Source organism: Brachybacterium sp. B718/18 (assembly GCF_055454375.1).
This window is the reverse complement of sequence record NZ_JBVDDO010000004.1, coordinates 30,888-142,372: the sequence shown is the minus strand read 5'-3', so window position 1 is coordinate 142,372 and position 111,485 is coordinate 30,888. Positions and strand designations below refer to the sequence as shown.

Annotated in this window: 105 protein-coding genes, 3 tRNA genes, 2 pseudogenes and 1 riboswitch; of the genes and pseudogenes, 65 read left to right on the top strand and 45 right to left on the bottom strand. The window is 72.4% G+C overall.

Annotation, left to right across the window (positions count from 1 at the left end):
- The first annotated feature begins 247 nt into the window (after positions 1 to 247).
- From ACZCAH_RS08440 to ACZCAH_RS08395, 10 genes are all read left to right on the top strand, one after another.
- A complete protein-coding gene (locus ACZCAH_RS08440) occupies positions 248 to 1,654 on the top strand; it encodes an amino acid permease (RefSeq protein ID WP_464340634.1) in 1,407 nt (468 codons plus the stop codon).
- Between the two features lie 84 nt (positions 1,655 to 1,738).
- On the top strand, positions 1,739 to 2,665 hold the full coding sequence (locus ACZCAH_RS08435; RefSeq protein ID WP_464340633.1) for a phosphotransferase: 927 nt from the start codon (positions 1,739 to 1,741) through the stop codon (positions 2,663 to 2,665).
- Positions 2,666 to 2,768: 103 nt separating this feature from the next.
- Positions 2,769 to 3,260: an Asp23/Gls24 family envelope stress response protein gene (locus ACZCAH_RS08430; RefSeq protein WP_464340632.1), complete on the top strand. Its 492-nt coding sequence runs from the start codon at positions 2,769 to 2,771 to the stop codon at positions 3,258 to 3,260.
- Between the two features lie 61 nt (positions 3,261 to 3,321).
- Entirely contained in the window at positions 3,322 to 3,498 is a 177-nt protein-coding gene (locus tag ACZCAH_RS08425; RefSeq protein WP_464340631.1) for a hypothetical protein, read from the top strand.
- A 2-nt stretch (positions 3,499 to 3,500) separates the two neighbouring features.
- Positions 3,501 to 3,893: an Asp23/Gls24 family envelope stress response protein gene (locus ACZCAH_RS08420; RefSeq protein ID WP_464340630.1), complete on the top strand. Its 393-nt coding sequence runs from the start codon at positions 3,501 to 3,503 to the stop codon at positions 3,891 to 3,893.
- Positions 3,890 to 4,441 carry a DUF6286 domain-containing protein gene (locus ACZCAH_RS08415; RefSeq protein WP_464340629.1) on the top strand — a complete coding sequence of 184 codons (552 nt, stop codon included), beginning with the start codon at positions 3,890 to 3,892 and terminating at the stop codon, positions 4,439 to 4,441. The genes ACZCAH_RS08420 and ACZCAH_RS08415 overlap by 4 nt, the downstream gene beginning before the upstream one ends.
- Positions 4,442 to 4,452: 11 nt before the next feature.
- Positions 4,453 to 5,082: a hypothetical protein gene (locus tag ACZCAH_RS08410; RefSeq protein WP_464340628.1), complete on the top strand. Its 630-nt coding sequence runs from the start codon at positions 4,453 to 4,455 to the stop codon at positions 5,080 to 5,082.
- Complete coding sequence (locus tag ACZCAH_RS08405) at positions 5,079 to 5,672, top strand: RNA polymerase sigma factor (RefSeq protein WP_464340627.1); 594 nt, start codon at positions 5,079 to 5,081, stop codon at positions 5,670 to 5,672. The genes ACZCAH_RS08410 and ACZCAH_RS08405 overlap by 4 nt, the downstream gene beginning before the upstream one ends.
- A gap of 5 nt (positions 5,673 to 5,677) precedes the next feature.
- On the top strand, positions 5,678 to 6,214 hold the full coding sequence (locus ACZCAH_RS08400) for an Asp23/Gls24 family envelope stress response protein (protein WP_464340626.1): 537 nt from the start codon (positions 5,678 to 5,680) through the stop codon (positions 6,212 to 6,214).
- Positions 6,195 to 6,536, top strand: coding sequence for a hypothetical protein (locus ACZCAH_RS08395; RefSeq protein ID WP_464340625.1), 342 nt, complete (start codon positions 6,195 to 6,197; stop codon positions 6,534 to 6,536). Before ACZCAH_RS08400 ends, ACZCAH_RS08395 begins: the two co-directional genes overlap by 20 nt.
- 59 nt (positions 6,537 to 6,595) lie before the next feature.
- On the opposite strand, the gene ACZCAH_RS08390 is transcribed toward ACZCAH_RS08395, so the two are convergent.
- Entirely contained in the window at positions 6,596 to 6,787 is a 192-nt protein-coding gene (locus ACZCAH_RS08390; protein WP_464340624.1) for an NAD(P)-binding domain-containing protein, read from the bottom strand.
- A 144-nt stretch (positions 6,788 to 6,931) separates the two neighbouring features.
- Between ACZCAH_RS08390 and ACZCAH_RS08385 the strand changes: the two genes are divergently transcribed.
- Genes ACZCAH_RS08385 through ACZCAH_RS08375 form a run of 3 tightly spaced genes read left to right on the top strand, consistent with a single transcriptional unit; the run spans position 6,932 to position 8,910 of the window.
- Positions 6,932 to 7,108 (top strand): hypothetical protein, encoded by a 177-nt coding sequence (locus ACZCAH_RS08385; protein WP_464340623.1) that lies wholly within the window; start codon positions 6,932 to 6,934, stop codon positions 7,106 to 7,108.
- 39 nt (positions 7,109 to 7,147) lie between these two features.
- On the top strand, positions 7,148 to 8,068 hold the full coding sequence (locus ACZCAH_RS08380) for a class I SAM-dependent methyltransferase (RefSeq protein ID WP_464340622.1): 921 nt from the start codon (positions 7,148 to 7,150) through the stop codon (positions 8,066 to 8,068).
- Positions 8,069 to 8,091: 23 nt separating this feature from the next.
- The gene (locus ACZCAH_RS08375; protein ID WP_464340621.1) at positions 8,092 to 8,910 is read left to right on the top strand and encodes a phosphotransferase; all 819 of its coding nucleotides are present in this window, start codon (positions 8,092 to 8,094) and stop codon (positions 8,908 to 8,910) included.
- Between the two features lie 12 nt (positions 8,911 to 8,922).
- Here ACZCAH_RS08375 and ACZCAH_RS08370 read toward each other — a convergent pair.
- Both ACZCAH_RS08370 and ACZCAH_RS08365 read right to left on the bottom strand, forming a co-directional pair.
- A pseudogene (locus tag ACZCAH_RS08370) lies at positions 8,923 to 9,270 on the bottom strand (heavy metal translocating P-type ATPase); the annotation flags it as partial.
- 401 nt (positions 9,271 to 9,671) lie between these two features.
- Positions 9,672 to 10,496, bottom strand: coding sequence for a sugar phosphate isomerase/epimerase family protein (locus ACZCAH_RS08365; RefSeq protein ID WP_464340620.1), 825 nt, complete (start codon positions 10,494 to 10,496; stop codon positions 9,672 to 9,674).
- 175 nt (positions 10,497 to 10,671) lie between these two features.
- Between ACZCAH_RS08365 and ACZCAH_RS08360 the strand changes: the two genes are divergently transcribed.
- The 3 genes from ACZCAH_RS08360 to ACZCAH_RS08350 all read left to right on the top strand — a co-directional run bounded on the left by ACZCAH_RS08360 (position 10,672) and on the right by ACZCAH_RS08350 (position 13,194).
- Positions 10,672 to 11,310: a hypothetical protein gene (locus ACZCAH_RS08360; protein ID WP_464340619.1), complete on the top strand. Its 639-nt coding sequence runs from the start codon at positions 10,672 to 10,674 to the stop codon at positions 11,308 to 11,310.
- 157 nt (positions 11,311 to 11,467) lie between these two features.
- Positions 11,468 to 12,064, top strand: a complete 597-nt coding sequence (locus tag ACZCAH_RS08355; protein WP_464340618.1) for a CueP family metal-binding protein — start codon at positions 11,468 to 11,470, stop codon at positions 12,062 to 12,064.
- Between the two features lie 167 nt (positions 12,065 to 12,231).
- Complete coding sequence (locus ACZCAH_RS08350; RefSeq protein ID WP_464340617.1) at positions 12,232 to 13,194, top strand: aldo/keto reductase; 963 nt, start codon at positions 12,232 to 12,234, stop codon at positions 13,192 to 13,194.
- A gap of 7 nt (positions 13,195 to 13,201) precedes the next feature.
- Here the strand turns inward: ACZCAH_RS08350 and ACZCAH_RS08345 are convergent, their stop codons facing one another.
- Entirely contained in the window at positions 13,202 to 13,612 is a 411-nt protein-coding gene (locus tag ACZCAH_RS08345; RefSeq protein ID WP_464340616.1) for a VOC family protein, read from the bottom strand.
- A 149-nt stretch (positions 13,613 to 13,761) separates the two neighbouring features.
- Between ACZCAH_RS08345 and ACZCAH_RS08340 the strand changes: the two genes are divergently transcribed.
- Together ACZCAH_RS08340 and ACZCAH_RS08335 are read left to right on the top strand one after the other, a co-directional pair.
- Positions 13,762 to 14,154, top strand: coding sequence for a YciI family protein (locus ACZCAH_RS08340; protein WP_464340615.1), 393 nt, complete (start codon positions 13,762 to 13,764; stop codon positions 14,152 to 14,154).
- A gap of 22 nt (positions 14,155 to 14,176) precedes the next feature.
- Positions 14,177 to 15,409: an RNA polymerase sigma factor gene (locus ACZCAH_RS08335; RefSeq protein ID WP_464340614.1), complete on the top strand. Its 1,233-nt coding sequence runs from the start codon at positions 14,177 to 14,179 to the stop codon at positions 15,407 to 15,409.
- A gap of 16 nt (positions 15,410 to 15,425) precedes the next feature.
- Here ACZCAH_RS08335 and ACZCAH_RS08330 read toward each other — a convergent pair whose 3' ends face one another.
- The 4 genes from ACZCAH_RS08330 to ACZCAH_RS08315 form a co-directional block, all read right to left on the bottom strand.
- Complete coding sequence (locus ACZCAH_RS08330) at positions 15,426 to 17,999, bottom strand: family 78 glycoside hydrolase catalytic domain (RefSeq protein ID WP_464340613.1); 2,574 nt, start codon at positions 17,997 to 17,999, stop codon at positions 15,426 to 15,428.
- 957 nt (positions 18,000 to 18,956) lie between these two features.
- Positions 18,957 to 19,424 (bottom strand): hypothetical protein, encoded by a 468-nt coding sequence (locus ACZCAH_RS08325; RefSeq protein WP_464340612.1) that lies wholly within the window; start codon positions 19,422 to 19,424, stop codon positions 18,957 to 18,959.
- 13 nt (positions 19,425 to 19,437) lie between these two features.
- On the bottom strand, positions 19,438 to 20,361 hold the full coding sequence (locus tag ACZCAH_RS08320; protein ID WP_464340611.1) for a DUF4240 domain-containing protein: 924 nt from the start codon (positions 20,359 to 20,361) through the stop codon (positions 19,438 to 19,440).
- 20 nt (positions 20,362 to 20,381) lie between these two features.
- Entirely contained in the window at positions 20,382 to 21,914 is a 1,533-nt protein-coding gene (locus tag ACZCAH_RS08315; RefSeq protein WP_464340610.1) for a GIY-YIG nuclease family protein, read from the bottom strand.
- Here ACZCAH_RS08315 and ACZCAH_RS08310 point away from each other — a divergent pair.
- The 3 genes from ACZCAH_RS08310 to ACZCAH_RS08300 are packed head-to-tail and all read left to right on the top strand — an operon-like array spanning position 21,913 to position 23,598.
- Positions 21,913 to 22,335, top strand: coding sequence for a VOC family protein (locus ACZCAH_RS08310; RefSeq protein WP_464340609.1), 423 nt, complete (start codon positions 21,913 to 21,915; stop codon positions 22,333 to 22,335). The genes ACZCAH_RS08315 and ACZCAH_RS08310 overlap by 2 nt on opposite strands.
- A 4-nt stretch (positions 22,336 to 22,339) precedes the next feature.
- On the top strand, positions 22,340 to 22,693 hold the full coding sequence (locus ACZCAH_RS08305) for a TraR/DksA family transcriptional regulator (RefSeq protein ID WP_464340608.1): 354 nt from the start codon (positions 22,340 to 22,342) through the stop codon (positions 22,691 to 22,693).
- On the top strand, positions 22,690 to 23,598 hold the full coding sequence (locus ACZCAH_RS08300; RefSeq protein ID WP_464340607.1) for an aminoglycoside phosphotransferase family protein: 909 nt from the start codon (positions 22,690 to 22,692) through the stop codon (positions 23,596 to 23,598). Before ACZCAH_RS08305 ends, ACZCAH_RS08300 begins: the two co-directional genes overlap by 4 nt.
- On the opposite strand, the gene ACZCAH_RS08295 is transcribed toward ACZCAH_RS08300, so the two are convergent.
- From ACZCAH_RS08295 to ACZCAH_RS08285, 3 genes are read right to left on the bottom strand one after another with little or no spacing between them, the layout of a single operon-like run.
- Positions 23,549 to 24,835 (bottom strand): MFS transporter, encoded by a 1,287-nt coding sequence (locus ACZCAH_RS08295; protein WP_464340606.1) that lies wholly within the window; start codon positions 24,833 to 24,835, stop codon positions 23,549 to 23,551. The genes ACZCAH_RS08300 and ACZCAH_RS08295 overlap by 50 nt on opposite strands.
- 20 nt (positions 24,836 to 24,855) lie before the next feature.
- Positions 24,856 to 25,497: an NADPH-dependent F420 reductase gene (locus ACZCAH_RS08290; protein ID WP_464340605.1), complete on the bottom strand. Its 642-nt coding sequence runs from the start codon at positions 25,495 to 25,497 to the stop codon at positions 24,856 to 24,858.
- A gap of 41 nt (positions 25,498 to 25,538) precedes the next feature.
- Positions 25,539 to 26,786: an ATP-binding protein gene (locus ACZCAH_RS08285; RefSeq protein WP_464340604.1), complete on the bottom strand. Its 1,248-nt coding sequence runs from the start codon at positions 26,784 to 26,786 to the stop codon at positions 25,539 to 25,541.
- Between the two features lie 119 nt (positions 26,787 to 26,905).
- On the opposite strand from ACZCAH_RS08285, the gene larC reads away from it, so the two are divergent.
- Positions 26,906 to 28,483 (top strand): nickel pincer cofactor biosynthesis protein LarC, encoded by a 1,578-nt coding sequence (gene larC, locus ACZCAH_RS08280; RefSeq protein WP_464340603.1) that lies wholly within the window; start codon positions 26,906 to 26,908, stop codon positions 28,481 to 28,483.
- A 114-nt stretch (positions 28,484 to 28,597) separates the two neighbouring features.
- Entirely contained in the window at positions 28,598 to 28,993 is a 396-nt protein-coding gene (locus tag ACZCAH_RS08275) for a cupin domain-containing protein (RefSeq protein ID WP_464340602.1), read from the top strand.
- 52 nt (positions 28,994 to 29,045) lie between these two features.
- Here ACZCAH_RS08275 and ppsA read toward each other — a convergent pair whose 3' ends face one another.
- The 6 genes from ppsA to ACZCAH_RS08245 all read right to left on the bottom strand — a co-directional run bounded on the left by ppsA (position 29,046) and on the right by ACZCAH_RS08245 (position 37,760).
- Positions 29,046 to 31,439, bottom strand: a complete 2,394-nt coding sequence (ppsA, locus tag ACZCAH_RS08270) for a phosphoenolpyruvate synthase (protein WP_464340601.1) — start codon at positions 31,437 to 31,439, stop codon at positions 29,046 to 29,048.
- Between the two features lie 82 nt (positions 31,440 to 31,521).
- Positions 31,522 to 32,364, bottom strand: a complete 843-nt coding sequence (locus ACZCAH_RS08265; protein ID WP_464340600.1) for a pyruvate, water dikinase regulatory protein — start codon at positions 32,362 to 32,364, stop codon at positions 31,522 to 31,524.
- Positions 32,365 to 32,590: 226 nt separating this feature from the next.
- Complete coding sequence (locus tag ACZCAH_RS08260) at positions 32,591 to 33,631, bottom strand: hemolysin family protein (RefSeq protein WP_464340599.1); 1,041 nt, start codon at positions 33,629 to 33,631, stop codon at positions 32,591 to 32,593.
- Positions 33,628 to 35,061, bottom strand: coding sequence for a hemolysin family protein (locus ACZCAH_RS08255; protein WP_464340598.1), 1,434 nt, complete (start codon positions 35,059 to 35,061; stop codon positions 33,628 to 33,630). Before ACZCAH_RS08255 ends, ACZCAH_RS08260 begins: the two co-directional genes overlap by 4 nt.
- 218 nt (positions 35,062 to 35,279) lie before the next feature.
- On the bottom strand, positions 35,280 to 35,966 hold the full coding sequence (locus ACZCAH_RS08250) for an alpha/beta hydrolase (RefSeq protein ID WP_464340597.1): 687 nt from the start codon (positions 35,964 to 35,966) through the stop codon (positions 35,280 to 35,282).
- A 384-nt stretch (positions 35,967 to 36,350) separates the two neighbouring features.
- The gene (locus ACZCAH_RS08245) at positions 36,351 to 37,760 is read right to left on the bottom strand and encodes a protein adenylyltransferase SelO (protein WP_464340596.1); all 1,410 of its coding nucleotides are present in this window, start codon (positions 37,758 to 37,760) and stop codon (positions 36,351 to 36,353) included.
- A gap of 53 nt (positions 37,761 to 37,813) precedes the next feature.
- On the opposite strand from ACZCAH_RS08245, the gene ACZCAH_RS08240 reads away from it, so the two are divergent.
- On the top strand, positions 37,814 to 38,365 hold the full coding sequence (locus ACZCAH_RS08240; RefSeq protein ID WP_329745957.1) for an NYN domain-containing protein: 552 nt from the start codon (positions 37,814 to 37,816) through the stop codon (positions 38,363 to 38,365).
- Between the two features lie 236 nt (positions 38,366 to 38,601).
- On the opposite strand, the gene ACZCAH_RS08235 is transcribed toward ACZCAH_RS08240, so the two are convergent.
- The 7 genes from ACZCAH_RS08235 to ACZCAH_RS08205 all read right to left on the bottom strand — a co-directional run bounded on the left by ACZCAH_RS08235 (position 38,602) and on the right by ACZCAH_RS08205 (position 44,831).
- Positions 38,602 to 38,685 (bottom strand) — tRNA-Leu (locus ACZCAH_RS08235).
- 107 nt (positions 38,686 to 38,792) lie between these two features.
- A complete protein-coding gene (locus ACZCAH_RS08230) occupies positions 38,793 to 40,232 on the bottom strand; it encodes an amino acid permease (RefSeq protein ID WP_464340595.1) in 1,440 nt (479 codons plus the stop codon).
- Positions 40,233 to 40,549: 317 nt separating this feature from the next.
- Positions 40,550 to 41,020: a 50S ribosomal protein L9 gene (gene rplI, locus ACZCAH_RS08225; RefSeq protein ID WP_464340594.1), complete on the bottom strand. Its 471-nt coding sequence runs from the start codon at positions 41,018 to 41,020 to the stop codon at positions 40,550 to 40,552.
- Positions 41,021 to 41,037: 17 nt separating this feature from the next.
- Complete coding sequence (gene rpsR, locus ACZCAH_RS08220; protein WP_010533203.1) at positions 41,038 to 41,274, bottom strand: 30S ribosomal protein S18; 237 nt, start codon at positions 41,272 to 41,274, stop codon at positions 41,038 to 41,040.
- Between the two features lie 107 nt (positions 41,275 to 41,381).
- A complete protein-coding gene (locus ACZCAH_RS08215; RefSeq protein ID WP_464340593.1) occupies positions 41,382 to 41,963 on the bottom strand; it encodes a single-stranded DNA-binding protein in 582 nt (193 codons plus the stop codon).
- Positions 41,964 to 42,019: 56 nt separating this feature from the next.
- A complete protein-coding gene (gene rpsF, locus ACZCAH_RS08210) occupies positions 42,020 to 42,310 on the bottom strand; it encodes a 30S ribosomal protein S6 (protein ID WP_464340592.1) in 291 nt (96 codons plus the stop codon).
- Between the two features lie 304 nt (positions 42,311 to 42,614).
- Positions 42,615 to 44,831, bottom strand: coding sequence for a catalase (locus tag ACZCAH_RS08205; protein ID WP_464340591.1), 2,217 nt, complete (start codon positions 44,829 to 44,831; stop codon positions 42,615 to 42,617).
- A 208-nt stretch (positions 44,832 to 45,039) separates the two neighbouring features.
- Here ACZCAH_RS08205 and ACZCAH_RS08200 point away from each other — a divergent pair, with 208 nt between their 5' ends.
- Complete coding sequence (locus ACZCAH_RS08200; RefSeq protein WP_464340590.1) at positions 45,040 to 45,477, top strand: hypothetical protein; 438 nt, start codon at positions 45,040 to 45,042, stop codon at positions 45,475 to 45,477.
- 212 nt (positions 45,478 to 45,689) lie between these two features.
- Here the strand turns inward: ACZCAH_RS08200 and ACZCAH_RS08195 are convergent, their stop codons facing one another.
- Complete coding sequence (locus ACZCAH_RS08195) at positions 45,690 to 48,434, bottom strand: transglycosylase domain-containing protein (RefSeq protein WP_464340589.1); 2,745 nt, start codon at positions 48,432 to 48,434, stop codon at positions 45,690 to 45,692.
- Between the two features lie 173 nt (positions 48,435 to 48,607).
- Entirely contained in the window at positions 48,608 to 50,086 is a 1,479-nt protein-coding gene (locus ACZCAH_RS08190) for a CCA tRNA nucleotidyltransferase (RefSeq protein WP_464340588.1), read from the bottom strand.
- Positions 50,087 to 50,193: 107 nt separating this feature from the next.
- On the opposite strand from ACZCAH_RS08190, the gene ACZCAH_RS08185 reads away from it, so the two are divergent.
- The 6 genes from ACZCAH_RS08185 (at position 50,194) to ACZCAH_RS08160 (ending at position 59,461) form a co-directional block, all read left to right on the top strand.
- Positions 50,194 to 52,668, top strand: coding sequence for a DUF6049 family protein (locus ACZCAH_RS08185; RefSeq protein ID WP_464340587.1), 2,475 nt, complete (start codon positions 50,194 to 50,196; stop codon positions 52,666 to 52,668).
- Positions 52,665 to 54,404, top strand: coding sequence for a murein biosynthesis integral membrane protein MurJ (gene murJ, locus ACZCAH_RS08180; protein WP_464340586.1), 1,740 nt, complete (start codon positions 52,665 to 52,667; stop codon positions 54,402 to 54,404). The genes ACZCAH_RS08185 and murJ overlap by 4 nt, the downstream gene beginning before the upstream one ends.
- A 55-nt stretch (positions 54,405 to 54,459) precedes the next feature.
- Positions 54,460 to 57,093: a hypothetical protein gene (locus ACZCAH_RS08175; RefSeq protein WP_464340585.1), complete on the top strand. Its 2,634-nt coding sequence runs from the start codon at positions 54,460 to 54,462 to the stop codon at positions 57,091 to 57,093.
- Positions 57,090 to 57,647 carry a hypothetical protein gene (locus tag ACZCAH_RS08170; protein ID WP_464340584.1) on the top strand — a complete coding sequence of 186 codons (558 nt, stop codon included), beginning with the start codon at positions 57,090 to 57,092 and terminating at the stop codon, positions 57,645 to 57,647. The genes ACZCAH_RS08175 and ACZCAH_RS08170 overlap by 4 nt, the downstream gene beginning before the upstream one ends.
- Positions 57,648 to 57,756: 109 nt before the next feature.
- Complete coding sequence (gene trxB / locus ACZCAH_RS08165) at positions 57,757 to 58,824, top strand: thioredoxin-disulfide reductase (RefSeq protein WP_464340583.1); 1,068 nt, start codon at positions 57,757 to 57,759, stop codon at positions 58,822 to 58,824.
- A gap of 298 nt (positions 58,825 to 59,122) precedes the next feature.
- Complete coding sequence (locus ACZCAH_RS08160) at positions 59,123 to 59,461, top strand: hypothetical protein (protein ID WP_464340582.1); 339 nt, start codon at positions 59,123 to 59,125, stop codon at positions 59,459 to 59,461.
- 3,579 nt (positions 59,462 to 63,040) lie between these two features.
- On the opposite strand, the gene ACZCAH_RS08155 is transcribed toward ACZCAH_RS08160, so the two are convergent.
- The 8 genes from ACZCAH_RS08155 to rpmH form a co-directional block, all read right to left on the bottom strand.
- A complete protein-coding gene (locus tag ACZCAH_RS08155; RefSeq protein ID WP_464340581.1) occupies positions 63,041 to 64,783 on the bottom strand; it encodes a ParB/RepB/Spo0J family partition protein in 1,743 nt (580 codons plus the stop codon).
- A gap of 83 nt (positions 64,784 to 64,866) precedes the next feature.
- Positions 64,867 to 65,748: a ParA family protein gene (locus ACZCAH_RS08150; RefSeq protein WP_464340782.1), complete on the bottom strand. Its 882-nt coding sequence runs from the start codon at positions 65,746 to 65,748 to the stop codon at positions 64,867 to 64,869.
- Between the two features lie 34 nt (positions 65,749 to 65,782).
- Positions 65,783 to 66,448, bottom strand: coding sequence for a 16S rRNA (guanine(527)-N(7))-methyltransferase RsmG (gene rsmG / locus ACZCAH_RS08145; protein ID WP_464340580.1), 666 nt, complete (start codon positions 66,446 to 66,448; stop codon positions 65,783 to 65,785).
- Between the two features lie 14 nt (positions 66,449 to 66,462).
- Positions 66,463 to 67,179, bottom strand: coding sequence for a Jag family protein (locus tag ACZCAH_RS08140; protein WP_464340579.1), 717 nt, complete (start codon positions 67,177 to 67,179; stop codon positions 66,463 to 66,465).
- Positions 67,180 to 67,273: 94 nt separating this feature from the next.
- A complete protein-coding gene (gene yidC, locus ACZCAH_RS08135; RefSeq protein ID WP_464340578.1) occupies positions 67,274 to 68,374 on the bottom strand; it encodes a membrane protein insertase YidC in 1,101 nt (366 codons plus the stop codon).
- Positions 68,375 to 68,411: 37 nt separating this feature from the next.
- A complete protein-coding gene (gene yidD / locus ACZCAH_RS08130) occupies positions 68,412 to 68,753 on the bottom strand; it encodes a membrane protein insertion efficiency factor YidD (protein ID WP_464340577.1) in 342 nt (113 codons plus the stop codon).
- Complete coding sequence (gene rnpA, locus ACZCAH_RS08125) at positions 68,750 to 69,145, bottom strand: ribonuclease P protein component (protein ID WP_464340576.1); 396 nt, start codon at positions 69,143 to 69,145, stop codon at positions 68,750 to 68,752. The genes yidD and rnpA overlap by 4 nt, the downstream gene beginning before the upstream one ends.
- Positions 69,146 to 69,179: 34 nt before the next feature.
- On the bottom strand, positions 69,180 to 69,317 hold the full coding sequence (gene rpmH, locus ACZCAH_RS08120) for a 50S ribosomal protein L34 (protein WP_329745939.1): 138 nt from the start codon (positions 69,315 to 69,317) through the stop codon (positions 69,180 to 69,182).
- A 460-nt stretch (positions 69,318 to 69,777) separates the two neighbouring features.
- On the opposite strand from rpmH, the gene dnaA reads away from it, so the two are divergent.
- From dnaA to ACZCAH_RS08065, 11 genes are all read left to right on the top strand, one after another.
- On the top strand, positions 69,778 to 71,490 hold the full coding sequence (gene dnaA, locus ACZCAH_RS08115; protein WP_464340575.1) for a chromosomal replication initiator protein DnaA: 1,713 nt from the start codon (positions 69,778 to 69,780) through the stop codon (positions 71,488 to 71,490).
- Positions 71,491 to 72,046: 556 nt separating this feature from the next.
- A complete protein-coding gene (dnaN, locus tag ACZCAH_RS08110) occupies positions 72,047 to 73,171 on the top strand; it encodes a DNA polymerase III subunit beta (protein WP_464340574.1) in 1,125 nt (374 codons plus the stop codon).
- A gap of 19 nt (positions 73,172 to 73,190) precedes the next feature.
- Complete coding sequence (gene recF, locus ACZCAH_RS08105; protein WP_464340573.1) at positions 73,191 to 74,447, top strand: DNA replication/repair protein RecF; 1,257 nt, start codon at positions 73,191 to 73,193, stop codon at positions 74,445 to 74,447.
- Between the two features lie 7 nt (positions 74,448 to 74,454).
- The gene (locus ACZCAH_RS08100) at positions 74,455 to 75,225 is read left to right on the top strand and encodes a DciA family protein (protein ID WP_464340572.1); all 771 of its coding nucleotides are present in this window, start codon (positions 74,455 to 74,457) and stop codon (positions 75,223 to 75,225) included.
- Positions 75,226 to 75,367: 142 nt separating this feature from the next.
- Positions 75,368 to 75,497, top strand: a riboswitch (FMN riboswitch).
- Between the two features lie 115 nt (positions 75,498 to 75,612).
- Positions 75,613 to 76,668 (top strand): bifunctional diaminohydroxyphosphoribosylaminopyrimidine deaminase/5-amino-6-(5-phosphoribosylamino)uracil reductase RibD, encoded by a 1,056-nt coding sequence (gene ribD, locus ACZCAH_RS08095; protein ID WP_464340571.1) that lies wholly within the window; start codon positions 75,613 to 75,615, stop codon positions 76,666 to 76,668.
- Between the two features lie 17 nt (positions 76,669 to 76,685).
- Positions 76,686 to 77,327 carry a riboflavin synthase gene (locus ACZCAH_RS08090; protein WP_464340570.1) on the top strand — a complete coding sequence of 214 codons (642 nt, stop codon included), beginning with the start codon at positions 76,686 to 76,688 and terminating at the stop codon, positions 77,325 to 77,327.
- Positions 77,324 to 78,595: a 3,4-dihydroxy-2-butanone-4-phosphate synthase gene (gene ribB, locus ACZCAH_RS08085; RefSeq protein WP_464340569.1), complete on the top strand. Its 1,272-nt coding sequence runs from the start codon at positions 77,324 to 77,326 to the stop codon at positions 78,593 to 78,595. Before ACZCAH_RS08090 ends, ribB begins: the two co-directional genes overlap by 4 nt.
- Complete coding sequence (gene ribH / locus ACZCAH_RS08080; RefSeq protein WP_464340568.1) at positions 78,592 to 79,056, top strand: 6,7-dimethyl-8-ribityllumazine synthase; 465 nt, start codon at positions 78,592 to 78,594, stop codon at positions 79,054 to 79,056. The genes ribB and ribH overlap by 4 nt, the downstream gene beginning before the upstream one ends.
- 496 nt (positions 79,057 to 79,552) lie before the next feature.
- A complete protein-coding gene (gyrB, locus tag ACZCAH_RS08075; protein ID WP_464340781.1) occupies positions 79,553 to 81,652 on the top strand; it encodes a DNA topoisomerase (ATP-hydrolyzing) subunit B in 2,100 nt (699 codons plus the stop codon).
- 78 nt (positions 81,653 to 81,730) lie between these two features.
- A complete protein-coding gene (gyrA, locus tag ACZCAH_RS08070) occupies positions 81,731 to 84,550 on the top strand; it encodes a DNA gyrase subunit A (protein ID WP_464340567.1) in 2,820 nt (939 codons plus the stop codon).
- A 5-nt stretch (positions 84,551 to 84,555) separates the two neighbouring features.
- Positions 84,556 to 85,131: a DUF3566 domain-containing protein gene (locus ACZCAH_RS08065; protein WP_464340566.1), complete on the top strand. Its 576-nt coding sequence runs from the start codon at positions 84,556 to 84,558 to the stop codon at positions 85,129 to 85,131.
- Positions 85,132 to 85,281: 150 nt separating this feature from the next.
- Here ACZCAH_RS08065 and ACZCAH_RS08060 read toward each other — a convergent pair whose 3' ends face one another.
- Together ACZCAH_RS08060 and ACZCAH_RS08055 are read right to left on the bottom strand one after the other, a co-directional pair.
- A complete protein-coding gene (locus ACZCAH_RS08060) occupies positions 85,282 to 86,124 on the bottom strand; it encodes an alpha/beta fold hydrolase (RefSeq protein ID WP_464340565.1) in 843 nt (280 codons plus the stop codon).
- Between the two features lie 326 nt (positions 86,125 to 86,450).
- A complete protein-coding gene (locus tag ACZCAH_RS08055; RefSeq protein ID WP_464340564.1) occupies positions 86,451 to 86,930 on the bottom strand; it encodes an aminoacyl-tRNA deacylase in 480 nt (159 codons plus the stop codon).
- Between the two features lie 142 nt (positions 86,931 to 87,072).
- Here ACZCAH_RS08055 and ACZCAH_RS08050 point away from each other — a divergent pair, with 142 nt between their 5' ends.
- Positions 87,073 to 87,822, top strand: coding sequence for a hypothetical protein (locus ACZCAH_RS08050; protein WP_464340563.1), 750 nt, complete (start codon positions 87,073 to 87,075; stop codon positions 87,820 to 87,822).
- Positions 87,823 to 87,849: 27 nt separating this feature from the next.
- On the opposite strand, the gene ACZCAH_RS08045 is transcribed toward ACZCAH_RS08050, so the two are convergent.
- The 4 genes from ACZCAH_RS08045 to ACZCAH_RS08030 are packed head-to-tail and all read right to left on the bottom strand — an operon-like array spanning position 87,850 to position 91,607.
- Complete coding sequence (locus ACZCAH_RS08045) at positions 87,850 to 89,463, bottom strand: molybdopterin-dependent oxidoreductase (protein ID WP_464340562.1); 1,614 nt, start codon at positions 89,461 to 89,463, stop codon at positions 87,850 to 87,852.
- Positions 89,460 to 90,287, bottom strand: a complete 828-nt coding sequence (locus ACZCAH_RS08040) for an anti-sigma factor (RefSeq protein ID WP_464340561.1) — start codon at positions 90,285 to 90,287, stop codon at positions 89,460 to 89,462. The genes ACZCAH_RS08045 and ACZCAH_RS08040 overlap by 4 nt, the downstream gene beginning before the upstream one ends.
- Positions 90,284 to 90,889 carry an ECF RNA polymerase sigma factor SigK gene (gene sigK / locus ACZCAH_RS08035; RefSeq protein WP_464340560.1) on the bottom strand — a complete coding sequence of 202 codons (606 nt, stop codon included), beginning with the start codon at positions 90,887 to 90,889 and terminating at the stop codon, positions 90,284 to 90,286. Before sigK ends, ACZCAH_RS08040 begins: the two co-directional genes overlap by 4 nt.
- 37 nt (positions 90,890 to 90,926) lie before the next feature.
- On the bottom strand, positions 90,927 to 91,607 hold the full coding sequence (locus ACZCAH_RS08030) for a fasciclin domain-containing protein (protein WP_464340559.1): 681 nt from the start codon (positions 91,605 to 91,607) through the stop codon (positions 90,927 to 90,929).
- Between the two features lie 263 nt (positions 91,608 to 91,870).
- On the opposite strand from ACZCAH_RS08030, the gene ACZCAH_RS08025 reads away from it, so the two are divergent.
- From ACZCAH_RS08025 to ACZCAH_RS08000, 6 genes are all read left to right on the top strand, one after another.
- Positions 91,871 to 91,944, top strand: a tRNA-Ile gene (locus tag ACZCAH_RS08025).
- Positions 91,945 to 91,964: 20 nt separating this feature from the next.
- Complete coding sequence (locus ACZCAH_RS08020; RefSeq protein ID WP_464340558.1) at positions 91,965 to 92,144, top strand: DLW-39 family protein; 180 nt, start codon at positions 91,965 to 91,967, stop codon at positions 92,142 to 92,144.
- 27 nt (positions 92,145 to 92,171) lie between these two features.
- Positions 92,172 to 92,244, top strand: a tRNA-Ala gene (locus ACZCAH_RS08015).
- 392 nt (positions 92,245 to 92,636) lie between these two features.
- The gene (locus tag ACZCAH_RS08010) at positions 92,637 to 93,416 is read left to right on the top strand and encodes a hypothetical protein (RefSeq protein WP_464340557.1); all 780 of its coding nucleotides are present in this window, start codon (positions 92,637 to 92,639) and stop codon (positions 93,414 to 93,416) included.
- Between the two features lies 1 nt (position 93,417).
- Entirely contained in the window at positions 93,418 to 94,221 is an 804-nt protein-coding gene (locus ACZCAH_RS08005) for a class F sortase (protein WP_464340556.1), read from the top strand.
- Between the two features lie 8 nt (positions 94,222 to 94,229).
- Positions 94,230 to 95,723 carry a PepSY-associated TM helix domain-containing protein gene (locus ACZCAH_RS08000; RefSeq protein ID WP_464340555.1) on the top strand — a complete coding sequence of 498 codons (1,494 nt, stop codon included), beginning with the start codon at positions 94,230 to 94,232 and terminating at the stop codon, positions 95,721 to 95,723.
- On the opposite strand, the gene ACZCAH_RS07995 is transcribed toward ACZCAH_RS08000, so the two are convergent.
- A complete protein-coding gene (locus tag ACZCAH_RS07995; RefSeq protein ID WP_464340554.1) occupies positions 95,724 to 96,005 on the bottom strand; it encodes a hypothetical protein in 282 nt (93 codons plus the stop codon).
- A gap of 126 nt (positions 96,006 to 96,131) precedes the next feature.
- On the opposite strand from ACZCAH_RS07995, the gene idi reads away from it, so the two are divergent.
- The 13 genes from idi to ACZCAH_RS07930 all read left to right on the top strand — a co-directional run bounded on the left by idi (position 96,132) and on the right by ACZCAH_RS07930 (position 106,855).
- Entirely contained in the window at positions 96,132 to 96,704 is a 573-nt protein-coding gene (idi, locus tag ACZCAH_RS07990) for an isopentenyl-diphosphate Delta-isomerase (RefSeq protein WP_464340553.1), read from the top strand.
- Entirely contained in the window at positions 96,701 to 97,807 is a 1,107-nt protein-coding gene (locus tag ACZCAH_RS07985) for a polyprenyl synthetase family protein (RefSeq protein ID WP_464340552.1), read from the top strand. The genes idi and ACZCAH_RS07985 overlap by 4 nt, the downstream gene beginning before the upstream one ends.
- Positions 97,804 to 99,342: an SDR family oxidoreductase gene (locus tag ACZCAH_RS07980; RefSeq protein WP_464340551.1), complete on the top strand. Its 1,539-nt coding sequence runs from the start codon at positions 97,804 to 97,806 to the stop codon at positions 99,340 to 99,342. The genes ACZCAH_RS07985 and ACZCAH_RS07980 overlap by 4 nt, the downstream gene beginning before the upstream one ends.
- On the top strand, positions 99,339 to 100,169 hold the full coding sequence (locus ACZCAH_RS07975; protein WP_464340550.1) for a tryptophan-rich sensory protein: 831 nt from the start codon (positions 99,339 to 99,341) through the stop codon (positions 100,167 to 100,169). The genes ACZCAH_RS07980 and ACZCAH_RS07975 overlap by 4 nt, the downstream gene beginning before the upstream one ends.
- Entirely contained in the window at positions 100,166 to 101,077 is a 912-nt protein-coding gene (locus ACZCAH_RS07970; protein WP_464340549.1) for a phytoene/squalene synthase family protein, read from the top strand. Before ACZCAH_RS07975 ends, ACZCAH_RS07970 begins: the two co-directional genes overlap by 4 nt.
- On the top strand, positions 101,074 to 102,702 hold the full coding sequence (crtI, locus tag ACZCAH_RS07965; protein ID WP_464340548.1) for a phytoene desaturase family protein: 1,629 nt from the start codon (positions 101,074 to 101,076) through the stop codon (positions 102,700 to 102,702). Before ACZCAH_RS07970 ends, crtI begins: the two co-directional genes overlap by 4 nt.
- Positions 102,699 to 103,094: a lycopene cyclase domain-containing protein gene (locus ACZCAH_RS07960; protein ID WP_464340547.1), complete on the top strand. Its 396-nt coding sequence runs from the start codon at positions 102,699 to 102,701 to the stop codon at positions 103,092 to 103,094. Before crtI ends, ACZCAH_RS07960 begins: the two co-directional genes overlap by 4 nt.
- Entirely contained in the window at positions 103,091 to 103,399 is a 309-nt protein-coding gene (locus ACZCAH_RS07955; protein WP_464340546.1) for a lycopene cyclase domain-containing protein, read from the top strand. The genes ACZCAH_RS07960 and ACZCAH_RS07955 overlap by 4 nt, the downstream gene beginning before the upstream one ends.
- Positions 103,396 to 104,286 (top strand): prenyltransferase, encoded by an 891-nt coding sequence (locus tag ACZCAH_RS07950; RefSeq protein ID WP_464340545.1) that lies wholly within the window; start codon positions 103,396 to 103,398, stop codon positions 104,284 to 104,286. Before ACZCAH_RS07955 ends, ACZCAH_RS07950 begins: the two co-directional genes overlap by 4 nt.
- Before the next feature lie 58 nt (positions 104,287 to 104,344).
- Positions 104,345 to 105,013: a class I SAM-dependent DNA methyltransferase gene (locus tag ACZCAH_RS07945; RefSeq protein ID WP_464340544.1), complete on the top strand. Its 669-nt coding sequence runs from the start codon at positions 104,345 to 104,347 to the stop codon at positions 105,011 to 105,013.
- 305 nt (positions 105,014 to 105,318) lie between these two features.
- Positions 105,319 to 105,900, top strand: coding sequence for an HAD family hydrolase (locus tag ACZCAH_RS07940; RefSeq protein WP_464340543.1), 582 nt, complete (start codon positions 105,319 to 105,321; stop codon positions 105,898 to 105,900).
- On the top strand, positions 105,897 to 106,451 hold the full coding sequence (locus tag ACZCAH_RS07935) for an NPP1 family protein (protein WP_464340542.1): 555 nt from the start codon (positions 105,897 to 105,899) through the stop codon (positions 106,449 to 106,451). The genes ACZCAH_RS07940 and ACZCAH_RS07935 overlap by 4 nt, the downstream gene beginning before the upstream one ends.
- Positions 106,448 to 106,855 (top strand): barstar family protein, encoded by a 408-nt coding sequence (locus ACZCAH_RS07930; RefSeq protein WP_464340541.1) that lies wholly within the window; start codon positions 106,448 to 106,450, stop codon positions 106,853 to 106,855. The genes ACZCAH_RS07935 and ACZCAH_RS07930 overlap by 4 nt, the downstream gene beginning before the upstream one ends.
- Positions 106,856 to 106,908: 53 nt before the next feature.
- On the opposite strand, the gene fdxA is transcribed toward ACZCAH_RS07930, so the two are convergent.
- Complete coding sequence (gene fdxA, locus ACZCAH_RS07925; RefSeq protein WP_329744830.1) at positions 106,909 to 107,226, bottom strand: ferredoxin; 318 nt, start codon at positions 107,224 to 107,226, stop codon at positions 106,909 to 106,911.
- Positions 107,227 to 107,462: 236 nt separating this feature from the next.
- Between fdxA and soxR the strand changes: the two genes are divergently transcribed.
- Both soxR and ACZCAH_RS07915 read left to right on the top strand, forming a co-directional pair.
- The gene (soxR, locus tag ACZCAH_RS07920; protein ID WP_464340540.1) at positions 107,463 to 107,939 is read left to right on the top strand and encodes a redox-sensitive transcriptional activator SoxR; all 477 of its coding nucleotides are present in this window, start codon (positions 107,463 to 107,465) and stop codon (positions 107,937 to 107,939) included.
- Between the two features lie 174 nt (positions 107,940 to 108,113).
- Entirely contained in the window at positions 108,114 to 108,743 is a 630-nt protein-coding gene (locus ACZCAH_RS07915; RefSeq protein WP_329745905.1) for a superoxide dismutase, read from the top strand.
- A 470-nt stretch (positions 108,744 to 109,213) separates the two neighbouring features.
- Here the strand turns inward: ACZCAH_RS07915 and ACZCAH_RS07910 are convergent, their stop codons facing one another.
- A complete protein-coding gene (locus ACZCAH_RS07910; protein WP_464340539.1) occupies positions 109,214 to 109,759 on the bottom strand; it encodes an AMIN-like domain-containing (lipo)protein in 546 nt (181 codons plus the stop codon).
- A 203-nt stretch (positions 109,760 to 109,962) separates the two neighbouring features.
- Between ACZCAH_RS07910 and ACZCAH_RS07905 the strand changes: the two genes are divergently transcribed.
- On the top strand, positions 109,963 to 110,457 hold the full coding sequence (locus ACZCAH_RS07905) for a flavodoxin domain-containing protein (RefSeq protein WP_464340538.1): 495 nt from the start codon (positions 109,963 to 109,965) through the stop codon (positions 110,455 to 110,457).
- Between the two features lie 124 nt (positions 110,458 to 110,581).
- On the opposite strand, the gene pdxT is transcribed toward ACZCAH_RS07905, so the two are convergent.
- Positions 110,582 to 111,208, bottom strand: a complete 627-nt coding sequence (pdxT, locus tag ACZCAH_RS07900; protein WP_464340780.1) for a pyridoxal 5'-phosphate synthase glutaminase subunit PdxT — start codon at positions 111,206 to 111,208, stop codon at positions 110,582 to 110,584.
- A gap of 41 nt (positions 111,209 to 111,249) precedes the next feature.
- Positions 111,250 to 111,485, bottom strand: a pseudogene (locus ACZCAH_RS07895) (pyridoxal 5'-phosphate synthase lyase subunit PdxS); the annotation flags it as partial.

Genomic DNA, 111,485 nt, shown 5'->3' with positions numbered 1-111,485 from the left:
AAATGGAGTTACCCACGGGTCATGTGCAGTTGTGTTCCGTTTGTGGAACTGAGCTGCACATGACTCGGCGGTAACGGGCACGGCGGCCGGTGGTGAGGTCGCACGGAGGTCGCGCGGGCCCGGGACGTGGCCGGACACACGTACCCCGCGCCCCCTGACGCGCCGTACCGTGTCAGGAGTACAAGAAGTCCCCGCGGCGCCCTCTCCGCGCCGCGCACCCCCCCCGTCCCCGGAGCCACCTCCCGCCATGAACCAGACCGTGCACGACATCCCCGCGTCCGTCCCCGCAGCCGCCCCTGCGACCCCGCGTCGCCGGCCCGGGCTCTCGGCGCGACACCTCCACTTCATCGCGCTCGGCTCCGCGATCGGGACCGGCCTGTTCTACGGCTCGGCCGGCGCGATCCAGGCCGCCGGCCCCTCCGTGCTGCTGGTGTACCTCCTCGGCGGCGCGGTCGTGTACTTCATGCTCCGGGCGCTCGGCGAGATGGCGGTGCGGCTGCCGATCCAGGGCTCCTTCGCCGAGTACACCCGCCGCTTCCTCGGCCCCTGGGCCGGGTACATCACCGGCTGGATGTTCGCCTTCGAGATGCTCATCGTGTGCCTCGCGGACCTCACCGCGATCGCGATCTACCTGCGCTTCTGGTTCCCGGACACCGCCCAGTGGATCTGGGTAGCGCTGACGCTGCTGATCGTCGGCGCGGCGAACCTCGCGAGCGTCCGCTGGTTCGGGGAGCTCGAGTTCGCCTTCACGATCGTGAAGGTCGGCGCGGTGATCGCGATGATCGCGGGTGGCGCGGCGATCCTCGCATTCGGCCTCGGCGACGCCTCGACGCCGACGGGCCTCTCCAATCTCACGGCCGACGGGGGCTTCTTCCCGAACGGCCCCGGCGGGATGATCAGCGCGTTCATCCTCGTCCTCTTCGCCTTCGGCGGCACGGAGATCATCGGCGTCGCCGGCACCGAGGCGGAGGATCCCGCCCGGGCGATCCCGAGGGCCGTGAACACGGTCCCCGTGCGGATCCTGCTGTTCTACGTCTTCGCGATCGGCGTGATCCTGCTGCTGACCCCGTGGCCGCAGATCACCGGCGAGGAGTCCCCCTTCGTGCAGATCTTCGACACCCTCGGCGTGAGCTGGGCGGCGGCCGCGCTGAACGTCGTGGTGATCACCGCCGCGCTCTCCGCGATCAACGCGGACCTCTTCGGCGCGGGCCGCGTCGTCGCCGGCATGGCGCGTCAGCGGCTGGCGCCGGCGGCCCTGTCCCGCACGATCCGCGGCGTGCCGGTCCTGACCACGCTCGCGATGCTGGGAGTGCTCGTCGTGGGCGTGCTGCTGAACTGGGCGCTGCCCGACGAGGTGTTCACGATCGTCGCGTCGCTCGCGACCTTCGCGACCGTCTTCGTGTGGCTCATGATCCTGCTCGCGCAGGTCGCCTCCCGCCGCGGCATGACCCGCGAGGAACGGGCGGCGCTCGAGTTCCCGGTGCCGCTGTGGCCCTACGGGCAGGTGTTCGCGATCGCGTTCATCCTGTTCACCTTCGGGATCATGGTGTGGGAGCCCGCGTACCACACGGCCCTGCTGGTGGGGCTCGGGTTCATCGCGCTGATGTCGGTGCTGTACCTGGTATCGGTCCGACGACACGGCGCCGACGCCTGAGCCCGCGGCGGCGCCCGTCGGCCCGGCCCGGCGGGAAAGTCCTCGCCCAGTCGGCCCGTCCCGCCCTACGCTCGTGCGATGGCCATGCACGAGAACGAACTCGAGCTCCCGCACGAGGTCGCCGTGCGCCTACTCACCGACCTGCTCGCGAGCCTGCCCGCCGAGGGGCATCCCAGCCTCGCCGCCGCAGACGTCCGCCGGGTGCAGGGCGCGGCGACCACGAGCCTTGTCTTCCGCGTCGGCCCGGTCCTCGCGGCCCGCTTCCCGCTCCTGGCGACCGACCCGTCCGATGCCCGTCGGGCGCTCGAGGTGGAGCACCGGGCGATGGCGGAGTTCGCGCAGATCTGTCCGTTCCCCACGCCCCGGCCGGTCGCGATCGGGGAGCCCGGCGCCGGTTTCCCGATGCCCTTCTCGCTGCAGACCTGGGTCCCGGGGACGGTCGCCGGGCCCGCCACGGACGCGGCCTCCGACGCTCTCGCCGAGGACCTCGCCTCCCTGCTCCTCGCCCTGCGCGCGGCGCCGACGGGCGGGCGCTCCTTCGCCGGCCCCGGCCGCGGCGGGGATCTCCGCGCCCACGACGGCTGGGTGCAGGAGTGCCTGGTCCGCAGCCGTGACCTGCTGCCCGTCCGGGAGCTCGCCGCGTTCTGGGAGCGCCGGCGGGATCTCGACCGCGCGGGCCCGGACATCATGAGCCACCGGGACCTCATCCCCGCGAACCTGCTGGTCGCCGACGGTCGGCTCACCGGGGTGCTCGACACCGGGGGCTTCGCGGCGGCCGATCCCGCGCTCGACCTCGTCGCGGCCTGGCACCTGCTGGACGGACCGCGCCGCGACCGGCTCCGGACCCGCCTGGACTGCTCGGAGCTCGAATGGCGCCGCGGCGCGGTCTGGGCGTTCGAGCAGGCCATCGGGCTGGTCTGGTACTACGAGGCGTCGAACCCGACAATGGCGGCGCTGGGCCGGTGCACGCTCTCGCGCCTGCTGGACGCCGACCGGGCACACCTACTGTGACCGGGCTCACAGGGAAGAGGCGTGAGGATCCCTCGCTCCGTGACGTCTTTCCGGTGTCCGCAACCGTTGAGCCCCGCGAACGGGGCGTCCCGAAGGAGTACACATGTCCGAGGCATCGATCCCCCAGACCGGCCGGCAGCAGGAGAAGAGCGCGCAGCAGGCGCTCGTCCCGGAGGAGCGGGCCCCTCGCGGCCCCCTGCAGACCGACCGCGGCGTGACCACCCTGGACGAGACCGTGGTCGCGAAGATCGCCGGCATGGCGGCCCGCGAGGTCCCCGGGGTCCACGACATGGGCAACGCCGTGCGTCGCGCGTTCTCCGCCGTCACCGATCGCATCCCCAACGGCCAGACCAACGTCACCGGCGGCATCGGCGTCGAGAAGGGCGAGACCCAGGCAGCTGTCGACGTCACCGTGGTGGTGGAGTACGGCGCCTCGATCGTCGAGGTCGGCAACGCCATCCGGCGCAACGTCATCGACCAGGTCGAGGGCACCACGGGTCTCGAGGTCATCGAGGTCAACGTCAACGTCGTGGACGTGCACCTGCCCGGCCAGGAGGACCCCGCCCCCGAGCAGCGCTCCACCGACCTGAAGTGATCCGTCCTGCGCGGGGCGGGCCCGCTCCGGTGCCCGCCCCGCCCCTGCTCGAGGAGTCGTCATGAAGACATCGCACGTCGCCCTGCTGGTGGGGCTGCTACTGGGCGCCGCGCTGGCGTTCGGCTCGTTCGGCCAGTTCTTCCTGGTCCTGATCTTCGCCCTGATCGGCCTCGCCGTCGGCCTGACCATCGAGGGGCGCCTCGAGATCCACGGCCTCACCGATCGCTGGAGGCGGTGACCATGTCCGCCGTCCACGGCATCGCCGCCCCGACCATCAGGCCGGACGAGCGCGGCACCACCAGCGTCCCCGCGCAGGTGGTCGCCCGGATCGCGGAGCAGGCCGCCTCGGAGGTCCCGCACATCGGCTCCGATGCCGGCGGCGTGCTCGGCGTGGGCGCGAGGCGGGACTTCTCCTCCCGTCCCACCGCCCGCTGCGACCTGTACGGCCGCACGGCCGTGCTCGCCCTCGACGTCGGCGTCGACTTCCCCTCGCCGCTCGCCCCCGCGCTCCGCGCCCTGCGCGAGCACGTGCGCGCACGGGTCGACCACCTGACCGGCCTCGAGGTGGGGCGACTGGACGTGACCGTCTCCTGGCTGCATCCCGCAACCCGGGCGAGGAGGATCCTGCGATGAGCACTGCCACCCCGCGCCGCCTGGATCGGCGCCCCACCCGCAGCGTGCCCGTCGGCCTGCTCGGGCTGCTGCTCCTGGTCGCCGGGCTGCTCGGCTCCTGGCTGCTGGGAAGCCTGCTGATCGACGGGGCCGTGCCCCCCTGGGCGCGCCCTTACCTCGACAGCATCGGGCAGGCGCGCCTGGACTCCACCCCCGTGCTCGTCACGGCCGGCGCGCTCGCACTGCTGGGCCTGACCCTGCTCGTGGCCGCCGTGCTGCCGGGCCGCGCCTCGCGCAGCCGGGTGCTGGTCGACGAGATCCCCGGGCGGACCGCCGTCCCCCATCGCGACCTGGCCCGCCGGGTGGCGCTGCGCGCGGAGAGGGTCGACGGCGTCCACAGCGCCCGGGCCCGCATCTCCGGGCGTCGCCTGGACGTGCTCGTCCGCACCGTCGTCGACGATCCCGAGACCGTGCGGCGGGCCGTCCGCACCGCCGTCGAGGACTCCGTCTCCGAGATCCGCCCCGCCGCCGCCTTCCGCACCCGGGTGCGGATCGGTCGGACGACCTGAGAGGAGAGATCATGCGCACCGTCTCCGGATCCCGCAATCGCGTGGTCCTCGTGCTTGCCGCCTTCGGCGCGCTGGCTGCCGCCGCCTGGCTCGCCGCCGCCTCGTTCGGCCCGATGGACCGCTCGCCCGGCGCCGAGGCCGTGCTCCCCCACGGCGACTCGACCCCCGCCACCCTGCTCGCGGCCCACGACCCCTGGGTGGTGCCGGTCGCCGTGGTGCTGAGCGTGCTCGCGGTGGTGGTCGGCCTCCGGCTGCTGCTCGCCCAGATCCCCACGCGCCCGGCGACCGCTCCCCTGCGGTTCTCCGACGAGGAGTCCGGCGCAGTGCTCGGATCCCTGGATCCGGCCGTGCTCGAGCGCGCCCTGTCCGAGCACGCCGAGGGGATCGCGGGGGTGCTCGACGCCTCGGTGCGGATCAGCGGCTCGACCGGCTCCCCCTGGGTGCAGGCCTCGGTCACGATCGCCGAGGACGCCGAGACCGCCTGGGCGGCGCAGGCCGTCCGCGCACTGCTCGCCGAGGACGTCCGCACCGTGCTCGGCACCGACGCCCGGCAGGTGGACCTGCTGGTCCGCCTGCGCTCCTCGGCGGCCCCGGCGAAGGCCGTCATCGGCTCCCGCGATCGCGGGGCGGCCACCGCATGAGCCCGGACAGCCTCCTGGAGGAGCGTTCCCTCGTCCTGTGCGCGCAGGACGGGGAGACCGCCGCCTTCGAGCGCCTCGTGGACCTCCACCAGGGGCGACTGTTCCGCATCGCCTTCATGGTGCTCGGCGACCGTCAGGACGCGGAGGACGTGGTCCAGGAGTCGCTGGTGCTCGCGTGGCGGCGCCTGGAGCTGCTCGAGGACCCCTCCGCCTTCCGCGGCTGGGTCGCGCAGATCTGCACCCGCCGGGCGACCGACGTGGTGCGTCGCCTCGCCCGGCGCGGCACCTCCGCCGCGGCCGACGAGGACCTCGAGGCGGGCGCCGACGCTCCCGCGAACGTCTCGTCGGTCTCGCCCGCCCGCCCTGCCGACCCGGCACGGAGCGCCCTGGTCAACGCCCAGATGCGCGCCCTCGCCGAGATCCTCGGCGCGCTCGATCCCTCCTTGCGCACCTGCTGGGTGCTGCGGGAGATCGACGGGATGTCCTACGGCGAGATCTGCCGCGTCGTCGACGCGCCGGAGCCCACGGTGCGCGGACGGATCGCCCGCGCCCGCGCCCAGATCGTCCGAGAGATGGAGGAATGGAGGTGAACCCCATGCCTGATCCCGACCGGCAGGACCAGTCCCCCGGGCACGAGGAGGCCGAACAGGCCGCCACGGTGCGCTACCTCGCCCTGATCCGTGCAGTGCACGAGGAATGGGACGAGCTGGAGAGCGCCGGCGATGACTCGGTGCAGCTCTCCGCCGGTGCGCTGTCGACCATCAAGGAGTCGGTGCGCGCCGATGCCCGCCACGGCGCGCACGTTCGGATGCCGCCCACCCCCGCCGGACCGTTCACCGTGTCCGAGCTGACGCTGCGCACCCTGGTGCGCCGCACGATCGACGCGGTCCCCGACGCCCGGGCGCTGCGCACGACATTCGCGTACGGGAGCGACGGTTCCTCCGTGCGCTCGCGCGGGCTGCCGACGCGGGCCTCGTGCCGGCTCTCCGCACGGCTCGGCACTCCCGATCTCCCCGCCCTGGCCGACGAGGTCCGCTCCGCGGTGCGCCGCGCGTGCGCGTCGGAGCTGGGCCTGACCGACCTGACCGTCGACATCCACATCGAGGACCTCCATGACGACCCCGAGCACTGACCGGTCCCCCACGCCAGGGGCCGCCGCCCTGATCGACGTGGTCACGGCCGTTCCGGGCGTGCGCGGTCTCGAGCCCGGGATCGCGACCACCCTGCGCACCCTCGATGCGCGGCTGCGGCGCGCGGACCCGGCGGGCGCCCGCTACGGGCTCGTGATCGACGGCTCGACCGGCGACGTGACCGTCGAGATCAGCGTGGGCGGCCCGCTCCCCGTCCGCTCGGTGGTCGAGGAGGTGCAGCGCGCGGTCCAGGGCGCGGTGGGCGATCCCTCGGCGGGACGACCCGAGGTGCTCGTGCGCGTGCAGTCCCTCGGCGGGATGTGAACAGCGCCGCCCGGGAACCCGTGCAGGGTCCCGGGCGGCGCCGGTCGGTCAGGCGTGCGTCACGTGCGCAGCGCGAAGCCGCCGGTCCTGCCGGTGATCTCGCGGGCGGCGAGGGTCATCTGCAGGAAGCCGACGGCCTCCATCTCGCGGGCGCGCTTGCGGGAGCCCGCATCGATGCCCTGCACACCGCCGGCGGTGACCAGCTCGATGAGCGCGGTCTTGGCGGCCTCGTCGGCCCCGGCGACCAGCACGGAGGCGGGGTGTCGCCACCCACCCGGCCGGCGGCCAGCACGTCCGCGAAGATCGTGTTGAAGGCCTTGACGACCTTCGCGCCGGGGAGCAGCCCCTGCAGCTGGGCCGTGGCGGAGGAGTCGGCGGGGACGACGATGTCGCCGGTGATCGCGTCGCCGACGACGCCCGCGGGGCCGGAGACCGAGTGGGAGCGCGGGGCAGCCTGGGCATTCGTGCGGGCCATCGGCATGGTCTGCTACTACGTCGACACCAACCGGACGATGGCCGAGCTCGGCCGCTCGACGCTCGCACGACTGCTGGAGGACGCCGACGCCGGGTAATCGCTGGCCCCGCGGCACGATCGGCTGAAGGATGGCCGCATGAGCGAGACTCCGGCAGGCCGCACCATCCACCAGCACCCGCTCGCCTATCTGCTCGGGCTCGAGGGCGTCGCCCTGATGCGCGCCTTCGCCGGGGAGCACGACCGCGCCTTCACCGAGGCCCGCCTCGCCGAGGTGCGGGCCCTCCTGGACCGCGCCGAGGAGCTCGGAGACGGGGTCGACGTCGCGCCGCTGTCGGTGAGCGACGGCTACGACGGCTGGGCAGCGACCTATGACGGCGAGGACAACGGCTGCTTCCCGATGCGGGACGACCTGCTCGCCCCGCTGTTCGACGACCTCCCCCCGGGCCCCGTGCTCGACGCCGCCTGCGGGACCGGGGCGGTCTCCGCCCAGCTGGTCGCGCGCGGCCACGAGGTGATCGGCCTCGACCTCTCCGAGGGCATGCTCTCCCGTGCCCGCACCGCCGTGCCGGAGGCCCGCTTCGAGCACGGGGACGTCACCGCCATGCCGCTGGCCGACGGCGAGGTCCGGCACGTCGTGTGCAGCCTCGCACTCACCCACCTCCCGGACCTGGCCCCGTTCTTCGCCGAGGCGGCACGGGTGATGCGCCCGGGCGGGCGGCTGATCGTCCTGGACACCCGCACCCACTTCCTCGGCTCTCCCCGGTACCCGCTGGTCAAGACCGCTCCCGACGGTCGTATCGGCTACGTCGAGGGGCACAGCCACGGCCTCGGCGACTACCTCCGCGCGGCGCTCCCGCAGGGCTTCGTGGTGCGGGAGTGCCTCGAGAGCCGCCATGGCGAGCGCAGCGTCGACCCCGCCCAGGAGGCCGGCCCGCTCACCCCGGGCCCGCCGAACATCTGGGAGCTCCACCCGTGGGCGCGGGAGGCGACCGATGCGGCGAAGGCCGGGCAGCCCGGCGTGGTCTGCTGGGTGTTCGAGCAGCGCCCCGACGTCTGATCCGCGCGCCGTAGCCTTCCGCCATGGACGACCCCCGCGTGCCGACCGCCCTCGCACTGCTGGCCGAGCTCGGCCTGCCCGCCGAGGAGGCGGTGGTGCTGCACGCCTCGAACACGCTCACGCTGCGCCTGCGCCCCGCCGACGTCGTCGCCCGCATCGCGCCGCGCGATCGCGCCGGGGACCTCGCTGTCGAGCTCGAGCGGGCCGCAGCGCTCCTCGCCGTCGGCGCGCCCGTCGGCGCTCCCGACCCGCGCCTCGCGCAGACCGTCCACGTGCGCGGCGAGCACGCGATCACGCTGTGGCAGCACCTCCCCGCCCGCGACCGCGCGGCACTGCCGCCCGCGGAGTACGCGGCCTCGCTCGCGGCGCTGCACGCCGGGATGCGGACCCTCGACGTGCCCGTCGCCCCGCTCGCCGAGCGGACGGAGCATGCCCTCGACCTGCTGCGGGACCCCGCCTGCACTCCCGCGCTCGCTCCCGCGAACCGGACGCTGCTGCACGAGACCCTCGCCCGGCTCACCGACCGCGCCGCGACCGGCGGCCCGCAGCAGATCCTGCACGGCGAGCCGCATCCCGGGAACCTGCTGGACACCCCGGCCGGGCCGCGGTTCATCGACCTGGAGACCTTCTGCCGCGGGCCGGTCGAGTTCGACCTCGCCCACGCCCCCGCCGAGGTCGCCGCGCACTACCCGGGCCACGACCCCGAGCTGCTCGAGGACTGCCGCACCCTCTCGCTCGCCCTCGCGACGACCTGGCGCTGGGACCGGGAGGACACCTTCCCGGACGGCCGCGCGATCGGTGAGGCGTGGCTTCACGAGGTCCGCGCCCGCGTCGGGGGCTGAGCGGCCGCGGGCTCAGCTCCGGGCGGCGACCGTCTCGGAGCGCAGGTCCAGGCGGCGCAGGAGCTGCGCGTTCAGCGCCACCACCACGGTCGAGGCGCTCATCAGCAGTGCGCCGACGCTCATGGGCAGGACGAACCCGATCAGTGCGAGGACCCCGGCCGCGAGCGGGACGGAGATCAGGTTGTACCCGTCGGCCCACCAGAGGTTCTGCCGCATCTTCCGGTACGCGGCGCGGGACAGCTCGATCGCCGAGAGCACCGAGCGCGAGTCCGAGGAGGCGAGCACGACCCCGGCGGAGCCGATCGCGACGGCGGTGCCGGCGCCGATCGCGAGGCCGACGTCGGCCTGCGCGAGGGCGGGCCGCCCGCCCCAGACGTACATGACGGTGCCGAGCAGCGGCGCGGCCCAGGAGAGACCCGGCACGTCCGGGATCGAGTAGCCGATCGGGTCCGCGAACATCGGCGAGAGGCCGACGACGGGGACCGCGAGGACGAGCATGATCCAGAACAGCCGCCGGAACTGCGCGACGTGGTCGCCGTGCCCGCCATGCCCGCCGTGTCCACCGTGCATGTCGTGGCCGTCGTGACCGGCATGCCCGTCGTGACCACCGGGCGCGTGCTGGTGGTGGCCGTCGTGGCCGGGCTCTCCGTGCGCCGGTGTCGTCTCTATCCCACGAGACTATACCCCTAGGGGGTATTAATCCAGGGGTCCGGACCTTTCTGTCCCGGCCCCCGCACCGGGCTCCGCAGCGCCCGCCCTGCTCAGCCCGCGACCTCCGTCACCAGGGTGCTGAGCTGTTCGAGCCGGCCCCACTCGTCGTCGTCCGCCCCGGCGTAGACCAGCGAGAGCCGCCCGGCGTAGCCCGCCTCCTGGAGGACGCTCAGGGAGCGCGTGAGGTCCTCGGCGTCGAGCGACCCGTCGGCGTTCTCCCGCGCCTTGACCTGCGAGCATTCCGCGATCCCGGCGACCTGGGCGATCTGCTCGTACTTGTCGGCGCCGGTCCAGTTGCCGGTGTCGACGAGCAGTCCCACCTCGCCCTCGCACAGCTCGAGCAGGCGGCGGGTGGTGGCCGCGTCGATCAGCAGCGCCTTCCAGTTCTCGGTGAGGATGCGGAGGTCGGGGTGCTCGGCGGCGAGAGCGCGCAGCCCGCTCGCGCTCCGGACGAGGACCTCCTCGCTCGGCGCCCGGTCCCCCGCGGGCACGCGGACCCGGGAGATGCGGAGCTGTTCGGCGACGTCGAGCCACCCGGAGAGCCAGCGCTGATGCTCGGCGCCGTGCTCGGGGTGGGTCATGTCCCCGTCGTCGACGAGGAGGACCTCGAGATCCACACCCGCCTCGTCGAAGGCGGCGCGGAGCTCGGCCAGGTAGGGCGACTCGGTGGTGGGGAGGTAGAAGTGGCACAGCTGGGCGCTGGCGAACCCGTGCGCGGCGAGCTGCGCGGGGAGTTCGAGCAGGGGCAGTCCCGTGGTGGAGCGGTTCTCGGGCATCCCGCCCGAGGGCATGCTCCCGGGGGCGACGAACCGGCCCAGGGTGCGGAACAGGGACCAGGTGTGCAGGGCCTTCGTGGGGTCGAGGGCAGTGGTCATGGGGCGTCTCCCGGACGTCAGGGCGACGGCCGCGGTGGCCCGTCGCACGGGTGTACGACGGTACACGCGACAGTGCGCCGCGTCACTCGCCGCCCGACGGTGCAGAGGTGGTGAAGGCCCTGGCGGATGCGCGGCAGTTCCTGCAGGGTGAGGCCTTGAGGGGAAGGAGCGCCCCATGCGCCCGAGACGGAGTCGTCGACTGGACCTGCAGGATCTTCCGCGCGCGCTGGCGGCGGCGCTCGAGGGGGCGCTGCGCGGCGAGGAGGTGCTGCTCGCGCGCGGCGCCGTGGTGCTGGGAACCCTTTCCATCGCGCCCGCGCGGCATGCCGGCGGCGTGCTGGAAGGTGCCCTGATCACCCCGGACCGCGCGGAGCCGGAGCCTGCTCCGATCCCCTCGGGAGCCCTCGTGGTCGCGACCGCCATGGAGCTCTCCGCCGGGGCGCGGAGCCGCCTCGCCGAGGAGTTCGGGGAGGGCTTCGTGGTGCTCGACCTGCACGAGGCGCCGCCGACGGCCGACGTGCTGCTGGTCCCGCCGATCAGCCCGCAGCTGCTCGCGGCGCTCCGATCCCAGTTCCCCCGCGCCCGGATGCTGATCGCTGAGATCGAGGACGAGGACCTCGGGGTGCACTACGCGGGTCCGGTCACCCGGATGCTGGAGGCGGGTGCCGCGGGCTACCTGCCCGCCGGTCCGCTTCCGGACGTCGCCCGTTCGGTGCGGGAGCACCTGGACCGGCAGACCGCTCCGGCGCTCGGCCCCGGGGGGACGGGGCGCGGTGATCGCCCGGGCGGCGCGCTCCCCCCGGCCTCCCGCTGAGCCCGACGCCGCGGCGCCCGATGCGCACGTCCCGGCGTCGCGGGAGGCGCCGCCCCGCACGCGGACTCCCCGCCGCGGGGCCGATGGTCCCGTGCACGGGGATACCGGTGAGGGGTACGGTGGGCGCGGTCTCGTCGTCCCCCCGGAGGAAAACCCCATGCCGCTGATCCTGCCGCGCCGCGCCCTGCTCGTCACCACGAGCCTGACCGCACTCGCCCTGGCAGGCTGCTCCTCCCCGTCGACGGTCGGCACCGAGCCGACCGACGACGCCGCCTCGGCCCTCCTCGCCCGCCACGATCTGCCGACCAGCGACGCCCGCGCCGTGATCGATGCGCTCGAAGCGCTGCCGCTCGAGGAGAAGCCCTCGGGGCTGCTCGCCTCCATCGGCACCGAGGAGCTGACCCTGGCCGAGGAGGACGGTCGCGAGGCCACGCTGCCGCTCCCCGCCGAGCAGGTGTATCTCGCCGTCGCGCCCTACGTGGAGTCCACCCATGAGTGCTTCCTGCACTCCCTGACCACCTGCACCGGCGAGCTCGCGGGGCAGGAGGTGCAGGTGCGGGTCTCTGACGGCGGCGCGCGGCCGCTGATCGACGAGGCGCGGACCACCGCCGCGAACGGCTTCCTCGGCCTGTGGCTGCCTCGCGACCGGACCCTCACCCTCACTCTCGGCACCGAGGCCGGGGAGGTCTCGGCGACCCATCGCACCGTCTCCTCCGCCGCGACCTGCCTGACCACGATGCAGCTGCCGGGCTGATCGACCACGCGGGAGCGGGCCCGGCCGCCGTGCCGCTCGACGCCCGTCGGCCCCGTGGTCTCCCGCCGTGGAAGCCCCTGGCCACCACGTGGGAACGGGCGTAGTCTCCGCCGCGGCGGACCCCGCTCGCGATGCCGCGACGCCGCCTCCCCCGAGGAGTGATCAGGATGCAGTACGCCCAGCTCGGCCGCACCGGCGCCACCGTCTCCCGTCTGGTGCTCGGCACGATGAACTTCGGCCCGCACACCACCGAGGAGGACTCCTTCGCGATCATGGACCGCGCCGTCGACGAGGGCGTGACCTTCTTCGACACCGCCAACGTCTACGGCGGGACGGAGCATCGGGGGCACACCGAGGAGATCCTCGGCCGCTGGCTCGCCCGCTCCGGGCGCCGCGACGAGATCGTGCTCGCCACCAAGGTGTATGGCGAGATGGGGCCGGGGAAGAACGACCGCGGCCTGTCGGCGCTGAACATCCGCCGCGCGGTGGACGCGTCGCTGCGCCGGCTGCAGACGGACCACATCGACCTCTACCAGATGCACCACGTGGACCGCTCGACCCCGTGGGAGGAGATCTGGCAGGCGATGGACCTGCTGGTCGCGCAGGGGAAGATCAGCTACGTCGGCTCCTCGAACTTCGCCGGCTGGCACCTCGCCCAGGCGAACGAGGCCGCCGCCCGCCGCGGCTCGCTGGGTCTGGTCTCCGAGCAGTCCCTGTACAACCTGCTGTCGCGATCCATCGAGCTCGAGGTGCTGCCCGCCGCGCAGCACTACGGCCTCGGCGTGATCCCCTGGTCGCCGCTCGCGGGCGGCAAGCTCGGCGGTCGCCGCCCCGACGGGGTGCGTCGCAAGGACGCCGACCGCCGCCACGACCCCGCGGACCTCACCGAGCAGCTCGAGCGCTGGGAGACGTTCTGCGCGGACCGCGATCTCGCCCCCGGCCAGGTCGCCCTCGCCTGGCTGCTGCACCAGCCGGGCGTGCTCGGCCCGATCATCGGCCCCCGCACGATGGAGCAGCTCGACTCCGCGATCGGCGCCTTCGACATCGCGCTGACCGACGAGGACCTCGCCGCGCTCGACGAGATCTTCCCCGGCCCCGGCGGTCCCGCCCCGGAGGCCTACGCCTGGTGACCCGGGCTCAGCCGACCAGCAGGCAGAACGGGTGGCCCTCGGGGTCGGCGAGGACGTAGAGCGGCTCGTCGGCGTCGGCCGTGCGGTCCAGGAGCACGCGGGCGCCGAGCGCCTCGGCCCGTTCGCGCTGCCGCTCGAGCTCGGCGGCGTCGGGGATGCGGAAGTCCAGGTGCAGCTGCATGGGCACCTCCTCACTGGGCCAGGTCGAGGGCCGCAGGTCGCGCTTGCCCTGGATCGTCAGGACCCGTCGCTCGCCCGCGTCCAGGAGCACGAGCCAGTCGGCGTCGTCGACCTCGGGCGGGGCCGGGGGCTCATCGCCCGGCCGGTAGTGCAGGCCCAGCAGCTCGCGGTAGAACTCCGCGAGAGCCCGCGGGTCCCGGGCGTCGATCGCGGTGTGCAGCAGTTCGGGAAACGTCATCGTGGCCTCCTCCCTCGCGGCGTACCCTCGGGCACGTCCGCCGCTTCATCGTGCCCGTCCGGACCGTCGATGTCGAGATCCGAGACGCGGCATCGACCACTCGTCGAGGGCATCCGCCCCCGACCGACCGACCCAGCGAGGAGCTCCCGATGAAGTACGTGATCCTGATCCACTCCAACCCCCAGCCCTGGGGCCATCCCACCCCGGACTACCTGCCGGAGGAGCAGGCCCGGCCCGCGGCGGAGCGGGAGGCCGACTCCCGGTCCTTCGACGCGGCGTTCGGAGAGGTCCTCGAGCGCGGCGAGCTCGTCCACGCCGAGGCGCTCGCCGCCCCCACGGGCTCGCGGCTGTTCCGCTGGGAGGGCGACCGACGGATCGTCGTCGACGGCCCCTATGCCGAGGGCCGCGAGCACCTCGCCGGGTTCTTCATCGTCGACACCGAGACACCGGAGCGGGCGGCGGAGATCGCCGGCCTGTTCGGCGCCCGGGGGGAGACGGTGGAGCTGCGACCGGTGATGAGCGAGGCTCCCGACGAGTCCTGATCCCGCCTCGGACCTGGAGGACGTGTGGCGCCGCGAGGCGCCGCACGTCCTCGCCGCGCTGCTGCGCCGGCACGGGGACCTCGCGGACTGCGAGGACGCCGTGCAGCTGGCGCTGCTGGCCGCCGCCGAGCAGTGGCCGCGAGACGGCCTGCCCGACTCGCCCCGCGCCTGGCTGCGGGCGGTCGCCTCACGGCGCCTGATCGACGGGATCCGCGCGGACGTCGCGCGGCGCACCCGCGAGGAGCGGGCCGCCCGGCTCGAGGAGCCCCTGCGCGGGGACCCCGGCGACCCGACCGGGCACGCGCACGGGGCATCGGGCGACGGCGAGGATCTCCTCCCCCTGCTCCTGCTCTGCGCCCACCCCTCCCTGACTCCGGCCTCCCAGACGGCGCTGATGCTGCGGGCGGTCGGCGGGCTGCGCACCGCCGAGCTGGCGGCGTGCTTCTTCGTGCCGGAGTCGACGATGGCGCAGCGGATCTCCCGGGCGAAGGCCCGCCTGCGCGCCGACGGGGCCCGGCTCCCCGCGCCCACCGGTGAGGATCTGCCCCTCCGGCTGCACGCCGTCCGACATGCCGTCTCCGCGCTCTACGCCCAGGACCACTCCCTGGCCGAGCGCGGGCGGGGCACCGACCGGCTGCTCGGTGACGCCGCCGTCCGGGTGGCGCGCGCGGTGCTCGCGGCCCGGCCGGCGGACCCCGAGAGTGCCGGTCTCCTGGCGCTGCTGCTGCTCACCCATGCCCGGGCGCCCGCTCGCCTGGATGCCGACGGGGAGATCGTGCCGCTCCTCGTCCAGGACAGATCGCGGTGGGACCACGCCCTGGTGCGGGAGGGGATCTCCCTGGTGGAGCGGACCCTGCCGGTGGGCCCGGTGGGGCCGTTCCAGCTCCAGGCGGCGATCGCCGCGGTCCACGCCGAGGCGGCGACGAGCGACGCCACCGACTGGCCGCAGATCCTGGTGCTCTACCGCATGCTGGTGGATCTCGAGCCGACCCCGGCCGTGCTGCTGGGGCTCGCGGTGGCGACCGCCGAGGTGGAGGGGCCGCAGGCGGGGCTGGAGCTGCTCGCGACATGCCCGCCGCTCTCCCATCGCCATGAGGCGGTGACCGGGCACCTCCTCGCCCGGCTGGGGCGGGAGGAGGAGGCGCGGGCCGCCTTCCTGCGTGCCGCCGAGCGCACCCGGAGCCCGTCCGAGCAGCGCTATCTGCGCCGGCTGGCGTCGGCGGCAGCGGTTCCGGAGCCGGACGACGCCCCCTGACCGTCTCCCGGCGCGGTCAGGGCAGGTGCAGCACCGTCCCCCCCGGGCCGACCTCCCGCTCCACACCCTCCCACCGCACCACGGCGGAGACGTTCGCGGGCACGTCCACTTCGAGCTCGCGCCCCGCCGCGTCGTAGCGCACGCGCACGTCCCCGCGGATCGTGGGCACCGTGCCCTCCATCCAAGCCAGCGGTCCGGGCTGCGGGGCGATCTCGAGCCGCGCCGCGCCGGGGGCGACGATGCGCACGCCCAGCACCCAGCGGGCGAGGACGTTGACGGGCGCGGTGCCCCAGGCGTGGGAGTAGGTCATGTTGGGCTTGAGGGAGGGGTCCCAGGCCTCGGGCACGATCGTGGCGCCGAGGTCGTCGATCCCGTGCAGCCAGCCGCGCTCCCCGCGGGAGGTGAGCAGGGCGAGGGCCTCGTCGGCCCGTCCCAGGGAGAAGAGGGCGTCGAGCAGGAACTGGGCGCCGTAGATGCTCATGCGCATCCCGCCGGCGGTGAGGTGCTCGGCGAGCGCGTCGCGGTGCGCGGCCGGTGACTGGCCGAGGGCGACGGGGATGGCGCTCGAATGCTGGGCGGCGTGCTCGACGGCGCTCCCGTCGGCGCGGAGCCCGTCGCGGAGCACCCCGTCGGCCCGCACCAGCAGGTGCTCCATCGCCGCACGCATGCCCGCCGCCCGCTCCGCGTGGTGCGCGGCCTCGCGGGGCCTGCCGAGCGCCCGGCAGATCCGGGCGAGGGCATCGTGCGCGGCGGCCTGGAAGGCGTTCAGGACGGTGCTGACCTCGGTGATCTCCACGTCATCGCGGCAGGTCACGGGCCAGTCCACGAGGACGGCGTCCCAGCCGCTGGAGCTGCCGGGCTCGAGGTGCACGAGGCCGTCCGCGCCGAGGAACCGGTCGTAGCCGGCGGCGCGCCAGAGGTCGAGGTCGGTGCGCAGCTGGGCGTCGTCGCCGGTGGCGAGGTAGTCCTCCCAGGCCAGGAGGACGGGCATGAGGTGGTACTCGGCGGGCCAGGTGGGCCGACGGGTTAGGTACCGGGTGCTCGCACGGGCAAGCGCATAGCTCCGCTCGCACGCATACTGGGAGAGCTGGTTGACGTAGGCGTCGCCCTCGTAGGGCAGGCGCTCCCGGGCGGGGGTGTCGAGGTAGAGGTCCAGCGTGGTGGCCTCGATGGAGTAGCGGCACAGCTCATGCACCCGGTCGAGGTCCGGATCCGAGGAGGCGAAGGCCCCCGTGTGGGCGGTGCCGGAGGTGAGGAGGGTGGGCGTGACCTCGAGGTCCGAGACCGTGCCGGAGAGCAGGTGGAGATCGGCGTAGCGGAAGGCGCGGTAGCCCCATTGCTCGACCTCCTGCTCCCCCGCGCGCAGCGTCCACGTCTCCTCGTACACGTTCCCGGTGGGCATGGCGGAGAGGACGCGGCCGTGCTCGTCCCGCTGCTCGCCGAGGTGGACGGCGATCCGGGCGCCGTCGCTCGCGCGGCAGCGGAGGCGCAGGCCGCCGACGATCTCCCGGCCCAGGTCGATCCGCCAGGTCGCGGCAGGGGCCACGGCGGGGCCGACGGCCGCAGGGCCGACGGGAGCCGGTTCCGGCGGATCCGGTGCGCCGGCCGCGGGACCGACAGGGTCATCGCCGACGGGCTCCGGTCGGAGGGTCGCCCCGGTCTCCTGGCGCAGGGAGACCGTGGCGGGCACGGGCTCTGCGGGCAGCGGCGGCGCGGCGCTCGCCGGCGCCCAGCCGCTGTCGTCGACGCCGGGGAGGGTCCAGCCGGCCGGCTCCTCCCGCAGGTCCCAGTCCTCGGCGGGGGCGTGGTACCAGAAGCCGCCGATGCTGCGGGTGCCGGGCAGCAGGCGGTCGCCGGGGAGGGCGCGCCAGGTCTCCGGGGCGGTCACGTGCTCGAGCCGGGTGCCGTCGGCGAGGACGACGACGAGGCGCACGGCGACCTGCCGCCCCTCCTGCGCCCAGGCGAGCACGGAGAGGGCGTTCGCGCCCGGACGCAGCAGGTCCGCGACGTGGTGGGTGTGGAGCGAGGGCCGGCCATCGGCGCTGCGGGCGCTGCTGAACCCGGCGACCTGCCCGTTCACCCAGATCTTGGCGACATGCTGGCGTCCGCCGCGCGGCCCGGCGGCACCGGCCGGTGCGCCCTCCGGGGAGAGGCCGACGCTCTCGAGGAAGGCGGCGCGGATCGGGACGTCCGGCAGGGTGAGCTCGCTGCGGAGCAGGGCCCAGTCCGCCTCGCCCGCCCAGATCGGGCGGGCGGGCCAGCGGTCCGGGGCGGTGGTGAACAGGGCGGGTGCGGACCAGTCGCCTGGCTCGGAGGTCGCGACCTGCACCCGCCACCAGTACGGGGTGGAGGGGATGAGCGGCAGGTCCTCGACGAGCACGCCGGTCGAGTCCGGGGAGTCGACGGTGCCCGAGTCCCAGAGGATCTGCGCGGAGGCGGGGTCCTCGGCGATCTGCAGCCGGTAGGAGCGCTGCCGCGCGTCCCCCAGCGGGGGCACGATCCAGGAGAGCCGCAGCGCGGCGGGGTCGACGCCGGCGGCGCGCTCCTGCAGGTCCAGCAGGAGGCCCGTCGGGCGCTGGTCGGGGTCCATCGGTGCGGCTCCTTCGCTGACCACGGGACGACCGGGCCAGGCTACCGGCGGCGGCCCTGCGAGAGGACCGCCGCGGTTGAGCCGAGAGGTTCGGGTCTCGTCAGAGTTGAGCGTGGGCAAGTCTCCAGCGCGGGGCAGCTGGAAACCGACAATGAGGTCCTTGACGCAAGATGCTTGCCATCAACAGAAAACTCGAAACGTCTCCCCTCACACAGCCCTGAAGAGCCGCATTTCGGTCTCCGTGCGTAGAGGCCGAGAAAATTGCGCGCCCGTCTGCATGACCGCAAACAAATAAGACATCCAGAAGACCACTCGAGTGAAAAACGGGCTCAGTCGGAGCCTTCGTCCACCTCGACGATGACACCACTCATGGGTATCTCAATCCCGATATACGCATCATGCCCATCCTCCCCCTCGCGTTACACATAAGCCTGATGAGAAGTCATGTGATAGCCATCAATGCGGCCGGCAAGGAGAGGGAGCAGCCAGGTGGACAGAGTTTCAGCGGTAACTTCCGGCTCGACCCCGTCGGCGGTTCCGCTGTCCGCCTCAAATCTTGCATGAATTGCTACCCCAAGGGAACTTTCGTCGGACTGACAGATCAGGCCCTCGGGGCCCCCTCCGTCATCGTCAATCCCGTCATCGTCACTCACTGCTAGAGCAGCTTCGTATGCAGCGCTCTCGATCCTGCCGATGACCTCTGCGACTCGCTCGACGTCAGCGGGATCAGCCAGCTCTGCCAGTGCCCCATGGAGCTCCTCGAGCCTTTCGTGAATGTCTAACAAGTCGGCCATAAGTCTCTCAATACTCACGAAACCTCGAAATTCTTCCTCTGTAGTCAATTACAAGGAACTCCTCCATGCGCGCTTTTGCAGGATTCTGAATCTTCGTAGTTCAGTTGCACTGGCAGCTGCTCGCGAAAAATCCAGCTCGCAGGACAGGAGTCGTCCGAGCACTTCACCGCGGCAGATCTACACCATTTGGCCACCTGAAGTGGCCCGCGAGATGGATAAGGATCCGCCCGGAGGGGCCAATATACAGTGATACTTCTGAGGACTTCTTCGAAGTATCATTTTCATAGTCGACCTCCATGAATTGAAGTGTTTCGTCACCGGAAAGCCAGCGCTGAACCGACAGTCGCAACTCCGTGCCACGCACATCAAACTCAACGAAGTCGGGGTTGACGTAGACCTCCGCTCCCGCCCGAACGCAGTTCTTTGCATCCTCCAGAGTAAGGCCGGATTCTTTCAGCTTTAGGAGCTCGCCGTCGAGATGGCGAAGAAGTCCATGGTCTTCCCCACCGAATGAACCTCGGGCTATCGCGGCGTGAGTAGACTCCAAGGGCCGATCCTGCTCAAAAAGCTCGACCGTGACGGCGAACGGTTCTGACCGCTCCCGCGCGCGTCGGGTTCGTCTTCTCGCCATCCCGCCTCCATAATCAGGAACCTCGAAGAAGAGATATGAGGCCGAGTTCTCGCTCCTGGCCTGCGAAGTACACCTCAAGTGCATCGAAGATAACCGAGGCCCCGAACCTTTCGAACTCGGGCGAGTTCGACTCGGGGAGGTCTCGTCGGTCTATCCAAAGTGCTACGCCGGGCCACAGGTCGAACGGTCCGTTGCGCGAGCAGATCGGCCTGACCTCCGGGCCGCTCGAATGGTCGCCAATCGTGATATTTATATTCAGAACGAGCCCGGGAATGCTCCGGAAGTCGATCCCTGATCGCAACTTAGAGCACGCTTTGACTGCCGGTTCTTGAAACGCATATCGCACGAACTTGGTGCCAAATTCAGGGAAAACAGTGAAATCGCCGTCATCGTATCTCAGAATCTCGATCGCGGGGAGCTTTGAGTCTTGGACATCGACCATGATCCACCCGAAGGTGTCCACCGGGAAATCCCCCTCGAGTTCCTTCGGGGGGATCGGGTAGCGCTCATGGAATACCTCTGCCGAAGAGATGATCGTCCCATGACGATGACCTGCCTCTCGCGTCGAAGAGATCCGATCCTCGATCACCCCTGAAGCAATACGGAGCAGATCTTCATCTTCGAGCCATTGGCCACGCCGGAGCAAACTTGAGTCCAGCAACACCGCCTCGAACACTTCCCGTCCCCGCGAAACTACGCCGGCAAGCAGATACTCTAGCCCGTCATCGGAAATCAGCCCCTCGACCTCAGGGTTTTTCCGAAGATCCTCCAGGGGGCGACAAGTGCCCAGTTCCGATATTCGTTCTTGCAGCTGGGTATCAAAATCAACGATCGACTCGCTTGAGAGATTCTCCAAATACTTCACGAGCCCCTCCGCGCTCACCTTCTCCCCGTCGCTAGCATTCGCAATTACATTCCAGAAGTCGTTCTCATTCATTCTCTCCGCCTCTCATGGGGCTAGCGGCACTTCCGGTGACGGCAGGGCTTGATAAGGTTATCCATTTTTCCCTTCCCGACGCGGCCGCGCCAGTACCAGTACGTATCGTTCTCCTGCTGTCGCAGCGATTTTGTTCCGGAATTCTCCACAAAAGTAATTCGGGAGATTCCGCCATGCTTGTCCAACTTCCCCCTGCTCTGGTGCTCTCCGATCCGCCGGTACATATTATTACTGCGCCCCACATACTTGTGGCCGCTTTTGTAATGAATAACGTAGACCCCGGATTGCTTTGGGATATCGAAGGCTTTGTTAGCTCGCGCAGAAGACCCCCTCCCATAGAGGGGTACTTTCGCTTCTGCCGCCCCTCCGCTACGCCCTCTGACCCCTGCGGGATCGCCGCCGAACTTGAATGTCTTACATGTTTTGCATTTTCCGGTGATGTCGTGAGAATTGACGGGGTCGGTCGAGTAATTGTACGCGGTCGCGTTTCCGCCGGGGACAGGATCGACGCTCGTGAACGCGCCGGTCGCCCGATTGTAGAACCGGACGCCCATCAGGGTGAGCCCGGCGGTCTCGGCCGTCGTGGAGCGCTCCTTGGCGCCGAGCCAGCCGTAGCCCGCCTTCGTGCCCACGCTCGCGGTCTGGGCGGGATCGATGGGCGTGCCGTACTCGGTGTAGCTCGACCAGCCGGCGATAGCGGTCGCGGCCGTCGCTGCGGGAGTGCCGGCGGGGATAGGGACCGTGGTGACGACGTCTCCATGGATGTTCGCCACCACGAGGGAGACCCCGCCGTCCGTCGCGATGCTGGCACCCAGGTCACCGCTGATGGAGCTGGTGTACCGGAGCGTCTCGGTGGACCCGTCGGGCTTCTTCGTCTCGATCCAGGAGGGATTGTCCGAGGAGTCGGTGTAATGCCGGGTCGTGGTCGTCACCGCTCCCGACGTCGTGCTGGACTGGACCAGGCGCCGCTTCGCGACATCCAGGGAGAACGTCGTCGTGGTCCCGCCCACGGCGACCTTCTGCGGCAGGTCGTTGTCGAAGTACCCCAGCTGCACGTCCCCTCCGCCGGGGTTCGGAGCGTGGGCTGCAGGGAGCGTCGTCTGCCGACCCAGCAGGTCATACACGTACCCACCGGTCAGCCGATCCGCACTGTCGTACGTCAGCGTCTGATCGACACCCGAGACAGCGGTCCCCGTGGGAGTGCCGTCGGCCCGGATCGTCTCCTTCACGCTCTTGCGGGCTCCGTTGGTGGTGAAGGTGTAGTCCCGCACCGTGTAGGGGCTGACGTCGCTGCCCTGCACCGGGGTGCCGGTGAGATCCTCGACCTTCACCAGGTTCCCCGACGTGTCGTAGCTGTAGCGATGATCGACGGAACGATCACGATCCCCCTGGCTCCCCTCCCGAAGGACACCACCAGACGGCAACCGACTCCGCGGTCGCCTCCACCACCTGGCCATCGCCCACGGGCGTTCCACCCGTCGCACCCCGCGTCTACGCTCGCCGTGAGCGCCTGGCACCGAGCCGGCGCCGATGCCGAGGAGGACGTCCGCCATGCCCGCTGCACTCCACCCGTACCTGAACTTCGACGGCAACGCCCGCGAGGCGTTCGAGTTCTACGGCGAGGCCCTCGGGGCCACGCCCCAGTTCGCGACCTTCGGCGAGTTCCAGGCCGTCCCGGCCGACGATCCCGCGGCGGACAAGATCATGCACGGCTCCCTCGAGGTCACCGAGTTGATCCGCCTGTACGTCTCGGACGTCGTGGAGGGCATGGGCGAGCACAAGCCCGGCACCAACGTCACCCTCTCCCTCATGGGCGACGACGAAGCGGTGCTGCGCAGCGCCTACGAGAAGCTCTCCGTCGGCGGCGAGATCACCATGCCGCTCGAGAAGCAGATGTGGGGCGATACGTACGGCTCCTTCACCGACCGTTTCGGGATCGTGTGGCAGGTCAACATCTCCGGCGCCGAGAGCTGATCCTATGACCGGCCGGCCCGATCGCGACGCGCTCTCGGAGCTGCTGGCGCAGGAGCGTCAGCGCACGCAGGAGCGCGTCGCGTCACTGCGTCGGGACTACCGCTCGATCGTCGACGGCATGGAGCTGACCTCGACGGACGACGAGCACGATCCCGAGGGGGCGACCACCGCCGTGGAGCGCTCCCGGTTGGAGGCCCTGCTGGACGCGGCCGAGCGGCACCTGCTGGAGCTCGACGCCGCCGACGAGCGCCTGGCGGACGGCACCTATGGTCGGTGCGTCTCCTGCGGCACCGAGATCCCGCTGGCTCGGCTGCGGATCCGTCCGGCCGCGTCGACCTGCGTGGACTGCGCGGGGTGAGCCGCTCGGCGGCCTCGCACGTGATCACGGTCCCCGACACCTTCGGTGAGATGCCCCGCTGGTGGCACGACGCCGAGGGCCGCGTCTGGCTGGACCGGCTGCCCGCGCTGGTCCGCGCGCAGTGCGAGCAGTGGGGGCTGCGGTCCGACGGGACCGTCCGCCACGGATCGAACGCGCTGGTGGTGCCGGTGCGGCAGGGGGATCGAGCGGCGGTCCTGCGCCTCTCCCCGCCCGGGGACGACCTCGCCCCGGAGATCGCCGCGCTCCGCCACTGGGACGGGCGCAGGGTGGTGGAGCTGCTGCAGGCCGACGAGCAGGCAGGCGCGCTGCTGCTCGAGCGGCTGGACGCCGAGCGCTCGCTCACCGGGCTCCCTCCGCTCGAGGCCGCCGCGGTGCTGGGCCGGATCGTCCGCGATCTCGCGATCCCGGCGCCGGAGTCGGTTACCTCAACGCGGGACGTGGCCGCAAAGGAGGCCGACGGCTTCGCCCGCCGCTGGTCCGCGCTCGGCGAGCCCGTCCCGCGAGCCCTGCTGGACGCAGCGACCGCGGCCGCCCGTCGGCTCACCGCCCGGGACCCAGGCTCCCGCGCCGTCGACGGGGACCTGCACCACGAGCAGGTGCTCGCCGGGGGCCGGCGGGAGTGGACGGTGGTGGACCCCGTGCTGCTGCGCGGCGATCCGGAGTACGACCTGGGCCGGGTGCTGTGGTCCCGGCTCGACGAGCTGTCGGCGGACGCTGACGTCCACGCCGCGATGAGCGCCTTCGTCGACGCGGCGCAGGTTCCGCCGGACCGAGCCCGCGACTGGGTGCTGGTCCGCGCGATGTCCTACCTGCTGTGGGGCCTCGGGCAGGGCCTCACGATCGATCCGCCGCGCTGCCGTCGGCTGCTGGAGCTGCTGTGCTGAGCACCGAGGCTGGGTCCGAAGCCTCGCGCTGCCCCGGAGCGGGATCCTCGGACGTCGGCCGACGCACCCCGGTCGCCGGGGTGAGCACCACCGCCACGAGCACCACCGCGAGCGGGGCGACGAGGGCGTGGCGCAGACCGATCTCCTCGCCGAGCAGGCCCAGCGTGGGCGGCCCGACGAGGAAGGCGAGATAGCCGATCACGGAGGCGAGGGCCACGCGGGCGGCCGACTCCGGGCCGGAGTCCCCGGCGGCCGAGAGCGCGAGCGGGAAGCCGAGCGAGGCGCCGAGCCCCCACAGCACGACGGCGGCGACGGCCACGGCCTGGCTGTCCACGACGGCGATCAGGGCGAGGCCCGCCGCGGCGAAGAGGGCGCTGACCAGGAGCACGCGGGAGCGCCCCACGCGCTCCACGATCGGTCCGCCGCTGAAGCGGCCCACGGTCATCGACGCGGCGAACAGCGCGAACACGAGGGAGCCCAGGGTGGCGTCGACGCCGTGCCCGTCGACCATGATCAGCGGGAGCCAGTCGTTGGCGGTGCCCTCGGCGAGCGCCATGGCGAGCACCACCCCACCGATGAGCAGCAGGCGGGTGTGCTTCCAGATCGCGGGGCGCGGCACGTCGGCCTGCGGGGCGCGATCCGCGGCGGTGACCAGCCCGGTGCCGGCCGGGATCGCGCGCACCGCCCACAGCAGCAGTCCCGCCCCGATCATCGCCGTGAGCACGAGATGCGGCACCACGGGGAAGCCCGCCGCGTTGGCGAGGATCCCCAGCAGCGCGCCGATCACGGTGCCCAGGCTGAAGCAGCCGTGGAGGGCCGGCAGGAAAGAGCGCCCGCCCAGCCGTTCCACGTCGGCGCCCTCGACGTTCATGGCGACCTCGCCGCCGCCCATCCCACCGCCGAACAGCGCCAGCCCGGCGGCGGTCAGCAGCGGCTGGCCGGTCCAGGCGCCGAGCGCGATCGTGGGCAGGGCGAGCACCACCAGCGTGGATCCGAGCACCACCACCGGGCGGGTGCCCAGCCGCATCACGAGCGGACCCGAGGAGAGGATGCCGATCATCGAGCCGACGGACAGCCCGAACAGCACCAGCCCCATCTGAGCGGTGGACGCCTCGAGCAGGTCGCGCACCGCGGGGGTGCGGGTGACCCACGCGGACATGCTCAGCCCGGGCAGCAGGAACAGGGCGTAGAGCGCGAAGCGGCGTCGGCGCAGGGACGGCGGGGGCGAGGAGGTCACGCGGACGATCGTACGCAAGCTCAGGGCAGGCGGTTCGCGCGGTCCAGGTTCGCGCGCAGCTCCTCGGCGGTCTGCCGCACCACGTAGGCCGGCCGGTCGCGCTCGACGCGCCAGGACTCCGCGAGCGGGCCGACGTCGACCGCGTCGAAGCCCAGCTGGTCGTACAGCCGGGTCACGAACTCGGTCGCCTCGGGGTGGTCGCTCGAGACGGCGAGGGCGCGGCGTCCCGGGGTGCCGGCGGGGGCGGTGTCGGTGGTGATCTCGGCGGCGGCGATGTGGTTGAAGGCCTTGACCACCTTCGAGGTGGGAAGGTGGTCCTGCAGCAGCTGCGAGGTGGTGTTCTCCCCCGCGTCAAGGGCGGGGATGCGCCCGTCGCGCTCCCAGTAGTAGTTGTTGGTGTCCAGCACGATCTTCCCGGCGAGCGGCTCGACGGGGATCTGATCGATCGCGCGCAGCGGCACGGTCACGACGACGACCTCGCCGGCCTCCCCGGCCTCGGCGGCGGTCGCGGCGCGCGCCTGCGGACCCAGCTCGGCGACGAGCTCGGCCAGCGTTTCCGGCCCGCGCGAGTTCGCGATGACGACCTGATGGCCCGCCGCGATGACGGCCCGGGCGACCTGGCCGCCGATGTGTCCTGCCCCGATGATTCCCAATGTGGTCATGCGGGGCTCAACTCCGCGGGATGGGGTTCTGTTCCCGCGGGTCAGTCGGTGTGCCGCACGGGCCGCGTGACCTGGGCGGGCGCGGCGGGGCGACGGGTGGATCCGGTCTCGCGCACCCGCTCGAGCGCCTCCCGCAGGTAGGGCAGGGCGAGCTCGACGCGGCCGTGCCCGGCGGCCTGCAGCAGCTCCTCGCCGATCAGCCGGGCGCGGTGCACCCCCGCCGCCCGGGTGTCGAGGCCCAGGCGGGCGGCGATGTCGCCGACGGCGCTCGGGCCCTCGTCCTCGAGCATCGCCTGGAGGTAGTCCATGCGCCGCCCGGTGACGTCCCGGAGAGCGGGTCCGTGGACGTTCACGACCATCGCGTCGATCGTGGCCGCGCGCGCGGCGTCGACGTCCTCGATCTCGATCGTCGACGCATCGCCCGCCCGGGCCCAGGCCTCCGCGCCGATCACCTGGATGAGATACGGGTAGCCGTGGCTGATCTCGCCGGCCCGCACCGCGGCCTCGGGGGTGATGGAGCGGGAGGTGTCGGCGACGGTCTGGCGGATCACCTCGGCGGCGGTGCCGACGTCCACCGAGCTGACGTCGATCCGGTGGGCGCGGCGCAGGAAGGTGGTGCCCGGGTGGGCGAGCAGCTCGTCGACGCCGGTGCGGATCCCCGCGGCGAGGAAGCCCGCGCCGTGGCCCGACCCGATGAGGTCCTGCAGGTGCTGGGTGACCTCGCGCAGCTGGGCATGGTCCGCGGACTGCACCTCGTCGACGCTCACCAGCAGGCCCCCGCCGTCCCGGGTGACGAGGGCGGCGAGCCGCTCGAGGAGGCGGCCCAGCGGCACCTTCTCCCCGGCGTAGCGGTCGACGAACTCGACATCCGCCCCGGCGCGCACCCCGAACGCCCCGCCCTCGGCGGAGGTGGCGCGCATCCGCTCCGCCTCCGGGTCGACCTCGCGCAGCAGGTCCACGGCGCCGCCCCGCAGCTCCTCGACCATCGAGGCCGAGGAGGTGTGCAGCACCAGCGTGCGCCAGCCGGCGCGTGCGGCCACCTCGCGCAGCTGCCCGAGCAGCACCGTCTTGCCGACGCCGCGCGCGCCGGCGATCAGCACGGACCGCTCGCCGGCGCCGCGCCGGCCGGCGAGCGCGGCCGCGAAGTCCTCGACGGGGGTGCCCTGCAGGGCGAGGACGCGCGGTACGAGGCCGAAGCCGGGGGTGAAGGGGTTCCGCTCGGCGCCGCCCGGGGCGGCGGGGCTCGACGGCCCGGTCTGCGGACGGTCTCCGCGGGAGCTGCGGGGCATCGGGCCTCCTGAGTGTGTGGGCCAGGCGGGGATGGGGCGGGCGCGGCTCGAGCCTACCGAGGCGGGGCAACGCGCGGCCCGCTCTCGAGGGCCGATGCGCGGCGCTCTACGATCGGGGGATGACCGCCGACGCGCCCGCCGCCCCTCGCTCCGCCTACATCGACGCGACCGCCGGGATCGCCGGGGACATGCTGCTCGCGGCCCTCGTGGACGCGGGCGCTGATCTCGACGGAGTGCAGCGCGTGCTTGATGCGCTGGTGCCGGACTCGGTGCGCTTCGTGCGCCGGAGGGTGGACCGCGGCGGGCAGAGCGCGGCCAAGGTCGACGTGGAGGTGCTGGTCGAGGATCCCCCGCACCGCACCTGGGCCTCGATCCGGGCCCTGCTCGAGGGGGCCCGCGGCCGCGACGACGTTCCCGCCCGCACCATCGAGCTGTCCCTCGCGGTGTTCGGGCGACTCGCCGACGCCGAGGGCGCGACCCACGGCGTCCCCGCAGACGCGGTCCACTTCCACGAAGTGGGGGCGCTGGACTCGCTCGCGGATGTGATCGGGGCGTGCGAGGCGTGGCGGCAGCTGGGCATCGAGGACGGCACCGGCAGCGTGCTCGCCGTCGGCAGCGGCCGGATCCGCGCCGCGCACGGCGACATCCCCGTGCCGGTGCCCGCGGTGGCGCGGCTCGCGCTCGGCTGGCCGACGGTCGCCGGCGAGATCCTCCCCTCACGGGGCCACAGCCACAGTCACGGGCACTCGCACGAGGACGGCCACTCCCACGATCACGGCCATAGCCACGGCCACGGGCACGCGGACGGGAGCGGCCACTCCCACGAACACCCTCACGACTACAGCCACGACCATTCCCATCCCGCCGTGGACGTCCCCGACTCGGACGCCGCAGTGGCCGCGCACGAGCACCCGGCGTCCGCCGAGGAGGCGACCCTTCCCGCGCACATGGCCGGCGGCCCGCACGAGCACGGCGGGCGGCGGGTCCCCGCGGGCGTCGCCCCCGGCATCGGCGAGCTCGCGACCCCCACGGGCGTGGCCCTGCTGCGCGGGCTCGCGAGCACCGCGGGCCCGCAGCCGGCGATGACCGTGCTCGCCCTCGGGGTGGGCGCGGGCACGAAGGACACCCCCGGTCGGCCGAACGTGGTGCGGGTCCTCGTCGGCACCGCCGGTGCGGCGAGCCCCGTCGCCTCCTCGAGCCCCGCCGCGGTCTCGGGCTCGGTCGCCGCGGCGGACGCCCACGACACCCCCACCGCCGCCGTGCAGCTCGAGGCGAACGTCGACGACCTCGACCCGCGGCTGTGGCCCGGCGTGATCGAGGACCTGCTCGCAGGCGGCGCGCTCGACGCCTGGCTCACGCCGATCGTCATGAAGCACGGCCGGCCCGCGGTGACCGTCCACGCGCTGGTCCGCGAGGAGGCGGTCGAGGCGGCATCGGCCCTGCTCATGGACCGGACCGGGAGCCTCGGCGTGCGCCGGCACCGTGTCGAGCGGACCATCCGCACGCGCTCCTTCGAGAGCATCGAGGTCGACGGGCACCGGATCGCGGTGAAGGTCGCCCGCGACGCCGACGGGACCGTCGTGCGGCGCGAACCGGAGTTCCGGGACGTGGCCGCCGCCGCGGCGGCCGCCGGGGTGAGCGAGCGCGAGATGCTGGCCCGCGCCCGGGCGGCGGCGGAGCGCCTCACCGACGGCTGACCGCTGACCGGGCGAGCCCGCCACCACCTCCCCGTCGGACCTCGCCGATCCGCTGACGGGACGCGTCGCGCGGCCCATACTGGAGCGAGACGACGTCGCTGCGAGGAGGACCCCATGCCCGCCCTGTCCGAGGCGATCACCCTGGCCATCGCGGAGGCCCGGAAGGCCCCCAACGGCCGTCACGCCGAGATCCTGATCCACGACGGCCCGCTGCGGCAGACCGTCATCGCGCTGCGCCAGGGCGTCTCCCTCGGCGAGCACAACTCCCCGCCCGCCGCCTCGATCCAGGTGATCCGCGGGAAGGTGCGCATCACGGGCGAGGACCCGGTCGTCATCGAGACGGGGCACGTCGAGGCCCTCACCCATCACCGGCACGGGGTGGAGGCGCTCGACGATTCCGTCTTCCTGCTGACCACGGTCACTTCGGTGCCGGGCACCGACAGCCACGGCGGGCCCGGCACACGCACCGGCGAGATGATGCCGGTGGCCGTCGACCACGTGGACGACTGACCACCGGCCTCCCCGTCGGCCGGGCGTCGCGCGACCCCGCGCGAGCCGCCGCTCAGGCGGACCCGACCCGCGCTCCCCGCTGCCCCAGCCGCTGCCAGGTCTCGACCACGGTGTCCGGGTTCAGCGACAGCGAGTCGATGCCCCGGTCCACGAGCCACTCGGCGAGGTCCGGATGGTCGCTCGGCCCCTGCCCGCAGATGCCGACGTACTTCCCGGCCTCGTGGCAGGCGTCGATCGCGCGCTGCAGGAGGAAGAGCACCGCGGGGTCCCGCTCGTCGAACCGCTCCGCGACCAGCGCCGAGTCGCGGTCCAGGCCCAGGGTCAGCTGGGTGAGGTCGTTCGAGCCGATGGAGAAGCCGTCGAAGTGCTCGAGGAACTCCTCGGCCCGCAGGGCGTTCGCGGGGATCTCGCACATCATCATGACCTCGAGGCCGTTCTCGCCGCGCACCAGGCCGTGGGAGGCGAGCAGGTCGATCACCGCCCGCCCCTCCTCCGGGGTGCGCACGAACGGGATCATCAGCTTCACGTTCCGCAGCCCCATCTCCTCGCGCACGTGGCGCAGCGCCTCGGCTTCCAGGGCGAAGCACTCCGCGAAGTCCGCGGAGACGTACCGGGAGGCGCCCCGGTAGCCGAGCATGGGGTTCTCCTCGCGCGGCTCGAACTCGTCACCGCCCAGCAGGTTCGCGTACTCGTTGGACTTGAAGTCGCTCATCCGCACGATCACCGGCTCGGGCGCGAAGGCCGCCGCGATCATCGAGACGCCCTCGGCGAGGCGGCGCACGAAGAACTCGCGCGGCCCCGGGTAGGCGGCTATACGCTCACGCACCCGCTCGGCGAGCTCGGGCCGGTCCCGATCGAGCCGCTCGAGCTCGAGCAGGGCTCGGGGGTGGATGCCGATCTGCCGGTTCACCAGGAACTCGAGCCGCGCCAGGCCCACCCCCTGATGCGGCAGCCGGGAGAAGGAGAAGGCCTGCTCCGGGTTGCCGACGTTCATCATGATCCGGGTGGGGATCTCGGGCATCGCGTCCACCTGCGAGGTGGTGACGGTGACCGGCAGCCGCCCGGCGTAGACGTAGCCGGTGTCCCCCTCGGCGGCGGAGACGGTGACCTCCTCGCCGTCGCGCAGAGTGCGCGTCGCGCTCCCCGTCCCGACGACGGCGGGGATCCCCAGCTCGCGGGCGATGATCGCCGCGTGGCAGGTGCGCCCCCCGCGGTCGGTGACGATCGCGGCGGCGCGCTTCATGATCGGCTCCCAGTCGGGATCGGTCATGTCCGCGACCAGCACCTCGCCGGGCCGGAAGTCGTGCATCTGCTCGAGGGAGGTCAGCACGCGCACCGGTCCCGCACCGATGCGGGCCCCGATCGCGCGGCCCTCAGCGCGCACCTCACCCCGCTCCTCGAGCCGGTGCTTCTCCACGGTGGATCCGGCGCGGGACTGCACCGTCTCGGGGCGCGCCTGCAGGATGTACAGCCCGCCGTCGATGCCGTCGAGACCCCACTCGATGTCCATCGGTCGCCCGTAGTGCTCCTCGATGATCAGCGCCTTCCGGGCGAGATCCTGGACCTGCTCGTCGGTGAGCGAGAACTGCCGCCGACGGGCCGGCTCGACGTCCACGAACTCCGTGGTCCGCCCGACGGTGGGATCGGCGGTGTAGACCATCGCGGTCGCCTTCTCGCCGACGCTGCGGGCCAGGATCGCGGGCCGCCCCTCGCGCAGCGCGGACTTCAGCACGTAGAACTCGTCAGGGTTGACCGCCCCCTGCACCACGCCCTCGCCGAGGCCGTAGGCGCTGGTCACGAAGACGGCGCCGGGGAAGCCGGACTCGGTGTCGACGGTGAACAGGACGCCGCTCGCCCCGAGGTCGGAGCGCACCATCTTCTGCACCCCGGCGCTCAGGGCGACGGCGGCGTGGTCGAAGGAGTGGTGGACGCGGTAGGCGATCGCCCGGTCGTTGTAGAGGGAAGCGAACACCTCGCGGATCGCCGTGAGCACCGCGTCGATGCCGCGCACGTTCAGGAAGGTCTCCTGCTGTCCCGCGAAGGAGGCGTCGGGAAGGTCCTCGGCGGTCGCGGAGGAGCGCACCGCGAACGAGGCCTCCGCCCCGCTGCCGGCGGCGAGCGTCTCGTAGGCGGTGCGGATCTCCTCCTCGAGGGCGGCGGGGAGCGGCTGCTCGATCACCATGCGGCGGATCTCGGCCCCCGCCTCGGCGAGCGCGATGGTGTCCTCCACATCGAGGTCCCGCAGGCGGGCGTCGATCCGGTCGGCGAGGCCGGTGCCGGCGAGCAGCTCCCGGTAGGCGTCGGCCGTGGTGGCGAAGCCCTCGGGGACCTGGACGCCGAGGGCGGTGAGATGGGAGACCATCTCGCCGAGGGAGGCGTTCTTCCCGCCGACCTGCTCGAGATCGTCGAGGCCGAGCTCGGAGAACCATCGGATGCGCTGCGTCATTGCTGCTCCTGGGGTGGGGGTGGGGGTGAGATGGGGCCGGGAGGTGGGGTGGGGACGGGCGGACGGTCTCGGCGGCCGGGCCTCAGCGGGGCGGGGCTCCGCGCTGCTCGAGGCTCTGCAGGATCAGGGCGGACATCTCCTCGACGGATCTCGTGGAGGAGTCGACGACGGGGATGTCGTGGACGGAGCAGACCCGGCGGGCACGGCTGAGCTCCCAGCGGGTCTGCTCGAGGGACGCGTACCGCGAGCCCGGCCGACGCTCGGCGCGCACCTCGGCGAGGCGCTGCGGCGAGGTCACCAGGCCCACGCAGCGGGCGGCGAGGCGCCGGATCGACTCCGGCAGCACTTCCGCCTCGAGGTCCTCGTCGATCAGCGGATAGTTCGCGACGAACAGGCCGTGCTGGAGGGCGAGATACATGCTGGTGGGGGTCTTGCCGCAGCGGGAGGGGCCGATGAGCACGAGATCCGCCTTCTCGAGCGCCCGGATGGACTGCCCGTCGTCGTGCTCGATCGCGAACTCGACCGCCGCCATGCGCCGGTTGTAGCGGTGCACGTCGCCGACGCCGTGGAGGCGGGCCGGGGCGTGGTCGCCGTGGACGCCGAGGCGCTCCTCGAGCCGGGTCAGCGGATCGCTGACGAGGTCCATCACGAGCGCTCGGGTGGTCAGCAGCTCGGCCCGCACCGCGTCGTCGACGACGGTGAGGAAGGCGATCGCGCCCTCGGACGCATCGAGCCGCACCCGCACCTCGCGGGCCTCCGCGACCGTGCGCACGAAGGGGATCACGCGTCGCTCGAAGGGGACGCTCGGGAACTGCAGCAGCAGGGCGTTGCCCATGGTCTCGGCGCTGATGCCGGTCGAGTCGGACACGAAGAAGACCGGCTGCGGGGCGTGCGGGCGGTCGTCCTGCGGCTGGGCGAGGGCCATGCGGCATCCCCTCTCGCGTCGGGTCCGGCGCGGGGCCGGGGCACGTCGTCGTGCTGCGGCCACCGTAACCACGCCGCGGCCGACGGCGCCGTCGCGGGCGGGACAGTGGCGCGCCTCACGCCGCTCGTGCGCGAGGGCGCGGGGGTGCACGCTCACTCGGCCCGGAATGTGCAGACGGGGCGCGCGGCCGGGTGGTCGCGCGCCCCGTCGGGCGGAGGATCCGCGATCAGGCCGCGGCGCGCGAGTCGTCGCGGATCTGCCCCACGAGCTCCTCGAGCATGTCCTCCAGGGTGACGATGCCGATCACCGCGCCGGAGGCGTCGGTGGCCGCGCCGAGATGCGCCCCGGAGGCCTGCATCTGGGCGAGGGCGCGGCGCAGCGGCTGGTCCGCGCCGATCCGCGGCAGGCCGCGGATGCGATGGGCGGGGATCGGCCGGTCGCGGGCCTCCTCGGAAGCCTCGAGCACGTCCTTGATGTGGATGTAGCCGACCAGCGCCCCGTCGGCCGCCTCGACCGGGAAGCGGCTGAACCCCTCCACGGCGGCGACCTCCGCGGCGGCGGGGGTCACGCCCTCGGGCAGGGTCGAGACCCGGCCGCGCGGGATGACGAGGTTCGCGACCGAGCGCCCCTCGAAGGACAGCGCCCCGAGCAGAAGGGCCTCGTCGTTGTCCTCGAGCAGGCCGCCCTCCTTGGACTCGCTGACCATCGCGGCCACCTCGTCCCGGGTGAACACGCTGGTGACCTCGTCCTTCGGCTCGACGCCGAGGATCCGCAGCACCAGGTTGCCGAGGCCGTTGAAGGCCCACAGCAGCGGGCGGAGGACCGTCACGATGCCCAGCAGGATCGGGCCGAGGATCATCGCCATCCGCTCCGGGCCGGCGAGCGCGATGTTCTTGGGGACCATCTCGCCGAAGACCACGTGCAGGTAGGTCACGAGCGACAGGGCGATCACGAAGGCGATCGGGTGCTGGAGGGCCTCCGGCACGCCGATCCACGCGAAAGGCACCTCGAGCAGGTGCGCGATCGCGGGCTCGCTGATCGCGCCGAGCGCCAGGGAGCAGACGGTGATGCCGAGCTGAGCGCCCGCCATCATCAGGCTGACCTGCTCCATCGCACCGAGGGTGCGCTTCGCGGCCCAGTTCCCCTCGAGGGCCTTCGGCTCGATGATCGAGCGTCGGGCGGAGATCAGGGAGAACTCGGCGCCGACGAAGAAGGCGTTGGCGAGCAGCAGCACGAGCGTGAGGGCGAGTCCGGTGACGTCGCTCATCGACGCGCCTCCTTCGACTCGTCACGGCCGCCCCGGTCCTGGCGAGCACCGCGGCCCTGCTTCTCGGATCCCTCGGCCCCGTCGCCGTCCTCGTCCACGGGGACGGGCTCGACGCTCAGGTGGAGGGTCTCGATGCGCAGGCCGTCGACCTCGGTCACCGCGATCCGGACCCGCGCCGGGGCCTCACCGGGGGCGGGGTCGGTGTCGACCACGACCTCGTCGCCGACCTCCGCGAGGCGTCCGAGCTCCATGGTCACGAGGCCGCCGAGGGTGTCGTAGTCCTCGTGCTCGGGCACGGTGACGCCGAGCCTCTCGGTCGCCTCGTCCGGCCGGGTGCGGGCGTCGAAGTCCCAGGAGCCGTCCGGCTCGGGGGCCGGGTCGGTCTCCTCGTCGTGCTCGTCGCGGACCTCGCCGACGATCTCCTCGACGAGGTCCTCGAGGGTGATCAGACCGGCGTGGTCACCGAACTCGTCGATCACCACGGCCATCTGCAGGCCGCCGCCCCGGAGGGTGTCCATCAGGTCATCGAGCGGCACGGTGTCGGGCACGAAGGTGGCCGGCCCCATGACGGCGGCGACGGTGGTGGTGGGCCGCTCGGCGAAGGGCACGGCGAGGCCGTGGCGCACATGGGCGACGCCGGCTATCTCGTTCTCCGGGTCCAGGACCGGGAAGCGGGAGTGCCCGCCCTCGCGGGCGAGGTCCAGCAGGTCCTGCACCGAGTCGGTGGTCTCCAGGACGTCCATGCGGCCGCGCGGGACCATCGCGTCGTGGGCGCGCCGGTCGCCGAAGGCGAGGGTGCGCTGCACGAGCGTCGCAGTCTCCGCGGGCAGGGCGCCCTCGTCCGCGCTGCGGCGCACGAGGGCCGAGAGCTCCTCCGCGCTGCGGGCCGAGCCCAGCTCCTCCTGCGGCTCGACGCCGAGACGGCGCACGATCGCGTTCGCATTGCCGTTGAACAGGCGGATCGGCCAGCCGAGGACCTTCGTGAACAGGCGCTGGAAGCCGACGACGGCCTTCGCCGTCTCGAGCGGCTTCGCGATCGCGAGGTTCTTGGGGACCAGCTCGCCGAAGATCATCGTCATGCCCGTCGCGAGCACGAGGGCCAGGGCGACGGACACCGACCGGGCGGCGACGGGAGCGAGGCCCCAGCCCTCCAGCGTCGGCGACACGAGCGCGGCGATCGCCGGCTCGGCGAGGAAGCCGATGCCGAGGTTGGTGACGGTGATCCCCAGCTGGGCTCCGGAGAGCTGCGTGGAGAGGGTCCTCATGCCCTCCAGGACGCCGCGGGCCCGCTTGTCGCCGGAGGCGGCGGCCGCCTCCACGTCGTTGCGGTTGGCGGTGATCAGGGAGAACTCGGCGGCGACGAATCCGCCGCAGGCGGCGATGAGCAGGAGCCCGATCGCGAGGGAGACGAGGGGGCCGATCAGATCCATGGCCGGATCCCCCCGCGTGTGATGTAAGAGTGCAGGCCCGAAGGCCTGGGACAGTCACTGGGGGCGTCGCTGGCGGCGCTCATGATCTCCTGGTGCTCCTCATGGCCCGACCGCATCTCGGCCGGGACTGAGGGAATGCTACAGCCCGCTCCCTACGTGCGGGCCCCGAGCAGGAGCAGTGTGGAGGACGCCTCGCGGGAGGTGGTTCCCTGCTTCGCTCAGCGCGCTGCGCCGTCCTCGCCGAGCTGACGCTCGACGAAGGCGATCACCGCGGCGAGCTCCTCCTCGTCGATGCCATGGCCGAGCTGCGGGCGCAGCACCTCCTCGACGTCGGTGTGCGCGCGGAGGAAGGTGCGCACCTCCTCGTCGGCCGCCGGGCCGAACAGGGGATCCTGGCCTCCGTGGCCCCAGAACACCGGCGGGCGAGCGGCGGCGAGCGCGGCGTCCCCCGGCATCGGGGCGGGGAAGGGCCGGCCGGAGAGCTGGACGATCCATTCAAGGGCGCGGGCGTCGCGGCGCAGCAGCTGGAGGGAGAGCATCCCGCCCTGGGAGAAGCCGATCGCGCCGATGACGCGGCCGGGGGCGGTGCGCGCGATCCAGTCCTCGACGGCCCCGGCGGCCTCCTGCAGGAGGGAGGGATCGGCGGGGTCCACGGGCGGCGGGGCGGACCACGCGTAGCCGGCGCCGCACGCGAAGAGACCGCGGAGGGAGGCGTAGACGACGTCCCGCGGGAGGGCGGGGGCGAGGCCCAGCAGGTCACCCTCGTGGGAGCCGAGCCCGTGCAGCAGCAGGACCACGCGGTCCTCGGGGCCGGGCGGATGCGGGAACCAGCGCACGGCGGTCGCGTCGATCGACGACGGGGCGGGGGTCAGCCGGGTCACCGGCGGGAAGTTCACGGAGGTCACGAGCGAAGCGTAGTCCGCGTGGCGGCGCCGCCGATCCGCGCCCGGACAGGGGCGAACCCGCAGGGTGCGCGGTGCGCGTGTCGGCTGGACAAGGGCCGACCCCTGCGGGTCCGGGCAGCTCGGGTGGATTCGCTGCGGTCCGTCGATCTGGGGGCCCGCTGATGCGGGTCAGAGTCGAGGGGTTGCCTCAGCGGCGAGCCACCTCACGAGTCCGAAGGTCATTCATTCCTCGGATCACCTCCTTTCGATGTGCCTCCACCGTAGACCCGGGGCGGCAGCGCGGCAACGGAATAAGCGCCGTGGATTCTGCGCAGGCCAGGGGCCTAAGGGGGCGACGGCGACGACCCGCGCCACGGCGGAGCGGGCGATCCCGGGGGCGGTCGCTCAGGTGCCGCAGAAGGTGAGGAAGTGGTCCCCGCCCTCCCCGGGTCCCTCGAGGTGCGTCAGTCCGGACCGGGTCTCGAAGGGTGCGGAGACCGCGTCGAGGAGCGTGCGCACCGGGCCCAGGTCGCCGAGGTGGGCGGCGCGCAGCGCCGCGTCGAGCTGCACGTTGCGCGGCACGTACAGCGGGTTCGCCTGTGCGCCGGGCCCGTCGGCCGACGGAACGCGCAGCGCCTCCTGCCGCACGGCCCAGGCGCGGAAGGGCGCGGGGTCGGCGAACAGCGCCTCGGCCCTGCCCTCCGCGAGGGCGCGGAAGAACCCCGTGTGGTCCACCGACTGCGTCTCCATCAGCGCGAACAGGTCCTCCCCGAGAGCGGCCACCTCGTCCTGGCCGCCCGCGATGCCGAGCTTCGCGGCGAGACCGCGGGCGTGCGCCGCCCGGTAGGCGGGCTCGAAGCCCTCGAGCACCGCGGTCGCCGCGTCGACGGCACGCTGCGGGTCCTCGGGATCAATCACCGGCAGCAGCGCCTCGGCGAAGCGCGAGAGGTTCCACAGCGCGACCCCCGGCTGGTTGCCGTACGCGTAGCGGCCGCCGCGGTCGATCGAGGAGAACACCGCCTGGTTCCGGTGGACGTCGAGGAACGCGCACGGCCCGTAGTCGATCCCCTCCCCGGAGAGCGCCATGTTGTCGGTGTTCATCACGCCGTGGACGAAGCCGAGCAGCATCCACCGCGCGACCAGCTCGGCCTGCGCGCCGGTGACCGCGGCGAGCAGCCCCAGCGGACCGTCGGCCGACGGGTGGTGGCGGGCGATCACGTGGTCGACGAGGCGCCCGGTGACCTCCGGGCCGTGATGCCAGGCGGCGGCCTGCACCGTGCCGACGCGCAGGTGGCTCGCGGCGACGCGCACCAGCAGGGCGCCCGGCTCCGGCGTCACCCCCTGCCGCGGCGCGATCCGCTCCCCGGTGGTGAGCACGGCGAGGGCCCGCGTCGTCGGCACCCCCGCGGCATGCAGGAACTCGCCGATCACCGCCTCGCGCAGCATGGGCCCGAGCGGGGCCTTCCCGTCCCCACCACGCGCGAAGGGGGTGCGGCCGGACCCCTTCAGGTGCAGGTCGACCCGACGGCCGGTCGTGTCGACCAGCTCGCCGAGGAGCACGGCCCGGCCGTCGCCGAGCTGCGGGTTCGCGCTGCCGAACTGGTGACCGGCGTAGGCCTGGGCGACGGTGCCGTCGATCTGCCCGGTGAGCAGGGCCATCCCCTCGGGACAGCGCAGCTGGGCGGGATCCAGTCCCAGCTCGACGGCGAGGGGCTCGTTCAGCCAGAGGATCTCCGGGTCCGGCGGGAGGTCCGCCCGCCATGGCACGGAGAGCTCGGGGAGCGCCTCCGCGTAGGTCTGCTGCAGCGGGAGCATGGCCACCTCCTGATCGCCTCCAGGCTACGTGCCCGCCGCGTAGGCTCGTCCCCATGACGCAGCGCACCACGTACCTCCTCGTCGACGGCGAGAACATCGATGCCACCCTGGGAGGCTCGGTGCTGGGCCGTCGGCCCCAGCCGGAGGAGCGGCCGCGCTGGAACAAGCTGCTGCAGCATGCGGAGTCGGCCTGGCAGCAGGAGGTCAAGGGCCTGTTCTTCCTCGCCGTCTCCGACAGCCTGCCGCTGAACTTCGTGCAGGCGCTCATCGCGCTCGGCTACACCCCGGTGCCGCTGCGCGGCGAGGGCAAGGTCGTGGACATCGCGATCCAGCGCACCGCCGAGGCGCTCGTGCCGCGTGAGGCCGACGTCATGCTGGTCAGCCACGACAGCGACTTCGTCCCGCAGATGGAGGCGCTCGCGGAGGACGAGGAGCGGCGCACCGCGATCGTGGGCTTCACCGAGTTCATGTCGGGGGACCTGCGGGAGATCCCCGGGGTGGAGCTGCACGACCTCGAGTACGACGTGCAGGCCTTCACGAGCCGCCTGCCGCGGGTCCGCATCATCGAGATCGACGAGTTCGATCCGCTGGAGTTCATCCTCTGAGCCGGACGGGCCGGCGAGGCGGGGCGGGGCGGGGTTCGGCCCCGTCGGAAGTCGGGACCCCGTGGCCATCGTGGCCCCGTCGGCCGTCACGGCCCCGTCGGCCGTCACGGCCCCGACGGCGGCCGTGGCCCCGTCGGCGTTTGTGGACCCGTCGGCCGTCGTCGGCCACTGCCGCGCCCGCCACACGGACGACGAAAAACCCCGGCTCACCTGGGTGAACCGGGGTTTCTCCGCGGTGCGCAAGGGGGGACTTGAACCCCCACGCCGTTTCCGGCACACGGACCTGAACCGTGCGCGTCTACCAATTCCGCCACTTGCGCGTGGCTCCGGCACCGGGCGCTGTACACACCGAGACCGAAGATTCCCCTAGGTTACCCTCCGAGAACCCCGGCCCCAAACCGCCGGGCCGCACAGTGACGAAGACCTCTCAGCGCATCGACTCCGCTTCCTCGAAGGCCTCGTCGATGTCCCGCGGATCGACGCGTCGGCGCCCCACGACCAGGTAGAGCAGGCTCGCCACGAGCACCGCCGGGACGCCCACCATCGCCGCGACCTGCATGCTCGGCCGCACGGCGACGGTGGCGAGCACGGCGAGCAGACCCACCAGGCCCACCACGCCGGTGACCGAGCCGCCGGGCATCCGGAAGGTCGCCCCGGTGATCCCGCGGCGGCGGAAGGAGAGGAAGGTCAGCAGGATCAGCACCCACACCAGGATCACCGCGAAGACGACCAGGCTCATCATGTAGCCGAACACGCCGCCCACCCCGGAAAAGGCCAGCAGCGCCGCACCGATCAGGCCGACCGAGCTCAGCGCGATGCCGACCGCCGGCACCTTCCGCGCCGTGGTGTGCGCGGCGAAGCGGGGGGCGAGCCCGTCGGAGGCGAGGGAGTGGATCATCCGGCTGCCCGCGTACAGGTTCGCGTTCGCCGCCGAGAGCGCCGCGATCAGCACCAGCAGGTTCGTGACATGGGCGGCGCCGGGCACCCCGATCCGGTCGAAGACCATCACGAACGGCGAGGTCGCTACCTCGCCACCGGTCCCGGCGGCCTCCCGCCACGGCACCAGGCACAGCACGATCCCGATGCACAGGACGTAGAAGAAGGCCAGACGCACGATCGTGGTCCGGGCGGCGGTACGGATCGAGCGCGCCGGATCCTTCGCCTCGGCGGCCGTGATCGACAGCAGCTCGATGCCGCCGAAGGAGAACATCACGACCGAGAGGGCGACCCACACGCCGCTCCAGCCCATCGGGGCGAAGCCACCGTCGGCCGTGAGCTCGACGAACCCCGCGGCGGGCGCGCCCGGCACCCCGACCAGCACGAGTGCCGCGCCGATCAGGAGGAAGACCAGCACCGCTATCACCTTGATCGAGGACAGGAAGAACTCGACCACGCCGAAGGAGCCGACGCTGAACAGGTTGATCCCGATGATCACCGCCGCGAACAGCAGGATCCCCGCCCAGATCGGCACCCCCGGCAGCCAGTAGGCGAGGTAGGCGGCGCAGGCCACCAGCTCCGCCCCGGTCACGCACACGGTGACGATCCAGTACAGCCAGCGGCTGAGGTAGCCCCAGAACGGGGACAGGTAACGGGCGGCGAGGGTGCCGAAGCCGCCGCGCACCGGGTGGCGCGAGGCCATCTCGCCCATCGACAGGGCCACGGTCGCCGCGATCAGGGAGCCGAGCGCGAAGGAGACGATGACCGCGGGGCCGGCGTAGCCGATCGCCTCGCCGGAGCCGAGGAAGAGCCCGGTGCCGAGGGCAGAGCCCATGGCAATCATCGCCATCTGGCCATGGCCGAGGGTACGGGCGAGGCCCTGGTGGTCGTCGGAGGGGACCGACGTGGAAGTGGGGGTCGGGGAGTTCACCCGCACGAGGATAGGCGAGGCGCTCTCGCGGACCGGGATCGGACCTCCCGGTTGCCGGGCGCCAGGCGGGGCGGGGTGGGGGCCGAGGGGTGGGCCGGGGGTGGGGCTGGCCGGGCCGAGGACGGCCAGGTCGACACTGTCGCCTGGCGAGCCAGATCCGGGGTCGTTCTGGCTCATGAGCCGACGCTGTCGATCTCGCCCTACCCGCCGCGTCTCGCCCGCCGCGGCGCCCCGCCGGGCATGACAATGGCCCGTTTCTCAACCATTTCTGAGGCGAAAGTGGTTGAGAAACGGGCCATTGCGCGGGCCCTGGACGATCAGGCCTTGGCCGAGCCCTTCGCGGCGACGACCTGGATGAGCAGGTTGGCGAAGATGTCGTCGTGGAGACGGACGGTCGCCTTGTGCTCGCCGAGCGCGCGGATCGGGGCGGGGAACTCGACGGTACGACGGTCGATGTCCTTGTCGAACACCGACTTCACGCCCTCGGCGACCTCCTTGGAGGCCACGGCGCCGAAGAGGCGGCCGTTCTCGCCGGCGCGCTCCGCGATGACGACGGGCTTCGACTCCAGGGTCGCCTTGAGCGCCTGGGCCTCCTCGAGAGAGGCGATCGCGCGCTTGCCACGGGCGGCGCGGATCTGGTCGAGCTGGCGCTGGCCGCCCTTGGTCCACGGGGTCGCGAGACCGCGGGGCATCAGGAAGTTGCGCGCGTAGCCGTCCTTGACGTCGACGACGTCACCGGCGGCACCGAGGCCGGAGACCTCGTGGGTGAGGATGAGCTTGGTGGTCATGTCTACGCCTTCCTCGCTCAGCGACCGGAGGTCGAGTAGGGCAGGAGCGCGATCTCGCGGGCGTTCTTCACGGCCTTCGCGATCTTGCGCTGCTCCTGGACGGAGACGCCGGTGACCCGACGGGCGCGGATCTTTCCGCGGTCGGAGATGAACTTGCGCAGCAGCGCGGCGTCCTTGTAGTCGACGGTCTCGAGACCGGCGGCCTTCAGCGGGTTCTGCTTCTTCTTCGGCTTGCGAAGAACAGGCTTGGCCATCGTGGTGCTCCTTCTTTCTGAGGGGAGCCCGGGCATGGACCCGGGATGGAGTGGATCAGTGTCGTGCGTCGACCGGCGCGGGGCCGGTCAGATCGGTCGGGGACCGATCAGAAGGGAGGGTCGTCGTACCCGCCCTGATTGCCTCCGCCGGCCCAGGGGTCGGCGTCGGGAGCGCCCTGCGGCGCGTTGTTGTAACCGCCCTGCTGACCGCCGTAGCCGCCCTGGCCGCCGCCCTGCTGGCCGCCGCCGTAGCCGCCCTGGCCACCTCCCTGGTTGCCGCCGCCGAAGCCGCCGCGGCCTCCGCCGCCACCACCGCCGCCACCTCGCTGGACCTTGGTGGCCTTCGCGGTGGCGTAGCGCAGGGACGGACCGATCTCGTCGACGTCCAGCTCGACCGAGGTCCGCTGGTTGCCGTCACGATCCTGGTAGGAGCGCTGCTTGAGTCGGCCCTGCGCGATCACGCGGGAGCCCTTCTCAAGCGACTCGGCCACGTTCTCCGCGGCGTCGCGCCAGATGGAGCAACGGAGGAACAGCGCCTCGCCGTCCTTCCACTCGTTCGACTGACGGTCGAAGGTGCGGGGGGTGGACGCGATGGTGAACGACGCGACGGCCACACCGGACTGCGTGAAGCGCAGCTCGGGGTCAGCGGTCAGGTTGCCGATCACGGTGATGACGGTGTCGTTCGCCATGGGTGCTCCTCTGCTCCGGGGTCGGATGGGGTGGTGCGCTGGTCAGCGACGCGAGGTCACTCGGCGTCGAGGCGCATGAGCTTGGTGCGCAGCACGGACTCGTTGAGTCCCAGCTGGCGGTCGAGCTCCTGAGCGGTCGCCGAGGTGGCGGTGAAGCTGAGGACGATGTAGATGCCCTCGGACTTCTTGTCGATCTCGTAGGCGAACTTGCGCTTGCCCCAGACGTCGACGTTGTCGACGGTGCCGCCCTCGGCCGGGATGACCTGGACGAGCTTCTCGAACGTGGTGCTCACGGTCCGCTCGTCGACGGACGGGTCGAGGATCACGACCATTTCGTACTTGCGCATGTCTGGTACCCACCTCCTGTGGTCTCTGCGGCCACGGTCTCTCCGTGGCAGGAGGGTTCATGCCATCCGGGCGCGGCATCGGCGATGCGCGGCACGGACCGACACAGCCTACCCGGCACCGTGATCTGCGGCCAGGGAGCGCCGACGGGTGCGCGGCGCATCACAGGGCCTGCGTCTGCGACGCCCCACGCCTCGACGTCCGCTCCGTCCCCACGATCGAGCGCGCCCCACCATGGGCGGACGACCAGCGCCGATGAGCGCTGCCCGGCCCGGGCCCCGCGGAGGGACGCGAGTCGCCGGGTGCTCAGGCCCCCGCCGGGAACCGCTCCCAGACGCGGTGGTTCCCGAGCAGGGCGATGATCTCGCCGAGCACGCTCTCGCCGTCCTCGCCGGCCACGAGCCCTGCGCCGCCGGGCGCGGTGCGCGCCTCGAGCGCCTCGCGGCCGGGGCCCCAGGCGCCGATCGCCTTCGCGTGGCGCCAGCACTCGTCGATCAGCTTGCCCACCCGCGGCTCGACCTCGCCGTTCCCGGGCGCGCCGGCCTTCGAGTCCACCGACGGGCGGGAGTTCGGGGCCAGGAGCGGGCTTCCGGCGAGCAGCAGGGCGTCCACCTCGACGGAGGCGGCGGTGCCGAGCGTGCGAGCCACCGGCACTCCGGCGACCTCGCCGCCGCGCGGCGCGATGACCAGCGGGGTCATCGAGGCGGCGACGATCGCCTCGTGCAGCTCCAGCAGGCCCGCGTTGTCCGCCTCGGGGTCGACGACGATGCCGATCTTCCTGCCGTCGACGGGCCAGCTGCCGCCGAGCTGGGACAGCGGTGCACTGGTTGCCGGCCCCTCGTCGGACCCGTCGGCCGGGACCGTCGGCTCCGGGGCGGGCAGGCCGAGGGCCGAAGCGACCCGCGCGCAGAGCTCGCCGTCGATGTTCGCCAGGCTCTGTAGCTGGCGCTCCTTAATCGTGTTCTCGTAGCACTTGGCGAGCTCGAAGGAGTACGCGTCGACGATGTGGTCCTTCTCGACCGGCGTCATGCTGCGCCAGAACAGGCGGGCCTGGCTGAAGTGGTCCTCGAAGGTGGCCGAGAGCTCCCGCTCCTTCACCCCCTCGGGCACCCGGACCGGCAGGTCCTCGAAGGCGCCGTCCATCTCGCCCGCCGTGAACGGGCAGCCCCCGTCCAGGGAGTTCGGCTGATAGGGCGCGACACCGGCGTGGTCGCCCTGCTGGCCGTAGCCGTCCCGGAGCATGTCGTTGACCGGGGCGTGCGCACGGTTGATCGGCAGCTGCGCGAAGTTCGGCCCGCCGAGCCGGGTGAGCTGGGTGTCGACGTAGGAGAACAGCCGCACCTGCAGCAGCGGGTCGTCGGTGACGTCGATGCCCGGCACCAGATGCCCGGGGTTGAAGGCGACCTGCTCGGTCTCGGCGAAGTAGTTGCTGGGGTTGCGGTCCAGGGTGAGACGGCCGATGGGCTGCACCGGCGCCAGCTCCTCGGGCACGAACTTCGTGGGGTCCAGCAGATCGATGCCCTCGAAGCTCTGCTCCTCGTTGTCGGGGAACACCTGGATCCCGAGCTCCCAGCTGGGGTGGGCGCCGGACTCGATCGCATCGGCGAGGTCGCGGCGATGGAAGTCCGGGTCGTTGCCGCCCAGGAGCTGCGCCTCCTCCCAGGTCAGCGAGTGCACGCCGAGCTGAGGCTTCCAATGGAACTTCACCAACGAGGTCTCCCCGGCAGCGTTCGCGAGCCGGAAGGTGTGGACCCCGAAGCCCTCCATCGTCCGGTAGGACCGCGGGATGCCGCGATCGCCCATGAACCACAGGGTGTGGTGCTGGGCCTCGGTGTGCAGGGAGACGAAGTCCCAGAAGGTGTCGTGCGCGCTCTGGGCCTGGGGGATCTCCCGATCGGGATGGGGCTTGGCGGCGTGGACGACGTCGGGGAACTTGATGCCGTCCTGGATGAAGAACACCGGGATGTTGTTGGCGACCAGGTCGAAGGTTCCCTCGTCGGTGTAGAACTTCGTGGCGAAGCCGCGCGTGTCCCGGGCGGTGTCCATCGAGCCGCGCGAGCCGACGACGGTGGAGAAGCGAGTGAACACCTCGGTGCGCTTCCCCTTGGCGAGGAATCCGGCCCGGCACACGGGCTCCGCGGTGCCGTACCCCTCGAAGACGCCATGGGCGGCGGCACCGCGGGCATGGACCACTCGTTCCGGGATCCGCTCGTGGTCGAAATGGGTGATCTTCTCGCGCAGGTGGTGGTCCTGCAGCAGCACGGGGCCGCGCCGGCCCGCCTTCAGCGAGTGGTCGGTGTCGCGTAGCCGCGCTCCCTGCGAGGTGGTCACGAAGGCACCCCGCTGGGCGTTCGTGCTGCGCTCCGGGCCCGGCTCGGCGCCGGTGGGCGTGCGCGGCTGCGCACCCTCCTGATCGGGCTTCGACGGGAGGGGCCCGTCCGGTGTGGTCGGCTCCTCGAGCTGGGGCGGGCGGCTGCCGGGCCGGCCGGGAGCGGGGGTGGGGGTATTTTTCACGGTGGTCATGACGTGCCTCCTCGAGGGATCGCGCGGGTCGTCTCTGACGCCGGTCACCGTAGGCCTCCCCGGTGGCGGACCGACAGGCTCGCGACCGTCCGCCCAGGGCACGGACCGGACCGATCGGTCCGGACCACCGGAACGATCGGTCCGGTCATGAGGACGCCGACCCGCCTCGCGCGTGCGGCGGCGGCGTCCGGCACGCTGAGTAGCGACCATGTCCGAACCGCCCGTCGAGGACCCCGGGATCAGCGGGATGGTGGCGACGAACGCCCCCTGGCGCACGGCTCCCCAGCTCTCCTCGGCACTGGCCGCCGCCTCCGCGGCAGGGGCGTTCGGCGTCTTCTACAACTCGATCTGGCAGATGTCCGCCGCGCTCTCGACGGGTCGGCTGCTGCTGATCGGGCTCCTGGCGATCACGCTCATGGTGCTGTGGCTACTGTTCAGCAACGGTCTCTGGGAGCGCCCACGTCACGCGGAGCCCTCCGAGGTGCTCGTGTACTACAACCTCTCGACCGTGCTAACGATCTTCCTCTGCGTGCTCACTCTCTTCCTGTCGCTGTTCGCGCTGATCCTCGCGGCCGGTCTGGTGTTGAGGCGCAGATCGTGCAGCGGCCGGTGGATCTGTCGAACTACGTGGGCATCGCGTGGCTGAGCGCCGCGATGGGGGTGGTCGCCGGCGGTCTCGACACGAGCTTCGACGAGTCGACGGACCTGCGAGGGCTCACCCACGGGAGGCGTGAGATGTCACGCCGCCCGCAGGACGAGGACGACCGCTGGGCCGCCCGCAGGGCGACCGGTGCAGCTCTCGGTTTTCCGCGGAGCGTCGCACCGCGCGGCCGCGGGTCAACCGGCCCGTCCGCACGATCAGTCGCCGCCGGTGGTGGTCTGCGCGGTCTCGCCCGCGGCATCCGTGTCGCCCTCGTCGCGCCCGGTCACGTCGCCGTTCCCGTTCCCGTTGCCGTTGCCGTTGCCGCCGCCCTGCCCCTGGCCCTGCGTGTCCGCGCCCTCGGTGGGCTGGGTCTCGCCGGGAGCGGTGGTCTGCTCGATCGGCTCCTCGGTCGTGGGCTCCTCGGTGGTGGGCTCCTCCGAGGGCTCCTCCGTGGTGGGCTCCTCGGTCGTCGGCTCCTCGGTCGTCGGCTCCTCGGTGGTCGGCTCCTCGGTGGTCGGCTCCTCCGACGGTTCCTCCGTCGGCTGCTGCGTGGCGGGCTCGCGCGGCGCCTGGGTGCTGCGGGAGCGCTTCTCGTTGTCGAGCGTGACCTCGTCGGCGAAGTCCAGCTTCTCCTGACCCTCCAGGGAGGTCGACATGATGTCGCCCCAGACCTGGGTCGGGAAGGTGCCGCCGGTGATGGAGTCCTCGCCGCCGAAGGCGGTCAGCGCCTCCTCGGAGGTGCCGTCGGCGGACGGCTGGAACATGCCCACCGCCGTGACCAGCTGCGGGGTGAAGCCTACGAACCACGCCGAGCGGAAGCTCTCCGACGTGCCGGTCTTGCCGGCCACGGGACGGCCGTCCATGACGTCCTTGAGGGAACGGGCCGAGCCCGAGGTGGGCGGACCCTGCAGGGCCACGGTCGCGTTGATCGCGACCTCCTCGTCGAGCGCCTGGGTCTCCGAGACCTCGTGCTCGTAGGCGGAGGACCCGTCGGGACGGGTGACCGACTGGACGATGTACGAGCCGCGGTGGACGCCGCCCGAGGCGATGGTCGCGTAGACCTCGCCCATCTCGAGCACCGTCGGGGAGGCGGAGCCGAGCACGTTCGAGGGCACCGGATCCAGGCCCGGGGTGTCCTCCGGCAAGCCCAGCGCGATCGCGGTCTCCTGCGTGCGCTCGGGCCCGATCTCGAGGTTGATCTCCGCGTAGGCGGTGTTGATCGAGCTGGTGGTCGCCTTCTCGAGGGTGACCCGGCCGTAGTCGACGTCGTTGAAGTTCTTCACCGTCCAGCCGCCGGGGACGTCGAAGGACTTCGGCGAGTTCCCGTCCCAGCGCGAGTCCAGCGGGTAGCCGTCCTCGAGGGCGGCGATGAGGGTGAAGGTCTTGAAGATCGAGCCGGCTTGCATCCGCGACTGGGTCGCGTCGTTGCGGGACTGGGTGACGTAGTCCTCGCCGCCGTACATGCCGCGGATCGCCCCGGTGGACGGGTCGATCGTGACGGTGCCGACGTGGTTGTTCTCGGGCCGGTCGTCCGGGAGGTTCTCGATCGCCTGGACGGTGTTCTGCTGGATCATCGGGTCGATCGTGGAGACGATCGTGAACCCGCCCGTGTTGATCTCGTCCTCGGTGAAGCCCTGCGCCACGAGCTCTTTGCGGACCTGGGCCAGCAGGTAGCCGTTGGTGCCGCCGAGCGAGTTCTCGTTCGCGGGGTCGATGGTCTCGGGGAACTGGAGGGCGTCGCCCTCGGCCGGGGTCATCTGCCCGAGGTTCACCTGGCGGGTGATCACGCGGTCCCACAGCTCAGTCGCCTTCTCCGGGTTCTCCGCCGGGTCGTAGGCCGACGGGGCGGGGATCACGGCGACCAGCAGCGCGGCCTCCGCGTCGGTCATCTCCGCGGCGGGCTTGCCGAAGTACGCCTGGGAGGCCTCCTCGACGCCGTAGGCACCGCGGCCGAAGTAGATGGTGTTGAGGTAGCGGGAGAGGATCTCGTCCTTGGACAGCTCCTCGTCGATCTTCAGCGCCATCACCATCTCGCGGACCTTGCCGACGTAGCTGGTGGTGGTGCCGGTGTAGTACCGCTCCACGTACTGCTGGGTGATGGTGGACCCGCCCTGGCGGGCTCCGCCGGAGAGGTTGTTGATCAGGGCGCGGGCGATGCCGCGCGGGGAGATGCCGCGGTTGTCGTAGAAGCTCGAGTCCTCGCTCGCGACGACCGCGTCCTTGACGTTCTGCGGGATCTCGTCGGAGGAGAGCTCGGTGCGGTTGATCTCGCTGAACTGGCCCATCTCGGTCTCGCCGTCGGCGAAGTACACCCGGGTGGTCTGTGCGAGGGCGAAGTCCGAGGGCTCGGGCACCTCGGTGTCGTTGTACAGCCACACGGAGAAGCCGACGCCCGCGATGACCAGCAGCGCGGCGAGGCCCGCGATCATGCGGAACGACGGGATCCAGCGCCAGGGGTTCTTCGCCCCGGCCCGGGGGTAGTTCAGGAAGTTGGTGGCACGGGCCTTGCGGGGCTTCCCGCCGGAGCGCTTCGCGGCGGCGGTCCCCGCGGCGGCCGAGCTCGCGGCTCCGGCCTTCGCACCCCCGCCGGTGGAGCGGGCGTGGCGCCGGGAGACCGAGGGGCCGCCGGCGGATCCGTCGGAGGAGCCCTTCGCGGCCCTGGCCGCCGAGCTCTTCGCGGCGGAGCTCTTCGCGGTCGCGGGCTTCGCCCCGGAGTCCTTCGCGGTGGCGCTCCGGGCGCCCTTCGCGCTCGCCCCCGCGCCTGCCGCGGCACCCGCCGCGGCGGCGCCGTCGGCGCGTCGGCCCGTGCGGCTGGTGCCGCGGGGCTCCTCGCTCGGCGAGCTGCCGGACGGCTTCGAGGACGACGAGGAACGCCGCACTCCGGCTGCGCGACGTGCGCCGCCGGTCTGCTTCCTGGCTCGATCCGACGAGCCGCGGGACGAGCGTCGAGAGTCGCTCACGGGCTGCTCCTAGTCCTTCGGGGGCACGGACGGGTGGCACCCCGCGAGGGGGCGCAGTCCCTCAGTATGGGCACGCCCCCCTCACGACGGAACGACCTGGCGTCGAAGCACACAGGGTGTGCACGTTCCATGCGGCGCCGCTCACAGCGATGCGACGCACCTCCACAGGACCCTCACGAGCCCGAGCGGGACTCCCACCAGGAGCGCAGCTCGGCCTCCGCCCGCTCGGCGCCCAGCGGCCCGTGCTCCATGCGCAGCTCGAGCAGGTGCTTGTACGCCTCGCCCACCTCGCGTCCCGGCGGCAGGTCCAGCAGGCGCATGATCTCGTTGCCGTCGAGATCGGGGCGGATCCGGTCGATCTCCTCCTGGGCGGCGAGCTCGTCGATGCGGGCCTCGAGCTCGTCATAGGCCCGCGAGAGCGCCCGGGCCTTGCGCCGGTTGCGGGTGGTGACGTCGGCGCGGGTGAGCCGGTGGAGGTGCTGGAGCAGGTCCCCGGCGTCGGTCACGTATCGGCGCACCGCCGAGTCGGTCCACGGCGCGTCGGCGTATCCGTGGAAGCGCAGGTGCAGCTCGACCAGACGGGCGACCCGCTTGGTGGTGTCCTTGTCGAAGGCGAGGGCCTTCATCCGCTGCACCGTCATCTTCGCGCCGACGGTCTCGTGGAAGCGGAAGCTCACCGCCCCGCCCGGCTCGAAGCGGCGCGTGGCGGGCTTGCCGATGTCGTGGAACAGGGCGGACAGCCGCAGCACCAGGTCGGGGCCCTCGCAGGGACCGCCCGAGCCGGCGGGGCTCTCGAGGTCGATCGCCTGGTCCAGGACCGTCAGCGAGTGCTCGTAGACGTCCTTGTGGTGGTGGTGCTCGTCGATCTCGAGCTGCAGGGCGGGCAGCTCGGGCAGCACGTGGGCGGCGAGCCCCAGCTCGGTGAGCAGCTCGAGACCGCCGCGGGGGTGGGCGCCGAGCATCAGCTTGACCAGTTCCTCGCGCACCCGCTCGGCGGAGACGATGGTGATCCGCTCGGCGAGCTCCTCGATCGCGTCGGCCGTGGAGTCCTCGATGCGGAAGCCGAGCTGCGCCACGAAGCGGACCGCGCGCATCATCCGCAGCGGATCGTCGGTGAAGGACTGCTGGGGGCCGACGGGGGTGCGCAGCAGGGTGCGGGAGAGGTCGGTGAGCCCGTCGAAGGGGTCGACGAGCTCGAGGGAGGGCAGGCGCACGGCCATCGCGTTGACCGTGAAGTCCCGCCGGGAGAGGTCGCCCTCGAGGGTGTCGCCGTACTCGACCTGCGGCTTGCGGGAGGTCGGGTCGTACGACTCGGTGCGGTAGGTGGTGATCTCGACGCGCACGCCGTGGCGGACGCCGCCGAGGGTGCCGAAGTCACGCCCCATGTCCCAGATCGCGCCGCCGTGGGTCCACTCGCGCAGGATCGCCTCGGTCTGCTCGGGACGGGCGGAGGTCGTGAAGTCGAGGTCCGCGCTCGAGCGGCCCAGGACCGCATCGCGCACCGGCCCGCCCACGAGGGCGAGCTCGTGCCCGGCCGCCTCGAATCGGCGCCCCAGCTCGTGGACCTCCTCGGGGAGGGCGGCGAACATGGACGCGGCGCGGGTGCGGGCGGTGGCGAGGCGCTGGGCGGACTCGTCGACGGGATCGGTCACGGGCGGTTCCTGTTCCGGGCCGGGGGCGGACGACACGGGGCGGCACGGTCCGTGGAGGTCTCGTGGCGCCCGGGGTTCCTACGGTAGCGGCCGCATACAGTGTCACCATGCCGTTGTCCCCGCCGTCCGTGCGCCCGGTGCTCGCGGCGCTGCTGACGGCACTCCTGCTTGCCTCATCGGTGCTGGCGGGCGCCGTCGCGACCCCCGCCACGGCCCTCGCGACCGGGTCGGCGGCCCTCACCACCGGGTCCGCGGCCGCCGCGACCGGCATCGGAGCCGCCGCGACCGGCGCGAGCCCGGCCCCGGCCGTCCCGCCCACGCCCGGCGAGGACGACCCCGTTGCGCTCGACCTGGTCGAGCTCTCGCCCACCTCCCTGGCCCCCGGCGGCACCGTGCAGGCGCAGGTCGAGGTGACCAACACCTCCTCGGAGCCGCTCGAAGCGGTCGAGCTCGAGCTGCGCACCCGCTCAGCCCGGGTCACCGACCGGGACCTGCTCGCGGAATGGCAGGCCGACACCTCGCCGGACACCACCGGCACCCCCCTCGCGACCTCCGCCGCGGTGCCGACCCTCGCCCCCGGGGAGTCCGCGACCCTCTCGGTGACTCTCTCCGCGGACGAGCTGGGCTTCTCCGCGGAGCCGTACTACTGGGGCACGCGCCGGGTGTCGCTGACCGTGGCCGCCGACGGGGAGGACCTCGTGGCCCTCCGCTCCTTCCTCGTGTGGCGACCGGACGGCGCCGAGGACTCCATCACCCAGTCGGTGCTGCTGCCGGTCTCCGCGGCCGACGCCTCCGCCGCGGTCACCGCCCCGGAGTCCTTCGCGACCTCAGTCGAGTCCGGGGAGCTCGCCGCGCTGCGGGAGCTCGCGCTGCGGCCCGACGTCGACTGGTGGCTGGATCCCGCCCTGCTGGATCCGCCGCAGGTCGCGCAGGGGGCTGACACCGCCGGCGGCGCCGACGGCCAGGCGACGGAGGAGGCCCCGCCGCCGGCGCCCCGCAGCTTCGCCCCCGACGTCCCCAGCGCCTCGCTCGCCGAGGCCCTCGCGGCCGGCGCCGGCGAGCGCACCGTGCTCGGCATGCCCTATGCGCGCGCCGACCTGGTGAGCCTGCAGGCCGCCGGCGACGAGTCCCTGACCGCCGCGGCGACTTCGGCCGCGGAACGGGTGTGGGCGGAGCAGGGCCTCGAGGAGCACGGCACCGTGCTCTCCCTCGCCGCGGAATCCGCGACCGGCCCGTCGCTCGGGGCGCTGCAGCAGGCCGGCGCCTCCGCCGCGCTGGTCCCCGCGAGCTCGCTGCGCACCGATCCGTCCTCCTCACTGACCCCGAGCTCCGTCGCCGCGGTGGATCTCGGCGACAGCTCCGGCTCGCCGCTGACCGTCCTCGCCCCGGACTCCCAGCTCTCCGCCGAGCTCGAGACCCTCACCGCCGACGGCGATGCGGAGCAGACTCGCCAGCGGATGCTCGCCGAGACCGCCACCATCGCCTCGGAGTTCACGGCGGCGCCGCGCCACCTGCTGATCTCCCCCGACCCCGAGGTCTCCCTGGACCCGGCCGCGACCGCGACGGTGCTCGACGCCCTCGGCGAGGCGCCGTGGATCACCGTCGGCCGCACCGACGCCCTGATCACCGCCGCCGAGCAGGAGACCTGGACCCAGGACGCCCAGGACGGGTCCGGCGGGCTCTATGCGCTCGGCGACCTCCCGGCGGAGTCGGTCCACCCCTCCGCCCCCGACGCCGAGGGGCGCTGGGAGCACCAGGAGGAGGCGGTCGACCAGGAGCTGCTGACCACCGGGACCCTCGACGAGCTCTCCGCCGCGTGGGAGGAACTCGACGTGCTCGCGGCCGTGATGGAGGACGACACCTCGCTCGAGGCCGCGCGCCTCGAGGTGCTCGCCGCCACCTCGGAGCGCTGGCGCGGCCACCCGGAGGTCTCCGCCGAACGCGCCGCCGGGGCGCGCGCCGCCGCCGCGGAGCTCCGCGCCGGGATCCACCTGGACCCCGCCTCCGGCTACAACCTGATCTCCGACTCGGCCGGCGTCCCCATCACGATCGTCAACGAGCTCGACACCCCCATCACGGTCCGTGCCGAGGTCTCCTCCGACACACCGATCGTGCAGGTGGAGGAGCAGCCGACGGTGACCGTCCCCGCCCGCGGGCAGATCGACACGACGGTGCCCGTCGAGGCGATCGCCAACGGCACCGTCACCCTCACCACCCGTCTCACCACCGAGGACGGCCGGGCGCTCACCGAGTCGACAGAGGTGCCGCTCACGGTCAACCCCGCGTGGGAGAACTGGACCACCCTCGTGCTGGTCATCGCGATGGGCGTGCTCGTGGTGGTGGGCATCGCCCGGGCCCGTCGCGTCGGCGCCTCGACCCGCGCCCCCGCGGTGCACGTGCCCGAGGATCCGGAGGAGCTCGCCCGGACGGGACGCTCCACCCCCGCGGTGGATCCGGGATCGCCGCCCGACGCCGGTCCCGATCCGGACCCCGACCCCGATCCCGATCCCGATCCCGTCCAGGACACCGCGCCCGACGACCCGACGCCCCGCCCCGACGACCGCCCCGAGGAGACCCGATGAGCCGCGAGCTGCGCACCCGCCACATCCCGCGCCACCGCCGCCAGGGCGGCGTCTCCAGCCGCTCCCGCCTGCTGCAGGCGAGCGTCCTCATGGCCTCCGGCTCGGTCGTCTCCCGGCTGCTGGGCTTCGTCCGCAACTTCCTCTTCGGCATGGTGCTGGCCGGCTCCATGTCCGGCGCGGCGAACGCCTTCAGCGCCGCGAACACCCTGCCCAACACGGTGTGGCTGCTCGTCGGCGGCGGCACGCTGAACGCGATCCTGGTCCCCGCGATCGTGCGGGCGATCAAGCGTCCGGACCGCGGCAGCGACTACATCTCCCGCCTCATGACCCTCGTGGTCACGGTCGTCGCCGCGATCACCGTGGTGTGCATCGTCGCGGTGCCGCTGCTGATCACCCTGACCAGCGGCGTGCTGCCCCCCGAGACCTATGCGCTCGCGGTGCAGCTGGGCTACTGGATGATGCCGCAGATCCTCTTCTCGGCCCTCTACGTCATGTGCGGCCAGCTGCTGAACGCGCACGACAACTTCGGGCCCTACCAGTGGGCGCCGGTGCTCAACAACGTGGTGGGGATCATCGGCGCCGCGATCTTCTTCGGCATGTGGGGCACCGTCGGCTCCCCGGACCAGTGGACGCTGCAGATGATCGTGGCGATGGCCGCGATCAACGTCGGCGGCTCCGCGGCGCAGGTGCTCTTCCTCTTCTGGCACATCCGCACCCTGGACCTGCACCTGCGGCCCCGCTGGGGCTTCCGCGGCCTGGGCCTCGGCAAGCTCAGCCGGATCGGCCTCTGGTCCCTCGCCATGCTGTGCCTGGGCCAGCTGGGCATCTGGGCGACGCGCTGGTCCACGGGCGGGGCCGTCGAGATGACGGAGCGGTTCCAGGACCAGCCGGACCTCGCCGCCCAGTACCCGGCGCTGCTCACCATCGAGTGGGCCTATCTGGCGTTCATGCTCCCGCAGGGGATCATCGGCGTCACCCTGGTCACCGCCGCCTTCCCGGCGATCTCCCGGCATGCGGCCGACGGCGAGCACACCCGGGCACTGATCCAGTATGGGGAGACCTCCCGCCTGCTCGCGGTGCCGATGATGCTGTGCACCGCGGTGTTCGTGGCGCTCTCGGGACCGATCATGTGGGTGATCGGCGGCGGCACCGGGGAGATCGGCGCCCGCGCCAACGGCGCCGTGCTGGTCGCCTACATCCTGGGCCTCATGCCCTTCGCGGCGCAGTACCTCGTCAAGCGGTACTTCTTCGCCTACGAGGACGCCCGCACCCCCTTCCTCACCCAGATCCCGATCGCCGTGATCTCGCTGGTCACGATGCCGCTGATCCTGTGGTTCGTGGATCCGAAGTGGGCGGCGGCGGCCGCGGCGTCGACCTCGAGCCTCGGCAACCTCGTCGCCTGGGGGATGGGGTCGTGGATGCTCCGCCGACGGGCGACGGCCCTCGGGGCGACGGCGCCGAGCTGGCGCGCCGGCGCGGTGGGGCTCGCGAAGCTCGGCGCCGCCGCGGCCGTCGCGTGGGCGGTCGGCAGCGGCCTGGTGCTCCTGCTCGGGGACCTGCTGTGGGTCCACCGCCTGCTCGCGGTGCTGCTCGGCGCCGTGATCGGCGTGGTGATGACCGCGGTGTTCGCCGCGCTCGCGTGGCTGCTGGGCGTGCACGAGGTGCGGGCGCTGGTCCGCCACGGTCAGCGGCTGCTGGGGAGGATCCTGCGACGGGGCCGCACGGCGACCTCGTAGCATGGGATCCGCTCGTGACGGGCAGGAGCCCGCAGGACGAGGAGAAGGACGGTCCGTGAACTCGAACTCGAACCAGGACGCGCTCGCGGCGCGCTGGACGCTGGAGGGGACGATCCCTCTGCGCGGTGTCGCCGACGGCGCGTCATGGCATCGCGCCCGCACGGTCGCCACCGGCGAGGGCGTCACGCTCTTCGTCGTGCGCGGAGCCGCAGCCCTCGAAGCGGCCGACGCGGTCCGCCGCGCCTATCTCGTCGAGGACCCGCACCTGATGCCCGTCCGCGAGATCGTGGTGCTGGACGACCCGCGCGAGGCAGGGACCGCGACCGGGGCGGACGAGCCGATCACGGTCGTCGAGTACCCGCTGCCGTCCGCACCGCCGCTCGCCGCCCTGCTGAGCGGCGGACCGCTGCATCCGGAGACCGCCCGCTCGATCATCGGCGAGGCGGCGACGGGGCTCGAGGTCGCGCGGCGTCGGGGTGTCCGCCACCAGTTCCTGGATTCCAACCGCCTGTTCGTGGACACCGCCGCGGGGACCGTGACAGTGCTCGGCATCGGGGTGGAGGCCGCCGCCCACGAGGGGCTGGACCGCTCGCGCGAGCTCGCCTCCTTCCAGGACACGGCGGCGCTGGTGGCGCTGCTGTACCGGGCGCTGACCGGGAAGGCGCCGCAGCAGGGGGCCGACGGGGACGTCCCCCGGCCGTCGACCCTCGTGGACACCGAGATCCCGCAGGACCTCGACCTGCTGTGCGATCTGGTGCTGAACGAGTCCGGGGAGGAGATCCCCGAGACCACCCGCTCGCTGATCGCGGCCCTCGAGCCGTGGCAGTCGATCCCGGTGACGCTCGAGGCCTACCCGAGCGCCGTCGCGTCGGGCCCGAGGCCGGAGCCCGCGACCGCCCCGGTGCCGGTCGCGGCGGAGCCGGAGGCGGTTCCCGACGACGCGGCGACCGTCGTACGCCCCGCCCCGGCATCGTCCGAGGCGCCGCAGGGCACTTCCGACGGGGCCACGGTCGACGAGGACACCATCGCGCGTCCGGCCTCCGCCCGCGCGAGCGCCCCCGTCGACGACAGCCTCGACGAGGACACCGTCGTGCGTCCCACCGTCGGCGCGGCCGTGCCCTTCGGCGCCGCCGGTGCCGTCGTCCCGCCGGTCGCCCCGCCCGCCGCCGTGCCGTCGGCGGACCCGTCGGCCGCCGTGCCCGGAGTTGACGCGGTCGAAGGCCCCGCGGCCGAAGGCCCCGCGGCCGACGCCCCCCGCAGCGCCACCGCGTCGTCCGCCGAGACCGCCTCCCGAGCGCGCGAGCTGGTGCAGGACCTGCACCTGGACCGCAAGCGGGACGGCAGCGCCTTCCCCGGTCATCTCGAGATCACCCGCCCCCAGCCGGTGGTCCCCGCCGGCGACACCGCGGATCCCGCGCAGGCGACGGATGCCGCGCAGGCGATCCCGACCGGTGCCGCCGGCGCCGCGGGAATCGCCGCCGCGGGAGCCGCGGGGATGGCTGCCGCCGGTGCGGCCGTCGGCCCCGATGCGGTGCCCGGACGGAGCTCGGATCTCCCCGCCCGCACCTCGGGCACGCACTGGCCCGGGGCCACCGGCTCCCGGGATGCGGGATCCCGGCAGGCGGGATCCAGTGCCCCGGCAGCCGCGGCGAGCGCTTCGCCCCTCGCGCCTCTCGCCCCGTCGGCCACGGAAGCCGCTGCCATCGCGCCGGCCGCGGCCGATCAGGGCCTCGAGACCGCCGCGCTGCCGCCCACCGCGATGACCGCGGCCGATCCGCACGACGCCTCCGATGTCCCGCACGCGGCGCCCGCCGCGGACGACACGGCGCCGCAGGCCGTCACGGATCCCTCCGCACCCACCCCGCCCGAGGGGCCGATCGTGATCCGCGGCCGCGAGCGGTCGCCGCTCGACGAGCCGGTCGAGACGACCGTGCCGATGAGCCGCAGCTCGCTCCTGCGCGACGTCGTCGCCGTGGCCGTCGACCAGGACGGCGGGGACTCCTACGTCTACGGCCACTACCCGGCCGAGCAGCGCTCGCGGCAGGCGCAGTGGATCATCATCGGCGCGATCCTGCTGGTCATCGTCGCGATGGTGGTCGCGCTGACCTCGGTGACGGCGGGACTGCGCGACCGCATGGCGAACCCGCTGAACACCTCCCCGGTCGCCTCGGAGACCGCAGCGCCCGAGGAGACCGACGAGGCGCCCGTCGAACCGACGGCGGAGGACACGGCCGAGCCGACGCTCCCCGCACCCCAGCTCGCCGGGGTCGAGCTGTTCGAGGTCGGCCACGACGGCGATCCCGACAACGCCGACCAGCGGGACCGGATCACCGACGGCGACCCGGGCACGTACTGGTCCACGCAGCACTACGCGAGCCCCGACTACGGCGGCCTCAAGGAGGGCGTCGGCCTCTACGTCGACCTCGCGGAGCCGTCGCGTCTGACCGCCGTCACCGTCACCACCGCGCGGAACACCGGCGGCGTCATCGAGCTGCGGGCCGTGAACGACGACGGCACCCTCGGCGACGTCCTCGCGACGGGGGCCCTCGCCGGTGACGGCCAAGTGCGCCTCCAGCCCGATGAACCGATCGACGTGCAGCGCGTCGCGATCTGGCTGCCCGAGCTGCCGCCGGACAGCAACGAGTCCGGTCGCTTCCGCGCCCGCATCGCGGAGATCGCCGTCGAATGACCCCGCGCCCGACGCATCGCACGACCCGGCGCCACAGCGGCGAGGGTCTGCAGCGCTCCACGGTGCTGGACATCCCCCTGCCGATGGTGATCGTCGCGCTCGTCGCGACCGCCGCGCTCGGCCTCCAGCTCGCGGTCGCCCTCGAGCAGTCGACCTCCGGTGGTGGGCGCTCGGTCACATCCGTGGACGCCTCGGGCGCGTCCGGGATGAACTCGGCGGGTCTTCCCGTTGTCACGGAGACGGGCATCGGCCCGGAGGTGCAGCGCCTGATCGACAGCGGCGTGATGCAGCCGCCCACGAGCTTCGACGCGGGGCTGTGCCTCACCGAGCAGGGGATCGGCGATTCGATCCTGATCATGGAGGAGGTGGCATGGAGCGCCGACGGGACCCGCGCCTGGCTCCTGGTCCACGGCCCCGTGGACCGCGAGACGCTGCGCGCCAACGGAGGCACCGTCTCGGCGACCGTCGTCCTGCCCAGCTGTGGGACGCAGGACGGCGCCGACCCCTCGACCACCCGTCTGTGGACCGGGGATGTCATGATCGGCTCGCTCTGAGCTCCCGCCCGCACCGCACACCGCCGTCCCCGCCCCGCCCTTCACCCCGCCCCGCACCCCGTCCGGCCCCGTCCCGGACCGCACCGACCTCCACGGAAGGATTCCTCCCATGACCCAGCCGATCCAGGCCCTCAACATCCTCGGCACCTCCGCGGCTCCCGCGCCGACCGCCGCCCCCGCAGCGGACCCCGCGGAGGGACCCGTGCACGAGGTCGTCATCGTCGGCTCGGGCCCCGCGGGTTACACCGCCGCGATCTACACCGCGCGCGCAGAGATGAAGCCGATCGTCATCGCCGGGGCGCTCGATGCCGGCGGCGCCCTGATGACCACCACCGACGTGGAGAACTTCCCCGGCTTCCCCGCCGGGATCCAGGGCCCCGAGCTGATGGCCGCGATGCAGGAGCAGGCCGAGCGTTTCGGCGCCGAGATCGTGTACGACGACGCCGTCGACCTGCAGCTCGAGGGCGACGTCAAGACCATCACCCTCGACGACGGCACCGTGTACCGCGCCCGCACCGTCATCCTCTCGACCGGCTCCGCGTATAAGGAGCTGGGCGTGACCGGCGAGAAGGAGCTCTCCGGCAAGGGCGTCTCCTGGTGCGCGACCTGCGACGGGTTCTTCTTCAAGGACCAGGACATCGTGGTGGTCGGCGGCGGGGACTCCGCGGTCGAGGAAGCCACCTTCCTCACCCGTTTCGGGAAGACCGTCACCCTCGTGCACCGCCGCGGCGAGCTGCGCGCCTCCAAGATCATGGCCCGCCGCGCCGAAGCCGATCCGAAGCTGTCCTTCGCGTGGAACAGCGAGATCGTGTCGATCAACGGCACCGACAAGGTCGAGTCCGTGACCCTGCGCGACACCGAGACCGGCGTCGAGCGCGCGCTCGCCACCGGCGCCGTCTTCGAGGCGATCGGCCACCTGCCGCGCACGGACCTGCTGCGCGGCAAGCTCGAGCTGGACGACCAGGGCTACATCGTCTGCCAGGGGCGCTCCACCTACACCTCCGTCCCCGGGGTGTTCGCGGCGGGCGACGTCGTGGACCACACCTACCGCCAGGCGATCACCGCTGCCGGCAGCGGCTGCCAGGCGGCGCTGGACGCCGAGCGCTGGCTCGCCGACCAGGACGCCGCCGCGAGCGAGAGCAACGCTCCTGCCGCCGCCGAGAGCGTCGTCGGCTGACCACCCTGCTGGTGAGTACAGCACGCCCGAACAGGGACGGCGCGTGAGGGCGGCCCGCCCGCTGCGGTCCGAAAACCCCGGGGACGAGGTCATGTCGTCGGGACCCTCGGTCGCGCCAGCCCCTCACGCCGGACGTGGCGGGGACGCAGGGCGCCTTGCGGGCGCCGGGCATGCCGTAGTGCTCGTGTGGGCACCGTGGGCGGCCCCGTCCCGTCCGGCTCCGACCGTCCTGCGGGAGCTCGCTCGCCGCTGGGGTCCGACGGTCACGACGCTGGTCCTCGAGGACCCCGCTCCAGAGGTGCTCGATCTCCTCGGCGTCGAGCTGATGCCGACCTGGCTCGCGCTGGTCCCTGCTGCGGCCCCGGGGGAGGGCACCGGACGCAAGGCGGCCGACGAGATCGCGCCGGCCTCCGAAGACGGGGCTTCTGACGAAACCCCCAAAGAGGCCGACGGTCATGCTGCGCCAGCCATGCCGGAATCCACGATCCGCGATCTGAGCGGAACAGGCGTCAACGGCGAAACGGCCGGCCTGCCCGGGATCTGGAGGATCGTTCGGCGCAGAGCCGGCGCTCTGCCGAAGCATTTCGTCGACGAAGAGTTCGGTCCGAGCGCGGTCCGCGGGCAACGCGCGGACTGAACGATCATCGGCCGACGGGCACGACCGTCCTCGAGAACGGTCGACGGCGCTCCGGGTACGAGTCGGTGCTCAACGAAACTCGAGGGCTCTCCGCGGCGGTCACTCGGAGTCCTGTCAAGCTGTCTGCAACCGCCTAGCGTGACGTGCAGAGATGAGTTGTCCCCAGCGTCTTCCACATCGTTATCCACACCCCCGAGCAGCTCTCTCCACAGAGTTATCCACAGTCAGATGTGGACAACTGCCCTGGACACATCAGACGCCTCTGAGTGACACATATGTCTCTGACCTGCAGGTTCACTCTCATGGCGGGCGCTCAGTGCTGAGCCCCTTCCTGTCATGCCGGAAAAATGTCGGGACGATCCCGCTCGGCACGCGTGCGATGTCCACAACGTTACGCACACTGTGCATAACGCGACGCGACCACCACCGCGGGCTGCGTCGCAACGCCCGGGTCGGGTGCTTCCGATCTCTTCGACGACGCCACGAGCAGCCTCGGGGACGTCCCTCCTGGTGCGTGTCACCGGATCTCGTCTTCACGGCGAACGGCGGCAAGCTCCACGTGACCGGCCGTTCCGATCGGCCGAGATGTCGCGTCGAGCAAGACGGGTTCCACGTGGTCCAGAGACCTCGAGAATCCGACTCGCGTGCAGGCCACCTCGGGCCGCTTGGGGGAACGCGCCGGCAGCTGGACACCTGCCGTTCACCGACGATGTGGGCGAAATCGCGTTCCGCGTGAAACCGCATGACAGAACCACGTAGCCGGACGATCGTGAGGTGGGACCGTGCTGTCTGGAGGGAGCTCGCCTCGGTGAAAAGATTGAGTTCATACGCGGACCTGGCCTGTTGACCACTCCCTCCGGTAGTCCCGCAGCTGGTCATGTCGCCCGAACTAGTATCGGTGGCGGACGATGCCGTGTCAGTTGTGAACCTCGCTGCGCCTCGCGCTGCGCCTCGGGCATCAGAGTCCAGTCCTCGCCTATGACGTGAGTTTCCCGTGAAACAACGTCCCCGCTCGCTACACGCGATGCCACCTCGGGCGGAGCTGACGGGCCCCACCGACTGCCTTCATCAGCTGGACGAGAGACCCTCGGCCCTCGACCCATGATTCACGTGAAACACACTCCTCTACCGTCGCGATCGGTCGAAACCCAGACAGAAGCACCCGACTCCGCTGCGGATAGCTCCCGAGACCATCGCGCCTCCGCGGATGCCACCTCCCCTAGGGGACACCGGTTTGATAGAGGATGCCGATGAGGTAGGTGATGAGGAACTGCGCGAGGGTGGACGACTCAACTCGGCGTCAGTTCGTCGTGTTTCCCGTGAAACGGCTCTACTTCTTCTACTGGACTGCGGGAATCGCTCTCCCTCGGCTCCGTCGGCACCGCACCAGGATTCATAGAAACCAGACGTCAAGTCCACCGCAACTCCGCCTGAAGTAATGTCACGTTTCCCGTGAAACAGGACTGCCGAAGAGCGCATTCATCATGTCTTGCCGCATGCGTCCTGCCCCGTGGCCGCTACGCGTGCCCCTCCCGGGCGAGATCGACCATGCCCAACCACTGTGGCAGCTAATTCATCAGCGCTCATCCCTCTCACAATCGCCCCAACCCTGCCGCAGATGGGGACGGGACTCCACCTCTGCATTCGAGGCGTGATCGAAGCTCCCTGGAGACTGCGGCAGCCCTCGCGAAGACGGACGCCACACCGGTCCACCATGTGCATGCGTCGCGGTTTCACGAGAAACCTGGCACTCCCATGGGCGCGGCTAGATCGAAACTGAAGACGCTGACCTACGGCAGAGGGGACCACTCATGACCTGCGGTGAAAGCCGCGGGGCCCTCGCCGATTAGCCCTCAGTCGACAAAGCCCCGAGTTCCACGTGAAACTCCGCCTCCCACGGAGCGGCCGGCCCGAGCGACACCAGCGCGCACCGGCGGGCGGCCCAGCACATGCACTCAACATGTCTCTTCCATGACCCAGCATTGCCATCGAAGGTTTTGCACGACGGCCGGGAGCCCCCTGCGCCCCAGCCGCTCGACTCAGCCAGCGGCGCAGACGCCCACCCGCGTTTCACGGGGAACCTCCGTCTTGTCTGCGCTGTCCCAATTGCGCTGACGCTCCACGAGGGCTCTGCCACGTCATGGAGGTTTCCCGTGAAACGGTGAGTTCAGTTCCCCCGGGGGCTCTCTGCTCCTTGCGCGTACCCATCCATGACACAAGACGTCGTCGCACACGGCCAACGCACACGGGCCCGTCTTTCATGCGTCCCGAGAGGAGGCGCCGACCGGCCAAAAGCCGAGTGGCCGACAGCAGTTTAACGGGAAACGGCCTCTGGAAGTGAGTAGATTCTCCCCACGCATCCGCTGCGACGTACAGGCACCTCCTGCCACAGCACTGCCTCAGGAGGAGGAAGGCAAACAACGAAGCGGTCTCCGCGCACCGATCAGAACCGCTGACGATCCCCTGCAGCACCCCGCCACGGGACGAAACACGTCGAGAACCCTCGCGATGACCTGCAGTTCTCTGCATTATGCGCACCGCATGAAGCCCCAGCTAATCCGACCCACGATCCCCTCCGGCACCCCTCGCCATAGGAAAGCGCCGGCACCACCAGGACTGGTTTCCCGTGGAACGCGCCATTCGGTGAACCGCCAACCCTCACCGTTTGGCACCGACACGGGGGAGGCGGCAGACATGGTGGTGCCGACGACAGAACGAGGGCGACCAGCTCCCTGCGAATTAATGACCCCCTAGCCTTCGAGCCCCGACGTCGGTTTCGCGTGAAACGGCCATCGAGAGCATCAGCCAATATCTGTGTGCCTGCTCGAGGCGCGCATCGTGCCTGACGGCACGAACTCGCCACAACACCGAGCATGCTGACCTGATTCACGGGGAACGGCGCCGAGCGACGCGAAGACGGGGCCAGGACGACATCTGGTTGATCGCTCACGACACCGTCCATGCACCGTCCGCTGCACCGAGACCGCCGGTGGTCGCGAGCTCACCGCATCGCGAACAACCACGCGCGTCGTCTCAAGATGATCCCGACAGGGACCGTCCACAGTTGTGGATACGTCGGTGGAGAAGCTCTCGTGAAGCGCTTTGACCAGGGAAGAGACCGGTTGATCCACAGTGTGCACAACTCTGTGCACCAGCTGCCCGCGGAGTGCCGGAGAAGCCGTAGGGACAAAACAGTGGCATGAACTGACACCCATCCCCTCAATGTCATATCCCATATGATGAGAGCTCGCCTGCCCCCTCCGCCGACGAGCTGCAGCGCGGAACCATCGTCCGGGCTAAGTACTTGGCGATCCGACAGAGTCGGTTCGAGAAGGGAGGACCGACCCTCGACAGGACAAGTGAGCGACAGCGCGTCGAGGCCTCACATCCCGAGGACCATCGCACCCTTACGGGCATATCCGGCACCGACACTGGCTGCAGAACGTCGCGCTGCCGTACAGCAGGAGGCTCTGGCGCCGAGGGTCGCTCGGGAACCCACGGAGAGGGCGTCAGTCGCAGGCCGAGCCGCTCTCGTCGCGACCGTCAGCTGCGGGCTGAGCCCCTTCATCGGGAGGGGGATCAGACGCCCGCGGTGCCCGTCTCGGGGAGGGGCAGATCCAGTCCCATGGTCTCCACGAGACGCTCGAGGTCCTCGAGGTTCGTGAACTCGAGGGTGATCTTGCCCTTGCGCTTGCCGACGTCGATGCGCACCTGGGTCTCGAGCCGGTTCGAGAGCCGACTGGTGAGGTCCACGACGTGCGGGTCGTACGTGCTGCGCCGGATGGTGCGGGTCGCGGTCTGCTCGCCGCCCCGCGCCACGAGGCGCTCCACGGCGCGCACCGAGAGACCCTCGGTGACGATGCGCTGGGCGAGCTCCTCCATGAGGGAGGGGTTGTCGAGAGAGAGGAGGGCGCGGGCGTGCCCGGCGCTCAGGGCGCCGCTCGCGAGCCGTCGCTGCACGAGGGCGGGCAGACGCAGCAGGCGCAGAGTGTTGGTGATCTGCGGGCGCGAGCGTCCGATGCGCTCTCCCAGCTCGTCCTGGGTGCAGCCGAAGTCCTCGAGGAGCTGCTGATAGGCGTTGGCCTCTTCGAGGGGGTTCAGCTGCGAGCGGTGGAGGTTCTCCAGCAGGGCGTCGCGCAGCAGGTCGTCATCGCTGGTCTCGCGGATGATCGCAGGGATCGAGGTGAGGCCCGCGCGGCGGGCAGCGCGCCAGCGCCGCTCGCCCATGACCAGCTCGAAGGACTCCCCGTCCTCCGTGACCGAGATCGGGCGGACCACGACCGGCTGGAGGACACCGACCTCGCGGAGCGAGTACGCCAGCTCGTCGAGCTCGTCGTCATCGAACATGGTGCGCGGGTTGCGCGGGTTCTCCCGGATCTCATGGATCGGGATCTCGGCGAACTCCGCACCGGGGACGCTCACGAGCTCCTGGCGCACCGGCTCCCCATCGTGCGGGGCCTCGGAGCGCTCCTCCGACGCGGGAGCCGACTCTTCGGAGGTCGACACTCCGGCCGCCGGCACTTCTGCCGCAGCCGAGTCCAACGTCTCGGAGACCGTCGGCTCCTCGGAGGACTGTTCAGACGACGGCGCAGCCTCGCCGGAGGGTTCCCGGGAGTCTCGAGCCGGGGTGTACACGACCTCTTCGACGTCGACGACGGGGCTGTCCTCGCCCGTCACGGCCGGACCTGCTGAGGGCTTCTCGGCAGAGGCCTTCGCGGGTGCTGCGGACCGCGTGGAAGAGCGCTTGGTTCCCGATGCGGAAGGGGTGGACGCCGACGAATCCTTTTCCGGCTTCGTCTCAGCGGGCTTCGTCGCGACCGCCTTCTTCGTGCTCCCGCTGCGGGTCGTCGTCGACCCGGCCGTCGCGGAGCTCTTCGCGGTCGAGGTACGGCCGGCGGACGACTTCCGCGTGGACGTCTTCTTCGTGGGGGTCTTCGTCGTCGGCGCCTCGGCAGTGGTCGCCGGGGCCGCGGTCTCCGCGCCGCCCTCCCCGTCGGCCGCAGCCTTCGCAGAGGAACCGGACCGAGCACCGGCCCCGCGGGCCGTCGTGCCGCGACCGCGCCGGGCGGCCGCGGCCTTGGCCATCTCGCCCGCCAGGTCCTGGGACCGACCCCGTTCGCGCTGGGGTCGCTCCTCCTCGGAGGTGACCTTCTCACCGGAGAAGAACATGTCCACCGGGCGGGGGGAGCTGGACCGCTCGGGCTCCTCGGTGGTCGGTCGCACACGGGTGCGCAGCTCGCCCTCGGGCGCCGGAGCGGGCGTCGATCCCGCACCCGGGATCAGGGCGCCGAGCCCTCGTCCGAGTCCTCGCTTCTGCGTCATGGCCGTGTCCTTCCGGAGGTCGTGTGGTGTCGGGGATGAGCGTGAGGGGCGCGGCGACGGCGCCGGCCCGGTGATGCTCGAGGTCAGGGAACGGGGCGGGTGGTGAGCTCGTGGGCGGCGGCCCGATAGGCCAGGGCGCCGCTCGAGCCCGGATCGTAGGTGAGCACCGTCTGTCCGTAGCTCGGAGCCTCGGAGATGCGGACCGAGCGCGGGATCGTCGTCTCGAGCGTCTGCTCGGGGAAATGATCGCGCACATCCTGCGCCACCTGGGCGGCGAGCCGGGTACGGGCGTCGTACATCGTGAGCATGATCGAGGAGACCACGAGATCCGGGTTGAGGTGCTGGCGGATCAGCTCGATGTTGTTCAGCAGCAGGCTGAGTCCCTCGAGCGCGTAGTACTCGGCCTGGATCGGGATGAGCACCTCGCGCGCTGCGACCAGGGCGTTCACCGTCAGCAGGCCGAGCGAGGGCGGGCAGTCGATGAGCACGTAGTCCAGCCGCGGCAACCCCTCCTCCGCCCGGTGGGCGAGGTGGTCGCGGATCGCGTTGCGCAGTCGGTTCTCGCGGGCGACGAGGGAGACCAGCTCGATCTCGGCGCCGGAGAGGTTGATGGTCGCGGGGGCGCAGTGCAGCCGCTCCATTTCCGGCACCGGCTGGACGACGTCGCTGATCGGCGCGGACTCGACCAGCACCTCGTACATGCTGGGCACCTCCGCGTGGTGCTCGATGCCGAGCGCGGTGGAGGTGTTGCCCTGCGGGTCGGCGTCGATGACCAGCACCTCGAGCCCGCCCATGGACAGGGCCGCGGCGAGGTTCACGGTGGTCGAGGTCTTGCCGACCCCGCCCTTCTGGTTCGCGATCGTGATGATGCGGGTCTCCGCGGGTGCGGTGAACTCGAGCCCCTCGAGCTTCCGCCGACGGTCGTGGTCGCGCTTGAGCTCGCGCATCAGCGGGGTGTCGTCCATCGTCCCGCCTCCCGGGGAGGTCCCCTCGCGCTGCTCAGCCACGTGCCTCTCCCTTCTTGGTCGCTTCCACCCGGCGACGCACTTGGACCACTGTAGTGGGAACCTCGACCTCGCCCACCCCGTAGCGGTCGATGCGCGGATCGACACCGCCGAGCTTCCGCAGCGTCTTCTGCGCCGCCTCGATCTCCTCGGCCGCCGAGCCGCCCTTCAGCGCGAGAAGGCTCCCGCCGTCGGCCACGAGGGGCAGCGACCAGCGGGCGAGCTTGTCCAGCGCCGCGACGGCACGGGCCGTGACGACCTCGAAGGTGCGCCGCCCGTGCAGCTCCTCGGCCCGGGCGCGCACCACGTCGAGGCCGAGGCCCAGCTCGGCGTCGACCTCCTCGAGCCAGGTGGTGCGCCGCTGCATCGTCTCGATCAGGGTCACCGACAGCTCGGGCCGCGCGATGGCGATGACCACCCCGGGGAGCCCGGCGCCGGAGCCGATGTCGGCGAGGGTGGAGGTCCCCTCCCCGACGGCATCGGTCAGCAGGGCGCAGTTGACCACGTGCCGCCCCCAGAGCCGCTCGACCTCGCGCGGTCCGATGAGACCGCGCTCGGGCCCCTGCTCGGCGAGCAGGTCGGTGTACCGCTCGGCGAGCTCGAGGCGGTCGCCGAACAGCCGCTCGGCCGTCGGGCGCAGCGTGTCGGGGAGGGGAAGCACCGGCACCGGGGACCTCAGCTCGCCGGGTAGATCACGACGTGACGGTTCTTGCCGTCGCCGTCGGACTCGGAGCGGAGGCCCGCGCGCTTGGCGACGTCGTGGACGACCTTGCGCTCGAAGGGGTTCATGGCGCGCAGTGGGACCGGGGCACCCGTCTCCTTCGCCTCGGCGATCGCGGTCTCGGCGAGACCCTCGAGACCGTCCTTGTGTTCGGCGCGGAAGCCGCCGATGTCGAGCATGAGCCGCGAGCGGCTGCCGGTGCGGGTCTGGACCGCGAGCCGGGCCAGCTCCTGCAGGGCGTCGAGCAGCTCGCCCTTGGGCCGGTTCAGCTCCGCGAGACGGTCCGCGCCGCGGATCTCGACGGAGGCACGGTCGCCGTCCACATCGATGTCGATGTCCCCGTCGAGGTCGGCGATGTCCAACAGCTCCTCGAGGTAGTCCGCGGCGATGTCGCCCTCCTCCTCGAGACGGCGCACACGCTCCTCCGCGGTCTCGCCGGCGGCGCCCGACTCATCGTCGGCCTCCTCCTCGGGATCGGCATCGGCCGACGGGGCGTCGGCCGCGGGGGCGGTCTCGTCGGGAGCGGTCTCGTCAGGAGCGGACTCCACGGCGGCGGCCTGCTCGTCCGCGGCCTGCTCCTCGGTGGCCTGTTCGGCGGCGGTCAGCTCGGTCTCCGCTCCCTCGGGGGAAGCGACGGTCTCGGGGGCGTTCTCGGGGGCGTTCTCGGTCATTCGGGGTCCTCCGGGCGGGTGGGGAGATCCACGGATCTCCGATCGGGGAAAGGGTGCGGGCCCGGGAGCGTCGATGCTCCCGGGCCGGCGGGGGTCAGCGGTTGCGCTTGTTCTTCGAGCGCTTCTGCTCGGGCTTGGTGGTCACGCCGGGCACCTCGCCCGCGGCCTCCTGGGCCTTGCGGCGCTCCTCGGCGGCCTGAGCGCGGGCGGCGCGGGCCTGCTCGAGCTTCTCCTGGTCCGAGAGCTTCTTGCCGCCCTTGTTCTTGGAGGTGGGCTGGACGCGGAGGTTCCGCTCGGGCTCGGGATCCGGCTCGACGACCTTCTTGGGCGGCGTGAAGTCCAGCGGCTCGAGGCCCTTCCTCGCGCGCTTGGCATTGATCCGCTCGTGGCGGGCCTTCTCGGCGTCGGACCCGGGGGTCGGGGTCGCGCGGATGACGATGTACTGCTGGCCGAAGGTCCACACGTTGGTGGTGAGCCAGTAGATGAGCACACCGATCGGCATGCCCGGTCCCGTGATCACGTAGATGAACGGGAGCATGTACAGCATCATCTTCTGCGTGCTGGCCATGGGGCCCTCGAGGGCCGCCTTGGGCATGTTCTTCATGGTCAGCTCGCGCTGCGTGAAGAAGGTGACCGCACACATCGCGGCGATGATGACGCCCGAGACGATGCGGGTCGTGATGTCACCGGCGCCGGGGCTGAGGAAGGAGTCGGCGATGGTGACGTTGCCGATGATCGTCGAGCTGCTCGCGGACTGCGCGAGATCGGTGGTCAGCGGGCCGAAGGGTTCACCGGCCGCCGCCTGCGGCAGCTTGTTGAAGAGCACGCGGAAGAGGCCGAAGAAGATCGGCATCTGCAGCAGGATCGGCAGGCAGGAGGAGAACGGGCTCGCGCCGGCCTCCCGATAGATGGCCATGGTCTCCTCGGCCATCTTCTGCCGGGACTCCTGGTCCGTCTTGCCCTTGTACTTCTTCTGCACGGCCTGCAGCTCGGGCGAGACCATCTGCATCGCCCGGGAAGCGCGGATCTGGCGCACGAACAGCGGGATGATCAGCGTGCGGACCACCACGGTGAGGCCCACGATCGACAGCACCCAGGTGATCCCGGAGTCCGCCTCCATGAAGACGGACAGCAGTCTGTGGAACTGGACCATGAGCCATGCGACGGCCCATTCGATCGGATACAGGGGGTTCATCGGCCTGGTCTTCCTGCCGCACGGATGCGCATGTCGTTCATGCGAGGTGACGGCTCTGGTCGGGGGTCTCGGACAAGGGTAGGCCCTGCCCGGCTGGGTGCCGGAGTCGGCGTGGATTGGTCCACATGCCGGGGGCGGGCACGGGGTCGGGCCCTCCCCGGGTGAGGGGGTTGCAGCGCAGGATCCTCCAGGTGGTCAGGAGGGTCCCCTTGAGCGCACCATGCACGCGCAGGGCGTCCATGCCGTACTGCGAGCAGACGGGGTCGTACCGGCAGGCCGGCGGCGTGTATGGCGAGAGGCCGTACTGGTACGCGTGCACCAGCAGGCGAAGGCCCCGACGGGGCAGGCGCAGGATGGCGCCGACGGGTCCACCGCTCATCGCCGATCCTCGCTCCGCTGCTCGGAGGAGCGGGGCTCCAGCGAGCGGGCGAGCTTGCGGGAGGCGGCGCCGAGCGCCCCGTCGACCTCGGCCTCGAGCTCGGCGAAGGGCAGCTCCGCGATGCCCGGGAGCGTGCGCACCACGATCGCCGCGTCGGCCGGCAGCTCGTCGAGCCGGGGCCGCACGATCTCGCGCAGCCGACGGCTGACGCGGTTGCGGATCACGGCGTTGCCGACCTTCTTGGACACGACGAATCCCACGCGGGGTGCCCCCGTCCCCTGCGGCAGCAGGGAGAGGTGCACGACCACGTGGGATCGGGCGCTGCGCACGCCACCTCGGGTGACGGCGCGGAACTCGTCGCCGGTGCGGAGCCGGTGACGGGACCAGGTCACGGGGCGTCCGTGCCGGTCACGTCCCGCCGAGACCTCAGGCCGAGAGCTCGGAGCGGCCCTTGGCGCGACGGGCGTTCAGGATGGCGCGGCCGGCGCGGGTGCGCATGCGGGCGCGGAAGCCATGCTTCTTGGCGCGACGGCGGTTGTTCGGCTGGAAGGTGCGCTTGGTCATCGGTTCTCCTCGGTCGTGGGCGCGGGATGCGACCCTCGAAGTGGTCTGGTCGTCTGCTGCACGAACGGATAGTCCGGGCGCACCCGCCGGGGCGGGGCGGCTGCCGAAGGACCGATCCGACACCGGAGTGGATCCGCAGTGGACCCGGGGACCGTGATCGGGACGGCGCGCAGCGCTGACTGCACGATTTTAGGGGCGACCCCCCGGAGGGTCAACGCTCGGAGCCTCCCAGCGCCTGGTTGTGGCCCGATTCTCACTGTCTCTGACGTTCCGTGCGGCGTTTCGTACCGCCGACGACCCCGGCACGGCGCTATGCGTGATCACGGCTGTGCTCCACACCACCCGCCGGTGCCCGGTCGGGCGAAGGGGACCGACCTCACCCGCTCCGTCCACACCCTCGGTCCACAATCGGCGGGCCATTGTGGAAAACTGGCGGGACCGCTGAACGCCAGGAGAGAGCATGCCGGACACGAACGTCGACGAGATCTGGGAGCGTACGCTCTCGACCCTGCGTCGCGACAGCACGGTATCGCAGCGCGTCATCGCCCTGCTGACCCTATCCCGCCTCATGGCCGTCGTGGCGGACACCGCCCTGCTCGCAGCCCCGTCCGTCTCGGCGAAAGAGCTGTTCGAGAACCGGATCGCCGGCTCTCTCAAGGCCGCGCTGAGCGAGGCCACCGGCCGCGACACCCGCTTCGCGGTGACCGTCGACGAGTCGCTGCTGCTCGAGGAGGACGACGAGGACGAGTTCCCCGCGGCCTCGGGCTCCGTCGGCGGCGCTGCGACCTCGGCACCTTCCGTCGGACGTGCACATCCTGTGGATGACCCTGTGGACAACTCCGGGCTCGGCGTCCACAGCACCCCCTTCCGCCGCGATCGGGACACCGGCTCGGTGCTGCCCGCGCGCGATCAGCCGGGCCGGGCCGCGATGCCCGCGTCCTCCTCCGCCGCGTCGGCCGGTGCCGAGTCCGGTGCGGAGGATTCCGTCTCCCGGTTCGGCCGCGGGACCGCCGCCGACCTCCCCGGAGCCTTCGACGGCTTCTCCGCGGTCACCGGATCCTCGGCGCCCTCGCCGGGACCGGCTCCGCGTCGGGCTTCGTCAGGCACCTCGACCCTCGGCGGGGACTCGCGGCTCAACGCCAAGTACACCTTCGACACCTTCGTGATCGGCTCCTCGAACCGGTTCGCGCAGGCCGCGGCGTCGGCCGTGGCCGAGACCCCGGCGAAGGCGTACAACCCGCTGTTCATCTACGGCGGCTCCGGCCTGGGGAAGACTCACCTGCTCCACGCCGTCGGCCACTACGCCCAGAGCCTCTACCCGGACGTGGTGGTGCGGTACGTGAACTCCGAGGAGTTCACCAACGACTTCATCAACTCGGTGCAGTCCGGCCAGTTCGGCAAGGCCCAGGAGTTCCAGGCCCGCTACCGCGACATCGACATCCTGCTGATCGACGACATCCAGTTCCTGCAGCGCGCGCCCGAGACGATGGAGGCGTTCTTCCACACCTTCAACTCGCTCTACAACACGGACAAGCAGATCGTGATCACCTCCGACCTGCCGCCCAAGGAGCTCGGAGGCTTCGAGGACCGGATGCGCTCCCGGTTCGAGATGGGCCTGATGACCGACGTGCAGCCGCCGGACCTCGAGACCCGCATCGCCATCCTCCGCAAGAAGGTCGCGCAGGAGAACACCGGCGAGGTGCCGCACGAGGTGCTCGAGTACATCGCCTCGCACATCGCCACCAACATCCGTGAGCTCGAGGGGGCGCTGATCCGGGTGCAGGCGCTGCACTCGCTGTCCCGGCAGCCGATGGACGTCACCCTCGCCGAGAGCGTGCTGAAGGATCTGCTCTCCCATGACGACGGCGCCCAGATCACCGCGGCGACGATCATCGCGCAGACGGCTACGTACTACGGGCTGAGCGTCGAGGAGATCATCGGCACCGGACGGTCGCGGCGTCTGGTGTCGGCGCGGCAGATCGGCATGTACCTGTGCCGCGAGCTGACGGACATGCCGCTGATCCGCATCGGTGAGGAGTTCGGCGGGCGCGACCACACCACGGTGATGCACGCGAACAAGAAGATCAGCGAGCTCATGAAAGAGCGTCGCGCGATCTTCAACCAGGTCACCGAGCTCACGGCGCGGATCAAGAGCTCGAACTCCGCGCGCTGAGCCGCCGAGGGCCCCATAGGGCGCGACAGAGAGCAGCAGCGGGCCGCAGAGAGCTCCAGGCGAAGAACAGGCCAGGTCAGCGACCGGTTCTCCCCAGCTGTGGATAACTCTGTGGACAGTGTGGATCGCGAAGCATATCCGCAGGAGCGGTTGTGCACGGGCGAATGACAGGAATCGGGGGTCCTTGACGATCGATGCACAGCTCGCGCACGGACCGATCCCGTGGATCAACGATCCGTCCACTCCTGACGTTCTCCGTACGACCTGGAGTGTTGCGGTGAATCCACAGGATCCACAGCTGTGAAGAAGAGGACTGTTGTTCAGTGCTCGTCGGGGATGTGGATGCGCGGACGGTGCCGGGACAGAGCCGAGACGGAGCGGAAACGGACGCGAGGAACGAGCCGGGACCCACGGATCCGACGACTCGCGCGGGCAGCTCGCGGGCGCCGAAAGTCGCGACTGTCAAGGATCGCGACCGGTGTGTCGGCGGCATCGCGAGGAAACCGATACGCTGTCCCCCGATCTGGCATTCGACCACTGCGAAGGAGTGGCAACGGTGAAGTTCCACCTCGACCGCGGCGTCCTCGGCGACGCCGTCACCTGGGCCACCCGTACCCTCCCCGTCCGTCCGGCGATGCCGATCCTGCAGGGCGTGCGGATCGTCGCCGATGCGAGCGGCGAGCTGCAGCTCTCGACCTTCGACTACGAGGTCAGCGCGCAGATCCGGCTCGATGCCGAGGTCGAGCAGCCCGGTGAGGTCCTGGTCCAGGGGCGCATGCTCTCGGACATCGTCCGCGCCCTGCCGAACAAGGACGTCTCGATCGCGCTCGAGGGCACGAAGCTCCAGGTCCGCTGCGGCAGCGCCCGCTTCGCCCTCGCGACCCTGCCCGTCGAGGAGTACCCGCAGCTGCCGGCGATGCCCCCGGTCGCCGGCTCCGTCGCGGCGGACGTCTTCGCCGAGGCGATCTCCCAGGTCACCGTCGCCGCCTCGAAGGACGACACCCTCCCGCTGCTCACCGGCGTGAAGGTCGAGATCGCTGGCGAGACCATGACTCTGATGGCCACCGACCGCTACCGGCTGGCCCTGCGCGAGCTGACCTGGAACCCCTCGACTCCGGGCACGGAGCTCACCGCCCTCGTGCGCGGCCGCACCCTGCACGAGGTGGCCCGCTCGATGTCCACCGGCGGGAGCGTCGAGATCGCCCTGACCGAGGACTCCTCCGCGAACCTGATCGGTTTCGAGGCCGGCGGCCGGCGCACCACCTCGACCCTGGTCGACGGCGAGTACCCGCCCGTGCGCCGCCTCTTCCCCGACACCACCGCCATCACCGCCGTCGTCGCGACCGGCGCGCTGATCGACGCGGTCAAGCGCGTCTCCCTCGTGGCCGAGCGCAACACCCCCGTGCGACTGTCTTTCACCGAGGGCCAGGTCGCCCTCGAGGCCGGCGCCGGCGACGACGCCCAGGCGAGCGAGGTGCTCGAGGCGCAGCTCGAGGGCGAGGACCTCGTGGTCGGCTTCAATTCCGGTTTCCTGCTCGACGGCCTCGGCGCGCTGGGCACCGAGTTCGCGCGGCTGACCTTCACCGACTCGATCAAGCCGTCGGTGATGAGCGGTCAGGACTCCCTCGAGGGAGCACCCGACTCCTCGTACAAGTACCTGATCATGCCGATGCGGATCTGAGCGCGGGAGCTCCTCCTCCGTGCAGCTGACCGCCCTCGACCTCACCGACTTCCGCTCCTACCAGCGCCTCGAGCTTCCCGTGCAGAGCGGGATCACGGTCCTGGTGGGTCCGAACGGCCAGGGCAAGACCAATGTCGTCGAGGCCCTCTGGTATCTCGCGACCCTGTCCAGCCACCGGGTCCCGCACGATGCCGCCCTCGTCCACCGCGGCTCGGCGACCGCGATCATCCGCGCGAGCCTCCTCCGCGCCGGGAGGCCTCTCCAGGTCGACCTCGAGATCACGCCGGGCCGCTCGAACCGGGCCCGCCTCCAGGGGCAGAACGTCTCCCGACTCCGTGACCTCCTCGGCGAGGTCCGGGCCGTGCTCTTCGCCCCGGAGGACCTCGGTCTGGTCAAGGGGGATCCCGAGGGGCGGCGCCGCTTCCTCGACGAGCTCCTCTTCGAGATCGCCCCGCGCTTCGCCGGTGTGAAGGCGGACTACGACCGCGTGCTCAAGCAGCGCTCGAACCTCCTCAAGCAGATGCGCTCGATGCGCCGCGGCGGCAGCGGGCGCAGCGTCGGCGGGCTCGACCCGGCGGAGTCCGCGGCGAGCACCCTCGAGGTCTGGGACCAGCAGCTGGCCCGCTTCGGCGCCGAGCTGCTGCGCGCGCGACTGCACCTGGTCAACCGGCTGCGTCCCCATCTCGGCTACTCCTATCTGCGGGTCGCGACCGACGAGGGCGCCGAGCAGTCGCTCGACCTGCCGCCCGGGCAGCGCGGCGAGGTGACGTCCCCCGCCGACGTCGCCTACCGGTCGGCCGTCCTGGACCATCTCGGCACCACGCCCGGGGAGCTCCCCGGCACCCGGGAGATCCACGACGCCCTGCTGGCGCTGCTCGCCGAGCGCCACGAGGAGGAGATCGACCGCGGGGTGACCCTCGCCGGCCCCCATCGCGACGACCTCGAGATCCGCCTGCACGACTTCCCCGCCAAGGGCTACGCGAGCCACGGCGAGTCCTGGTCCCTGGCCCTCGCCCTGCGGCTCGCCAGCTACGACCTGCTGCGCCTCGAGGAGGGCGACCTCGGCGACGGGGAGCCGATCCTCATCCTCGACGACGTCTTCAGCGAGCTCGACGTGCACCGGCGCGAGCGTCTCGGCCGCATCGTCACCGGCGCCTCGCAGGTGCTGATCACGACCGCCAACGACAGCGACATCCCGGACTCCCTCACCGGCGAGATCCACCTGGTCGACGTCACCCTCGGCGCGGCCGTCCCCCGGACGAGCGGGACCTGGTGAGGACCCGATGACCGAGCGCCCGGCAGCCTCGCGCCGTCCCCGGCTCGCGAATCCGTACGACCTCTCCACCTGGAGCGGGGCGGCCCGGTCGGAGCCGGAGGCCGAGGACCCCGCACCGCCCGGCATCGCGGAGGGCGGGTCGGGCGCGACCCGCCCCCGACCCGCGGAGACCTCCGTCGGCCGACGGGGGGAGACCGCCCGGGAGCACCGCGGACCCGCGGCCGACGAGGACCCCGTCGACCCGCCCGCGCCTCCCGTGCCGGCGGACCCCTTCGAGCTCGCCCGCCGCACCGTGAACCGCTCCCGCGCCGCCGCCCGGGACCGCGGCCTCTATCCGATCTCGGCGAAGACGCAGGCCCGTGACGTGCGCGATCGCTCCACGCGGGCACCCGGCTACTCCGGCGCCCGGCCCGATCCCCGCGACCCGCAGGGCATCGAGTCGGTGTTGCGCAAGGTCCTCGGGAACCTGGGCTGGACCGCGGGGATGAACAGCGGGCGCGTGCTCGAGGAGTGGGATCAGATCGTCGGCGAGCGGATCAGCACCCACTGCCGCCCCGTCTCCTTCGAGGACGGGGTGCTCGTGGTGAGCGCCTCCTCCTCCGCGTGGGCCTCCCAGCTGCGCCTGCTCACCCCGCAGCTGATCACCACGATCGAGGAGCACGTCGGCTCGCACGTGGTCTCGGAGCTGCGGGTCACCGGCCCGGCCGCCTCCCAGCGCACCTGGAAGAAGGGTCGCCGCACCGTGACCTGGAGGGGACCGCGCGACACCTACGGGTGACCCGGGACCGGGCGGCCGTCCGGACCGACCGCGCCCCACCGCCCGGCCCGTGCCCGGCCCTCCGCGCCGTCGTTCATGCCCCGTCACGCCCGAGAGCCCTCTGGTCGGGACTGCTACGGTGGTCGGCGACGAGCTGAGAAGCTCGCGTGCACTGGGGTCGGTGAAATTCCGAGCCGGCGGTGACAGTCCGCGACCCGATGGCCTCTGGCCCTCGGCTGACCAGGTGGAACTCCTGGACCGACGGTGAGAGTCCGGATGGGAAGCGCACGCGATGTCGCCCTGTGGCGACCGCTCGGCGTCCCCTCGCGGGACGCCGCGGTCCCCGTGCAGGGCGACGTCCCGACGCCCCTTCGTCCGGTCCGTGAGCGACCGATCGGAGGAGCGCACATGATCACCCCCGCCGAGGAGCGAGCGCTTGAGCGCGCCCTCGACCTCGCCCCCGGCCCGCCGGGGAGCGATCCCGTCCCGGCCGGACCGAACCCGCGCGTCGGCTGCGTGATCCTCTCCGCCGACGGGGCTCTGCTGGCCGAGGGCTGGCATCGCGGGGCGGGCACCGCCCACGCCGAGGTCGACGCGCTGTCCCGCCTCGGCGGCCGCGCCCCGGGCGGGACCGCCGTCGTGACCCTCGAGCCGTGCGCCCACCGCGGACGCACCGGACTCTGCACCGAGGCCCTGCTCGCAGCCGGGATCCGGCGCGTCGTCATCGCCCGCCGGGACCCGAACCCCCGCGCCGCGGGCGGGCTCGAGCGCCTGCGCTCCGCCGGGATCGAGGCCGAACTGGTCGCCGTCGGGCCGCTCCACGACCGCGCTCGGGAGCTCCTGCGCGGTTGGGAGCACGGGCTGCGCCACGCCCGCCCCCTCGTCACCGGGAAACTCGCCCTCACCCTCGACGGCCGGATCGCGGCGGCCGACGGGACGAGCCGCTGGATCACCGGGGAGGCCGCGCGCGCCGAGGTCCACGAGCTGCGGGAGCGCTGCGACGCGGTGCTCGTCGGCACCGGCACCGCCCGCGCGGACCGCCCCCGGCTCACCGCCCGCCCGGCCGACGGCGCCCCGGCCCGTCACCAGCCGCTGCGCGCCGTCATGGGGCGGACCGCCCGCCCCGGGCTGCTCGCCCCCGACCCGGCGGCGGGCCCGGCCCTCGCGCTCCGCACCCGTGATCCCGCCGCGGCGCTCGCCGAGCTCTTCGCCCGCGGCGTCCGCCAGGTCCTCGTCGAGGGCGGCGCGACCCTCGCCGCGGCCTTCCTGGCGGAGGGGCTGGTCGACGAGCTGATCGTCCACCTCGCCCCCACCCTCCTCGGCGCCGGCACCCCCGCCGTCGCGGACCTCGGCATCACCACCCTCGCCGACCGGCTCGACCTCGACCTGGTCGAGGCCCGCCCCCTGATCTCGGCGGACGGTCGCACCGACCTCCGCCTCCTGCTGCGCCCCCGCGCGGCGTGACCCCCGAAAGGACCGCCATGTTCACCGGAATCATCGAGGAGCTCGGCACGATCGAGGCGCTCGAGCACCCCCAGGACGTCCCCGCCGATCCGTCGGCCCCCGGCCGCACCGCGCGCCTGCGGATCCGCTCGCCCCGTGTGCTCGAGGCGGTCCGCCTCGGCGACTCGATCGCCGTCGACGGCTGCTGCCTGACCGTCACCTCCCACGACGGGACCACCTGGACCGCCGACGTCATCGCGACCACCCTCGCCGCGACGACCCTCGGCTCCCGCGCACCCGGCGACCGGGTCAACCTCGAGCGCTGCGTGCGGGCCGACGGGCGGCTCGACGGACACATCGTCCAGGGCCACGTCGACGGCGTCGGCCGGATCACCGGTCGCACCGAGGCGGGCGGCACGACCCTCCTGCACCTCGAGCTCCCGGACGGCCTCGAGCGGTACGTCGTGGACCGCGGCTCCCTCGCCGTCGACGGGGTGAGCCTGACCGTCGCGGGGATCACCGGCGCGGAGGTCAGCATCGGCCTGATCCCCGAGACCCTCGACCGCACCACCCTCGGCCGGCGGACCGTGGGCGACGTGGTCAATCTCGAGGTGGACGTGCTGGCGAAGTACGTCGAGCGGCTCGCCGGCGGGCTGCTGCCGACGGGAACGGACCGATGAGCGGGCTGCGCCTGGACCCCGCCGGCCGTGCCGTCGAGGAGATCGCGGCCGGTCGACCGGTGGTCGTGGTCGACGATGCCGATCGCGAGAACGAGGGCGACCTGATCCTCGCCGCCGAGTGCGCCACCCCCGAGCTGATCGCCTTCGCGGTGCGCCACTCGAGCGGGCTGCTCTGCGCGCCGATGGAGGCCGCACGGGCCGACCGGCTCGAGCTGCCGCTCATGGTCGAGCACAGCACCGACCCCCTGCGCACCGCGTACACCGTGAGCGTCGACGCCGCCGCCGGTGTCACCACCGGCATCTCGGCCGCGGACCGCGCCCGCACCCTCCGCGTGCTCGGCGGGGCGGGGACCCGCGCCGCCGACCTGATCCGCCCCGGCCATGTGCTGCCGCTGCGCGCTCGACCGGGCGGGGTGCTCGAGCGTCGCGGACACACCGAGGCCGCGGTCGACCTCGCCCGCCTCGCGGGACGCGAGGCCGTGGGGATGATCGTCGAGCTGGTCCACGACGACGGGACGATGATGCGCGGTCCGGCGCTGCGGGACTTCGCCGACCGGCACGGCCTGACCCTGATCTCGATCGAGGCCCTCGTCGCCCATCGCCGGGAGATCGAGGAGATCGACCTGCTGGTCGTCGAGGAATCCGCCCTGCAGGTCACCGCACCGGTCCCGCTGCCCACGCCGCACGGCCTCTTCTCGGCGCTCGCCGTGACCGACGGCGCCGCCGAGCACCTCGTGCTCGTCCTCGGCGAGGTCGACGCGCCGGGGCCGGTCCTCACCCGGGTGCACTCCGAGTGCGTTACCGGGGACGTGCTCGGCTCGCACCGCTGCGACTGCGGCCCGCAGCTGCAGGAGTCCCTCGCCCGGATCGCCGACCGCGGCCGCGGCGTGCTCGTGCTGCTGCGCGGCCACGAGGGGCGGGGCATCGGCCTCGCGCAGAAGCTGCGGGCCTACGCCCTGCAGGACGCGGGCCGCGACACCGTCGAGGCGAACCTGGACCTGGGCCTGCCGGTCGACGCCCGCGACTTCTCCGTCGTGCCGCGGATCCTCGCGCACCTCGGCATCGGGGCGATCGACCTGCTCACCCACAACCCCGAGAAGGTCGCGGCGCTGCGCGCCGGAGGGGTCGACGTCCGCGGCGTCGTCGACCTCGACCCCCATCCCACCCCCGAGAACCTCACCTATCTCACCACCAAGCGGGACCGCCTGGGCCATCACCTGATCGGCCTGCCCGCGGCCCGCACCCTCACGAACGGAGACCCCTCATGAGCGGACACGGCGCCCCCGCCCCGCAGCTCACCGCCCGCCCCGGCACCCGACTCGCCGTCGTCGCCGCCTCCTGGCACCGCGAGGTGATGGACGGCCTGCTCGCTGGCGCGCTCGCCGCGGCCCGCGAGGCCGGCGTCGAGCCGACGGTGGTGCGCGTCCCGGGTTCCTTCGAGCTCCCCGTGGTCGCGGACCGGCTCGCCAGCACCCACGACGCGGTCGCGGCGCTCGGCGTGGTGATCCGCGGCGGGACCCCGCACTTCGACTACGTGTGCGCGGCGGCGACCGACGGGCTCTCCCGGGTCGCCCTGGACCACGGCGTCCCCGTCGGCTTCGGCTTGCTGACCTGCGACGACGAGGAGCAGGCCCGCGACCGCGCCGGACTTCCCGGGTCCCGTGAGGACAAGGGGCGCGAGGCGGTCGCGGCGGCTCTGGAGACGGCCGCGGTCCTCGCCGCGCTCTGATCCGGCGGCGGATTCCCCTGCGGCTCGGGGGCGGCTCGGTGACGGCTCGGTGACGGCTCGGTCACCGTCCAATCATCGTCTTGGGGGTCGCGATCGCAGACGCGCCTGTGCCGCGCGAGGGGGTCGGGAGGTGTACGGGACCTCGTCCGAGGACCCCCGGACCCCGTCCAGAGGCCGTTCCAGGCCGCCTGGGAGGCTCTCCGCGGTGACTTCTCCACAGGAAAGGGGGCGTCGAATAGGTTTCACGCCCCTCCTCCGATAGAATCGGCGGAGGTTCGGCCGACGTCCCTGACGTCCCGGTGGACTGCGAAGCCGTCGGTTCGAGCACAGCGGCCTCCGGGGCCCGCGCGCGCGTGCGCGCGAGGACTCCGCGGGCCGTTCGCGCGTCGGACCGCGGGCCGCTCCCCGTGCCCGGTCGAACCGCCCCCGGTCGCTCTCCCGATCGGGGACCGAGGACAGCGAGGAGCCACACCAGGTGAGCGACAGCGACCGACCCATGCCCGAGCAGGACGCGCCCCAGGGCGTGCCGGACCCCGTCCCCGCGGCGGAGCCGGCACCGGATCCCGGACTCAGCGCGGGCGAGAAGGCGGCACGCTCCCCCGAGCACTACGACGCCTCGGACATCACCGTCCTCGAGGGACTCGAGGCGGTCCGCAAGCGCCCCGGCATGTACATCGGCTCCACCGGGGAGCGCGGCCTGCACCACATGGTGCAGGAGATCGTCGACAACTCCGTGGACGAGGCGATGGCTGGTCACGGCGACTCCATCGAGGTGTACCTGCTGGCCGACGGCGGCGTGCGCGTCGTCGACCATGCCCGCGGCATCCCCGTCGCCATGCACCCCACCGAGAACAAGCCCGCGGTCGAGCTGGTGCTCACCGTGCTGCACGCCGGCGGCAAGTTCGGCGGCGGCGGCTACGCCGTCTCGGGCGGTCTGCACGGCGTGGGCTCCTCCGTGGTCAACGCCCTGTCCACCCGGATGGAGGTCGAGATCCGCCGCGACGGCCACGTGTGGCGCCAGGCCTACTCCCGCGGCGTGCCCGAGGCCCCGCTGGACAAGGGCGAGGCGAGCGAGGAGACCGGCACCACCATCACCTTCTGGGCCGATGGCGAGATCTTCGACGAGACCGTCTACGACTTCGAGACCCTGCGCAAGCGGTTCCAGCAGATGGCCTTCCTCAACAAGGGACTGCGCATCGCGCTGACCGACGAGCGCACCCCCGACCCGCAGGACGAGGAGGACGCCGACCTCGTCGACGTCGAGCTCGAGGCCGAGGGCAAGCAGACCGGACCCCGCACCGTCGCCTACCGCTACGAGCGCGGCCTGCAGGACTTCGTCGAGTTCATCAACTCCGCCAAGCGCGCCGAGGTGATCCACCCCGAGGTGATCTCCTTCGAGGCCGAGGACACCGACGCCCACATCAGCGTCGAGGTCGCGATGCAGTGGACCGGCTCCTACTCCGAGTCCGTGCACACCTACGCCAACACCATCAACACCCACGAGGGCGGCACCCACGAGGAGGGCTTCCGCAGCGCGCTGACCGCGATCGTCAACCGCTACGGCAAGGCCCAGGGCATCCTCAAGGAGAAGGACGCCAACCTCACCGGCGAGGACATACGCGAGGGCCTCACCGCCGTCGTGTCCGTGAAGCTCGGCGAGCCCCAGTTCGAGGGCCAGACCAAGACCAAGCTGGGCAACACCATCGCCCGCACCTTCATGGTCAAGGTGATGACCGACCAGCTCACCGACTGGTTCCGCTCCCACCCCGCGGAGGCCAAGGCCATCGTCGCCAAGAGCCAGGCCTCGGCGCTCGCCCGCGAGGCGGCGCGCAAGGCCCGCGAGGCGACCCGCCGCAAGTCCCCGCTCGAGACCGGCGGCATGCCCGGCAAGCTGCGCGACTGCTCCAGTCGCAACCCCTCCGAGTGCGAGATCTTCATCGTCGAGGGCGACTCCGCGGGCGGCTCCGCGGTGCAGGGCCGCGACCCGCGCACGCAGGCGATCCTGCCCATCCGCGGCAAGATCCTCAACGTCGAGAAGGCGAGGCTCGACCGGGCCCTGGACAACCAGGAGGTCCGCTCGCTGATCACCGCCTTCGGCACCGGCATCGGCGAGGACTTCGACGCCACCAAGCTGCGGTACCACAAGATCATCCTGATGGCCGACGCCGACGTCGACGGCCAGCACATCTGCACCCTGCTTCTGACCCTGCTGTTCCGGTACATGCGGCCGCTCATCGAGATGGGCCACGTGTTCATCGCGATGCCGCCGCTGTACCGCCTGAAGTGGTCCAACGCCCCGCACGAGTACGTCTTCAGCGACGCCGAGCGGGACGAGCGGATGACCGCCGGCCGCGCGGCCGGGCGCCGCATCCCCAAGGACAACGGCATCCAGCGCTACAAGGGCCTCGGCGAGATGGACTGGAAGGAACTGCAGTCCACCACCATGGACCGCGAGTCCCGCACCCTCAAGCAGGTCACCGTGGACGAGGCCGCCGACGCCGACACCATCTTCTCCGTGCTGATGGGCGACGACGTCGAGTCCCGGCGCCGCTTCATCCAGGAGAACGCCAAGGACGTCCGCTTCCTCGACATCTGACCGTCGGCCCCGGCGCAGCGCCCCGCGCGCCCGGGACCCGCCCCCAGACCCGGCCCCACCCGAAAGGCCTTCCCTGCCATGAGCGACACCCCGCAGGACCCGACCGTTCCCGAGAACGGCTCCGAGCAGACCCCGTCCGCGGGCTCCCCGTCGGCCGGCTCCCCGTCGGCAGCCGGCACCCCCGCCCCGCCGGCCGGACCGACGCCCGAGGGCGCCACCGAGCTGAGCGCGGCCGAGGCCGCCGACCGGACCGTCACCCTCGTGGACCCCCTCGACGACGGGGAGGTCGACCGCATCACCCAGGTCGATCTGAACCACGAGATGCAGCGCTCCTACCTCGACTACGCGATGAGCGTGATCGTCGCCCGCGCGCTGCCCGACGTGCGCGACGGCCTCAAGCCCGTGCACCGCCGCATCGTCTACGCGATGTACGACGGAGGCTACCGCCCCGACCGCTCCTTCTCGAAGTGCGCGAAGGTCGTCGGCGAGGTCATGGGCAACTACCACCCCCACGGCGACACCGCGATCTACGACGCCATGGTGCGCCTGGTGCAGCCGTGGTCGATGCGCTACCCGCTGATCCTCGGCCAGGGCAACTTCGGCTCCGCCGGTGACGACGGCGCGGCCGCCCCCCGGTACACCGAGTGCAAGATGGCGCCGCTGGCCCTCGAGCTGGTCCGCGACATCGACCAGGACACCGTGGACATGCAGGGCAACTACGACAACACCGTCGACGAGCCCTCCGTGCTGCCCGCCCGCTTTCCGAACCTGCTGGTCAACGGCTCCGCCGGCATCGCCGTGGGCATGGCCACGAACATCCCGCCGCACAATCTGCGCGAGGTCGCCGAGGCCGTCCAGTGGCTGCTGCAGAACCACGAGGCGACCAAGCCGGAGCTGCTCGAGGCGTGCCTGCGCTTCATCAAGGGCCCCGACTTCCCGACCGGCGCCACCATCGTCGGCACCAAGGGCATCGAGGAGGCGTACCGCACCGGTCGCGGCTCCATCACCCAGCGCGCCGTGGTCTCCACCGAGGAGATCAACGGGCGCATGGCGCTCGTCGTCACCGAGCTGCCGTACCAGGTCAACCCCGACACCCTGGCCCGCAAGATCGCGGAGATGGTCAAGCTCGGCAAGATCCAGGGCATCGCCGACATCACCGACGAGACCTCCGGCCGCACCGGTCAGCGCCTGGTGATCACCCTCAAGCGCGACGCCGTGGCGAAGGTGGTGCTGAACAACCTCTACAAGCACACCCAGCTGCAGGAGAACTTCTCCGCGAACATGCTCGCGCTCGCGAACGGCGTGCCGCGGACCCTGTCGATCGACTCCTTCGTGCGCGAGTGGACGAAGCACCAGATCGACGTCATCGTGCGCCGCACCCGCTTCCGGCTGAAGAAGGCCGAGGAGCAGATCCACATCTACCGCGGCTACCTCAAGGCGCTCGACGCGCTCGACGAGGTCATCGCCCTGATCCGCCGCTCGCCCGATGCGGATCAGGCGCGCACCGGTCTGATGGAGCTGCTGGAGATCGACGAGATCCAGGCCAACGCCATCCTCGCCATGCAGCTGCGCCGCCTTGCCGCCCTCGAGCGGCAGCAGATCATCGAGCGCCACGACGAGCTGCAGGCCCTCATCGAGGAGTACGAGGCGATCCTCGCCGACCCGGCGCGGCAGCGGCAGATCGTCTCCGAGGAGCTCACGGAGATCGTCGACAAGTACGGCGATGACCGCCGCACCCGGATCCTGCCCTTCGACGGCGACATGTCGATGGAGGACCTCATCCCCGAGGAGGACGTGGTCGTCACCATCACGCGCGGCGGGTACGTCAAGCGCACCCGCGCCGACCAGTACCGTGCGCAGAAGCGCGGCGGGAAGGGCGTGCGCGGCGCCTCGCTGCGGGCCGACGACGTGGTGGAGCACTTCTTCACCACCACCACGCACCGCTGGCTGCTGTTCTTCACCAACCAGGGCCGCGTCTACCGCGCCAAGGGCTACGAGATGCCCGAGGCGCCGCGCGACGCGAAGGGCCAGCACATCGCGAACCTGATGGCCTTCCAGCCGGACGAGCACATCGCCTCGGTCCTCGCGATCGACACCTACGAGGACGCCCAGTACCTCGTGCTCGCGACCCGCTCCGGCCTCGTGAAGAAGACGGCCATGACCGCCTTCGACTCGAACCGCACCGGCGGCATCATCGCCATCAACCTGCGCGACGTCGACGGTCCCGACGGCACCCGGCCGGACCGCGTGATCGCCGCCCGCGCGGTCGACGCCGACGACCACCTGCTGCTCGTCTCCCGCAACGGCCAGTCCGTGCGCTTCCCCGCCGAGGACGAGGTGCTGCGCCCCACCGGCCGCGCCACCTCCGGCGTGACCGGCATGAAGTTCCGCCACGACGACGAGCTGCTCGCGATGGACGTGATCCGTCCGGACCGATTCGTGGTCACGGTGACCGACGGCGGCTTCGCCAAGCGCACCTCGGTCGACGAGTACCGGGTGCAGGGTCGCGGCGGCCTCGGCATCCGCGTCGCCAAGCTGCCCGACGACCGCGGCCACCTGGTCGGCGCCGCGGTAGTCGACGAGACCGACGAGCTGCTGGTCGTCATGGAGCGCGGCCGCGTGGTCCGCTCCAAGGTGGCCGAGGTGCCGCCGAAGGGCCGCACCACCATGGGCGTCACCTTCGCCAAGCCTGACGCCAATGACCGCATCCTGCTCGTCACCACGAGCCCCGAGTCCGAGGAGGACCTCGAAGAAGCTGCCGGGGCCGCCGGGGCCGACGGAGATGCTGTGGAGATCTCCGCGGCCGACGGCGACGCCTCCCCGCCCGCGGACAGCGATGATCTAGGCTCGGATCCGTCCGCCCCGTCCCCCGCGGGTGACGACGAGAACGAGGAGTGACCCCCATGAGCTCGAGCGACTCGAGGACGACCACGTCCGCCGAGGAGACGTCAAAGATGCCCGTGGTCGAGGATTCCGCGAGCTCGTCCCGCACCGGGAAGGGCTCCGGGAGCTCCGCGAAGGGTTCCGGGAGCACCTCGAAGGGCTCGGGGAACGCTGCGAAGGGTGCGAGCCGCAGCCCCGTCAAGGCGACGGCGAGCCCCTCGACCGGGGAGCGCCGTGGCCCGCGCCGCGTGCGCCTGACCCTTTCTCGGATCGACCCGTTCTCCGTGATGAAGCTGTCGCTGCTGATCGGCATCGCCATCGGCATCGCGACCGTGGTGGCCGTCGCGCTGCTGTGGAACCTGGTGGACGCGGTGGGCCTGTGGGCCTCCATCGACCAGCTCGGCCGCGACCTCAACAGCGGCGACCCGCTGCCCTTCATGACCTTCTTCGAGTTCGAGAAGTTCTTTTCCTACGGCGTGATCGTGGCCGTGGTGAACGTCGTGATCATCACCGCGCTCGGCACGCTGCTGGCCTTCCTCTACAACCTCGTCGCCGCCCTGCTCGGCGGCCTCCGGATGACCTTCACCGACGAGTGACGCCCGGGGCGCTGGTCCGGGGCGCTACCCCGGGCTGAGATCGCTCCCGCGGCCCCGCCCCGCCCCACCCCGCACCACGGCGCCTGAGGGAGCATGTTCCGGCGAACATGCTCCCTCAGGCGCCGCTGTTTGTGGGCGGTGGGGCGTTGCTCAGGCGCCGGCGAAAGGCAGCAGCGCGGCGTTGACCTCGTCGGCGTGGGTGCGGAGCAGGCCGTGCGGGGCACCCTCGATCTCGACGTACTGCGCCTGCGGGACGAGGTCGCGGAAGCGTCGGCCGGTCGCGTCGACGGGGAGGATGCGGTCCCCGGTGCCGTGCAGGATCAGCGTGGGCAGGCCACTCTCGCGCACCGCCTCGACATCGCCGCGGAAGTCCTCGAGCCAGGTGGGCACGACCGCGTAGGCGGCGGTGGGCGCGCTCGAGACGGCGACGTTCCAGCTGCCGTCGACCGCCTCCTGGCTGATGCGGGAGCCGAGCGTCTCGTCGAGGTTGTAGAAGTTCGCGAAGAAGTCCCGGAACCAGGCGTAGCGGTCTTCGCGGGCGGAGGCGCTGATCCCGTCGAAGACCTCCTGCTCGACGCCCTCGGGGTTGTCCTCACGACGGAGCAGGAAGGGCTCGAGGGAGGCGAGGAAGGCGAGGCGCGAGATCCGCTCGTGGCCGTGCCGGGAGACGTAGCGGGCGAGCTCGCCGGTGCCCATCGAGAAGCCGACCAGGGTGACGTCCCGCAGGTCGAGGGTCTCGAGGACGGTGTGCAGGTCGTCGGCGAAGGTGTCGTAGTCGTACCCGGTGGTGACCTTCGAGGACTTCCCGAAGCCGCGCCGGTCGTAGGTGATGACGCGGTGGCCCGCCTCGAGCAGGGCGCGGGTCTGCAGCTCCCAGCTGTGCCCGTCGAGCGGGTAGCCGTGGAGGAGCAGGACGGGGCGGCCGGAGCCGTGATCCTCGTAGTACAGCTCGACGGGGGTGGAGTTCTCGGTGCCGACGGTGATGGTGCCCATCTGGCTTCCTTCCGGACGGGGCGAGGACGGTCGTCCTCGCCGAGGACTCCACCGTAGAGAACTCGCGCCCTCGCGTCGCCCCCCCTGGGCCGGGACCTGACTCGCCCCGGGGTCGCCAGCTCGGGGGACCCCAACCCCGGGACGCCGATTCCCCGGGATCGGCGCCCCCAGACCCCGACCCGCCCCGGAACCCCCGCACACTTGGGGGAATGGAGCGTCTATTCCCCCAAGTCTGTGGGGGTTTTGGACGGGGGCGAGGGAGGCGTTGGTTCGTGACGCGGGCGGTGTCGAGGGGGTTCGGGGCGCGGTGGCGAGGGCTGCGGACCTCAGGGCGCCTGGAGCTCGGTGACCTCGGCGACCTGGGCGTCGAGGTGGGCGAGGGCCGCGGCGGCGTCGAGCGTGACGGCGCTGCCGTGGGCGCCTGCGCCGAGGGAGATGCGTCGGCCGGGCTCGTCCACGAGGGAGGCGTCGGCGATGACCGGCCAGGCGGTGGTGGATCCGAAAGGCGTGATGGTGCCGCGCTCATAGCCGGTGACCTCCTTCGCCACGTCCTTGTCCGGCATCGACAGCCGGTTCACGCCGAGCAGCGCGCGCAGCAGCGGCCAGGAGATCTCCCGGTCGCCCGGGACCAGCACGAACAGGAAGTCGCCCTCGCCGCGGCGCACCACGAGGGTCTTGACGATGTCGCGCGGCACGACGCCGCGGGCGGCCGCCGCCTCGGCGAGGGAGCCGACGCGTCCGTGACGGGTGATCTCGTACTCCAGCCCGGAGGATTCGAGGGCCGCGATCGCACGCTGTTCGCTCATGGTCCCCAGCGTAGGCCCGCCACGCTCCGCCCGTCCGTGCGCCGCCGGCCGCCGCGCTCCGCCGCCGATCCGCGCTCAGCCACCACCCGCCCCCCCCCCGCGCTCCGCCGACCCTCGCGCCGCCCGGCGCTACCCTCGGAGCATGCCCGTCGACGCCTCCGACCTCACGCCTCAGGCCTACCCGTGGCCGGTCGAGCTGCCTCCCCTCGCCCTCCTGCAGGGTGACGGCACGGTGCGTCCGCTCACTCCAGCCGCTGGACCCGCCGACGGACCCGCCGCCCTGGGCGAGGCCCTCGCCTCTGCCGGGGCCGCTCCGCGTTCCGAGCGCCGCCTGCTGCTGACCGTCGGCTCGCTCGCCGCCCCGCAGGTCCTCGCCGAGCGATACGAGCGGGCGGGTCTGCACGGGGACGCCGCCGTCGCGACCGGCCTGGTCGCAGCGAGCGTCACCGGTCTTGCCGTCGCCCACAGCGCCCACGCTTCCCGCCGCGGCTATGTGCCCGCCGCCCCGTACGCGGCCCCCGGCGTGCGCACCGAGCTGCGGGCGATCTGGGTGAGCGAGGAGCAGCTGGCCGCGCTCGACGCGACCGAGCCGAACTACGAGCGCCTCACCCTGCCCGCCGCCCCGCTCGAGCTCACCCTCGCGGCCGGCGAGGCCCCGGCGGAGGTCGAGGTGTACGCGAGCCGGCACGGGGTGATCGGCCGGCTCCGCCCGCTCCCGTTGCACATCAGCCAGCAGCAGCTGTTCGAGCGGCTCGCGGTGCTCGTGGATCCCGATCCGTTCGAGGGCCCGGCCGACGAGGTCTGTGCACGTCTCGCCGCCGACCCAGACGACGTCCGCGCGCTGCTCGCCTCCCACGGCCTCGACATCCCTGACGGCCTGCCCCGCCGCTGATCCCGCGCGGGGCGCCCCCGTCGGCCGCTACGCGACCGTGAAGCGGATCGTGTGCCAGCCGCTCGCCCCGTCGGGAGCGGGCGCCGCGCGCTCGTCGGTCTGCAGCTCGCCTTCGCCGTCGGTGGCGCGGACCGAGATGGAATGATCGCCCGGGCTCGCGTCCTCCCAGCGCAGCGACCACTGCACCCAGGTGTCCTCCGAGATCGCGGCGCCGAGCTCCGCCTCGCGCCACTCCCCGTCGTCCAGCTGGACCTCCACGCGCGAGATCCCGCGCTGCTGCGCCCAGGCGGTGCCGCCCAGCATGACGGCACCGTCGGCCTCCGCGGTGAGGTCCCCGAAGGAGCGGGGCACGTCGACGCGGGAGGCGATCTTGATGGGGCCTCGCTCCGACCAGCCGCGGGTGGACCAGTAGGCGACGTCGTCCGCGAAGCGGGTCACTTTCAGCTCGGTGAGCCACTTGGTCGCCGAGACGTAGCCATACAGACCGGGCACCACCATGCGCACCGGGTAGCCGTGCTCCTCGGGCAGCGGCGCGCCGTTCATCCCCACGGCGATCAGCGCATCGCGGCCGTCGGTGAGGGCCTCCAGCGGGGTCGAGGCGGTGAAGCCGTCGACCGAGCGGGAGAGGACCATGTCCGCGCCGTCCTTCACCCCGGCGCGCTCCAGCAGGGTCCCGACGGGGACGCCGAGCCAGGTGGCGTTGCCGGCGAGGTCGCCGCCGACGGGGTTGGACACGCACGCCAGCGTCACGTGCGCTTCGACCATCGGCTCGGCGAGCAGCTCCTCGAAGGTCAGCGTGACCTCGCGGTCCACCAGTCCGTGGATCCTCAGCTGCCAGGTGGTCGGGTCCACGCGGGGGACCGACAGTGCGGTGTCGATCCGGTAGAAGTCGGCGGCGGGGGTGAGGATAGGGGGCATGCCCTCGAGCTGCACCTGGGCGGCCTCGGGGATGGGATCGGCCGGGGTCGCCGGCGTCGGGAGCACGAACTGCGCGATGGTGCGGGCCCGCTCCCGGGCCGCGCCCACGCCCCGTGCCACGCCGCCACCGATCAGCGCGATGACGCCCACGCCGCCCGTGAAGACGAGGGCGCGTCGGCGGGACCAGGCGGCGCGGTCCGGTTCCTCGTCAACCGCGCCGGACCCTCGCAGCGCCCGCAGCAGGAGCCGCAGGACGGGCACCGCGACGAGGGTGCCGACGAGGGTGGGGACCAGGTCCAGCACGCTGTTCTGCGCCCGGGTGAGGACCAGGCCGGCGGCGAGCACGCCGAGTCCGGCGAGCAGCATGCCCGCAAGGGCCGGGCGACGCGCGCCGATCCACCCGATCAGCCCCGTCAGCACCCCGTACACCACCGCCATCGAGGCGAACAGCACGGGCTTGTCCCACGTGCCCACCAGGGAGATGACCAGGTCCTTCACCCAGGGCGGGACGATGTCGACGAACGCCGAGCCGACGGCCACGAAGGGCGCGGACGAGGAGCTGAAGCCGAGAGCGACCAGCTCCGCCACCGCCACCAGCAGCAGCCCGGAGACGAGACCGGCGATCACGGGCGCGAGCCGGCCGGCTGGGGCGGAGCGGTCGTTCGGGGTGGAGCGGCCGCCCGGTGCGACCGTGCCGCCGGGATCGCTCTGCCCGGTGTTCACAGCTCTCCCACGGCGACCACGTCGGTGGGCTCCGGGGAGCCGCCGGCCGGCTCGACGCTCAGTCCGATCTGCACCGAGGCGGGCATCGGGCCCGAGAGCAGCGCCGTCCCGTCGGCGTCCCTCAGCACTCCCATGTCATGGGCTCCGTCCTCATCGATCATCCAGAGCTGGTAGGTGCGGTCCTCCGGGAGGTCCGGCAGACCGCCCGCCTGGATGACCATGGCCTCCCGGTCCCGCGAATACAGCACCTGCAGCGCCCCGCCGGAGGAGGATTCGACGGTGACGTGGGCGGCGTCGGCGGAGGCCATGATGGTGCGCACCATCTGCTGCTCCTGCGCGGCGTCGGCCGATGTGGCCTCCAGGGCCTCGATCCTCGACTCCGCCTGCCGGAGCTCGGCGCGTTCGGAGGCCCAGAGCCCCAGCCCGGCCACGCTCGTGAGCAGCAGGGCCGCCGCGGCGACCCCCGCCCAGAGGGCACGCCGACGAGCGGCGCGGAAACGCTCCAGGGAGACGACCTCGCCCGCCGGGCGCCGGTCCTCGGGAGGGTCGGCGGCCGACGACGTCGGCCCAGGGGCCTCCGCGGGAGTGCTCGGCGACAGCTGCCGGGTCCGGGACACCTGCGCCATGACGGAGGCCTTGAGGTCGGCCGAGGGTGCGACCCGGGGGAGCCCCTGGGCGAGCTCGGCGGCGGTCTCCCGGAACGAGGCGGCCTCGGCCGCCGCCTCGGCGTCCTCCGCCAGGTAGGCCTCGACCTCCTCCCGCTCGGCGTCGTCGAGGGCGTCCAGCGCCCAGACGCCGCTCATGTCGTGCTGTCGCTCGGTCACGTGGTCACCCCCAGCCTGTCCCGCAGGACGATCATCCCGTCACGGATCCGCGTCTTCGCCGTCCCGACCGGGATGTCGAGGAGGGCGGCCACCTCCCGATGGGTGTAGCCGCCCATGTAGGCCAGGCGGATCGCATCGGCCTGGACGGCGGTCAGGGATCGCAGGGCGGTCTCCACCCGCTGCGCCTCCACCCTCATGATCCCCTCCTCCTGCACGTCCACGACCTGTTCCTCGATGATCCGCATCCCCTCGGCCGAGTCCCGGCGCCGCGAGGCCTCGGTGGCGCGCACGGTGTCGACCGCGCGGCGATGGGCGATGGTGCACAGCCAGCTCCGCGCCGATCCCCGTCGTGCGTCGAAGCGGGTGGCCTGCCGCCAGATCTCCACGAGGACCTCCTGCAGCACCTCCTCGCTGAGCGCCGGATCGCGCACCACGCGCCGGATCAGGCCCAGCAGCAGCGGGGCGACCTCGTCGTACAGGCGCGAGAAGGCGTCCTCGTCGCCCAGGGCGACGCGGTGCAGGAGCTCCGGCCAGGGCGGATCGGCGCGATCGGCGCCGCCGATCACGCCCAAGCCGGTCTCCTCCTGGGGATCAGGGGGCATCGCCGCTCCTTGGTGGACTGAGAGCAGTGTGCCCTGATCAGCCCTGCTCCGCCATCGACGGCGGCATCAGAACGGTATCGATGAGGTAGACGGTGGCGTTCTGGGTCTGCACGCCGCCGCAGATCACGGCGGAGTCCCCGACCATCAAAGCATCGCCCTCGCCGGTGACCTCGATCTCCTCGCCCTGGACCGTCATGTGGGTCCCGGCGATCTCGTCGGGGCTCATCTGCCCGGACACCACGTGGTAGGTGAGCACCGAGGTCAGCGCGTCCGAGTCCGCGGCGAGGGCCTCGAGGTCCGCCGCGGGCACCGCCGCGAAGGCCTCGTCGACCGGAGCGAACACCGTGAACTCGTCCCCGTCGAGGGTGTCGGCGAGGTTCACGTCGGGGTTCAGCTCGCCGGAGACCGCGGAGGTCAGCGTGGTGAGCATCGGGTTGTTGGAGGCGGCGACGGAGACCGGGTCCTGGGCCATCCCCTCGACGGAGCCGGCACCGTCGGGCACCATCTCCGCGTAGTCGGCGCAGCCCGGACCCACCAGGTTCGCCGCCGGGTCCATCGCCTCACCGCCGCCGTCGGAGGCCTCGCTCTGCTCGGCGGCCGGCGGGTTCTGGCCCTCCTCGACGGCGGGGTCCTCACCCATGCCGCCGGAGCAGGCGCTCATCAGCGCGACCGTGGCCGCGAGGGCTCCCAGTCGGGGAAGCAGCGTGCGTGTCGTCATGACCGTCTCCTTCGTTTCTCCGTGGGCGACGCCGGGGCGGCGTCACGGGGATGGTTCGGAGCGATCGGCCGAGCGGATGGGAGGGATCGGGCGCCGATTCGGCGAGGACCCGACGCGCTGCTCGCCGCCCGGCCCTGCTCGACGCTGTGACCTCCCGTACACCGGTCCGCATCGGTTGGACGTGCTCGGCGGGCGCGCTGTAGAGTTGCACGTCGGTGGCCGTCGGCACTCACCCCCGCAAGGGACTGTGCAGATCCGCCCACGGGCCTATAGCTCAGTCGGTTAGAGCGCTGTCCTGATAAGACAGAGGTCACTGGTTCAAGTCCAGTTAGGCCCACTTCGAGGTACGGAGGACTCATGAAGAGGTTCGTCACCACCGTCGCCGTCCTGATCGGGACCACTGCGGCCGGGCTGCTCGCCTGGCGCAAGATTGAGTCCGATCGGATTCGCAATGATCTGTGGTCCGAGGCCGAGCGGATCTCCGCTGAGCAGGACGCCCGTGAGGCCGTTCCGGCGCCCGTCGCCTCCCAGAACTGATCCCCCTGCGGGATCACAACTGAATACGGGGACTTAGCTCAGTTGGTAGAGCGGTAGCTTTGCAAGCTTCAGGTCAGGGGTTCGACCCCCCTAGTCTCCACTCGAGAAACCGTGAGACAGTGACTCGTCGCGAGGGCCCCACCGTGAGGTGGGGCCCTCGTGCTGTCCGGAGGCGGGCGGTGGTGGCGATCCTCGGTCGACCTCTCACGCCGACGCGGTGATACGTGTCGGTAACAGCGGTGTTACCGACACGTATGACAGCGTGGCCGCGCTCTTGGGCAGCGCTCTTGGGCAGCGCTCTTGGGCTGCGCTCGTGGGCCGGGCTCGCGGGTCGTGGCCGGGCTCGCGTGGTCTCGTGGTCCCGCCGTGGGCCGGGCTTGCGCTCGGGGTCGATGTGCGATCCGTCCAATCCGCCCGCCCGTGTGCTCCGAACCACAACGGCACCGTCCTCGACGGCCGGAAGGTCGTCCGGTGCTCCACGAAGGAGTCACGATGCGTACGACGACGAAGCGACTGCTCCCCCTCCTCGCGGCCACCGCCGTGGTCGGCATGCTCGGCGCCCCCGCCGCGCTCGCCGAGGGCCACGGGGATGATGGCGGGTCCACCACCCTCGAGGCCCACCTGACCGAGCTGAACCAGTCCGGGGTCTCCGGCACCGCCTGGGTGACCCTCGACGGCAACGAGGTCACCGTGAAGATGGAGAACACGGGCCTGCTGGCCGGGGCTCCCCATGCCCAGCACATCCACGTCGGCGGCATGAACTCCTGCCCGGAGGCGGACGCCACCGGCAACGGTGAGGACGGGGCCCTCCAGGTCTCCGACGCCCACCACTTCTACGGTGACATCGTCGCCTCCCTGACCACCGAGGGCGACACCAGCCCCGACAGCGGCCTGGCGGTGGACCGATTCCCCGTCGGTGACGACCCGTACGAGCGGACCTTCGAGGTCAGCGATGACGTCGCCGCCGATATCGCCGCCGGTGACGGCGTGATCGTGGTCCACGGCGTCGACCACAACGGGAGCGGGGAGTACGACGGCGACGTGATGTCGGATCTCGACCCGTCGCTGCCCTCCGAGGCCACCGATCCCGCCGCCTGCGGCACCCTGGACGTCGCCCAGATGGAGGAATGGCCCGAGGGCGGTGCCGAGACCGGTGACGGCACCACCGCCGGCCTCGAGCACGGTGGCGCGATGCTCGCCGGCGGCGGCCTGCTGACCGCTGCAGCGGCCGGTGCCGTGGCCCTGCGTCGCCGTCGCGCGACCCAGGAGTGACATGACGTCACGGGGAACCGAGCGCCGGGGCGGTGGTCGTCGTGCGACGATCGCCGCCCTCGGCGTCCTCGCGCTGCTCGGTGCGGCGCTGCTGGTCTATGCGCTGACGACGCAGGTCGGGGAGCCGCCCCAGCCGCCGCTTCGGGGAGCTCCTGCGGCGTCCGACGGGGGAGGGGCGAAGGAGCCGGAGGCGACTTCCGACGATCAGGCGGCGCCGGTCGATCCCACGCCATCCGCGGGGCCGACCGCGTCCGACGGACCGGCGGGGGCCGGGGAGGCCGCGACGGACGCCGGGACCCCGTCGGCCGCGAGCTCCGCCGACGCGCCGGGCGATGCGCCGGCCGCCCCCCTGCCCGCCGCGGAGCCCACCGCGCTGCGGATCCCGTCGATCGACGTCGACGCGGAGCTGTTCCCGATCGGGCTCGGCGACGACGGCGAGCTGCTCGCCCCGCGCGGCGAGCAGGCGGACCTGCCCGCGTGGTTCGACGGCTCCCCGACCCCCGGGGAAGACGGACCGTCCGTGATCGAGGGTCATGTGACCTGGGGCGGTGACCCGTCGATCTTCTTCGAGCTGGGCGCTCTCGCACCGGGAGACCGCATCGAGGTCGACCGCGAGGACGGCAGCACCGCGATCTTCGAGGTGTACGACGCGGCCCGCTACCCGAAGGACGCCTTCCCCACCGTCGAGGTGTACGGCCGCACGGACGGGCCCGAGCTGCGCCTCATCACCTGCAGCGGCGACCTCGACGCCGAGGGGCACCACCTGGACAACACCGTCGTGTACGCGCGACTCGTCGAGAGCTGAGGGCCATCATGGGTGCTCGTCCCGGTCCGTCACGGCACTGGCTCGGGCCGATGCTGCTGCGCCTGCACTTCTACGCCGGGATCCTGGTGGCGCCCTTCCTCCTGGTCTCCGCGGCCAGCGGCGCCCTCTACGCGGTCATGCCGCAGGTGGAGCGGATCGTCTATGCCGAGGAGCTCACTGCCTCCGTGGACGGACAGGCGCTGCCGCTCGCGGAACAGGTCGCCGCCGCACGGGGGCATCTCGGCGAGGGAGCGGTCGTCACCGCAGTGCGCCCCGCGCCGGAGCCGGGGGACACCACGCGCGTGATGGTGGCCGACTCCTCGCTCGGGGAGAGCGAGTCCCGGGCCGTGATGGTGGACCCCTCCACCGGAGAGATCCGCGGCGACCTCACCGTGTACGGCACCAGCGGCTCCCTCCCGCTGCGCACCTGGGTCGACCAGCTGCATCGAAACCTCCACCTGGGCGAGGCGGGCAGGCTCTACAGCGAGCTGTCGGCCTCCTGGCTGGGGGTGATCGCGCTCGCCGGGCTCGGCCTGTGGATCCGCCGGGCCCGTCGCGCCCGCCGGGCTCGCGATCTGCTGCTGCCCGAGCCAGCCGCGACCGGGTACCGCCGCACCCTCTCGCTGCACAGCTCCCTCGGGGTGTGGGTGCTGCTGGGGGCGCTCTTCCTCGCGGCCACCGGCATCACGTGGTCGCGATACGGAGGCGCCACCATCGGCACCGTGCGCGAGGCACTCGGGTTCACCACGGCCGTCGTGAGCACGGAGCTGCCCGCGCAGGACGCCCCGCCCATCCCGTCGACCGACCCGACCGGCGAGCATGCTGGGCACGAGGGCCACGGGGAGACCCCCGTCGACCCGGACCCGTCTTCCGTCCCCGCGGGGTCCGACTCACCCTGGGCACCGGACCTCGACCGCATCGACGACGTGCTCGCCGCCGGCCGGGCGGAGAACATCGACACCACCCGCGTGGAGATCCGACCGCCCGCCGATGCCGACTCGGCCTGGGTGGTCGAGGAGATCCAGCGCAGCTTCCCCACGAAGGTGGATTCCGTCGCGGTCGCCGTCGCGGCTCCGGCCGTCGCTCCGGCCGGGGCGGACGTGCAGGTCGTCGACCGGGTGGACTTCGCCGACGCCGATCTCGCCGCCAAGCTCACCCGCTGGGGCATCGACCTGCACATGGGCACGATGTTCGGCCTCGCGAACCAGATCGTGCTTCTCGCGATCGCCGCGGCCCTGATCGCGATGATCCTCTGGGGATACCGGATGTGGTGGCAGCGCGGGCGCGCCGGCCGGAGGATGCCGGGTGCCCCGCCGCGCCGTGGGGCGCTGCGGAATGCCCCCTGGAGGGGAGTGGTTCTGGTGCTCCTGGTGGCCGGGGTGATAGGGGTGGCGCTGCCCGTCCTGGGCGCGAGTCTGGTGCTGTTCGTCGTCGTGGACACTGCCGGGGGACTCCTGCGCGGGCTCCGGGACAGGGCCGGTCCGACGCGATCGCCGCGGTGATCAGTCCGGCGGTTCGGTCTCCAGGTGCTCCGCCATGGCCAGGAGGCAGTCGGCGGCGGCGCGCCGGGAGGTCTCGGGGACGTCCTGCGCGATCTCGAGCATCCGCCGGTGCATCCGGCTGAGCCGCTCGCGCACCTCGCCGTGCCCGGCGTCGGTGGCCACCACGATGCGGGAGCGGCGGTCGCGGGGGTGCCGAGCGCGCGCGAGGTGACCGGAGGCGGTGTGCCGGTCCAGCAGCTTCGAGGCGGAGGCGTCCGAGATGTCCAGCAGCTGCGCGCGCATAACTGGATGCTAGAGTCCATTTTGATAGATAGGCTAAGCAAAGCGCTGGCCCTGCCGCTCTGCCTGTCGCGTGGCGTCTCGCAGGCATGTCACTCGTACGTCCCTCAGCGCATCACAGGAGGCCGCATGTCCCACCCGGCTCCACCGATCTCCGACCCGGAGGACGTGGTGGTGCTCGTCGAACCCGACGGCACCCCGCGCGGCGTCGCCCCCCGTGCGAGCGTCCACACGGAGAGCACTCCCCTGCACCGGGCGTTCTCCTGCCATGTGGTGCGGGAGGACGGCCGCGTGCTGCTCACCCGGCGCGCCCTGACCAAGCGCACCTGGCCCGGGGTGTGGACCAACTCGGTCTGCGGGCACCCTCGCCCCGGGGAGGACGATCTCGCGGCGATCTCCCGCCGGGCGCAGGACGAGCTGGGCCTCGCCGTGCACGACGTGCAGTGCGTGCTGCCGGGCTACCGGTACCGCGCGCAGGACGCCTCCGGGGTGGTCGAGAACGAGATCTGCCCTGTGTACCTCGCGCGCGCGACCGCGGAACCGATGCCCCATCCCGACGAGGTGATGGACCTGCGCTGGGTCGATCCCGCCGAGCTCACGGCCCTCGTCGGCGCCGCTCCGTGGATCATCAGCCCGTGGGCGGCCGAGCAACTGGCGCGACTCGGGCCCCTCCTCGCGGCGGCCCCGGCGGTGCGGGGATGACCGTCATGGCTCACGGAGCCGTCGACGCGGAGATCGATCGGCTGCTCGCGGAGGGCGCCGGCCGGGCCGGTGCCCTCCAGCTCGCGGACCACGACGCGCTGTGGCAGGCGCTGTGCCGTGCCGTCCGCGGCGGCAAGCGGGCGAGGCCGGCGCTGCTGCTCGACGCCCACGCCGCCCTCGCCGGCACCCGCACCACGGCGGCCGTGCAGGTGGGGGCCGCGCTCGAGATCCTCCACACCGCCTTCGTGGTGCAGGACGACGTGATCGACGGCGATCTGCTGCGCCGCGGTGCGCCGAGCGTGCCCGGGAGCATCGCCGAGGCGGCCCGCCGCGCCGGTGCCGACGCCCTCGGCGCACGACGCCTGGGCGAGGCGGGCGGCATCCTGACCGGCGACCTGGGCCTGATGACCGCCTTGCGCGCCATCCGCCGCTGCGACGCCCCGCCGCACGTGGTCGACGCCCTCCTGGATCGCGTCGAGCGCTGCGTGCACGTCACCGTCGCCGGCGAGTTCGCCGATGTGCGCCTGCCGCTGCAGGCGCCGGGCGAGATGCGGGGACCCGACGAGGAGCTGGCCGTCGCGGAGCTCAAGACCGCCGACTACTCGTTCCGCCTCCCGCTCCACGCCGCCGCCCTGCTGGCCGACGCCCCGACGGCGACGATCGACGCGCTCGAGGAGATCGGCGGACTGCTCGGTATCGGGTTCCAGCTGCACGACGACCTGCTGGGCATGTTCGGTGACGAGAGGCGCACCGGCAAGAGCGCCCTCGGAGATCTCCGCGAGGGGAAGCGCACCGCCCTCATCGCCCACGCGGCCACCACCCCCGCCTGGTCGGAGCTGCGCCCCATGCTGGGCCGGACCGACCTCGGACCTGCCCAGGCGCGCCGGGCACGCGACCTCCTCGTCGAGACCGGATCGCGGGCCTGGGTCGAGGACCTCGCCCACTGGCACCTCGACCGGGGCCTCGAGCGCGCCGCCGAGCACGGCCTCCCCGCCCCGCTCCTGGAGGTCCTGAGAGCGGCGACGAACCGGATCCTCCGCACCACCGACCTGCTCCTGCCCGGGGAGCCCTCGCTGCACGCCGTGGACGGACTGCCCGCATGAGCGCCGACCAGCCGACGGATGCGCCGCTCGTCCTCGTCACCGGAGCCAGCGGGTACATCGGCGGCCGGCTCGTCCCCGCCCTGCTGCAGGCCGGGCTGCGGGTGCGCGCCATGGCGCGCAGCGCCGAACGGCTCGAGGGCCGCCCGTGGCGCGGCGAGGTCGAGGTGGTCGAGGCCGACGTCGAGGACCCGGACTCGTTGCGGACCGCGCTCGACGGCGTCGACGTCGCGTACTACCTCATCCACGCCATGGGTGGAGGACGCAGTTTCGCCGAGCGGGACCGCGCCGGGGCGCGCGCCTTCGCCCGCGCCGCCGCCCGCGCCGGCACGCGGCGCATCGTCTACCTCGGCGGGATCCACCCCGATCAGGAGCACCTCTCGCCCCACATGGCCTCGCGGCGGGAGGTCGCGGAGATCTTCCTGGCGGGACCGGTGCCGACCGTGGTGCTCCGCGCCGCCGTGATCCTCGGGTCCGGGAGCGCCTCGTTCGAGATCATGCGGCACCTCTCGGAGCGGCTGCCCGTCATGATCACCCCCCGCTGGGTGAGCAATCGGATCCAGCCGATCGCGGTGCGCGACGTGCTCCACTACCTGGTCGCGGCCGCCCGGCTCGACGGCGCCCCCAACCGCAGCTTCGACGTCGCGGGGCCGGACGTCCTCACCTTCGCCGAGCTGCTGCAGGCCTACGCCCGCGCCGCGGACCTGCCCCCGCGGCGCATCCGGGTGGTGCCGGTGCTGACCCCGCGCCTGGCCAGTCACTGGATCGGGCTGGTCACCCCCGTCCCCACGTCCATCGCCCGACCCCTGGTCGAGTCCCTCGTGCACGAGTCGGTCGCCGCCGAGCAGGACATCCGCGCCCTCGTGCCCGACCCCGAGGGCGGACTGACCGGCGTCGACCGGGCCATGCGCCTGGCGCTGATCCGCATCCGCGAGCTCGACATCGCGACCGCCTGGCACGACGCGACCCCCGCGGGCGCCCCGTCCGCGCCGCTGCCGGAGGATCCGGACTGGTCCGGTGGGATCGTGCGCGGGGACGAGCGCCGACGCCGGGTCGACGCCCCGGCCGCCACCGTGTGGTCTGTGATCGAGGGCATCGGCGGTGCGCACGGCTGGTACTCGTGGCGCCTGGGGTGGGTGACCCGCGGACTGATCGACCGGGTCGTCGGCGGGCCCGGGCTGCGCCGCGGTCGTCGGCACCCGCACCGGCTCGCCGTGGGGGAGGCGCTGGACTGGTGGCGGGTGGAGCGGCTCGAACCGGGCCGCCTGCTGCGGCTGCGCGCCGAGATGCGGGTGCCCGGGGAGGCCTGGCTCGAGCTCGGGGTGGAGGAGGACGGCGACGGCGGCTCGATCCTGCACCAGCGTGCCGTGTACCACCCCCGCGGGCTGCTCGGCGATGCGTACTGGTGGGCCGTCTGGCCCTTCCACGGCGTCGTCTTCGGCGGCATGCAGCGCAACATCGCCCGTGCCGCCGAGGCCGCCGCCGCTGACGACGGCTCCGACCCCGCCCCGCCCCACGACCGGAAGGACCTCCCATGACCCCCGTCGTCCGCCACCTCGCCGTGACCCTCGCCTTCGCGGCGGCGATGCTCGGCACCGCCGTCGGCGTCGGAGTCCTCGGCGGCGACCCGATCGACGAGGCCGCCGGCGGCCTGCTCTCCGCCGACGCCACGCACCTCGCCCCCGCCGCGCCCGCCTTCAGGATCTGGAGCGTGATCTACGCGGGGCTGGCCGCGTACACCCTGTGGCAGTGGCGGGATGCCCGCGATCCCCGCCGGATCGCGGCCCTGGCGATCGCGTCGCTGCTGCTCAACGCCGCCTGGATCCTCGTGGTGCAGGCGGGGTGGGTATGGGTCAGCGTGCTGGTGATCCTCGCGCTGCTGGCGGTGCTGGCCGTGCTGTTCCGCCGGCTCGTGCTCCGGCCGGCGCAGCGCGTTCTCGAGCGCGTCGTCGTGGACGGCACCTTCGGGCTCTACCTCGGCTGGGTCAGCGTCGCGACCTGCGCGAACATCGCCGCGGCGCTCGCCGGGGCCGGGGTCGACGGATTCGGGGCCCCGGGGGTCCTCGCGATCGCGGTGATCCTCGTGGTGGGCGTGATCGCGCTGGCCCTGATCGGGGTCGGGCGCTCCCGGACCGGGCGGGCGCCTCTCGCCGCGCCGGTGGCGATGGTGTGGGGGCTCGCCTGGATCGCCGTGGGCCGGGCGACCGACGCGCCGCACGCCCCCGCCGTCGCCGCGGTGGCCGCCGTGGTGGCCGTGCTGATCGCGGCCGCGGTTGTGGTGCAGACCGTGCGTCGCCCGGACCCGTCCCGCGTCGCCCGCGCCGCCGTGGGATCCCGCTCCACGGCCGACGGGGCGACCCGATGACCCCCGACCGGCTCCTCGCGCCTTCCGAGCGCCGCGAGCGTCCCCGCCGCACTGCTTTCCAACCGTCGGCGTCGGCCCGCTACGACCGGGTCGCCCAGCGCAGCGCCGCGCGCGTGATCCAGGGATACTCCACCTCCTTCGGCTGGGCCACACGACTGCTGGACGAGCCCGCCCGCACCCATGTGCGCAACATCTACGCGCTCGTGCGGGTCGCCGACGAGACGGTGGACGATCCTGATCCCGGCGTCACCACCGCGGAACGGTCCCGGATGCTCGAGGACCTCGCGGAGGAGACGACCCGTGCCGTGGCCGAGGGCCGGTCGACGAACCTCGTCGTGCACGCCTTCGCGCTGACGGCGCGGCAGCACGGGATCGGCGCGGCGCTGATCGACCCGTTCTTCGCCTCGATGCGCGCCGATCTCGCCGTCGCCTCCCACGACGAGGACAGTTTCGAGGAGTACGTGCACGGCTCCGCCGAGGTGGTGGGACTGATGTGCCTGCGCGTGTTCCTCGCGGGGGACGAGGCGGCCTGCACCCGCCTGGACGCCCCTGCCCGCGCGCTCGGCTCCGCCTTCCAGACGGTGAACTTCCTGCGGGATCTCGCCGAGGACCACGACCAGCTCGGCCGTGCCTATCTGCCGGGGGTGGATCCCGAGGCGTTCGACGAGGCGGACAAGCATCGCCTGCTCGACACGGTCGACGCCGACCTCGATCTCGCCGCGTCGGCCCTGCCCGAGCTCCCCGGCTCCTCCCGTCGGGCGGTCGCGGCGGCCCTGGGGCTGTTCCGCGCCCTCTCCCGCCGCCTGCGGCGCACCCCCGCCGAGGACATCCTGCGCGCCAGGGTCCGCGTGCCCGATCCCGAGAAGGCGATCGTCCTCGCCCGGGCCGTGCTGAGGGGGCGCGGATGAACGCGCCCGGCTCCGTGGTCGTGATCGGCGGCGGGATCTCCGGACTCGCCACCGCCGCGCTGCTCGCCCGGGACGGCTGGGACGTGGACCTGGTCGAGGCGCGCGATGCGGTGGGCGGTCGGGCAGGCACCTGGGAGCGCGACGGGTTCCGCTTCGACACCGGGCCGTCGTGGTACCTGATGCCCGAGGTGTTCGACCACTTCTTCCGCCTGCTCGGCAGCTCGGCCGCGGAGCAGCTGGACCTGCGTCCGCTCGACCCCGGGTACCGGGTCCTGTTCGACGGCCACGAGGAGCCGCTGGACATCACCGCGTCCGCGGCCCGCAACGCCGACCTGTTCGAGCAGATCGAACCGGGGGCGGGTCGCCGGCTCTCCACCTATCTCGACGAGGCCGCCCGCACCTACGACCTCGCCCTGGAGCACTTCCTCTACACGTCCTTCGAGTCCCCCCGCTCTTTGCTCGCCCCGGCCGTGCTGCTGCGGGCGCCGCGGCTGCTGGGCCTGCTGCTGCGGAGCCTCGAGAGCCACATCGCCCGACGCATCGACGACCCGCGGCTGCGACAGGTGCTGGGCTACCCGGCGGTCTTCCTCGGCTCGTCGCCCGACCGCACGCCCAGCATGTACCACCTGATGAGCGCGCTCGACCTGACCGGCGGCGTCCGGTACCCGATGGGCGGCTTCGGGCAGGTGATCGAGCGGATCGCCGCCCTCGCCGTCCGCGAGGGCGTGCGCGTGCACACCTCGACGCGGGCGGAGCGGATCCTCACCGAGCCGGCCCGCCCCGGGGCCGGGCGCCGTCGCGCCCGGGCGCGCGGGGTCGAGGTCGTCGGGGCCGACGGCGGCCGGCGCACGATCCGCGCCGACCGGGTGGTGGCCACCGCCGACCTCCACCACGTGGAGACCACGATGCTCCCGCCCTCGCTGCGCACCTACCCCGAGCGGTGGTGGGAGCGCCGCACCAGCGGCCCGGGCGCGGTGCTGGCGATGCTCGGCGTGCGCGGCGAGCTGCCCCAGCTGGAGCACCACACCCTCCTGTTCACCGCCGACTGGCGGGAGAACTTCGGCGCCCTGCGCGAGGGCCGCGTCCCCAGCCCGGCCTCGAGCTACGTCTGTCGGCCCTCGGCCACGGACCCCTCCGTCGCCCCGTCCGGCCACGAGAACCTGTTCGTGCTGGTCCCCGTCCCGTCCGATCCCGCCCTCGGCAGGGGAGGGATCGACGGCAGCGGCGACGCAGCGGTCGAGCGGATCGCCGACGACGCGATCGCCCGCCTGGCTGCGAACGCCCGCATCCCCGACCTCGCGGACCGCATCGTGGTGCGGCGCACCGTGGGTCCCGGCGACTTCGCGGAGGATCTCGGGGTGTGGCGGGGGAGCATGCTGGGCCCCGCCCACACGCTGCGGCAGAGCGCGTTCCTGCGGGCGGGGAACGTCTCCCGCCACGTGGACGGACTGCTCTACGCCGGCTCCGGCACGATCCCCGGGATCGGCCTGCCGATGTGCCTGATCAGCGCGGAGCTGGTGGTCAAGCGTCTGCGCGGGGACCGCTCCTCCGGGCCGTTGCCGGAGCCGAAGCCGTCGTCGGAGTCAGAGTCACCGTCGGCGTCGGGAACCCGGGGACGCCGATGAGCCTGCTGTACCTCGCCGCCCTGCTGGGCTCCGCCGCCGGGATGGCCACTCTCGACCTGCGGTTCCGCCTCGTGCTGGCGGCGGGCGGCCGACGGGCGCGGTCCGCGCTGATCGCGCTGGGCCTCGGCGTGGCCTTCTTCCTCCTGTGGGACCTGGCGGCGATCGCCTCGGGCCACTACCGCACCGGCGGGAGCGCGGCGATGACCGGCATCCACCTCGCCCCCGAGCTGCCGCTCGAGGAGCTGGTGTTCGTGAGCTTCCTCGCCTACCTCACCCTCGTGCTGCGGGCGCTGATCGCTCGGGGCCTCGCCGCGGCGGCGGGACGGCGCGGGGCCGCGGTCCCCGCCGAGCGGGACCAGGCTCCCGGCGACCGGGACGGGGCGGAGGCATGACCTACGCCGCCCTCGCCGGGCTCTTCCTCCTCCCACCGCTCGTGGTGACCGCCGTGGCCGTCGTGCGACGGCGGCCGGATGCGCGCTGGTGGACGGCGACCGCGCTCACCGTCGTCGGGCTCATGGTCCTCACCGTCGTCTTCGACAGCCTCATGGTGGCCGCGGACCTGTTCCGGTACGACGAGTCGCAGCTCAGCGGGCTGCGCCTGGGCCTCGCACCCGTCGAGGACCTGGCCTGGCCCCTCGCCGCCGGGCTGCTGCTGCCCTCGCTCCACCTGCTGCTCACCCCCCAGGAGCGCGCATGACCACCGCCCTCGCCTCCGGCCCGCTCACCGCCCTGCGCCAGCTCGTGGGGTCCTCCCGACCCCTCAGCTGGATCAACACCGCCTATCCCTTCGCGGCCGCGTACCTCCTGGGCGGCGGGGGAGTGGGCCCCGTGCTCGTCGTCGGGACGATCTTCTTCCTGATCCCCTACAACCTCCTCATGTACGGCGTGAACGACGTCTTCGACCACGAGTCGGACCTGCGCAACCCGCGTAAGGGCGGGGTCGAGGGGGTCGTGCTGGACACCCGCTGGCACGCCCTCACGCTCTGGGCCGCGGGACTGCTCTGCCTGCCGTTCGTCATCGCCCTGGCCCTGTGGGGGACGGCGGGCTCGACGGCGCTGCTCGTGGGGGTGCTCGCCGCCGTCGTCGGCTACTCCGCCCCGCGGATCCGCCTGAAGGAGCGGGCGGTGCTGGACTCGGCGACCTCGTCGGCCCATTTCGTGGGCCCTGCGGCCGTGGGGCTCTCCCTGGCGGGCGCGGAGCCCTCGGGACCGGCCGTGCTCGCCCTGATCGCCTTCTTCCTCTGGGGGATGGCCTCGCACGCGGTCGGGGCGGTCCAGGACATCGTGCCGGACCGGGCGGCGGGCATCGGGTCCGTCGCGACCGCGCTCGGCGCCCGGGCCACGATCCGGACCGCGGCGGGGCTCTACGCCGCCTCCGGACTGCTGCTGCTCGGCCTCCCCTGGCCGGGGAACCTCGCCGCGCTCCTGGTCATCCCCTATCTCGCGAACATCGCGCCGCACCTCGCGCTGACCGACGCGAGCAGCGGCCGCGCCCACGCCGCCTGGCGACGGTTCCTCGTGCTGAACCTGGTGGCCGGGGCGCTGCTCACGCAGCTCGTGATCGTGGAGCTCCTGGGGCGGTGATGCCGACGGGTCCGCGGACTCCGTCCGTCATCGCCTCGTGGCGCGGCACACTGGGGGCATGGCCTCGAACCCCAGCCCCTCCCCGGGCGCGTCCGCCCCGTCCCCGTCGGACCCGCGTCCCGCCGCGACCCCCGGTAACCAGTGGGACGCGGCGGTCACGCGCGACGCCGCCCACGCGCAGCGGTATGCGGAGCGGTGGCGCCGCCTCGCCGCGGAGGGGAAGGACATCCTCGGGGAGGCGCGGCTGATCGACGCGATGGCCGCGCGCGGCTCGCTGATCCTCGACGCCGGCTGCGGCACGGGCCGGCTCGCGGCGCACCTGCTGCCCGCGGGGCACCGCGTGGTGGGCGTCGACCTCGACCCGGAACTGATCGCGATCGCCCGCGCCGACCACCCCGCCGGCCGCTTCGAGACCCAGAACCTTGCCCGCCTGGATCTGCTCGACGACCAGGGAGAACGGGTGCGCGCCGATCTCGCGGTGAGCGCCGGAAACGTCATCGCCTTCTTCGCGGAGGATGAGCGGCGACCCGCCCTCGAGCGGCTGCGGGAGCACCTGGTGCCGGGCGGCCGCCTCGTGGTCGGCTTCGGCTCCGGCCGCGGCTATGCCGTCGAGGACTTCCTCGCCGACGCCGACGCGAGCGGCTTCGACCTCCACCACCGCTTCTCCACCTGGGACCTGCGCCCGCCGGCCGAGGACTTCCTGGTCGCGGTGCTCGGGCGGCGCTGAGCGGGGTTCCGAGCGCGGAGGGTCCGAGGCGGATCCGACGGACCGTCGTCCGCCGATCGCCGCCCCGCTGTCAGCGGTCGATCCGCCCCGGCCCCAGCAGCCCGTCGCCGCGCACCGGACTCTCGGCGCGCCGATCGCCCGCGCAGACCGGGCGCTGCTGCTGCGCACGACCGCGCTGCCCTCGGGCCATCCGTTGGACATCACCGGGCCGCACGGCGACCCTGGACCCCCGCCCGCCGGAGGGGCAGGATGCTCCCACCCCCGCCGACCCCCAGCCCCCGACTCATCGTGCCGAAGGAGCCTCCATGCCCCCGACCCCGCCCGAGACCGACCTCATCGTGCTGCTGGACTGCGGCGACACCATCATCGACGAGGGCACCGAGGTGCGCGACGAGCGGGGCGTGGTCGTTTCCGGGGACGTGCTCCCCGGGGCGGACCGTATGGTGAAGGACCTGGTCGAGGCCGGGTTCCGCATCGCCCTGGTGGCCGATGGCGGCTACCTCTCCTTCGAGAACCTGCTCACCCGCAACGGGGTGTTCGAGCTGTTCGAGTCGCTGACCGTCTCCGAGCTGGTGCGGGACGCGAAGCCCAGCCCCCGCATGTTCAAGGCGGCGCTCGGCTCCCTGGACCTCGACCCCGCGGACGCGGCCCGCTGCGTCATGGTCGGCAACAACCTCGAGCGCGACGTCGCCGGCGCCAACCGGATGGGCATGACCAGCATCCACATGGCCTGGACCGAGCGTTACCCGCGCACCCCCTCCGCCCCCGACGAGGTCCCCGACCACGTCATCGACACCCCCGCTGAGCTGCTGCCCCTGCTGCTGCGCCTGCGCGACGAGCGGGCCGCGGCCCCCGTCGGCCCCCGCACCGAGGAGAGAACCGCATGAGCATCGAGACCCTCCCGCATGACGAGATCGTCGGCTTCACTCCCGTCGCGCCGACGACGCCCCCACAGATCCTCTCCGCCCGCTTCCAGCCGACGCTGACGGTGCTGACCGGCCGCGTCCCCCACCCGGGGGTCGACGCGGAGGGGCGGATCAGCGCTGGCCTCGGCCTCGACCACGTCTCCGCCGGGGCGACCGACTCGCCCGGCCAGGCGTACTCCCGCCCCCTGCAGCTCGAGGACCACTGGGCGATCGTCTACGCCTGCTACTTCCCGCGCGACTGCCCCTCCCCGGGCCGCGGCCATCCGCACGACCGGGAGGGCGCGGTGGTGTGGCTGCGCGGCGGCGTCGAGGACGCGGAGATGCTGTCCTTCAGCTATTCGCAGCACGGGCGGCTGTTCCCGGTGGTGCCGTCCGCGGAGACGACGCACGAGGGCCGGCCGATGCTCGCCTACAGCCGGTACACCGGGAAGGTCACCCACTCGATGTGGCAGCACTACCAGCCCGGCGTCCCCGCGCAGATCGTGGACCTGCTCGCGTGGACCCGCCGGTGAGCAGGTCCGACGGCGTGCTCGAGCTGCGGCTCGAGGGCTCGCGGATCCGCGACATCCCCTCGCTCTACGCCGAGCTGGATCGGGTGCTGATGGTCGGCGTCGACTGGCGGCTCGGGGCGAGCCTCGATGCGCTCGACGACCTGCTGCACGGCGGCTTCGGCACTCTGCACGGGCACGATCGGGCGCGCATCCTCTGGGCCGATCACGGGGTCGCGCGCGAGGCGCTCGGCGTCGAGGCGACGCGCGAGCAGCTGCTCGGCAAGCTCGCACGACCGGACGTCTACAGCGCGGAGACGGCGCGTCGGCGCCTCGCAGCGCTCGAGGCGGGCGTGGGGCCGACGTACTTCGAGACGGTGCTCGAGGTCTTCGCGGATCACCCGTGGATCGAGGTGGTCCTGGCGTAGCGGCGGTCGGCCGGGGCCGATGAGCCCAGGCCGTTGGGCTCCGGCCGATGGGCTCAGTTCTGCGGCGGCAGCGCCGCGATGAGGGGGTGGTCCTTGTCGATGACGCCCATCTTGGCCGCGCCGCCGGGGGCGCCGAGGTCGTCGAAGAAGTGGACGTTCGCGTCGTAGTACTCGGCCCACTGGTCGGGGACGTCGTCCTCGTAGTAGATCGCCTCGACCGGGCACACGGGCTCGCAGGCGCCGCAGTCCACGCACTCGTCGGGCTGGATGTACAGCGACCTCGTGCCCTCGTAGATGCAGTCCACCGGGCACTCGTCCACGCAGGCGCGATCCTTCACGTCCACGCAGGGCAGGGCGATCACATAGGTCACGGGGGTCTCCTTCTCGACAGTCCACCCGCGAGCGTAGGAGTTCAAGCGCCCTTGAGGTCAAGCCGGAGGCCGCGCGTGAACGGGCGTGTCGGGGGCGGGATGGACAAGGGGCCGCGGCGGGACACCGGCGGGAGGCGCCCGCGCCCTCCGCGCGTAGCCGCCCGGCGATTAGGATCTCCAGCATCCTTGAGGTTCCGGGGCGGACCGCCGTCCCCGGCCGGGGAGGGAGGGCACGGATGAACACCCCGCACGAGCCGGACGAGCTGCTGACCATCGGCGAGATGGGCCGACGCACCGGCGTCGCCGCGAGCGCCCTGCGTTACTACGAGGACCTGGGCCTGATCGCTTCGGTGCGCAGCGCCGGCAACCAGCGCCGCTACCCCCGGCACATGCTGCGGCGCGTCTCCCTCATCACCGTCGCGAAGCGGCTCGGCATGCCACTGTCCGATGTGGACGAGGCCTTCGGCGACGTGCCCATGGATTCCACGCCCTCGCATGCCGACTGGCAGCGCGCCTCCCGCCGGTGGAAGGCGCGGCTCGAGGATCGCCGACGCGCCATCGAGCGGCTCGAGCACGAGCTGACCGGCTGCATCGGCTGCGGCTGCCTCTCCCTCAAGGCCTGCGCGCTGCTCAACCCCGACGACGCCCTCGCGGCCACCGGTGCCGGGCCCCGTCGGCTCCACGTGGAGGACGAGGACTCGGTGGAGAGCTGAGCGGCGGGCCCGGCCGACGGTTCGGCCGAGGGTCCCGCCGACGGATCGGCCCACGGTCCGGGGGTGCATCGACTGACGGCTCCGGGGACGGATCCGCCGACGGTGAACGGCGCTTGACCTGAAGCGTGCTTGAACTTCTAGGGTCGAGCCATCGACGTCACGAAAGGACGGACCATGGCTGACTACACGCTCCCCGATCTCGATTACGACTACGGCGCTCTGGATCCCTCGATCTCGGGCCGGATCATGGAGCTGCACCACTCCAAGCACCACGCGACCTACGTCAAGGGCGCCAACACCGCGCTGGAGAAGCTGGCGGCGGCGCGTGAGGCGAACGATTTCGGCACGGTGAACCAGCTGTCGAAGGACCTCGCGTTTAACCTGGGTGGCCATACCAACCACTCGATCTTCTGGAAGAACCTCTCCCCGGAGGGTGGCGACAAGCCGACCGGTGAGCTGGCGGCCGCGATCGACGAGTTCTTCGGCTCCTTCGATGCGTTCCGCGCGCACTTCACCGCGGCGGCGCTGGGGATCCAGGGCTCCGGCTGGGCCGTGCTGGCCTACGAGCCGGCTGGCGGGAACCTGGTGATCGAGCAGTTCTACGATCAGCAGAACGGGGTGCCGGTGGCGACGATCCCGCTGTTCCAGCTGGATATGTGGGAGCACGCGTTCTACCTGGATTACCAGAACGTGAAGGCTGATTACGTGAAGGCGGTCTGGAACATCGTGAACTGGGCAGATGTCCAGGCGCGGTTCGAGAACGCGCGGGCGAACGCGAGCACGATCGTGGTGCCCGGCGCCTGATCCGCGTCGCGGTACGGGTTAGCAGTGATCGGTGCGGTGCGCGCCCGGTGCGCGCTGATCTCGGACGGTCGGTCCCTCTCCGGAGGGGCCGGCCGTTTCGTGTGTTCCGGGGGTCTCCGCCGCCGGTGACGCCTGGCCCGGAGCCGGCCACTTCTGCGACCGGGGTTCTGCGGCCCGGTCCCAGCTGCTTCTGCTGAAAGACCGCGCGTGGCGTGACCTCAAGGCCGGAGAGGCGTTGAGGTCACGCCCGGCACGGAGTTCCAGCAGGGCCGAGCCATGACGAGGCCGCGGCGCTGGAGGCGTTCAGCTGAGCGGGGTGCCCCCGAGCGGGAGCCGTCCCTGCTGAAAGACCGCGTGTGGCGTGACCTCAAGGCCGGAGAGGCGGTGAGGTCACGCCCGGCACGGAATTCCAGCAGCCCCGGGCCGAGCTGAGCGGAGCGGCGCGAGGAGGGGTCACCGAGGTCGTCCGCTCACCAGTGGTGGGCGACGTCGATGACGATCCGGGACCCGTCACCGGTACCCGGCAGGACGAAGACCCGCATCGGCAGACGGGCACGGACGCCCAGGCCGATCGTGGTCTCGCCCTCGAAGCTTCCGGCCAGGGCGACCTGCCGGAAGGTGGTGTATCCCGAGACGCCCACGGCGGTGTCGGGACGGGCGGGGGAGTAGGTCGCACGGCCGCGATCGTCATAGGCCGGGGCCAGGATCACGACTTCGAGGTCCGCGGCTCCCGCGAGGGGGACGACGGTCCCGGAGCCGGGACGGTGCACCGCGCTGACGTACCGGACCGAGTAGCCCGAGACCGCGCCGTCGAGATCGACGACGAGACGGTCATAGCAGGCGTGTCGGCCGGTGCGCAGGTCGGTGAGCGGGGCCGTGGACATGCCGGCCCGAGTCTTCTGCAGGGACCCCCAGGTGATGCCGCAGAACGGTGCGGCATCCGCTGCGAGCGGAGCGGTCATGCCCAGACCGACGAAGAGCGCGAGACTCGCGAGGACCGTGAGGAACCTCTTCATGGCTGCCTCCTTCGTGGCCCGGCCGCGGCCCGGACGGCAGCGGCCGTGGACTCATCATCCTCCGCCCGGAATGCCGGATCCAGTGACCGGTCGGTCATGACCACCGAATCGTGACCTACGGGAACGCCGGTCGGCAGCGCCGGCCGACGGTCGAGGGCCCTCCGTCCCGAAGGCGGCGGCGGGCCGCTGGCACGATGGGGCCCATGACCGTGCTCGTCGCCTACGCGACCCACTCCGGAGCCACCCGCACCCTCGCCGAGACGATCGCCGAGGCACTCGTCGGCGTCGGCCTGCCCGCCGTCGCCGCCGACATCGCCGACGACCCGGACCCGGGGGCGCACAGCGCCGTCGTCGCGGGCTCCGCCGTGCGGGCCGAGAGCCTCGAGAAGAGCTTCGTCCGCTGGACGCAGCGCCACGCCGACGCCCTCGCCGCCGCGCCGTTCGCCCTGTTCACCTGCTCCGGCTCCGCCTCGGACCCGGCGAAGAAGGGTCGGCAGAAGGCCCTTGACCGCTTCCTCGCGCAGACCCCGCTCACGCCCGTCGCGACGCGGAACCTGCCCGGGTGGGTGCTCTTCGACCGCATCCCGGCGCACGAGCAGCTGCTGCTGCGGTCGATGCGCACGCCGACCGGCGACTTCCGCGACCTCGACGCCACCGCCGCCTGGGCCGTCGAGATCGCCCCGCTACTGCGCGGCTGATCGCGGGACGGCCGACGGGGTTGCCGCCCCGACGGGTCCCGATGTCGGCCGGAGGCGCCCTCGACGACTCCCGCCGTCGGCCGGAACCCCCGCCATCGGCCGGAACCCCCGCCATTGGCCGGACTCACCGGCGGCGGACGGACTCCAGGAACAGCTCGTGGAAGCGGGTCTCGCCCGTCGACTCCGGATGGAAGGCGAGGCCGAGCACCGCGCCCTGCCGCGCCCCGACGATCCGTCCGTCGGGCAGGGTCGCCACGGCGCGCGCGGCCGAGCCGAGCTCCTCGATCAGCGGCGCACGGATGAACACCGCCCGCACCGGTGGACCCTCGAGGTCCGGCACCACCAGGTCCGTCTCGAAGGACTCCGTCTGCCGGCCGAAGGCGTTACGCCGCACCGTCGCGTCGAGTCCGCCGAAGGTCCCCTGACCGGGGCCGCCGTCGCGCAGGCGCTCCGCCAGCTGGATGAGGCCCGCGCAGGTGCCGAGCACCGGCAGCCCGCCCGCGATCGCTGCCCGCAGCGGTTCGTGCAGGCCGGAGAGCCGGGCGAGCCGATCGATCACCGTTGACTCGCCGCCGGGGATGACGAGGCCGTCGACGGCCGCGAGCTCGGCCGGGCGGCGCACCGTCTCGACCTGCGCCCCGAGGGCGGTGAGGGCCCGTCGGTGCTCGCGCACGTCGCCCTGCAGGGCGAGGACGCCGATCCGTAGGCCGATGCCGGGGGCACCGTCCGACGAGGTGCCGGCCGACGGCACGGTGGCACTGGACCCGGAGGCCGTGGAGAGGGGCGCGCCGCTCACCAGCCGCGCTCGGCCAGGCGATGCGGGGCGGGGAGGTCGGCGACGTTGATGCCCACCATCGCCTCGCCGAGCCCGCGCGAGACGTCGGCGATGACCGCGGCGTCGTCGAAGAAGGTCGTCGCCTTCACGACCGCGGCCGCGCGCTTCGCGGGCTCGCCGGACTTAAAGATCCCCGAGCCGACGAACACCCCGTCGGCCCCCAGCTGCATCATCATCGCGGCGTGGGGGGGGG

Excerpts from the sequence above, each read along its gene's own strand:
- ACZCAH_RS08440 (WP_464340634.1), top strand. The coding sequence starts at position 248 with ATGAACCAGACCGTGCACGACATCCCCGCGTCCGTCCCCGCAGCCGCC.
- ACZCAH_RS08435 (WP_464340633.1), top strand. The coding sequence starts at position 1,739 with ATGCACGAGAACGAACTCGAGCTCCCGCACGAGGTCGCCGTGCGCCTA.
- ACZCAH_RS08430 (WP_464340632.1), top strand. The coding sequence starts at position 2,769 with ATGTCCGAGGCATCGATCCCCCAGACCGGCCGGCAGCAGGAGAAGAGC.
- ACZCAH_RS08425 (WP_464340631.1), top strand. The coding sequence starts at position 3,322 with ATGAAGACATCGCACGTCGCCCTGCTGGTGGGGCTGCTACTGGGCGCC.
- ACZCAH_RS08420 (WP_464340630.1), top strand. The coding sequence starts at position 3,501 with ATGTCCGCCGTCCACGGCATCGCCGCCCCGACCATCAGGCCGGACGAG.
- ACZCAH_RS08415 (WP_464340629.1), top strand. The coding sequence starts at position 3,890 with ATGAGCACTGCCACCCCGCGCCGCCTGGATCGGCGCCCCACCCGCAGC.
- ACZCAH_RS08410 (WP_464340628.1), top strand. The coding sequence starts at position 4,453 with ATGCGCACCGTCTCCGGATCCCGCAATCGCGTGGTCCTCGTGCTTGCC.
- ACZCAH_RS08405 (WP_464340627.1), top strand. The coding sequence starts at position 5,079 with ATGAGCCCGGACAGCCTCCTGGAGGAGCGTTCCCTCGTCCTGTGCGCG.
- ACZCAH_RS08400 (WP_464340626.1), top strand. The coding sequence starts at position 5,678 with ATGCCTGATCCCGACCGGCAGGACCAGTCCCCCGGGCACGAGGAGGCC.
- ACZCAH_RS08395 (WP_464340625.1), top strand. The coding sequence starts at position 6,195 with ATGACGACCCCGAGCACTGACCGGTCCCCCACGCCAGGGGCCGCCGCC.
- ACZCAH_RS08380 (WP_464340622.1), top strand. The coding sequence starts at position 7,148 with ATGAGCGAGACTCCGGCAGGCCGCACCATCCACCAGCACCCGCTCGCC.
- ACZCAH_RS08375 (WP_464340621.1), top strand. The coding sequence starts at position 8,092 with ATGGACGACCCCCGCGTGCCGACCGCCCTCGCACTGCTGGCCGAGCTC.
- ACZCAH_RS08365 (WP_464340620.1), bottom strand. The coding sequence starts at position 10,496 with ATGACCACTGCCCTCGACCCCACGAAGGCCCTGCACACCTGGTCCCTG.
- ACZCAH_RS08360 (WP_464340619.1), top strand. The coding sequence starts at position 10,672 with ATGCGCCCGAGACGGAGTCGTCGACTGGACCTGCAGGATCTTCCGCGC.
- ACZCAH_RS08355 (WP_464340618.1), top strand. The coding sequence starts at position 11,468 with ATGCCGCTGATCCTGCCGCGCCGCGCCCTGCTCGTCACCACGAGCCTG.
- ACZCAH_RS08350 (WP_464340617.1), top strand. The coding sequence starts at position 12,232 with ATGCAGTACGCCCAGCTCGGCCGCACCGGCGCCACCGTCTCCCGTCTG.
- ACZCAH_RS08345 (WP_464340616.1), bottom strand. The coding sequence starts at position 13,612 with ATGACGTTTCCCGAACTGCTGCACACCGCGATCGACGCCCGGGACCCG.
- ACZCAH_RS08340 (WP_464340615.1), top strand. The coding sequence starts at position 13,762 with ATGAAGTACGTGATCCTGATCCACTCCAACCCCCAGCCCTGGGGCCAT.
- ACZCAH_RS08330 (WP_464340613.1), bottom strand. The coding sequence starts at position 17,999 with ATGGACCCCGACCAGCGCCCGACGGGCCTCCTGCTGGACCTGCAGGAG.
- ACZCAH_RS08325 (WP_464340612.1), bottom strand. The coding sequence starts at position 19,424 with ATGGCGAGAAGACGAACCCGACGCGCGCGGGAGCGGTCAGAACCGTTC.
- ACZCAH_RS08320 (WP_464340611.1), bottom strand. The coding sequence starts at position 20,361 with ATGAATGAGAACGACTTCTGGAATGTAATTGCGAATGCTAGCGACGGG.
- ACZCAH_RS08310 (WP_464340609.1), top strand. The coding sequence starts at position 21,913 with ATGCCCGCTGCACTCCACCCGTACCTGAACTTCGACGGCAACGCCCGC.
- ACZCAH_RS08315 (WP_464340610.1), bottom strand. The coding sequence starts at position 21,914 with ATGGCGGACGTCCTCCTCGGCATCGGCGCCGGCTCGGTGCCAGGCGCT.
- ACZCAH_RS08305 (WP_464340608.1), top strand. The coding sequence starts at position 22,340 with ATGACCGGCCGGCCCGATCGCGACGCGCTCTCGGAGCTGCTGGCGCAG.
- ACZCAH_RS08290 (WP_464340605.1), bottom strand. The coding sequence starts at position 25,497 with ATGACCACATTGGGAATCATCGGGGCAGGACACATCGGCGGCCAGGTC.
- ACZCAH_RS08285 (WP_464340604.1), bottom strand. The coding sequence starts at position 26,786 with ATGCCCCGCAGCTCCCGCGGAGACCGTCCGCAGACCGGGCCGTCGAGC.
- larC (WP_464340603.1), top strand. The coding sequence starts at position 26,906 with ATGACCGCCGACGCGCCCGCCGCCCCTCGCTCCGCCTACATCGACGCG.
- ACZCAH_RS08275 (WP_464340602.1), top strand. The coding sequence starts at position 28,598 with ATGCCCGCCCTGTCCGAGGCGATCACCCTGGCCATCGCGGAGGCCCGG.
- ppsA (WP_464340601.1), bottom strand. The coding sequence starts at position 31,439 with ATGACGCAGCGCATCCGATGGTTCTCCGAGCTCGGCCTCGACGATCTC.
- ACZCAH_RS08265 (WP_464340600.1), bottom strand. The coding sequence starts at position 32,364 with ATGGCCCTCGCCCAGCCGCAGGACGACCGCCCGCACGCCCCGCAGCCG.
- ACZCAH_RS08260 (WP_464340599.1), bottom strand. The coding sequence starts at position 33,631 with ATGAGCGACGTCACCGGACTCGCCCTCACGCTCGTGCTGCTGCTCGCC.
- ACZCAH_RS08255 (WP_464340598.1), bottom strand. The coding sequence starts at position 35,061 with ATGGATCTGATCGGCCCCCTCGTCTCCCTCGCGATCGGGCTCCTGCTC.
- ACZCAH_RS08245 (WP_464340596.1), bottom strand. The coding sequence starts at position 37,760 with ATGCTCCCGCTGCAGCAGACCTACGCGGAGGCGCTCCCCGAGCTCTCC.
- ACZCAH_RS08240 (WP_329745957.1), top strand. The coding sequence starts at position 37,814 with ATGACGCAGCGCACCACGTACCTCCTCGTCGACGGCGAGAACATCGAT.
- rplI (WP_464340594.1), bottom strand. The coding sequence starts at position 41,020 with ATGACCACCAAGCTCATCCTCACCCACGAGGTCTCCGGCCTCGGTGCC.
- rpsR (WP_010533203.1), bottom strand. The coding sequence starts at position 41,274 with ATGGCCAAGCCTGTTCTTCGCAAGCCGAAGAAGAAGCAGAACCCGCTG.
- ACZCAH_RS08215 (WP_464340593.1), bottom strand. The coding sequence starts at position 41,963 with ATGGCGAACGACACCGTCATCACCGTGATCGGCAACCTGACCGCTGAC.
- rpsF (WP_464340592.1), bottom strand. The coding sequence starts at position 42,310 with ATGCGCAAGTACGAAATGGTCGTGATCCTCGACCCGTCCGTCGACGAG.
- ACZCAH_RS08205 (WP_464340591.1), bottom strand. The coding sequence starts at position 44,831 with ATGACCACCGTGAAAAATACCCCCACCCCCGCTCCCGGCCGGCCCGGC.
- ACZCAH_RS08200 (WP_464340590.1), top strand. The coding sequence starts at position 45,040 with ATGTCCGAACCGCCCGTCGAGGACCCCGGGATCAGCGGGATGGTGGCG.
- ACZCAH_RS08185 (WP_464340587.1), top strand. The coding sequence starts at position 50,194 with ATGCCGTTGTCCCCGCCGTCCGTGCGCCCGGTGCTCGCGGCGCTGCTG.
- murJ (WP_464340586.1), top strand. The coding sequence starts at position 52,665 with ATGAGCCGCGAGCTGCGCACCCGCCACATCCCGCGCCACCGCCGCCAG.
- ACZCAH_RS08170 (WP_464340584.1), top strand. The coding sequence starts at position 57,090 with ATGACCCCGCGCCCGACGCATCGCACGACCCGGCGCCACAGCGGCGAG.
- trxB (WP_464340583.1), top strand. The coding sequence starts at position 57,757 with ATGACCCAGCCGATCCAGGCCCTCAACATCCTCGGCACCTCCGCGGCT.
- ACZCAH_RS08155 (WP_464340581.1), bottom strand. The coding sequence starts at position 64,783 with ATGACGCAGAAGCGAGGACTCGGACGAGGGCTCGGCGCCCTGATCCCG.
- ACZCAH_RS08150 (WP_464340782.1), bottom strand. The coding sequence starts at position 65,748 with ATGGACGACACCCCGCTGATGCGCGAGCTCAAGCGCGACCACGACCGT.
- ACZCAH_RS08140 (WP_464340579.1), bottom strand. The coding sequence starts at position 67,179 with ATGACCGAGAACGCCCCCGAGAACGCCCCCGAGACCGTCGCTTCCCCC.
- yidC (WP_464340578.1), bottom strand. The coding sequence starts at position 68,374 with ATGAACCCCCTGTATCCGATCGAATGGGCCGTCGCATGGCTCATGGTC.
- yidD (WP_464340577.1), bottom strand. The coding sequence starts at position 68,753 with ATGAGCGGTGGACCCGTCGGCGCCATCCTGCGCCTGCCCCGTCGGGGC.
- rpmH (WP_329745939.1), bottom strand. The coding sequence starts at position 69,317 with ATGACCAAGCGCACCTTCCAGCCGAACAACCGCCGTCGCGCCAAGAAG.
- dnaA (WP_464340575.1), top strand. The coding sequence starts at position 69,778 with ATGCCGGACACGAACGTCGACGAGATCTGGGAGCGTACGCTCTCGACC.
- ACZCAH_RS08100 (WP_464340572.1), top strand. The coding sequence starts at position 74,455 with ATGACCGAGCGCCCGGCAGCCTCGCGCCGTCCCCGGCTCGCGAATCCG.
- ribD (WP_464340571.1), top strand. The coding sequence starts at position 75,613 with ATGATCACCCCCGCCGAGGAGCGAGCGCTTGAGCGCGCCCTCGACCTC.
- ACZCAH_RS08090 (WP_464340570.1), top strand. The coding sequence starts at position 76,686 with ATGTTCACCGGAATCATCGAGGAGCTCGGCACGATCGAGGCGCTCGAG.
- ribB (WP_464340569.1), top strand. The coding sequence starts at position 77,324 with ATGAGCGGGCTGCGCCTGGACCCCGCCGGCCGTGCCGTCGAGGAGATC.
- ribH (WP_464340568.1), top strand. The coding sequence starts at position 78,592 with ATGAGCGGACACGGCGCCCCCGCCCCGCAGCTCACCGCCCGCCCCGGC.
- gyrB (WP_464340781.1), top strand. The coding sequence starts at position 79,553 with ATGCCCGAGCAGGACGCGCCCCAGGGCGTGCCGGACCCCGTCCCCGCG.
- gyrA (WP_464340567.1), top strand. The coding sequence starts at position 81,731 with ATGAGCGACACCCCGCAGGACCCGACCGTTCCCGAGAACGGCTCCGAG.
- ACZCAH_RS08065 (WP_464340566.1), top strand. The coding sequence starts at position 84,556 with ATGAGCTCGAGCGACTCGAGGACGACCACGTCCGCCGAGGAGACGTCA.
- ACZCAH_RS08060 (WP_464340565.1), bottom strand. The coding sequence starts at position 86,124 with ATGGGCACCATCACCGTCGGCACCGAGAACTCCACCCCCGTCGAGCTG.
- ACZCAH_RS08055 (WP_464340564.1), bottom strand. The coding sequence starts at position 86,930 with ATGAGCGAACAGCGTGCGATCGCGGCCCTCGAATCCTCCGGGCTGGAG.
- ACZCAH_RS08050 (WP_464340563.1), top strand. The coding sequence starts at position 87,073 with ATGCCCGTCGACGCCTCCGACCTCACGCCTCAGGCCTACCCGTGGCCG.
- sigK (WP_464340560.1), bottom strand. The coding sequence starts at position 90,889 with ATGCCCCCTGATCCCCAGGAGGAGACCGGCTTGGGCGTGATCGGCGGC.
- ACZCAH_RS08030 (WP_464340559.1), bottom strand. The coding sequence starts at position 91,607 with ATGACGACACGCACGCTGCTTCCCCGACTGGGAGCCCTCGCGGCCACG.
- ACZCAH_RS08020 (WP_464340558.1), top strand. The coding sequence starts at position 91,965 with ATGAAGAGGTTCGTCACCACCGTCGCCGTCCTGATCGGGACCACTGCG.
- ACZCAH_RS08010 (WP_464340557.1), top strand. The coding sequence starts at position 92,637 with ATGCGTACGACGACGAAGCGACTGCTCCCCCTCCTCGCGGCCACCGCC.
- ACZCAH_RS08005 (WP_464340556.1), top strand. The coding sequence starts at position 93,418 with ATGACGTCACGGGGAACCGAGCGCCGGGGCGGTGGTCGTCGTGCGACG.
- ACZCAH_RS08000 (WP_464340555.1), top strand. The coding sequence starts at position 94,230 with ATGGGTGCTCGTCCCGGTCCGTCACGGCACTGGCTCGGGCCGATGCTG.
- ACZCAH_RS07995 (WP_464340554.1), bottom strand. The coding sequence starts at position 96,005 with ATGCGCGCGCAGCTGCTGGACATCTCGGACGCCTCCGCCTCGAAGCTG.
- idi (WP_464340553.1), top strand. The coding sequence starts at position 96,132 with ATGTCCCACCCGGCTCCACCGATCTCCGACCCGGAGGACGTGGTGGTG.
- ACZCAH_RS07985 (WP_464340552.1), top strand. The coding sequence starts at position 96,701 with ATGACCGTCATGGCTCACGGAGCCGTCGACGCGGAGATCGATCGGCTG.
- ACZCAH_RS07980 (WP_464340551.1), top strand. The coding sequence starts at position 97,804 with ATGAGCGCCGACCAGCCGACGGATGCGCCGCTCGTCCTCGTCACCGGA.
- ACZCAH_RS07975 (WP_464340550.1), top strand. The coding sequence starts at position 99,339 with ATGACCCCCGTCGTCCGCCACCTCGCCGTGACCCTCGCCTTCGCGGCG.
- ACZCAH_RS07970 (WP_464340549.1), top strand. The coding sequence starts at position 100,166 with ATGACCCCCGACCGGCTCCTCGCGCCTTCCGAGCGCCGCGAGCGTCCC.
- crtI (WP_464340548.1), top strand. The coding sequence starts at position 101,074 with ATGAACGCGCCCGGCTCCGTGGTCGTGATCGGCGGCGGGATCTCCGGA.
- ACZCAH_RS07960 (WP_464340547.1), top strand. The coding sequence starts at position 102,699 with ATGAGCCTGCTGTACCTCGCCGCCCTGCTGGGCTCCGCCGCCGGGATG.
- ACZCAH_RS07955 (WP_464340546.1), top strand. The coding sequence starts at position 103,091 with ATGACCTACGCCGCCCTCGCCGGGCTCTTCCTCCTCCCACCGCTCGTG.
- ACZCAH_RS07950 (WP_464340545.1), top strand. The coding sequence starts at position 103,396 with ATGACCACCGCCCTCGCCTCCGGCCCGCTCACCGCCCTGCGCCAGCTC.
- ACZCAH_RS07945 (WP_464340544.1), top strand. The coding sequence starts at position 104,345 with ATGGCCTCGAACCCCAGCCCCTCCCCGGGCGCGTCCGCCCCGTCCCCG.
- ACZCAH_RS07940 (WP_464340543.1), top strand. The coding sequence starts at position 105,319 with ATGCCCCCGACCCCGCCCGAGACCGACCTCATCGTGCTGCTGGACTGC.
- ACZCAH_RS07935 (WP_464340542.1), top strand. The coding sequence starts at position 105,897 with ATGAGCATCGAGACCCTCCCGCATGACGAGATCGTCGGCTTCACTCCC.
- soxR (WP_464340540.1), top strand. The coding sequence starts at position 107,463 with ATGAACACCCCGCACGAGCCGGACGAGCTGCTGACCATCGGCGAGATG.
- ACZCAH_RS07915 (WP_329745905.1), top strand. The coding sequence starts at position 108,114 with ATGGCTGACTACACGCTCCCCGATCTCGATTACGACTACGGCGCTCTG.
- ACZCAH_RS07910 (WP_464340539.1), bottom strand. The coding sequence starts at position 109,759 with ATGAAGAGGTTCCTCACGGTCCTCGCGAGTCTCGCGCTCTTCGTCGGT.
- ACZCAH_RS07905 (WP_464340538.1), top strand. The coding sequence starts at position 109,963 with ATGACCGTGCTCGTCGCCTACGCGACCCACTCCGGAGCCACCCGCACC.